Annotated in this window: 107 protein-coding genes and 4 tRNA genes (2 of these 111 cut by a window edge); 49 read left to right on the top strand and 62 right to left on the bottom strand. The window is 61.2% G+C overall.

Annotated features, from left to right (window positions below):
• On the bottom strand, window positions 1-427 hold the start of the coding sequence (locus BACI9J_RS22025) for a diacylglycerol/lipid kinase family protein (RefSeq protein WP_159736239.1). The gene continues 473 nt to the left of window position 1, outside the view; only the first 427 of its 900 coding nucleotides appear in the window; it begins with the start codon at window positions 425-427; the stop codon falls past the left edge of the window.
• Window positions 428-743: 316 nt separating this feature from the next.
• Between BACI9J_RS22025 and BACI9J_RS22020 the strand changes: the two genes are divergently transcribed.
• The 4 genes from BACI9J_RS22020 to BACI9J_RS22005 all read left to right on the top strand — a co-directional run bounded on the left by BACI9J_RS22020 (window position 744) and on the right by BACI9J_RS22005 (window position 4,484).
• Window positions 744-1,835 (top strand): acyltransferase family protein, encoded by a 1,092-nt coding sequence (locus tag BACI9J_RS22020; RefSeq protein ID WP_159736238.1) that lies wholly within the window; start codon window positions 744-746, stop codon window positions 1,833-1,835.
• Between the two features lie 92 nt (window positions 1,836-1,927).
• A complete protein-coding gene (locus tag BACI9J_RS24805; protein ID WP_442858653.1) occupies window positions 1,928-2,188 on the top strand; it encodes a histone-like nucleoid-structuring protein Lsr2 in 261 nt (86 codons plus the stop codon).
• 84 nt (window positions 2,189-2,272) lie between these two features.
• On the top strand, window positions 2,273-2,950 hold the full coding sequence (locus BACI9J_RS22010; RefSeq protein WP_159736237.1) for an ABC transporter ATP-binding protein: 678 nt from the start codon (window positions 2,273-2,275) through the stop codon (window positions 2,948-2,950).
• Window position 2,951: 1 nt separating this feature from the next.
• Window positions 2,952-4,484, top strand: a complete 1,533-nt coding sequence (locus BACI9J_RS22005; RefSeq protein WP_159736236.1) for a DUF6297 family protein — start codon at window positions 2,952-2,954, stop codon at window positions 4,482-4,484.
• Between the two features lie 23 nt (window positions 4,485-4,507).
• On the opposite strand, the gene BACI9J_RS22000 is transcribed toward BACI9J_RS22005, so the two are convergent.
• Entirely contained in the window at window positions 4,508-5,359 is an 852-nt protein-coding gene (locus BACI9J_RS22000) for a PhzF family phenazine biosynthesis protein (protein WP_159736235.1), read from the bottom strand.
• A gap of 72 nt (window positions 5,360-5,431) precedes the next feature.
• On the opposite strand from BACI9J_RS22000, the gene BACI9J_RS21995 reads away from it, so the two are divergent.
• Window positions 5,432-5,854, top strand: coding sequence for a DUF1801 domain-containing protein (locus tag BACI9J_RS21995; protein ID WP_159736234.1), 423 nt, complete (start codon window positions 5,432-5,434; stop codon window positions 5,852-5,854).
• 139 nt (window positions 5,855-5,993) lie between these two features.
• Here BACI9J_RS21995 and rplI read toward each other — a convergent pair whose 3' ends face one another.
• The 4 genes from rplI to rpsF form a co-directional block, all read right to left on the bottom strand.
• Window positions 5,994-6,446 (bottom strand): 50S ribosomal protein L9, encoded by a 453-nt coding sequence (rplI, locus tag BACI9J_RS21990; protein ID WP_024818808.1) that lies wholly within the window; start codon window positions 6,444-6,446, stop codon window positions 5,994-5,996.
• Window positions 6,447-6,464: 18 nt separating this feature from the next.
• Window positions 6,465-6,704: a 30S ribosomal protein S18 gene (rpsR, locus tag BACI9J_RS21985; RefSeq protein ID WP_003800144.1), complete on the bottom strand. Its 240-nt coding sequence runs from the start codon at window positions 6,702-6,704 to the stop codon at window positions 6,465-6,467.
• Between the two features lie 128 nt (window positions 6,705-6,832).
• Window positions 6,833-7,414: a single-stranded DNA-binding protein gene (locus tag BACI9J_RS21980; RefSeq protein WP_011776754.1), complete on the bottom strand. Its 582-nt coding sequence runs from the start codon at window positions 7,412-7,414 to the stop codon at window positions 6,833-6,835.
• Between the two features lie 50 nt (window positions 7,415-7,464).
• Complete coding sequence (gene rpsF / locus BACI9J_RS21975; protein ID WP_011776755.1) at window positions 7,465-7,770, bottom strand: 30S ribosomal protein S6; 306 nt, start codon at window positions 7,768-7,770, stop codon at window positions 7,465-7,467.
• 233 nt (window positions 7,771-8,003) lie between these two features.
• Between rpsF and BACI9J_RS21970 the strand changes: the two genes are divergently transcribed.
• Window positions 8,004-8,342: a YnfA family protein gene (locus tag BACI9J_RS21970; protein ID WP_159736233.1), complete on the top strand. Its 339-nt coding sequence runs from the start codon at window positions 8,004-8,006 to the stop codon at window positions 8,340-8,342.
• A gap of 77 nt (window positions 8,343-8,419) precedes the next feature.
• Here BACI9J_RS21970 and BACI9J_RS21965 read toward each other — a convergent pair.
• Window positions 8,420-8,502 (bottom strand) — tRNA-Leu (locus tag BACI9J_RS21965).
• Window positions 8,503-8,620: 118 nt separating this feature from the next.
• Between BACI9J_RS21965 and BACI9J_RS21960 the strand changes: the two genes are divergently transcribed.
• Both BACI9J_RS21960 and BACI9J_RS21955 read left to right on the top strand, forming a co-directional pair.
• Complete coding sequence (locus BACI9J_RS21960) at window positions 8,621-8,785, top strand: hypothetical protein (protein WP_201296644.1); 165 nt, start codon at window positions 8,621-8,623, stop codon at window positions 8,783-8,785.
• A gap of 26 nt (window positions 8,786-8,811) precedes the next feature.
• Complete coding sequence (locus BACI9J_RS21955; RefSeq protein ID WP_236558812.1) at window positions 8,812-9,471, top strand: DUF1345 domain-containing protein; 660 nt, start codon at window positions 8,812-8,814, stop codon at window positions 9,469-9,471.
• Between the two features lie 121 nt (window positions 9,472-9,592).
• On the opposite strand, the gene BACI9J_RS21950 is transcribed toward BACI9J_RS21955, so the two are convergent.
• The 3 genes from BACI9J_RS21950 to BACI9J_RS21940 form a co-directional block, all read right to left on the bottom strand.
• Complete coding sequence (locus BACI9J_RS21950) at window positions 9,593-10,999, bottom strand: amino acid permease (RefSeq protein ID WP_159736232.1); 1,407 nt, start codon at window positions 10,997-10,999, stop codon at window positions 9,593-9,595.
• A 222-nt stretch (window positions 11,000-11,221) separates the two neighbouring features.
• A complete protein-coding gene (locus BACI9J_RS21945) occupies window positions 11,222-12,529 on the bottom strand; it encodes a M18 family aminopeptidase (protein ID WP_159736231.1) in 1,308 nt (435 codons plus the stop codon).
• 40 nt (window positions 12,530-12,569) lie between these two features.
• Window positions 12,570-13,457 (bottom strand): intradiol ring-cleavage dioxygenase, encoded by an 888-nt coding sequence (locus tag BACI9J_RS21940; protein WP_159736230.1) that lies wholly within the window; start codon window positions 13,455-13,457, stop codon window positions 12,570-12,572.
• Between the two features lie 176 nt (window positions 13,458-13,633).
• On the opposite strand from BACI9J_RS21940, the gene BACI9J_RS21935 reads away from it, so the two are divergent.
• Genes BACI9J_RS21935 through BACI9J_RS21925 form a run of 3 tightly spaced genes read left to right on the top strand, consistent with a single transcriptional unit; the run spans window position 13,634 to window position 15,643 of the window.
• A complete protein-coding gene (locus tag BACI9J_RS21935; RefSeq protein ID WP_159736229.1) occupies window positions 13,634-14,083 on the top strand; it encodes a hypothetical protein in 450 nt (149 codons plus the stop codon).
• Entirely contained in the window at window positions 14,080-14,820 is a 741-nt protein-coding gene (locus BACI9J_RS21930; RefSeq protein ID WP_159736228.1) for a cyclase family protein, read from the top strand. The genes BACI9J_RS21935 and BACI9J_RS21930 overlap by 4 nt, the downstream gene beginning before the upstream one ends.
• A 52-nt stretch (window positions 14,821-14,872) precedes the next feature.
• Complete coding sequence (locus BACI9J_RS21925; RefSeq protein ID WP_159736227.1) at window positions 14,873-15,643, top strand: IclR family transcriptional regulator; 771 nt, start codon at window positions 14,873-14,875, stop codon at window positions 15,641-15,643.
• On the opposite strand, the gene BACI9J_RS21920 is transcribed toward BACI9J_RS21925, so the two are convergent.
• The 7 genes from BACI9J_RS21920 to BACI9J_RS21890 form a co-directional block, all read right to left on the bottom strand.
• Complete coding sequence (locus BACI9J_RS21920; RefSeq protein WP_159736226.1) at window positions 15,590-16,375, bottom strand: IclR family transcriptional regulator; 786 nt, start codon at window positions 16,373-16,375, stop codon at window positions 15,590-15,592. The two genes, BACI9J_RS21925 and BACI9J_RS21920, sit on opposite strands and share 54 nt — an antisense overlap.
• 135 nt (window positions 16,376-16,510) lie before the next feature.
• Window positions 16,511-17,953 (bottom strand): amino acid permease, encoded by a 1,443-nt coding sequence (locus tag BACI9J_RS21915; protein WP_159736225.1) that lies wholly within the window; start codon window positions 17,951-17,953, stop codon window positions 16,511-16,513.
• A 156-nt stretch (window positions 17,954-18,109) separates the two neighbouring features.
• Window positions 18,110-18,802 (bottom strand): response regulator, encoded by a 693-nt coding sequence (locus BACI9J_RS21910; RefSeq protein WP_159736224.1) that lies wholly within the window; start codon window positions 18,800-18,802, stop codon window positions 18,110-18,112.
• Window positions 18,799-20,088: a histidine kinase gene (locus BACI9J_RS21905; protein WP_159736223.1), complete on the bottom strand. Its 1,290-nt coding sequence runs from the start codon at window positions 20,086-20,088 to the stop codon at window positions 18,799-18,801. The genes BACI9J_RS21910 and BACI9J_RS21905 overlap by 4 nt, the downstream gene beginning before the upstream one ends.
• Window positions 20,089-20,114: 26 nt before the next feature.
• The gene (locus BACI9J_RS21900) at window positions 20,115-20,966 is read right to left on the bottom strand and encodes an ABC transporter permease subunit (protein ID WP_159736222.1); all 852 of its coding nucleotides are present in this window, start codon (window positions 20,964-20,966) and stop codon (window positions 20,115-20,117) included.
• Between the two features lie 2 nt (window positions 20,967-20,968).
• On the bottom strand, window positions 20,969-21,913 hold the full coding sequence (locus BACI9J_RS21895) for an ABC transporter ATP-binding protein (protein ID WP_159736221.1): 945 nt from the start codon (window positions 21,911-21,913) through the stop codon (window positions 20,969-20,971).
• A gap of 150 nt (window positions 21,914-22,063) precedes the next feature.
• Window positions 22,064-23,566, bottom strand: a complete 1,503-nt coding sequence (locus tag BACI9J_RS21890; protein WP_159736220.1) for a bifunctional phosphatase PAP2/diacylglycerol kinase family protein — start codon at window positions 23,564-23,566, stop codon at window positions 22,064-22,066.
• Window positions 23,567-23,622: 56 nt separating this feature from the next.
• Here BACI9J_RS21890 and BACI9J_RS21885 point away from each other — a divergent pair, with 56 nt between their 5' ends.
• Entirely contained in the window at window positions 23,623-24,327 is a 705-nt protein-coding gene (locus BACI9J_RS21885; RefSeq protein WP_159736219.1) for a phosphatase PAP2 family protein, read from the top strand.
• Here BACI9J_RS21885 and BACI9J_RS21880 read toward each other — a convergent pair.
• The 6 genes from BACI9J_RS21880 to BACI9J_RS21855 form a co-directional block, all read right to left on the bottom strand.
• Window positions 24,272-25,459, bottom strand: a complete 1,188-nt coding sequence (locus BACI9J_RS21880) for an MFS transporter (protein WP_159736218.1) — start codon at window positions 25,457-25,459, stop codon at window positions 24,272-24,274. The two genes, BACI9J_RS21885 and BACI9J_RS21880, sit on opposite strands and share 56 nt — an antisense overlap.
• Window positions 25,456-26,223 (bottom strand): DeoR/GlpR family DNA-binding transcription regulator, encoded by a 768-nt coding sequence (locus BACI9J_RS21875; protein WP_159736217.1) that lies wholly within the window; start codon window positions 26,221-26,223, stop codon window positions 25,456-25,458. The genes BACI9J_RS21880 and BACI9J_RS21875 overlap by 4 nt, the downstream gene beginning before the upstream one ends.
• Window positions 26,224-26,372: 149 nt before the next feature.
• Entirely contained in the window at window positions 26,373-28,055 is a 1,683-nt protein-coding gene (locus BACI9J_RS21870; RefSeq protein WP_159736216.1) for an ABC-F family ATP-binding cassette domain-containing protein, read from the bottom strand.
• A gap of 70 nt (window positions 28,056-28,125) precedes the next feature.
• On the bottom strand, window positions 28,126-30,129 hold the full coding sequence (locus tag BACI9J_RS21865; RefSeq protein WP_201296643.1) for a penicillin-binding transpeptidase domain-containing protein: 2,004 nt from the start codon (window positions 30,127-30,129) through the stop codon (window positions 28,126-28,128).
• 124 nt (window positions 30,130-30,253) lie between these two features.
• A complete protein-coding gene (locus tag BACI9J_RS21860) occupies window positions 30,254-30,910 on the bottom strand; it encodes a response regulator (RefSeq protein ID WP_159736214.1) in 657 nt (218 codons plus the stop codon).
• Window positions 30,907-32,187 (bottom strand): sensor histidine kinase, encoded by a 1,281-nt coding sequence (locus BACI9J_RS21855; RefSeq protein WP_159736213.1) that lies wholly within the window; start codon window positions 32,185-32,187, stop codon window positions 30,907-30,909. Before BACI9J_RS21855 ends, BACI9J_RS21860 begins: the two co-directional genes overlap by 4 nt.
• A gap of 195 nt (window positions 32,188-32,382) precedes the next feature.
• Between BACI9J_RS21855 and BACI9J_RS21850 the strand changes: the two genes are divergently transcribed.
• Window positions 32,383-33,462 (top strand): ABC transporter permease, encoded by a 1,080-nt coding sequence (locus tag BACI9J_RS21850; RefSeq protein WP_201296642.1) that lies wholly within the window; start codon window positions 32,383-32,385, stop codon window positions 33,460-33,462.
• A gap of 24 nt (window positions 33,463-33,486) precedes the next feature.
• A complete protein-coding gene (locus tag BACI9J_RS21845) occupies window positions 33,487-34,203 on the top strand; it encodes an ABC transporter ATP-binding protein (RefSeq protein ID WP_236558811.1) in 717 nt (238 codons plus the stop codon).
• A gap of 48 nt (window positions 34,204-34,251) precedes the next feature.
• Here BACI9J_RS21845 and BACI9J_RS21840 read toward each other — a convergent pair whose 3' ends face one another.
• Window positions 34,252-34,650 carry a winged helix-turn-helix transcriptional regulator gene (locus BACI9J_RS21840; protein ID WP_159736211.1) on the bottom strand — a complete coding sequence of 133 codons (399 nt, stop codon included), beginning with the start codon at window positions 34,648-34,650 and terminating at the stop codon, window positions 34,252-34,254.
• Window positions 34,651-34,750: 100 nt separating this feature from the next.
• On the opposite strand from BACI9J_RS21840, the gene BACI9J_RS21835 reads away from it, so the two are divergent.
• Complete coding sequence (locus BACI9J_RS21835; protein WP_159736210.1) at window positions 34,751-35,356, top strand: NAD(P)-dependent oxidoreductase; 606 nt, start codon at window positions 34,751-34,753, stop codon at window positions 35,354-35,356.
• A 56-nt stretch (window positions 35,357-35,412) separates the two neighbouring features.
• On the opposite strand, the gene BACI9J_RS21830 is transcribed toward BACI9J_RS21835, so the two are convergent.
• The 5 genes from BACI9J_RS21830 to BACI9J_RS21810 form a co-directional block, all read right to left on the bottom strand.
• On the bottom strand, window positions 35,413-36,858 hold the full coding sequence (locus BACI9J_RS21830; RefSeq protein WP_159736209.1) for a phytoene desaturase family protein: 1,446 nt from the start codon (window positions 36,856-36,858) through the stop codon (window positions 35,413-35,415).
• Window positions 36,851-38,368, bottom strand: coding sequence for a glycosyltransferase family 87 protein (locus BACI9J_RS21825; protein ID WP_201296641.1), 1,518 nt, complete (start codon window positions 38,366-38,368; stop codon window positions 36,851-36,853). The genes BACI9J_RS21830 and BACI9J_RS21825 overlap by 8 nt, the downstream gene beginning before the upstream one ends.
• Window positions 38,369-38,520: 152 nt before the next feature.
• Entirely contained in the window at window positions 38,521-38,661 is a 141-nt protein-coding gene (locus BACI9J_RS21820; protein ID WP_201296640.1) for a hypothetical protein, read from the bottom strand.
• A gap of 598 nt (window positions 38,662-39,259) precedes the next feature.
• Entirely contained in the window at window positions 39,260-39,841 is a 582-nt protein-coding gene (locus BACI9J_RS21815; protein WP_091464242.1) for a histidine phosphatase family protein, read from the bottom strand.
• Window positions 39,838-41,307, bottom strand: a complete 1,470-nt coding sequence (locus BACI9J_RS21810; RefSeq protein ID WP_159736208.1) for a CCA tRNA nucleotidyltransferase — start codon at window positions 41,305-41,307, stop codon at window positions 39,838-39,840. Before BACI9J_RS21810 ends, BACI9J_RS21815 begins: the two co-directional genes overlap by 4 nt.
• 196 nt (window positions 41,308-41,503) lie before the next feature.
• Between BACI9J_RS21810 and BACI9J_RS21805 the strand changes: the two genes are divergently transcribed.
• The 5 genes from BACI9J_RS21805 (at window position 41,504) to trxA (ending at window position 47,500) form a co-directional block, all read left to right on the top strand.
• On the top strand, window positions 41,504-42,007 hold the full coding sequence (locus tag BACI9J_RS21805) for an NUDIX hydrolase (protein ID WP_026005276.1): 504 nt from the start codon (window positions 41,504-41,506) through the stop codon (window positions 42,005-42,007).
• A gap of 26 nt (window positions 42,008-42,033) precedes the next feature.
• A complete protein-coding gene (murJ, locus tag BACI9J_RS21800) occupies window positions 42,034-44,061 on the top strand; it encodes a murein biosynthesis integral membrane protein MurJ (RefSeq protein WP_159736207.1) in 2,028 nt (675 codons plus the stop codon).
• Between the two features lie 139 nt (window positions 44,062-44,200).
• Window positions 44,201-45,937: an ABC transporter substrate-binding protein gene (locus BACI9J_RS21795; RefSeq protein WP_159736206.1), complete on the top strand. Its 1,737-nt coding sequence runs from the start codon at window positions 44,201-44,203 to the stop codon at window positions 45,935-45,937.
• 244 nt (window positions 45,938-46,181) lie between these two features.
• Complete coding sequence (trxB, locus tag BACI9J_RS21790) at window positions 46,182-47,138, top strand: thioredoxin-disulfide reductase (RefSeq protein ID WP_159736205.1); 957 nt, start codon at window positions 46,182-46,184, stop codon at window positions 47,136-47,138.
• A gap of 35 nt (window positions 47,139-47,173) precedes the next feature.
• Window positions 47,174-47,500, top strand: a complete 327-nt coding sequence (gene trxA / locus BACI9J_RS21785; protein WP_141282958.1) for a thioredoxin — start codon at window positions 47,174-47,176, stop codon at window positions 47,498-47,500.
• Between the two features lie 6,075 nt (window positions 47,501-53,575).
• On the opposite strand, the gene BACI9J_RS21780 is transcribed toward trxA, so the two are convergent.
• From BACI9J_RS21780 to rpmH, 8 genes are all read right to left on the bottom strand, one after another.
• Window positions 53,576-54,823 (bottom strand): ParB/RepB/Spo0J family partition protein, encoded by a 1,248-nt coding sequence (locus BACI9J_RS21780; protein WP_159736204.1) that lies wholly within the window; start codon window positions 54,821-54,823, stop codon window positions 53,576-53,578.
• Window positions 54,824-54,890: 67 nt separating this feature from the next.
• Entirely contained in the window at window positions 54,891-55,946 is a 1,056-nt protein-coding gene (locus BACI9J_RS21775; RefSeq protein ID WP_236558810.1) for a ParA family protein, read from the bottom strand.
• Between the two features lie 88 nt (window positions 55,947-56,034).
• Complete coding sequence (gene rsmG / locus BACI9J_RS21770) at window positions 56,035-56,685, bottom strand: 16S rRNA (guanine(527)-N(7))-methyltransferase RsmG (protein WP_011776793.1); 651 nt, start codon at window positions 56,683-56,685, stop codon at window positions 56,035-56,037.
• A 6-nt stretch (window positions 56,686-56,691) separates the two neighbouring features.
• The gene (locus BACI9J_RS21765; RefSeq protein ID WP_159736203.1) at window positions 56,692-57,243 is read right to left on the bottom strand and encodes a Jag family protein; all 552 of its coding nucleotides are present in this window, start codon (window positions 57,241-57,243) and stop codon (window positions 56,692-56,694) included.
• Window positions 57,243-58,226, bottom strand: coding sequence for a membrane protein insertase YidC (yidC, locus tag BACI9J_RS21760; RefSeq protein WP_159736202.1), 984 nt, complete (start codon window positions 58,224-58,226; stop codon window positions 57,243-57,245). The genes BACI9J_RS21765 and yidC overlap by 1 nt, the downstream gene beginning before the upstream one ends.
• A gap of 16 nt (window positions 58,227-58,242) precedes the next feature.
• Window positions 58,243-58,578 carry a membrane protein insertion efficiency factor YidD gene (yidD, locus tag BACI9J_RS21755; protein WP_442858665.1) on the bottom strand — a complete coding sequence of 112 codons (336 nt, stop codon included), beginning with the start codon at window positions 58,576-58,578 and terminating at the stop codon, window positions 58,243-58,245.
• 79 nt (window positions 58,579-58,657) lie between these two features.
• Window positions 58,658-59,068, bottom strand: coding sequence for a ribonuclease P protein component (gene rnpA / locus BACI9J_RS21750; protein WP_159736200.1), 411 nt, complete (start codon window positions 59,066-59,068; stop codon window positions 58,658-58,660).
• Window positions 59,069-59,109: 41 nt separating this feature from the next.
• Window positions 59,110-59,247 carry a 50S ribosomal protein L34 gene (rpmH, locus tag BACI9J_RS21745; RefSeq protein WP_011776797.1) on the bottom strand — a complete coding sequence of 46 codons (138 nt, stop codon included), beginning with the start codon at window positions 59,245-59,247 and terminating at the stop codon, window positions 59,110-59,112.
• A gap of 465 nt (window positions 59,248-59,712) precedes the next feature.
• Here rpmH and dnaA point away from each other — a divergent pair, with 465 nt between their 5' ends.
• The 12 genes from dnaA to BACI9J_RS21690 all read left to right on the top strand — a co-directional run bounded on the left by dnaA (window position 59,713) and on the right by BACI9J_RS21690 (window position 72,978).
• Entirely contained in the window at window positions 59,713-61,131 is a 1,419-nt protein-coding gene (gene dnaA, locus BACI9J_RS21740; RefSeq protein WP_024818846.1) for a chromosomal replication initiator protein DnaA, read from the top strand.
• Window positions 61,132-61,705: 574 nt separating this feature from the next.
• On the top strand, window positions 61,706-62,830 hold the full coding sequence (gene dnaN / locus BACI9J_RS21735; RefSeq protein WP_159736199.1) for a DNA polymerase III subunit beta: 1,125 nt from the start codon (window positions 61,706-61,708) through the stop codon (window positions 62,828-62,830).
• Between the two features lie 105 nt (window positions 62,831-62,935).
• The gene (gene gnd / locus BACI9J_RS21730; RefSeq protein ID WP_236558809.1) at window positions 62,936-63,820 is read left to right on the top strand and encodes a phosphogluconate dehydrogenase (NAD(+)-dependent, decarboxylating); all 885 of its coding nucleotides are present in this window, start codon (window positions 62,936-62,938) and stop codon (window positions 63,818-63,820) included.
• A gap of 23 nt (window positions 63,821-63,843) precedes the next feature.
• Complete coding sequence (gene recF / locus BACI9J_RS21725) at window positions 63,844-65,037, top strand: DNA replication/repair protein RecF (protein ID WP_159736197.1); 1,194 nt, start codon at window positions 63,844-63,846, stop codon at window positions 65,035-65,037.
• Window positions 65,024-65,578: a DUF721 domain-containing protein gene (locus tag BACI9J_RS21720; RefSeq protein ID WP_159736196.1), complete on the top strand. Its 555-nt coding sequence runs from the start codon at window positions 65,024-65,026 to the stop codon at window positions 65,576-65,578. The genes recF and BACI9J_RS21720 overlap by 14 nt, the downstream gene beginning before the upstream one ends.
• A gap of 337 nt (window positions 65,579-65,915) precedes the next feature.
• Window positions 65,916-67,994, top strand: a complete 2,079-nt coding sequence (gene gyrB / locus BACI9J_RS21715; RefSeq protein ID WP_159736195.1) for a DNA topoisomerase (ATP-hydrolyzing) subunit B — start codon at window positions 65,916-65,918, stop codon at window positions 67,992-67,994.
• Between the two features lie 63 nt (window positions 67,995-68,057).
• On the top strand, window positions 68,058-70,727 hold the full coding sequence (gene gyrA, locus BACI9J_RS21710; RefSeq protein WP_159736194.1) for a DNA gyrase subunit A: 2,670 nt from the start codon (window positions 68,058-68,060) through the stop codon (window positions 70,725-70,727).
• Entirely contained in the window at window positions 70,724-71,428 is a 705-nt protein-coding gene (locus BACI9J_RS21705) for a DUF3566 domain-containing protein (protein WP_159736193.1), read from the top strand. Before gyrA ends, BACI9J_RS21705 begins: the two co-directional genes overlap by 4 nt.
• Before the next feature lie 113 nt (window positions 71,429-71,541).
• Window positions 71,542-71,615 (top strand) — tRNA-Ile (locus BACI9J_RS21700).
• A 48-nt stretch (window positions 71,616-71,663) separates the two neighbouring features.
• Complete coding sequence (locus tag BACI9J_RS24510; RefSeq protein ID WP_209756626.1) at window positions 71,664-71,783, top strand: DLW-39 family protein; 120 nt, start codon at window positions 71,664-71,666, stop codon at window positions 71,781-71,783.
• Between the two features lie 70 nt (window positions 71,784-71,853).
• Window positions 71,854-71,929 (top strand) — tRNA-Ala (locus BACI9J_RS21695).
• 140 nt (window positions 71,930-72,069) lie between these two features.
• Complete coding sequence (locus tag BACI9J_RS21690) at window positions 72,070-72,978, top strand: DMT family transporter (protein ID WP_159736192.1); 909 nt, start codon at window positions 72,070-72,072, stop codon at window positions 72,976-72,978.
• A 19-nt stretch (window positions 72,979-72,997) separates the two neighbouring features.
• On the opposite strand, the gene BACI9J_RS21685 is transcribed toward BACI9J_RS21690, so the two are convergent.
• Both BACI9J_RS21685 and BACI9J_RS21680 read right to left on the bottom strand, forming a co-directional pair.
• Window positions 72,998-73,873 (bottom strand): glycosyltransferase, encoded by an 876-nt coding sequence (locus tag BACI9J_RS21685; protein ID WP_159736191.1) that lies wholly within the window; start codon window positions 73,871-73,873, stop codon window positions 72,998-73,000.
• A gap of 137 nt (window positions 73,874-74,010) precedes the next feature.
• Entirely contained in the window at window positions 74,011-74,991 is a 981-nt protein-coding gene (locus BACI9J_RS21680; protein ID WP_159736190.1) for a hypothetical protein, read from the bottom strand.
• A 155-nt stretch (window positions 74,992-75,146) separates the two neighbouring features.
• On the opposite strand from BACI9J_RS21680, the gene BACI9J_RS21675 reads away from it, so the two are divergent.
• Together BACI9J_RS21675 and BACI9J_RS21670 are read left to right on the top strand one after the other, a co-directional pair.
• Window positions 75,147-75,689, top strand: coding sequence for a peptidylprolyl isomerase (locus tag BACI9J_RS21675; RefSeq protein WP_011772794.1), 543 nt, complete (start codon window positions 75,147-75,149; stop codon window positions 75,687-75,689).
• 21 nt (window positions 75,690-75,710) lie between these two features.
• A complete protein-coding gene (locus tag BACI9J_RS21670) occupies window positions 75,711-76,568 on the top strand; it encodes a rhomboid family intramembrane serine protease (protein ID WP_159736189.1) in 858 nt (285 codons plus the stop codon).
• A 15-nt stretch (window positions 76,569-76,583) separates the two neighbouring features.
• On the opposite strand, the gene BACI9J_RS21665 is transcribed toward BACI9J_RS21670, so the two are convergent.
• From BACI9J_RS21665 to BACI9J_RS21635, 7 genes are all read right to left on the bottom strand, one after another.
• Window positions 76,584-77,219, bottom strand: a complete 636-nt coding sequence (locus BACI9J_RS21665; protein ID WP_159736596.1) for a GyrI-like domain-containing protein — start codon at window positions 77,217-77,219, stop codon at window positions 76,584-76,586.
• A 749-nt stretch (window positions 77,220-77,968) separates the two neighbouring features.
• Window positions 77,969-78,568, bottom strand: a complete 600-nt coding sequence (locus BACI9J_RS21660) for a DNA-3-methyladenine glycosylase I (protein ID WP_159736188.1) — start codon at window positions 78,566-78,568, stop codon at window positions 77,969-77,971.
• A 118-nt stretch (window positions 78,569-78,686) separates the two neighbouring features.
• Entirely contained in the window at window positions 78,687-79,403 is a 717-nt protein-coding gene (locus tag BACI9J_RS21655) for an alpha-ketoglutarate-dependent dioxygenase AlkB family protein (RefSeq protein WP_159736187.1), read from the bottom strand.
• Window positions 79,400-80,029, bottom strand: a complete 630-nt coding sequence (locus BACI9J_RS21650) for a methylated-DNA--[protein]-cysteine S-methyltransferase (protein WP_159736186.1) — start codon at window positions 80,027-80,029, stop codon at window positions 79,400-79,402. Before BACI9J_RS21650 ends, BACI9J_RS21655 begins: the two co-directional genes overlap by 4 nt.
• Window positions 80,029-80,556, bottom strand: a complete 528-nt coding sequence (locus BACI9J_RS21645; protein WP_159736185.1) for an RNA polymerase sigma factor — start codon at window positions 80,554-80,556, stop codon at window positions 80,029-80,031. Before BACI9J_RS21645 ends, BACI9J_RS21650 begins: the two co-directional genes overlap by 1 nt.
• On the bottom strand, window positions 80,556-81,065 hold the full coding sequence (locus BACI9J_RS21640) for a methylated-DNA--[protein]-cysteine S-methyltransferase (RefSeq protein ID WP_159736184.1): 510 nt from the start codon (window positions 81,063-81,065) through the stop codon (window positions 80,556-80,558). Before BACI9J_RS21640 ends, BACI9J_RS21645 begins: the two co-directional genes overlap by 1 nt.
• A 45-nt stretch (window positions 81,066-81,110) precedes the next feature.
• Window positions 81,111-81,365, bottom strand: coding sequence for a cell division protein CrgA (locus tag BACI9J_RS21635; protein ID WP_159736183.1), 255 nt, complete (start codon window positions 81,363-81,365; stop codon window positions 81,111-81,113).
• A 157-nt stretch (window positions 81,366-81,522) separates the two neighbouring features.
• On the opposite strand from BACI9J_RS21635, the gene BACI9J_RS21630 reads away from it, so the two are divergent.
• The 3 genes from BACI9J_RS21630 to BACI9J_RS21620 are packed head-to-tail and all read left to right on the top strand — an operon-like array spanning window position 81,523 to window position 83,162.
• Window positions 81,523-82,350: a class E sortase gene (locus BACI9J_RS21630; RefSeq protein ID WP_159736182.1), complete on the top strand. Its 828-nt coding sequence runs from the start codon at window positions 81,523-81,525 to the stop codon at window positions 82,348-82,350.
• A gap of 3 nt (window positions 82,351-82,353) precedes the next feature.
• Window positions 82,354-82,524, top strand: a complete 171-nt coding sequence (locus tag BACI9J_RS21625) for a hypothetical protein (protein WP_201296639.1) — start codon at window positions 82,354-82,356, stop codon at window positions 82,522-82,524.
• Window positions 82,521-83,162, top strand: a complete 642-nt coding sequence (locus tag BACI9J_RS21620) for an aminodeoxychorismate/anthranilate synthase component II (protein ID WP_159736181.1) — start codon at window positions 82,521-82,523, stop codon at window positions 83,160-83,162. The genes BACI9J_RS21625 and BACI9J_RS21620 overlap by 4 nt, the downstream gene beginning before the upstream one ends.
• 98 nt (window positions 83,163-83,260) lie before the next feature.
• On the opposite strand, the gene pknB is transcribed toward BACI9J_RS21620, so the two are convergent.
• Genes pknB through BACI9J_RS21585 form a run of 7 tightly spaced genes read right to left on the bottom strand, consistent with a single transcriptional unit; the run spans window position 83,261 to window position 92,857 of the window.
• Window positions 83,261-85,168 (bottom strand): Stk1 family PASTA domain-containing Ser/Thr kinase, encoded by a 1,908-nt coding sequence (gene pknB / locus BACI9J_RS21615; RefSeq protein WP_159736180.1) that lies wholly within the window; start codon window positions 85,166-85,168, stop codon window positions 83,261-83,263.
• Between the two features lie 10 nt (window positions 85,169-85,178).
• On the bottom strand, window positions 85,179-87,023 hold the full coding sequence (locus BACI9J_RS21610; protein WP_159736179.1) for a protein kinase domain-containing protein: 1,845 nt from the start codon (window positions 87,021-87,023) through the stop codon (window positions 85,179-85,181).
• A complete protein-coding gene (locus BACI9J_RS21605; RefSeq protein ID WP_159736178.1) occupies window positions 87,020-88,477 on the bottom strand; it encodes a penicillin-binding transpeptidase domain-containing protein in 1,458 nt (485 codons plus the stop codon). The genes BACI9J_RS21610 and BACI9J_RS21605 overlap by 4 nt, the downstream gene beginning before the upstream one ends.
• Window positions 88,474-89,904 (bottom strand): FtsW/RodA/SpoVE family cell cycle protein, encoded by a 1,431-nt coding sequence (locus tag BACI9J_RS21600; protein WP_159736177.1) that lies wholly within the window; start codon window positions 89,902-89,904, stop codon window positions 88,474-88,476. Before BACI9J_RS21600 ends, BACI9J_RS21605 begins: the two co-directional genes overlap by 4 nt.
• On the bottom strand, window positions 89,901-91,619 hold the full coding sequence (locus BACI9J_RS21595; RefSeq protein ID WP_159736176.1) for a PP2C family protein-serine/threonine phosphatase: 1,719 nt from the start codon (window positions 91,617-91,619) through the stop codon (window positions 89,901-89,903). Before BACI9J_RS21595 ends, BACI9J_RS21600 begins: the two co-directional genes overlap by 4 nt.
• 3 nt (window positions 91,620-91,622) lie before the next feature.
• Entirely contained in the window at window positions 91,623-92,102 is a 480-nt protein-coding gene (locus BACI9J_RS21590; protein WP_024818875.1) for an FHA domain-containing protein FhaB/FipA, read from the bottom strand.
• Between the two features lie 5 nt (window positions 92,103-92,107).
• Window positions 92,108-92,857, bottom strand: a complete 750-nt coding sequence (locus BACI9J_RS21585; RefSeq protein WP_159736595.1) for an FhaA domain-containing protein — start codon at window positions 92,855-92,857, stop codon at window positions 92,108-92,110.
• Between the two features lie 374 nt (window positions 92,858-93,231).
• On the opposite strand from BACI9J_RS21585, the gene BACI9J_RS21580 reads away from it, so the two are divergent.
• A tRNA-Leu gene (locus tag BACI9J_RS21580) sits at window positions 93,232-93,314 on the top strand.
• A 240-nt stretch (window positions 93,315-93,554) separates the two neighbouring features.
• Here BACI9J_RS21580 and BACI9J_RS21575 read toward each other — a convergent pair.
• Together BACI9J_RS21575 and BACI9J_RS21570 are read right to left on the bottom strand one after the other, a co-directional pair.
• Complete coding sequence (locus BACI9J_RS21575) at window positions 93,555-94,253, bottom strand: FadR/GntR family transcriptional regulator (RefSeq protein WP_159736175.1); 699 nt, start codon at window positions 94,251-94,253, stop codon at window positions 93,555-93,557.
• 10 nt (window positions 94,254-94,263) lie between these two features.
• A complete protein-coding gene (locus tag BACI9J_RS21570) occupies window positions 94,264-95,391 on the bottom strand; it encodes an L-talarate/galactarate dehydratase (RefSeq protein WP_159736174.1) in 1,128 nt (375 codons plus the stop codon).
• 125 nt (window positions 95,392-95,516) lie between these two features.
• Between BACI9J_RS21570 and BACI9J_RS21565 the strand changes: the two genes are divergently transcribed.
• Window positions 95,517-96,227, top strand: coding sequence for a hypothetical protein (locus BACI9J_RS21565; RefSeq protein WP_159736173.1), 711 nt, complete (start codon window positions 95,517-95,519; stop codon window positions 96,225-96,227).
• Window positions 96,228-96,238: 11 nt separating this feature from the next.
• Here the strand turns inward: BACI9J_RS21565 and BACI9J_RS21560 are convergent, their stop codons facing one another.
• The gene (locus BACI9J_RS21560) at window positions 96,239-96,967 is read right to left on the bottom strand and encodes a TetR/AcrR family transcriptional regulator (RefSeq protein ID WP_159736172.1); all 729 of its coding nucleotides are present in this window, start codon (window positions 96,965-96,967) and stop codon (window positions 96,239-96,241) included.
• Window positions 96,968-97,022: 55 nt separating this feature from the next.
• On the opposite strand from BACI9J_RS21560, the gene BACI9J_RS21555 reads away from it, so the two are divergent.
• The 3 genes from BACI9J_RS21555 to BACI9J_RS21545 all read left to right on the top strand — a co-directional run bounded on the left by BACI9J_RS21555 (window position 97,023) and on the right by BACI9J_RS21545 (window position 100,995).
• Window positions 97,023-98,450 carry a flavin monoamine oxidase family protein gene (locus tag BACI9J_RS21555; protein WP_159736171.1) on the top strand — a complete coding sequence of 476 codons (1,428 nt, stop codon included), beginning with the start codon at window positions 97,023-97,025 and terminating at the stop codon, window positions 98,448-98,450.
• 114 nt (window positions 98,451-98,564) lie between these two features.
• Entirely contained in the window at window positions 98,565-99,467 is a 903-nt protein-coding gene (locus BACI9J_RS21550; protein WP_159736170.1) for a universal stress protein, read from the top strand.
• A 22-nt stretch (window positions 99,468-99,489) separates the two neighbouring features.
• Window positions 99,490-100,995, top strand: a complete 1,506-nt coding sequence (locus BACI9J_RS21545; protein ID WP_159736169.1) for an APC family permease — start codon at window positions 99,490-99,492, stop codon at window positions 100,993-100,995.
• An 81-nt stretch (window positions 100,996-101,076) separates the two neighbouring features.
• Here BACI9J_RS21545 and BACI9J_RS21540 read toward each other — a convergent pair whose 3' ends face one another.
• Window positions 101,077-101,631 (bottom strand): hypothetical protein, encoded by a 555-nt coding sequence (locus BACI9J_RS21540; RefSeq protein WP_159736168.1) that lies wholly within the window; start codon window positions 101,629-101,631, stop codon window positions 101,077-101,079.
• Between the two features lie 103 nt (window positions 101,632-101,734).
• Between BACI9J_RS21540 and BACI9J_RS21535 the strand changes: the two genes are divergently transcribed.
• Window positions 101,735-102,118, top strand: a complete 384-nt coding sequence (locus tag BACI9J_RS21535) for a VOC family protein (protein WP_159736167.1) — start codon at window positions 101,735-101,737, stop codon at window positions 102,116-102,118.
• Between the two features lie 53 nt (window positions 102,119-102,171).
• On the opposite strand, the gene BACI9J_RS21530 is transcribed toward BACI9J_RS21535, so the two are convergent.
• Window positions 102,172-102,621, bottom strand: a complete 450-nt coding sequence (locus tag BACI9J_RS21530; RefSeq protein WP_159736166.1) for a DUF5997 family protein — start codon at window positions 102,619-102,621, stop codon at window positions 102,172-102,174.
• Window positions 102,622-102,654: 33 nt separating this feature from the next.
• On the opposite strand from BACI9J_RS21530, the gene BACI9J_RS21525 reads away from it, so the two are divergent.
• Window positions 102,655-103,380, top strand: coding sequence for a LysR family substrate-binding domain-containing protein (locus BACI9J_RS21525; protein ID WP_159736165.1), 726 nt, complete (start codon window positions 102,655-102,657; stop codon window positions 103,378-103,380).
• Here the strand turns inward: BACI9J_RS21525 and BACI9J_RS21520 are convergent, their stop codons facing one another.
• Complete coding sequence (locus tag BACI9J_RS21520) at window positions 103,381-104,079, bottom strand: GntR family transcriptional regulator (protein ID WP_159736164.1); 699 nt, start codon at window positions 104,077-104,079, stop codon at window positions 103,381-103,383.
• Between the two features lie 109 nt (window positions 104,080-104,188).
• Here BACI9J_RS21520 and BACI9J_RS21515 point away from each other — a divergent pair, with 109 nt between their 5' ends.
• The 4 genes from BACI9J_RS21515 to BACI9J_RS21500 are packed head-to-tail and all read left to right on the top strand — an operon-like array spanning window position 104,189 to window position 109,786.
• On the top strand, window positions 104,189-104,947 hold the full coding sequence (locus BACI9J_RS21515) for a LamB/YcsF family protein (RefSeq protein WP_159736163.1): 759 nt from the start codon (window positions 104,189-104,191) through the stop codon (window positions 104,945-104,947).
• 47 nt (window positions 104,948-104,994) lie between these two features.
• Window positions 104,995-106,344 carry an MFS transporter gene (locus BACI9J_RS21510; RefSeq protein WP_159736162.1) on the top strand — a complete coding sequence of 450 codons (1,350 nt, stop codon included), beginning with the start codon at window positions 104,995-104,997 and terminating at the stop codon, window positions 106,342-106,344.
• Between the two features lie 6 nt (window positions 106,345-106,350).
• A complete protein-coding gene (locus BACI9J_RS21505) occupies window positions 106,351-108,003 on the top strand; it encodes a 5-oxoprolinase/urea amidolyase family protein (protein ID WP_159736161.1) in 1,653 nt (550 codons plus the stop codon).
• Between the two features lie 7 nt (window positions 108,004-108,010).
• Complete coding sequence (locus tag BACI9J_RS21500) at window positions 108,011-109,786, top strand: acetyl/propionyl/methylcrotonyl-CoA carboxylase subunit alpha (RefSeq protein ID WP_159736160.1); 1,776 nt, start codon at window positions 108,011-108,013, stop codon at window positions 109,784-109,786.
• 19 nt (window positions 109,787-109,805) lie between these two features.
• Here BACI9J_RS21500 and BACI9J_RS21495 read toward each other — a convergent pair whose 3' ends face one another.
• The gene (locus BACI9J_RS21495) at window positions 109,806-111,053 is read right to left on the bottom strand and encodes a D-arabinono-1,4-lactone oxidase (RefSeq protein WP_159736159.1); all 1,248 of its coding nucleotides are present in this window, start codon (window positions 111,051-111,053) and stop codon (window positions 109,806-109,808) included.
• Window positions 111,054-111,180: 127 nt separating this feature from the next.
• Between BACI9J_RS21495 and BACI9J_RS21490 the strand changes: the two genes are divergently transcribed.
• On the top strand, window positions 111,181-112,185 hold the full coding sequence (locus BACI9J_RS21490; RefSeq protein WP_159736158.1) for a LacI family DNA-binding transcriptional regulator: 1,005 nt from the start codon (window positions 111,181-111,183) through the stop codon (window positions 112,183-112,185).
• Here the strand turns inward: BACI9J_RS21490 and BACI9J_RS21485 are convergent, their stop codons facing one another.
• Together BACI9J_RS21485 and BACI9J_RS21480 are read right to left on the bottom strand one after the other, a co-directional pair.
• A complete protein-coding gene (locus BACI9J_RS21485; RefSeq protein ID WP_159736157.1) occupies window positions 112,186-113,181 on the bottom strand; it encodes a bile acid:sodium symporter family protein in 996 nt (331 codons plus the stop codon).
• A 151-nt stretch (window positions 113,182-113,332) separates the two neighbouring features.
• On the bottom strand, window positions 113,333-114,078 hold the end of the coding sequence (locus BACI9J_RS21480; protein ID WP_159736156.1) for a SulP family inorganic anion transporter. Its footprint extends 751 nt past the window's final position; only the last 746 of its 1,497 coding nucleotides appear in the window; its start codon lies beyond the right edge, outside the window — the gene reads right to left on this strand; the stop codon is at window positions 113,333-113,335.

Below are 114,078 nucleotides of genomic sequence, written 5' to 3'. Positions count from 1 at the left end.
GGGGCTCATTCTCTTTTTGCCCGGTATGTATCCGGAGGAGGTCGATGTTATGGACCCGCCCTTCCGCAATGGCCTCTTCCAACGGTTTTGTCCCGATGATCCGGCTATGGTCGTTGGCATTGCCGGCGGCCCTGACCGCGCAGACAGCGTTCGGGTTCCCGGCCTGCATCACACCGTTGACCACCTCGTTGTAGCCGCCGTCGCCACTCACGGAGACCACCAGGACATCGCCGCCCTTGGAGGCAGCTTCCCGGGCCAGGTCCACGGCATGCCCGGCGTGCTCAGTGGGCTGGAGCGTGATTTCGGGCTGATACGTGAGCAGCTCCTTCAGCTTGTCGTGCAGCTGCTGTGCCAGCTCAGGTGCGTCCCCGGTGCTGTTGGGATTGAAAATGATGACAATCGACTCAAAGGTCCGTGCAGAATCCATACGTGCTCCTCCTAGGTGCGCCCGCTTAACTTCTACCCAATGCGCTGGGCGTCAATCAGGTGCCGGGTGGAGTGAGCCATGCAGGGGCGGCCAGCTCTCATTTGCTCGTCCAGCTCTCTGAGTTTGTCACGATAGCCCGCCACGGAGAAGTCGGGCACCCACCACGCATTTGAGAAGATTCCACACCACCGCATTGTGTAGACCAAATAGATGGGGTGATCAGGGCAAACCACCGCTCACGGTCAGACTACTTAGACGATTGGCATGAACCTGCCGTGATCTCTCAAGGCAGGCGGGGAAGCCTGAAAAGAGATTTGTGGAAAAGCTTGAGTCGTCCTTCTTGTCCGCCCGCTACTGGCCTCAGCTGGACGGGCTCCGAACAGTCAGCATCGCGATAGTCCTCATCTCACACATGAGCGACCCCCACATCTGGGGATTTCTCAACGGGCCCATGGGTGTGACGCTCTTCTTCGTCATCAGCGGTTTCCTGATTACATCGCTCCTCATCCGCGAGGAACGCCGACGAGGCCGCGTCTCAATCTTTCAGTTCTATATCAGGCGTGCCTTCCGCATCCTGCCGCTTTATTATGTTGCGCTGTCCACGGCCGCTGTGGGCGTCTTTGTGTTCGGCCTGGGTGAAGGCCCAAGCAATTTCGCGGAGCGGCTACCGCTCCTGGCAACGTTCAATGGCGATCTCGCCAGCGGCGGTACCTTCGTCCATAGCTGGTCGCTTGGCATCGAGGAAAAGTTCTACATAGTGTGGCCGTTCCTCATGTTCGCCATACCCCTGATAAAAACGCACCGGTTGGCGACGGCCAGCGTTTTGCTCGCCCTCGCTTCCGCGGCCGGCTACATCGAGGGGGCGCGTTACTTCGGTATTTACACCGCCATTCTCGCCGGTTGCGTCCTTGGCATCACCATGCACACTCACCGGGGATTCAGGGTGGTGTCAAGGCTCGCCCGGCCCCGGGTAGCAGCTGCGCTCATACCTGTGGCAATCACCGCCTACATCCTTGACCCGGTCCTCCCCGGCGGCTTCGAGAGCGGCCATGCGCACGTCTTGTTTTCGTTTAGCGTTGCGCTTCTTTTCCCTTCCGTGATCCTCGCTACGTCGCCCCTAACGAAAGTACTGAGTTGGAAGCCCATCGTATTTTTGGGGACCAGGACTTATGCCATATACCTTTTCCATCCTTTCTGCATTGACGTTGTCAGCATGGTTATCCCTGCTGACCAGCGGAATTTTGGGCTTGCAATTGTCAGACTGTTGCTGGCCGCAGCCTTGTCAATCGGCACTGCGGAGGTACTCTCCCGCGTCGTCGAACAGCCTCTGATTCGCATCGGAAAGCGGCTTACATCCTCCCCAAGGCGTGCGCGAGGCCGGTACCTGGCAAAGGCCGTTGAGAGCTAAAGAGCACCCGGAGCTCGTTGGAATGTTCAAGCAATCCCTGCACCGAAGAAGCAACCCGAGTTCGTTTATAAGTAGGTTGTCCCGTTTCAGGGATGTGGGACAAATGGATCGGCGGCCATGATCTGCAGGCCGCCGCGCACTACGGTTTTATGGTGGCTACGCGAAGAATTGTTACTCTGCATGATGACTTGGACGGCACTGATGCCGAGGAGACTGTCGTATTTTCCGTTGACGGAAATAATTACGAAATTGACCTCAACAGTTCCCACAACAAGGAACTCAGGGATGCTCTGCGGCCATTTATTGCCGCAGCCCGGACCGTAAAGCGGACCAGAAGAGCTCGTAACCGCTGAGCAAGGACTCAGGTTTGCGCGATGAGCCTGCTCATGTGCTCCACTGCAGCACGGTGGCGCCAATCCCGCCGGTAGGGTTGCACCATGGGGACAGTTTTGGAAGCCGAAGGGCTGTTGGTTGGCTATGCCGGGGCTCCGGTTTGCGGGGAAGTTACCACGGCGGTTGAAACCGGTGAAGTCCTGGGAATCGTCGGAATCAACGGTGCCGGGAAATCCACGGTAGCCCGGACTATTGCGGGACGTCAGGCTGCCCTGGCCGGAGACGTGAAGGTCCACGGCCTCCTCATCGATCCTGATACCGTGCCATTCCGCCGGCAGGTTTCTGCGGTCTTCGACGACGACCTCTTCTTCCCATCCCTTACTGTCCGCGAGCACTTGCTCCTGATCGCCCGCGGACACTCTTTGGATGACCCCGAAGCCCGCGTTGAGGAAGAGCTGGAATTCTTTGGGCTCCTGGGCAGGGCCCACGCCATCCCGGACGCTTTGTCTTCCGGGCAGCGCCGCAGATTGCTGCTGGCCGCCGGGCTTATCCGCCCGTCGTCGCTCCTCATCCTGGACGAACCGGAACAGCGGCTCGATCCCCGGATGCGTGCGGCCATGGGTGAGCGAATCGCCGCACACGCCCAGGACGGCGGTGCCGTAGTCCTGGTGACCCATGATCCCCAGCTGCTACTCGCCACAGCCACCACCTGTTTGGTCATTGATGAGGAAGTCCAGGAGTTCGAGCCTGAGCAGGGGGCCTCCATCATTGCCGGCTCCTGACATGCTCGCCCTTGAACACGCCCCGCAGAACCGGGAGCTGGCCACAGAGATTGTCCGGTTCACCCGTCGATCCGCCCGACGCTACAAACGCAGCCGGATCTCGTGGGGAACCCGCTTTGTTGATGCCTACAGTTGGGGGCTGGGCATTGGTGTTTCCCTGGCTATTGCGGCCTCGTTCGTCCTGGCGTTGCGCAACGAAATCGCAAACAGTGCATCCGGGCAGAACGGCATCATCCGGGCACAATGGCTCGTGCTGCCGGAGCCCGTGTTGTGGACGTCCGTGACCCTGGCGGCCCTCCTCGCAGTCAGCAACCTCGCCCGGAAGCTTGGACCAATGTCCGTGAACGGAGCAGAGAACACTTGGTGGCTCACGCTTCCCGTTGATCGGCGGCCCATGGTTCTGCCGCCCTTTGTCCGCAGGGTTGCGCTCACTGCCGCTGGCTCAGCTGTCATCTACCTGCCCTTCAGCATGGTCACCGCTGTTGACCGCACTCCCTTGGAGCACCTTCTTGCTTCGGTCATCTTCGGCATTGCAGGGGCCATCGCTGTGATCCTGGCGGCCCTGCAACAGCTTGCCTTCCTGGGTCCGCGGCTTGGCAAAGTGATTGCTGCCGCTGTCCTTATTGCGTGCTCTGTCCTTCCGATGCTGTCATCCTCCCCGTGGCCTCCGGCGCTACTGGCGATTGCCGCCGTCGGACTCCTTGCCGTGGTGGTACCGCGCGCCGGTCAGGTGCGGGGTGACGAGCTGGTCCGTGGTGGCGCTGTTGCCGGGCACGCCGGTGCCTCGCTGTTCATGATGGACTCCAACGAGGCGCTTAGGGCTCTTGGCAGCAACCGCAAAAGGGTGGACGGCGGCCGCGCGGCCAGCTTCTACGCCCGCCCTGCACGGGGGCCGCTGAGGGCGCTGATCCGCGCCGATGTGGTGGCCTTCCTCAGGCTCAACCCCCCGTTGATGCCACCGGTTCTTTGGCTCGCGGCCTGCATCGCCATACTGCTGGTGGAAGGTGGCCTGCCCGAGTTCGCCCAATTGGCGGTGATCGTGATCGCCGGATGCGCAACTGCCTCCGGAATGGGCGGTGTGGCCCGCAAGACCGCGCTGGTCCCTGAACTCGATGCCATGCTCCCGCTGCATCAGGCGCTGGTGCGAACGAGTCGGACGCTCATGCCGTGCCTGGCCATGTCCTTGTGGATGGCCTTACTCTCAGGGGCGCTGGTTTTCCTGGGTGCGGCGGATCCCCTGTTGGTGGGAGTTGGCGTCCTCGCCGGGGTGGGCATGGGCGCAGGAACTCTCCGCGCAGCCACCAGGACCCCGCCGGACTGGACTGCCCCGCCGGTTGAAACCCCGTTCGGTCCGGTACCACGGGCGCAGCTGGGATCCCTGATGCGCGGACTGGACGTGACCATACTGGCTATGGTTCCGCTGCTGGCGGCGCTGTACCTTGGCTACGTTCCGATGTTCGTGGTGGCCATGCAGGCCGTCTTCAGTGCCGGCATCTGCCTGCTGGTGGTCCTGACCCGCGCCAAAGGCAACTAACCCGTTAGAGGACCACCTAACCCTTAGAGAACCACTGTTCCTTCGATGCAGGTCGCCGAAGCTCCGCCAACCCAGATCTCGCCATCCTCCACTTTGACATGAATGCGGCCCGCCCTGCCCAGGACAGTACCCTGAGCTGCTACATACTCCCCAGGAGCCCGCCCGCTGCCGATCAGCCATTGTGCCGCGCCGGCGTTGAAGCTGCCTGTCACGGGGTCCTCCACCATGGCATCTCCCGGGATGAAGGTACGGACCTCAAAGTCGACGGCGGCACCTGGCTCGTGCGGGCCGATGATACCCACTTTGAGGTCACCCATGGCAGCGAGATCGGGCTCGATGGCCAAGACCTGCTCCGCTGATCCAAGAAGCACGCCGATCCACTGAGGGCCATTAACCAACCACGAAGCGTCGAGCAACGCATCTTCGGGGAGTCGGAGTCCGGCAGCGAGCTGCGCCCGGGTGTTGTCATCCACCGGACCGAAGCGGGTCAGCGGCGGCGCAGCGAAAGCCAGGCGCCCGGCGTCGTGCTTAACCCGCACCAAACCCGCGCCGCATTCCTGGACCAGGACGCCTTCAGTCTTGGGCACTCCCCCGGCCTGCAACCATGTATGCGCTGAGCCAAGGGTCGGGTGGCCGGCGAAAGGGAACTCTTCACTGCCCGTGAAGATCCGCACCTTGTAGTCCGCCTGGGGATGGGTGGGCGCGAGCAGGAACGTGGTCTCGGAGAGGTTGGTCCAATTGGCAAAGTGCTGCATTGTCTCGGTGCTGAGGCCTTCGGCATCAACGACGACGGCAAGCGGGTTGCCGAGGTAAGGCACCTCGGAGAAGACGTCCACTTGGTGGAACGGGCGGATACGCGGGGCTTCTGAAGTCACCGCTGAAGGCTATCACCGGGCGTAGACCGGTTCTTGCTGACGCATCCGTGCCGCGTCTGCGAAACTACCCCTATGGCAGAGAACAAGACCCAGCCCACGGATGTTTCCGTGCAAGAATTCCTGTCCGCCGTGGAGCACCCTAAACGGCGCGAGGACGGCTTCGAGTTGCTGGAAATGATGCGCCACATCACCGGACAGGAAGCCGTGATGTGGGGCCCGTCAATCGTTGGCTTCGGCAGCTATCACTACAAGTACGAGACCGGCCGCGAAGGTGACTCAGCCGCCGTCGGATTTTCACCGCGGAAGGCCAACCTGGCACTCTACGGATTGACTTACGGTCCGGACGCGGACCGCCTGCTTCCCGAACTGGGTAAACACAAGACCGGTGCCGCTTGCCTGTACGTCAACAAGCTCGATGACGTGGACCGGGTCATCCTGGCCGAGATGATCCGTACCGGCTACAAGCACGTCATGGAGTCGCTCCATACCCCCTAGTGCTCGCGCCCAGAAGGCACTTAATGACCATGTTTTCGCTCCGGACCGTCGTTAAGTGCCAACTCGGCGGGAGGCCTGGGGAAGCAAAAGGCCCCCACCACCGGAAACCGGCAGTGGGGGCCCAAAGTGCAGTCAGAGACTACTTGCTTGCAACGACCTCGAGGTCGATGACAGCAGAAACATCCTCGTGCAGGCGAACGTTGGCCGTGTACGAACCGACAGACTTGATGTGGTTCGGCAGTTCAACGTTGCGCTTGTCGATCGCGCCGAGGCCTGCGGCCTCAACAGCAGCAGCGACATCAGCAGGCTTGACGGTGCCGAAGAGACGACCGGACTCGCCGGCCTTCACCTCGAGCTTGACCTTCTTGGAGGACAGAGCCTGGGCCTGTGCCTGTGCAGCTTCAACAGAAGCGTGCGCACGAGCGGCGCGGGCAGCCTTGATGGACTCAACCTGCTTCTCGCCACCCTTGGACCAGGTCAGAGCGAAGCCGCGGGGCAGAAGGAAGTTACGTGCGTAACCGTCCTTGACCTCCACAACATCGCCAGCAGCACCGAGACCGGTTACTTCGTGGGTCAGAATGAGCTTTGCCATGTTAGTTAATCCCTTCCCTTAGCCGCGGCCAGCGCCGGAGTAAGGCAGCAGAGCAACTTCGCGGGCGTTCTTGATTGCCTGAGCGATCTTGCGCTGTTCCTGAACGGTAACGCCAGTGACGCGACGAGCGCGGATCTTTCCGCGGTCGGAGATGAACTTGCGCAGCAGTGCTACGTCCTTGTAGTCGATGACAGTGATGTCAGCGGCCTTCAAGGGGTTGGACTTTGGTTTGGGCTTACGGAGTTCAGCCTTAGCCATCGTGGAGCTCCTTTTCTATGGAGCCCGTGGATATTGATCCACGGGATGGTGGTGTTCGACGGCGGTTGTCACCATGGTGCCTTTCGGCAGTTCCGGTGAGTGTCCGGCGTCGGACGTTTATTTGGTGTTTAGAAGGGAGGTTCGGAATCCGGGCCGTTGCCCCAACCGCCAGCATTGCTGACACCGGGCGTAGCCCAAGGGTCATCCTGCTGTTGTGCGGGCTGGTTGCCGCCCCAGGTTCCACCGGAGTTGCCGCCGCCCTGGTTTCCACCAGGAGCGCCACCCCCAAAGCCACCGGAATTACCGGCGTTACCGCCACCGAAGCCACCCTGGCCACCGCCGGAGCGCTGGGTACGGTTGACTTTGGCGTTTGCGTAACGCAGGCTCGGACCGATTTCATCGACCTCAAGCTCGATTACGGTGCGCTTTTCGCCTTCTTTTGTTTCGTAAGAACGGCTCTTCAAACGGCCGGAAACAATGACGCGCATGCCCTTGGTGAGGGACTCGGCCACGTTCTCAGCTGCTTCGCGCCATACCGATGCGCGGAGGAACAGGGTTTCCCCGTCCTTCCACTCATTGGACTGGCGGTCAAAGGTCCGGGGCGTAGAAGCGATGGTGAAGTTCGCTACTGCTGAGCCAGACGGTGTGAACCGCAGCTCGGGGTCATTGGTGAGATTACCGATGACCGTAATAGTGGTTTCGCCTGCCATCTACTGCCTCCTTGTTCGTTCCTTCGGGGTAAAGACTTGGAAGGGGCTGATTACTCAGCAACGACCTTCTGGTCTTCAGGGCGGATGATCTTGGTGCGCATGATCGTCTCGTTGAGAGACAGCTGGCGATCAAGTTCCTTGGCGGTAGCCGGTGCTGCGGTGAAGTTCACCACGGCGTAGATACCTTCGGACTTCTTCTTGATGTCGTACGCCAGACGGCGACGGCCCCAGATGTCAACCTTTTCGATGGTTCCACCATCTGTGGTGATGACATTGAGGAACTTCTGAAGCGACGACTCTACGGTACGCTCTTCGACCTCGGGGTCGATGATTACCATCAATTCGTAAGGACGCATATGTGAACCCACCTCCTTTGGGCTAAGCGGTTACGGTATTTCCGTAACAGGAGGTTCATTTGCGATGCTGCGTTGGCGCTCCCCGGCCTAAAACACGGCAAGAAGGCGTAACACAGACTTCAATATCTTAGTGCATCTCCTGCACTCAAAGCTATTCGGCCTAGTCTCCGGCCGGAACCCGCCAGGTTACGTATGTGGATAACCCGGTACCTTGAGCACGGAATACTGGGGTTATGACCGTACTGAAGTCAATCGTGCTCTTCGTTTTCGCCGCCATCGCAGAGATCGGCGGAGCCTGGCTGATCTGGCAGTCCGTGCGCGAAGGTAAAGCCTGGTGGTGGGCAGGCCTCGGCATCATTGCGCTGGGCATTTACGGATTCTTCGCAGCCTTCCAACCCGAAGCCCACTTCGGCCGCGTCCTTGCGGCATACGGCGGCGTGTTCATTGCCGGTTCGCTGGCCTGGGGAATGCTCATGGATGGCTTCCGGCCGGACCGCTGGGACGTGATCGGTGCCGCGATCTGCATTGTGGGTGTTGGCGTCATTATGTTTGCGCCGCGCACGGGCAGTTGAGGAACAGGCGCCTGAGGCACGGAAGCCGGCCCGAACACGACGAAACCCCCGGAAGATCAACTTCCGGGGGTTCTTTGTGCGCGGAGGGGGACTTGAACCCCCACCCCCTTTCGAGGACTAGCACCTCAAGCTAGCGCGTCTGCCATTCCGCCACCCGCGCAAGGTGATCAGGAGAAGATGTTTCGTTTTTCTCCTTGACAGCGTCAAAGACACTAACACGAAGGATGCCGATTCGTGGATTCCTGTTGCTTTGGAAGCCACCGGCTAGGGTTGAGGCCATGGATGCCACACCCCTAAGCGCCTTGGTTCTGGCGGTCACCTTCTCCGCTATCGCGCTCTACTTCTTGTACTTCGTGATCCGCGCCGGCGTACGCGACGGCATTCTGCAGGCTGACAAGAAGCGCAGTCAGCAAGCGGAAATGTCACGCCAGCCGGACTTATAAGCTCCCCCACTGGCTAGGGTGAACACATGCACAACGTCAGGGTGAAGCGGAGCCGGCTGCGCTTTGTGGTGATGGTTCTGGCCGGCGCGTCGGCCTTCGCGGCGACCGGCGCCTCAAGCAGCTGGGTGGACGCTCCTGCGGTGGGATGGGCCGTGGCCGCCCTGGTGTACGTAGCGTGGGTGTGGTTGGTGATCGCGCGGCTTGATCCCGCCGAAACAGAGCACCACGCCACCTCCGAGGACCCGTCCAGGGGCGTTACGGACGTGCTGATACTCGTGGCAAACCTGGCCAGTCTTGCGGCTGTGGCCGCTGTAATCGTCGATTCGCACATGCAGGGAACCGGCTCCCGCCTTTCCGCTGCTGCACTCGCCCTGGCCTGCGTGGGTTTGTCCTGGATGTTGGTCCAAACGCTTTTCACTCTGCGTTATGCCCAGCTTTACTACAGTCGGGACGCCCATGCGGGCGGAGAGGTGGGCGGCATCAGTTTCAACCAGGACCGCCCTCCGCAGTACACGGATTTCGCATATCTGGCCACGAGTTTGGGTATGACCTACCAGGTATCGGACACCAACCTTGGCAATCACACCATCAGGCTGGAGGCGCTGAAGCATAGCTTGCTGTCCTACTTGTTCGGAACCGTCATCCTGGCCGTCACCATCAACCTGGTCATCGGCCTGGCCCAGTAGCAGCGCGTCGGATGCCCAAAACGAGGGTGCCCTAAAAACGAAACAGCACAGCCGCCGTCGAAGACTGACGGCGGCTGTCCTGGTTAAGCAGTAGCGGCGCTTTGGGAAAGAACGACGCCGGTCAGGAACCGATCTTGGTGCGTTCGGCTTCCCCTCCAAGCACCGGGTTTGAAGGAGTAGCGCCCTTTCGGCGGTACCGAAGCACGCCGATGCCCACCACAATGGCGGCCAAAGCCAGCGACAGGAACAGCGATTCGCGCGTGGATTCGATGACGACCATACCGATGATCAGTGCCACGATGGCGCCGATAGTGACCCACGTGAGGTAAGGGAAGAGCCACATTTTGAGCTCAAGATCCTTGGCGGCGGCCCCCATTCGCTTGCGGAGGATCAACTGCGAGGTGGCAATGACCAACCACACAAACAGCGCAATGGCACCCGAGGTGTTCACGAGGAACAGGAACACGGTGTCCGGGGCGATGTAGTTGGCCCCAACGGTGAGGAATCCCACCACGGTGGATGCAAGTACTGCCGCAGCCGGAACGCCGCGCTTGGAGATCTTCATCCAGGCCCGGGGTGCATCGCCGCGTTGCGAGAGCGAGAAGAGCATGCGGCTGGCGGTGTAGAGGCCCGAGTTCAGGCAGGAGAGCACCGAGGTGAGGACAACGATGTCCATGATGGTGCCGGCGCCCGGGATTCCGTAGAGCTCGATGACGGCGACGTAGGGGCTCTTGGCCACGGAAGCATCGTTCCAGGGGAGCAGGGTCACTACGATGGCAATGGAGCCGATGTAGAAGATCAGGATGCGCCACACGGTGGACTTCACTGCCTTCTTGACGGCGTCCACGGGGTTTTCGGATTCGCCGGCGGCGATGGTGGCGATTTCGGCGCCGAAGAAGGAGAAGACCACCACGAGGATGCCTGCAAGGACCGCGCCGGGGCCGTTGGGCATGAACCCGCCCTGGTCCAGCAGGTTGGCGACGCCGGGGGCGGAGACACCTGGCATGAAGCCGAGGATGGCAACGATGCCTGCGAGCAGGAAGATGACGATTGCCGCCACTTTGATGGAGGCGAACCAGAATTCGAACTCACCGTAGGACTTCACGGATCCCAGGTTGGTCAGCGTGAGGAGCACCATGAGAACGAGTGCCCAGATCCACTGATCCACGCCGGGAACCCAGCGATGCATAATGGCGGCACCGGCCGTGGCTTCGATGCCAAGGACGATGATCCAGAACCAGGCGTAGAGCCAGCCGATGCTGAATCCGGCCCAACGGCCGAGTGCCTTGTCTGCATAGGTGGAGAAGGATCCCGTCTCAGGATTGGCCGCAGCCATCTCACCAAGCATGCGCATGACGAGGATGACCACGAGGCCGGCAGCAAGGTAGGCCACGAGGATGCCGGGGCCCGCCTGCTGGATGGCGGCCCCGGAGCCAACGAACAGCCCGGCTCCGATGACGCCGGCAATGGCGATCATGGAGAGGTGTCGTGGCTTCAGGGACTTGGAAAGCTGTTGGTCAGCGTGCATGGTTCGGCGCCGTCCTTTAGGTTTTAGGGTTGGCCTCGATGGTGTGCCACGGGCCACATGACTAACTCACGCTAACCTGCTACAGCAGCATGCCGACTGTGCATGCGAACATTTCGAGCATTCCGAAATCAGAAGTGTGCACAAAATGTAAACCATAAAGCATCCAATGTTTCCTATTGGAAACTTTTGTTACAGCCCTGAAATGACTGCTTGACGCTTCTTCTACGCTCCCGTGCGGAAGAAGAGCTCAGCTACTGCCGCCAGGCTCTTCGCATCCTCCACTCCGCACAGCTCCCGCGCAGAGTGCATGGACAGCAGCGGGATGCCCACGTCCACGGTCCGGATCCCAAGGCGGGTTGCAGTCAGAGGCCCGATCGTGGAACCGCACGGGAGATCGTTGTTGGAAACGTATTCCTGGTACGGGACGCCGGACTCATCGCACAGCCTGGCCCAGAATGCGGCTCCCGTAGCATCTGTGGCGTAGCGCTGGTTGGCATTGATTTTGAGCAGTGGACCACCGTTCAGCACCGGCCTGTTGGCGGGATCGTGCTTTTCCGCGTAGTTCGGGTGGACAGCGTGGCCGGCATCCGCGGAAACACAGAACGACGCCGCTATGGCCTGCCGCCGCTGGCTCACCGAAGCGCCAAGCCCGTCGGAAATACGCACCAGAATGTCCTCGAGGATAGGTCCGCACGCGCCGGAGCGGGAATTTGAACCGATCTCCTCATGATCGAACGCTGCGAGGACCGCGATCGGGCCCCTTGCCGGAGCCGCCGATGCGTGCGCTATCAGAGCCTGCAGGCCCGCGTGGGTGGAGGACAAGTTGTCCAGACGGCCGGAGGCGAAGAACTCACCCTTGGCCCCGAAAACCGCAGGTGCCTGCGTGTCCGCCACAACGACGTCGTAACCGCCGATGTCCGCGGCATCAACAGTGGTGCCCTCCACGCGACCCGCGAGCAGGGCCAGAAGATCCTCACCAGCCGGATCACCCTGGCCAAAGATGGGGTTCATATGCTGTTGTTTGGACAAGTGGAGCCCGTTGTCATTGACCCCGCGGTCCAAGTGGATGGCAAGCTGCGGGAAACGAAGAAGCGGACCGGTCGCAGTCAGGTGCTCAGTGCCGTCGCGGAGCACCAGCCGGCCGGCCAACTGCAGTTCGCGGTCCAGCCAGGAGTTAAGCAGCGGACCACCGTAAACCTCCACCCCCGCCTGCAGCCACCCGAATTTCCCGGTGGTGGGTTTCGGCTTCAGTTTGAACGACGGAGAATCGGTATGCGCACCAAGAATGTTGAAACCAGTGGTGGGTCCAGCGTTTTCCGGCGTCACCCAAGCGATGAGTGCACCGTCGCGGATCACGTAGAACTTGCCTGCTCCGCCATCCCAGGGCTGCAGTTCGTCCAACGCGGTGAAGCCAACGGCATCCAAACGTCGCGCGGCCTCGTGCACGGCGTGAAAGCTGGACGGGGACGCCGACACGTACGCACCGAGGTCATTGATGTGGTCAATTGCGGCGGAGGCATTCGAAGGCATGCCCCCGAGTCTAGCCTTGCTTCTGTAGTAGCCGGGCAGGCTAAACGGTGACGTTCAGCGCGGCCGTGTATCCACCCGCCACCGAGCCGGACATAGTGGCCAGTTGGTAGATTCCTCCATCGTCCCCGAAAACGTTATCCGAGGTCAGAGTGGTCTTGGGGAAGTTCCGGGCACTGGACTCATAGCCCGGGCTGGCATAGACCTCCTCGCAGGCAGACTCAGTAAGGGCGATCTGCGAGACTGCCAGGACCTGGCCGGCGGCCGTTGTGTTGCTCATGGATTCAAACACCTCAAAGTGAATATGAGGCCAGCGCCCGTTATAGGCGCCTGGATAGACAGTGCTGAAAGTGAGTTGACCGTTCGCATCGGCCTCCTGCACACCGCGGAGATAGTTCTCGTTCTCAAGCCCCGAATCGTAGAGCGAGTACTTGCCATCCTGGTCACAATGCCAGACGTACACCGCTGCGCCGGCCAAGGGAGCGCAGCCGTTGGAATTGTCCAGAAGGGTCAAGGTGACGGTCAACGGCACGCCCTCGGCTTTGGTGGTGGATGCGCCAAAACTGGACCTGATATCCCGACGAACCACCCCGCTTGCCTCGAGGACGTTGGGACCGTTGGAACCGTCGGCCGGGTACGGTCCCAACGTCTCCTCCGGAATCTCCACCCCACATTCTGCGAAAGCGCGGGTTACGGTGCTCGTGGGAGACGGGGAAGGTGACGCTGCCGCCGCCGTGCTTGCCGTGGCGGCCACAGTAGAACCGCCAGCGCTCGACGGCGATGCGGCGCTGCCTCCCGCATTTGGCGTGCAGGCCGCCAGGGCTGCTGCGGTGCCTGCGCCGAACAGGATCCCCAAGCTGCGGCGCCGGCTCAAGAGTGTGGACAGGTCAAACTCCAGGCCGCGATCGTGGTTGGGGTGTGGCGTAGTCATGCCTCCATGAAACGCGTCCAGCCTAGGGCTTGTATATGGGGAGACTGTGACCTGACTGTGAACGCTTAGCGGCTGCTTGGCGCTTCGTGTGCAATATAAACATTTCTATATGCTTGTAATGCTCGTCACAACGTGACACGATATCTCGCAGACACACTGACGGAAGGGTCCCTGACATGAATATCGAACTTAAAGCGGTGCGCAAGCTTCGCATCCACTGGCCCATTTCCACGGAGACCATGACTCAGCTCGCAAGTGGCGACCTCCAGGCGTTGAACTCCGACCCAGGCATCGCTTCACTGCTGGATGCGCTGCAGTCCACGCCGGAACTGGGCGGCTTCGGTAATTATCACCACGTCTTCGAGTCCTCGGCAGGATATGAGGGGTTCACCGTAGCCGAAGGCGCCAACCCCACCCTCGGTACTGTGGGGCAGCGGACCATCTCGCCCACATTCGTGTTCACCACCTACTTTGACGACTCCCTGGATCAATGCACGGTTCAAGCACTGGTTCAGCGAATTGTGGATATCCACCCGTGGGAGGTTCCCGTCATCGAGGTTTCAGGACCACTCAGCGTTTCCAGCAGCGCCGCAGCAGCTCACGCCGAATCAAGGATGGCATCATGAGCTCGCCCCTATGGCCGGAGCTGGCACCGCTTCTCCTCAACAGGACATTCACGGACCTGACCCATGCGTTTCATCCCGGCCAGCCCCACTTTCCCGCGTTTCCCGATGAGACCAGGGAAACGCTCTTCGACCTTGAAAGAGGTGATGGATTCACTGCCCACAGGTACTCGATAGTGGGGCAGTGGGGCACTCACGTAGATCCGCCGTCGCATTTCGTCCGTGGCGGGAGGACTCTTGATGAGCTTCCTGTCGAAGAAATGCTTTTGCCGTTGGTGGTCCTGGACATCAGCCGCCGGGTCACTGCCGATCCGGATGCCACCCCCGGTATGGGCGACGTCCTGGAGTGGGAATCCCGCAACGGGGACATCCCCGCAGGTTCATTCGTGGCCCTGCGCACCGGATGGAGCCGCCGATGGCCTGACACTGCAGCCATGGCCAACCGCGACGACGCCGGAGTAAGCCACACTCCGGGGTGGTCGCGCGAAGTTCTGGAGTACCTGATGGAAAAGCGCGCAGTCACTGCGGTGGGGCACGAACAAACAGACACAGACCCCGGTATGGCCACCTCACGCCAGGATTTCAGCCTTGAAACCTACGTGCTCGCCCAGGACAAATGGCAAATCGAACTGATGGCCAACTTGGAGCACGTTCCCGAGGCAGGGGCTGCGCTGATTGCCACCTGGGCAAAACCCCTGGAGGGCAGCGGCTTTCCGGCCAGGGTCTTCGCCATCCACTAGGCCTGTCCCCTCTGTTGCACGCATGCCTCAAGCGGGTAGCTAGAATCAACCCATGTCAAAGACCTCAAGCATGGGCCGTGGAATGTTGGCCCTCCTTGCCGTCGGCGAACGTCATGCAGAAGGATTCGACGGCGGCACGGTAGCCGACGTCGCAAGTCGCCTGGGCAAAGACCGCAGTCAAGTATCACGAAGCTTGAAAGGTGCGCAGCAGGAAGGCTTCCTGAGGCGCACCGAGCAGCGTGAATACAGCTTGGACTGGTCCATCCTGACGGATGCCCAACTGGTGACTGAGCAGCGGCTGAAGACCGACGGCCTCACTGCCCTGGAAGGCTTGGCCTCTGAAACCAACGAAGCCTGCTTTCTGGGCGTGCTCAGTGGAAACAGTACGGTGACCATCGGCGAGCAAGTTCCCGAAAGCGCCAATCTGGTAGGTTCCTGGTTGGGCCGGCCCTACCCCGCTTACTGCAGTGACGCCGGCCAAGCACTCCTCTGGGATGCCGACGACACCGAAATACGGAAAATCTTTGACGACGTTGAGTTCGTCAGCCATGGACCCAACACTCCCGTGTCAGTGGACGATTTCCTGCGCCGGCTCAACGAAGCGCGTGCCCGTGGATATTCAGTGGTAGATGAAGAGGCCGAGCCCGGACTCTACTCGCTTGCCGCGCCCATCAGGGACTTCAAGGGAGAGGTTGCAGCTGCATTGCAGATTGTTGGGCCCAAGGCGCGGATTCAACCCCAGCGGGAAGCTTTCGCCGTCGCTCTGGGCTCATGGCGAGAGTGGCTCGAGGCCCAAGTGGGCGGCCTCAGCCAGCCGCAGTGAAGTCGCCTGAAGAACCGCAGCAATTTCCGGGGCGTCAGCCTCAAGAGTTGAACGGCTTCCCAAAACGCTGAGGGCGGCAGTGATGCTGCCGCCGGTTTCGCGGACCGGGACAGCCAGCTCCCAGACCCCATGCTCAAACTCTTCGGCGGCCAAAACGAAGCCCTGAGGGCGGTCACGTTCCATGAGTCCTGCGACCTCCGCAGCCGAATGCGCCGCTGCGGGCCCACCGACGCCGATGAAGTTGACCTCGGCGAGGAGCGACTCAAGTGCAGTGATGGAGTGATCCCACAGGAGTGCCCGCCCCGAACCTGTGCACCACACCGGCGTCACCATGCCGGGCTTGGCAAACCCACCCAGCACCGAGTTGTTGGTTGACGAGCGAAGCAGGAGAACCCGGACGCCGTCGCGCACCGAAAGCCTGGACCTCAGCCCGAAGGCCGACACCAATTCCTCCAGCTCCGCGCGTGATTGAAGGACCCATCCTGCATTGAGGGAAGCAGCCAGGCTGAAAAACCGTGGGCCGGTCCGGAAGGGACCGCGGTCAACGCGCTCGAGCAGCCCCAAATCACACAGCTCCTGAGCCAAGCGGGACACACGGCTTTGTTCCATGTCCAGCTCAGCGGCGAGCTGGGACACTCCCAGGAGTTGACGGCCCTGCTTCTCCCGGTCCGTTACCAGGCGGACCAGACGAAGGCCTTGCGACAAGGACGACGCCTCGGGTGACACATCCACGAATCCGCTCCTTCCACCAAGCGTTCACGCAATTCTCACACGGCGGCGTGAGAGCCGGGTCATTAGGGTGTTCTCGCACAACAAGCTCCGCGGCCGGACATGAAGTCCGGCCGCGGAGCTGATGAAAGGACCGGGTCAGGCAGGCCGCGCTGCCTTGGCCTTCGAACCATACCGGAAGTGGAAGAACAGGTAGCAAGCAGCCACAAAGGGAATTCCAAAGTACAAGGCGGCAATCTGGGAGGGGTCAAAGGCGATACCTATGAGGGAGACCAAGCAGAGCGCAAAGGCGAGGATGGGCACCAATGGATAGAGCGGTGCTTTGTAGGCCAGGTCCTCCACGCGCCCGCCATTGCGGACGAATGCCCTGCGATGGAAGAAGTGGGAAGCCGTGATGGACATCCATACCCCCACCACAGCGAAGCCTGCGATTGAAACAAGGGCCAAGTAGACAGTCTCCGGCGCAGCGACGCTGCTGACCAGCGATGCCAGGCCGCCAACCATGCTGACAGAAAGGGCTATCAGGGGTATTCCGCGCCGGGTGAGGCGCTTGAAGGCTTTGGGCGCGTGTCCTTCATCTGCCAGTGAGTAGAGCATGCGGGCACACGAGAAAAGGCCGCTGTTTCCGGCGGACAGAAGTGCGGTGATGATGACGAAGTTCATGATGTCCGCTGCGAACGGGATCCCCACGGAAGCAAACACCGTGACAAAGGGGCTCTCGTCCAATCCCACCTGGTCGAAGGGTACGGTTGCGGCAATCACGGCGATGGCGCCCACAAAGAAGATCAGGAGCCGGATGACGGTGCTGCGCATTGCTTTGGGGATGCTCCGGGCCGGGTCCTTGGTTTCCCCGGCGGCTACGCCAATGAGTTCGGAGCCGGAGAAGGCATAGAAGACAGCCAGAGCCGTTACAAGCACGCCGGAGAATCCGTTGGGGAAGAGACCACCCGAAGTATTGAAGTTTTCCAAGAGGAACGGGTGGTTGGTGGACTCGGACATGGGGTGGAAACCGAACAGGGCTGCCCCGCCAAAGATGATCAGGGCGATGATGGCCCCTACCTTGACTATGGAGAACCAGAACTCGGACTCTCCAAAGAACTTTGAGGAGAAGGCGTTGAACGCGAACAGCATGGCGGCGAAAACGAGGCACCACACCCACACCTCAACGTCCGGGAACCACCGCTGCATGAGCAATCCGGAAGCTGTGAACTCAGATCCGATTGCCACCGCCCAACACAGCCAATAAAGCCATGCTGTGGCGAAGCCCGTTGCCGGACCGATGGAACGGGAGGCATAAATGTGAAAAGCGCCGGACACAGGGTAGGCAATAGCCAGTTCGCCGAGGCAGGCCATCACCAGGTAAACCACGAAGGCCCCCACCAAATAGGCGATCACGGCTCCGAGGGGTCCTGCTTGGGAGATGGTGTAGCCGGAGCTCAGGAACAGCCCCGAACCGATCACTCCGCCCATCGCGATCATAATCAGGTGCCGAGGCCCCATTGAGCGGCGCAGCCCGGTTTCCACCGTGGTGGCTAAGGCGTCCGAGGGCTGTTCCAGTTTCAGGGGTGTAGAAGATTCCATGTCTTGTCTCCGTTACGTGACAGATGCGAACGGTACGCCGTGGTTGCTGGAGGAAACCAGGACGCTTGTAGTGACGAAGGTAACACAGAATCCCGCCATATGGGCGTTAAATGCATTTATGAATGTATATAACGCACATGGTGGAGTGGTTAGGGACTAGTAATCCGGGTTGCTGGGCACCACGAGGCCTGTTTCATAGGCATAAACCACAACCTGCACCCTGTCCCGCAATTGGAGCTTGCTCAGGATCCTTCGCACGTGCGTCTTCACCGTGGCCTCGGAGAGGAAGAACTTATGCGCAATCTCCGCATTGGAGAGCCCCTCTGCGATGGTGGTGAGTATTTCGGTCTCGCGCGGTGTGAGCTCATCCAAGAGCGGATCGCGGTGCGGACTGGGCGACTGGCCGGGAACGACGCCGCCGCGAACATACGTTTCCAGCAGGCGTTGAGTGACGCGCGGTGCCACCACGGCATCACCACTGGCTACCAGGCGCACAGCGTGAACCAGTTCCGAGGGTGCAACGTCCTTGAGCAGGAACGCCGAGGCGCCGGCCTGCAAGCCGCTGAAGGCATACTCATCAAGGTCAAAGGTGGTCAGGATGATGACCCGGGCCTCGGTGCCCGAATCTGAAATTCGGCGCGTCGCCTCGATCCCGTCCATGCCCGGCATGCGCACGTCCATCAGCACAACATCCGGCTGCAATGCCTCTACCTGGCGAACGGCCTCAATTCCGTCAGAAGCCTCGCCCACCACGTGGAAGTCCTCTTCGCCCTCAAGAATGAGCCGGAAGCCCATCCGTAGCAGTGGCTGATCATCCACCAGCAGCACTTTGATGGTTTCTTCGGTCATGATTCCCCCTTTTCGCCGTTCCAGCGGAGCTCAGCGTGGACCGCCCAGCCTCCCCTCTTTCCCGGACCGGCAGTAACGATTCCAGCATAGATTCCAGCGCGTTCATTCATTCCGGCAATGCCCTGTCCGGTCCCCAAGCTGCCCACGGATTCGCTGCCGCCCTCGCGGGTTCCGCGGCCGTCGTCGTAAACGTCAATGGTGACCAAATCGCCGTCGCGAGCCACCTGAACGTCAACGCGGCTAAGCGAACGCCCGTACCGCAGGACGTTTGTCAGCGACTCCTGGACGATCCTGTAGACAGTAAGTTCAAAGGCCGGGTCCGCCGGGAGGCCCGGCCCGGTGTGGGCGTAGTGCAGCGGCAATCCGGCGGTGCGGAATCCGTCCAGGAGTTTCGCCAGGTTCTGCCCGGATTCAAGCGGCGTCAGCGGCGCCGGCCTCCCGGAATCATCCCGCAGAACCCCCAGCACCCGTCGCATATCGGCCAACGCGGCCCTGCCGGTGCGGGACAGTTCGCCAAGGACGTCGCCGGCCCTGTCCGGATCCTTCTTGACCACCACGGCAGCCCCGTCCGAGAGGCTGATCATCACAGTCAGGGAATGAGCAACGACGTCGTGCATTTCGCGGGCAATCCTGTTTCGCTCAGTAACCTTGCCGAGCTGCGTTGTGCGCGCAGCCCACGCCGCGATTTCTGCTTCGTGCTCCCTGCGCTGCCGTACCGAGATGCCGATCCCCGTAGCAAGGAGATTGGACAACATAATGGACGCCGCCGTGGCGATGTTGTTGATGAGGTGGAAGTTCTCCGGGAGGTCCTGCAAGTTGTCCATCTGGCTGGGACTCGTCCACATGAACAAGTAGAGCAAGCTCAAAGGCAGACTCGCCGCTGCGAAAACCACCAGGGCGGGCCCGCGCTTCCGGAGGGATGCCACGGCATAAAGAGCAAACCAAAGACCCGCGGAAACGTTGGAGCCCCACGGATTCAGGATGGTGGCCGCAATTTCCAGAAGGGCGACCGCGAGCACAACCTGAAGCGGGAATTGCCGCCTGAAAATCAACGCGACGGCAATCAGCAGCAGGATTGCCACCACGAGCCACTTGCCGTCCATGATCGAGGTAATGATGGTGGGCAACGCCAACAAGACGTAGCAAAGGATCACCACGGCATCCATGGCTCGAGGACGCTTGTAGAAGTAGCGCCGGATCCTGCCCCTGCGCCGCTGGGTGATTTCAGCGAAGGACGCGTCGGCCGTGGTGGCTGACGCGTCCTTCACCTGTGAAACTTCAGTCATGGATTGAGCCTAGACGGCAGCCCGTCCTAGACGTCCCGCTTCTTGAGCAGAATCATGGCCAGCACAACCGGAACAACTACCCAGGCACCCAGGACAAGTCCTGCCTGCCAAGCTTCCAGCGTTTCCGGAACATGCTCGACGGCGGTCAGCGGACTAATGGTGCTGGTGGGGAGGAACTTGTTGGCTTCCTTGAAGAAATCGCCGGGGATGAGCTGAAAGGCGATGGGTGCTACGAACAGGAGTCCGACCAGGCTCATGATGCCGCCGGCGGAGTTGCGCACAATCGTTCCAAGGGCCATGCCAATGGCTGCCACTGCTGCCACATAGATGCTGTTGACCACCAGGAGCTTGACGGACTGCGAGCTGCCAAGGTCCAGCTTGAGGTCGTAGTTATCCACGATAGGGAGCGAGACCAGCCCGGCGATGTAGATGGACACCGCGGTGAGGAGGAAGGAGCTGACCATCACTACAATCAGCTTGGCCAAGAACGGCGAAAGCCTTTTGGGTACGGCGGCAAACGTGGAGCGTGCCATGCCGGTGGTGAACTCGGAGCTCATGAGCAGGACGCCCAAGGATCCGAGAATCAGCTGGGCGAACGAGATCCCGGACGTGGGTATGCTGACTGCGAGATCCCCACCCTGGGCGGCCATGGCGGCCGCGGTATCCGGATCGTTGGCAACCTGCTCTGCAAACTGCCCCGTCCCCCATGCTGAGAGGGCGGCGAAGCCCACCATGACCAACGCCGTGGAGGCCAAGAGGATCAGTGTGGACATCAGCGTACGGAACTTGATGAATTCGGAGTTGAGTACGCGGTGGAATGCCGGTCCGGGACCGACGGAATTGCGGATGGACTTGCGGTCCACAGTGGTGGTGCTCATGTCTATTTCCCTCCGGCCTGAGCGGGAACCGAGGCCCCGGTGGTGATGTGCGAGTGGTATTCGACCTCGTCCTTGGTCAGTTCCATGTATGCCTCTTCCAGGCTCGCCTGGAGCGGGGTTAATTCGTAGACCATGACCTGGTTGTCCAAGGCCGTCCGGGCGATGCCCCGGGGATCGAGCCCTGAAACCTCCAACAGTTCCCGTTCGTGGACTTCCACTGAAACACCGGTTCCGGCGAGGAGCTGCATGAGGCGTTCCGGCTGATCAGTGCGAACGCGAGTGCGTGCGTGGCCCTTGCCGGTGATGATTTCGGCTATGGGTGCGTCGGCAATGATTCGGCCGCGGCCGATCACGATCAGGTGATCTGCCGTCAGTGCCATCTCGCTCATGAGGTGGCTGGACAGAAAGACCGTACGGCCTTCGGAGGCCAGGTACTTGACGAGGTTGCGGACCCACACCACGCCTTCCGGATCGAGGCCGTTCACCGGCTCATCCAGGATGATGGTTTGAGGGTCACCCAGCAGTGCGGCGGCTATGCCGAGGCGCTGGCCCATTCCGAGTGAGAATCCCTTGACCTTCTTCTTGGCAACGTCACCGAGGCCAGTCATCTCAATGACTTCCCGGACCCGGCTCTTGGGGATGCTGTGCGTGGCCGCCATGGCAAGGAGGTGGTTGTAAGCCGTGCGGCTCGTGTGGACAGCCTTGGCGTCCAAGAGTGCACCAATCTCGCGCAGCGGCGCCTTGTGCTGGACGAAGGGCTCTCCGTTCACGGTGACAGAGCCTGATGTAGGACGGTCCAGTCCCATGATCATGCGCATGGTGGTTGACTTGCCGGCACCGTTGGGGCCCAGGAAGCCCGTCACCCGTCCAGCTTGGACAGTAAAGCTGACGCCGCCCACGGCGGTCTTCTCGCCGTAGACCTTGGTCAGGCCTTTTGCTTCGATCATGGAAGCGTTCCCTCCTCGGAGCACATGTGTGTGCAAGTGAGTTTCGAATGTAGCTACAACGCTACTCACGGAAGGGACGTAAATCGCCTGTCTCAGGGATGATTCAGGGTTCAGTCAGGGTAGTCCTCGCGGATGATTCGAGGTGTTGTGCTAGCCCTTCGGCAGCGGCGAGTAGACGGTCAGCTCCCCAGGTTTCACCGTAAACGTGGCACGACGAACCCCGGGCTTGGGCTCCCCGTCAACCGCGAGGACCAGTGGTTGGCCGATCGCCTCCACGGTGACGGTAGAGGCCTCGGTCAGGTGGGTCACTTTGGAGGCGGCAACCGTGCCTGTCACTACAGCCCAGAGGAGCCGGGCCCGGGCGAACGGCTCATCCGCGGTGATCATGCGGAGGTCGAATACACCGTCATCCAACACTGGCCGGCGAAGCGGTGCATGGTCGCTTGGATAGAACCTCCCGCGTCCCATGTAGAGAATCCACAGCTTGTGTTTCACCCCGTCAACAGTGAGTGTGGTGGGCGAGTTCACGCCGAAGGTGCGCAGGGAGGCCACCACGCTTGCAAGCGGTTTACCCATGGCCGGCTGCAGTCTCTCCCGGCGACGAACCAGGTTGGGGTAAACACCTACGCTGGCAGTGTTGAGCATGGCCAACTCGGTAGTCTCGGGCGCCTCTGGAAGGCCCCTCTGCACCACCACATGACCCAGGTCTACGGAGGCCGCATGGCCCTTGGTCACTGCGTCTATGGCGTCATCAATCGAGCTGGTGCCAAGGTCCCGGGCGAAGTGGTTGAGGGTTCCGCCCGGAAGGACAAGGAGTGGCAGTGAATGTTCGACGGCGGCAGCTGCTGCAGAGCCCACCGTTCCGTCCCCGCCCCAGACACCCAAAGCAACGACGCCCTGCTCCGTTGCCACTGCCTGAATTTCAGCCGCTACGTCTTCGCCCTCTGAAATTTCACGGATATGCGCTTTTGGGAATATACCCCGCAACAGCTCTCCGGTCTCAGGGGTATAGGACCCACCCATGACGTTGACCGCGATACCCAGCCCTTCGCCGTCGGAAATTGCCGGCGCTTGGGCTGCCGTCCGACGGGGTGACGGTTCAGGGGGCCTGGCAGGCCACCACTTGCGGGTAAGCAGCGCCGCTCCGGCACCCAGAGCAGAACCGAGCACCACGTCGGAGGGCCAGTGGGCCCCCGTGTGCACCCGCGAGTAGGCAACTCCGGCAGCGATCGGGGCAAGGGCGACACCCACGACGGGCGAGACGATTCCGGCGCCCACAGCAAAGGCCACGGCGGATGCGGAATGACCGGAAGGCATGGAGGAACTGGTGGGTTGGGGATTCACAAAGCGGAACAGCGGCAGGTGTTCCGGCAGGGGACGGGTCCGAGGAAGTGCCTTCTTGAAGATCAAGTTGGTCACCGCCGAGGCAACGCCCAGGGCGAGAACCCCGTGAAGGGCAGCCCTGCGGGGTTTACCGGGAAAGGCGGCCATGACTCCGGCGATGCCGAACCACAACTTCCCCTTGGTAGCGGCCGAGGAAAGTCTCCGGAAAAAGACGTCGTGATCACCTTGGGGCTGCCGTGACACAGCCCGGACCAGGAAATGGTCGAATCTCGCAACCCGTTTGGGGCCTTTGCCTAAGAAGCCTCGCATCCCATCACCCTAACGCCTGGCGGTGCCACACATCGGCCGGTGGCTACGATGAATGGATGATTCGCGTACTCCGTCCGCATCCACGTCCCGGCTGGCAGCTGGTCACCCCCGGAGTACTTCTGCTCATGGCCTTCGCTGTTCCGGCGGCACTGATCATGGCTGGGCAAGGCGAGCCGGCTTTCAACCGCGTGGACACCAGCTGGCAGTCCTACGTCTTCACCCTCCGCTCCCCTTTCTGGGATGGGGTGAACAATGTCCTCAACTGGGCGGGCTATGTCGGAATGCTCGTGTTCCACGCAGTGCTCGCAATTTCGCTCCTGATCTGGCAGCGCCCCAAGGCAGCAATCTTCGCCGCTGCAAGCGGGATTTCCGCGCTGGCCCTGACGCAACTGGCCAAGGCTTTGGTGGGGAGGGACCGGCCGGAAGGAGCCCGGGTCCTCAGCGACACAGGCTCATACCCCTCGGGGCATGTATCTGCCACCACTGCTTTCCTGGTGGTCCTTGCGCTGCTCATGGGTCGGTGGTGGATGAGCCTCATAGCTGCAATGGGAGTGGTAGCCATGATGCTTAGCCGCACATACCTCTCCGCCCACTGGCTCAGTGACGTCATAGGCGGCGCTTGTCTCGCCGCTGGTGTCGTCCTCCTGATCTGGTGGCGCTTCCGCAATATATGCATCAGGGAGAATGACTCTGTTGATGGAGGAACTATTTGGGCGGCAAAGGCTTCGCAACGCCGGCAAGCAGCAGAGCAAGCAAAATAGGCGCTCCAATGGCCAGCAAAGCCATGTGGATTCCGGTGTGGTCTCCAAGGTAGCCAAGGAGCGGCGGACCCGCCAGGAAGGCTATGTAGCCGATAGTGGAAACCACGGATACCCTGGCAGCTGCATGCTTGGGATCGTCCGCTGCTGCTGACATGCCCATGGGGAAGGCCAAAGCTGCGCCGATGCCCCAGAGCGCCGCACCAATGCCTGCCAGCACCACGTTGCCCGCAAAAACGAACAATCCGAGACCAGCAGCGGCTGCGGCCATGCTGGCCCGGAGGACGTTTACGCGTCCAAACTTGTCAATCGCTTTGCCGCCGAGGAACCGCATAACGGTCATAGCCAGGACAAACAGCGCAAACAACAACGCGCCGGTGGACTCCGAGGCGCCAAGCCCGTCTACTGCAGCCTTCGCGATCCAGTCGTTGCCTGCACCTTCAGTGAGTGTGGCCCCGAGGACCACCACGCCGATGAGCAGCGTCCTGCCATCCCGCCAAGCCGTCGGGCCCTTCTCAGCCGCCATACCGCCGTCGTTAATTTCTTCAACCTCATGCGGCAGGAAGTATCTGGGGACCGTGAGCGCCAGGAGGACGGCGATTGCCGCGATGACCAACAAGTGCTCCGGCAAGCCCACGCCAAGTTGGGACAGGCCGGCACCGATCAGCGCACCCAAGAAAGCGCCACCGCTGAAGGCAGCGTGGAATTGCGGCATGATGGTGCGCTTGAGCCGGTGTTCGACGTCGGCGCCTTCAATGTTCTGAGCCACGTCCCATAGCCCGATGCCAATGCCGAAGAAGAACAGGGCTACGGCCGTGCCTGGAACCGAGGCGGCCATGAGCGAGAAAGCAATGGCTGCGCCGGCGGCACCCGCTACGATGCCGGCCACCCGCACTGTATTGGCTGTACCGATCCTGCCCACCACCCACCCGGCTGATGGCAGTGCCAACAAAGACCCCACGGCCGTGCAGAGCAACAGGGTGCCCATCTGGCCCGATGTGAGGCTAAGCGCTTCCGTCACGGCCGGGATGCGGGCAGCCCAGCTGGCAAACACCAAACCGTTCATGCCGAAGATCAGGAACGTCGCAACGGCAGCCGCGTTGACGTTGGTGGTGCTTCTGGTGTTGGTGGTCATGCAATCACAACTTCCACGGAGAGTTTGTTGAGCCGGGCAAGATCTTCGGGGGATGGTTTCTGGTCTGTGACGATGACGTCCACGGCCTCCATTGCGGCCACCAAGGCCACCGCGCTGGCATTCCATTTGCTGCCTGCGGAGGCCACTATTACCCGCGCCGCCGATTCAAGGCCGACGCGTTTGACTGCGGCATCCTCAAGATCGTGGGCCAGCAGGCCGTCTTTCAGATTGAGCGCGCAGGGAGTCACGACGGCGGTGTCGAACCTCAGCGAGCGAACGTTGGCTTCTGTCATGGGGCCCCTGAAGGACTGTTCCCCCGGGATGAGTCGGCCGCCGGGGAGGATGAGCTCCGGAGCGCGGCCGTCCTTGTTGCTTGTCAGAGCCTCGACGCCGTGCAGGGACATGGGCATGACCGTGAGTGTCCTGGTGCTCAGGCCCCGGGCGATCTCCGTCGCCGTGGATCCGCTGTCCAGCCACACGTACTCGCGGTCCCTGATCAGTTGGTCTACAGCCCTGGCGATCCGAACCTTGGCCTCGTGGTGTTCCAATTCGCGCTGCCCGTAGCCGGGGTTGTCTCCACGTGCCAGCAAGCTGCGGGCACCGCCGTGGACACGCTTCAGCACTCCGTTGGCCGCAAGGATCTCCAGGTCTCGCCTGACAGTGGCGCCGGAAGCTCCCGTCGCTTGTACGAGTTCGTCCACGGTGGCTTCCTCGCGGGTGCGCAGCAGCTCACCAATGAGCCGGTGGCGGTCAGCAGTTCCCATGGTCCTACCCTAGCAAGGTCTGATCAATTAATCATCTAGAATGATCATTTGCGCACCCAACGCTCTCTCACGTCCCACGGCTTAAAGCGGAACGCTCTTGCAGAAGGTGCAAGAGCGTTCGCCGAAAACCAACGGGATGTGAGCGACGGTTAGCGGGCGCGCTCTACCCGCTTCTCGTCCCACACGGGTTCCTCCGACTCGTAGACCTTGCCGTCAGAGCCGAAGATCATGAACCGGTCGAAGGACTTGGCAAACCAGCGATCGTGCGTGACCGCCAGGACGGTGCCTTCGAAAGCATCGATGGCCCGTTCCAAAGCCTCACCCGAATGCAGGTCCAGGTTGTCCGTGGGCTCATCCAGCAGCAGCAAAGTAGCTCCGGAGAGTTGCAGGAGCAGGATCTGGAACCGTGCCTGCTGGCCGCCGGACAAAGACTCATACTTCTGCTCGGACTGGCCAGCCAAGCCGTACGAGTCCAATGCACCAGCGGCGGCCTCACGGGGAAGGCCGGAGCGGTGTTCGTCTCCCCGGTGCAGGATCTCCAGCAGGGTGCGCCCCAACAGATCAGGGCGGACATGCGTCTGGGCAAAGAATCCGGGGCGAATGCGGGCCCCAAGCTTCACTGTGCCCTCATGGGGAACTTCAGCGATCACAACATCGGACACCGGCAAGTGCTCACGTTCGGGGTCTGTTCCACCGGTGGCAAGGAGGCGCAGGAAGTGGCTCTTGCCCGAACCATTGGAACCGAGCACACCCACGCGGTCGCCGAACCAGATCTCGGTGGAGAACGGCTTCATGAGCCCGGTCAGTTCAAGCTTTTCGGCTACCACGGCACGCTTGGCCGTTCGTCCGCCCTTGAGGCGCATCTTGACGTTCTGCTCAATCGGCAAGGCCTCAGGCGGGCCTGCTTCCAGGAACTTGGCCAGGCGGGTTTGCGCAGCCTGGTACCTGTTAGCCATGTCGGAGCGGAAGGCTGCCTTGTTCTTGTACATGTTGACGAGTTCTTTGAGCTTCACGTGCTCCTCGTCCCAGCGCTTGCGGAGTTCCTCGAACCGGGCGTTGCGGTCTGCGCGTGCCTCCACGTAAGAGCCGAAACCGCCGCCGTGGATCCACGCGCCGGCCCCGTTGATGCCGGGCTCGAGCGTCACGATGCGACCCGCCGCATTGTTCAGCAGCTCGCGGTCGTGGCTGATGAACAGCACGGTCTTCTTGGACTCGTTGAGTTTCCCTTCCAGCCAGCGCTTGCCGGGAACATCCAGATAGTTATCCGGCTCGTCAAGGAGAAGGAGCTCATCGGGGCCGGCAAACAAGGCCTCGAGCACCAACCGCTTCTGCTCACCACCGGAAAGCGTGGACGCGCGGCGGAACTGGGCTTTGTCGAACGAGATGCCAAGCGCTGCCATGCAGACCTCGTCCCAGACGGTCTCGACGTCGTATCCGCCGGCGTCTCCCCAGTCCACGATCGCCTGCGCATACTTCATCTGGGTGGGCTCGTCGTCGTGCTCCATCATGGCCAGCTCGGCGTCCTCCACGGCCTTGGCAGCGGCTGCGAGGCCGGCCTGCGCAGTGGAAACCAGGAGGTCCCGGACGGTGGATTCGTCACGAACCTGGCCTACGAACTGCCGCATGATGCCCATGTTTCCGGAACGGCCCACCACTCCTTCGTCAGGGGTGAGATCGCCGGAAATGATCTTGAACAGGGTGGTCTTGCCCGTTCCGTTGGGCCCAATGAGCGCCGTCTTGGTGCCATCGGGGACCTTGAAAGTCACCCCGTTGAGCAGCTGGGTGCCGTCGGAGAGGAAGTAGTCGATGCCGGAAACGTCAATATGGGCCACGTTTCAATCCTCCCATGGCCGGGTATTGGCACTCGACTGCGCTGCTCGCCTGCAGAGCCAGCCTCCGGTGTCATCCCGCCGCGGTAAGGAAGGTCTTCAGCAGGGGTCCGCTGACCGTGGCACCCAACCCGCCTTCTTCCACGAACACAGCAACGGCCAAATCTCCGTGTGTTGCGACGATCCAGGCATGTGTCTTGGGCGGGTTGTCATTGCCGAACTCTGCGGTCCCTGTTTTGGCCCCGACAGGTGTCCCGGGGACTTCGGCCAGGAAGCCGGCGTGGCCTGAGGTCACTACGGCCCGCATCATGTCGGACAGCGCAGCGGCTTCTTCCTTGGTGATCGGCTTTGTGGATGCCGGTGACGCAGGAACGGCACTCACCGAAGCTGAAGCGGACGACGGCGGTGCGCTGCCACTTTCGGTGGGCGTAGCACCGGCGCTGGGGTTCTGGCTGGCTCCGGAGGCCTGGGCTGCATCGGCGTTCAGCACGAGCTGCGGAGAAACCGGTGCACCGTTGGCGACGGAAGCTGCCATGACCGCGGCCGAGAGCGGGGAAAAGAGCACCTTGCCCTGGCCGATCATGGAAGCAGCGTGCTCGGTACCTTCGGCAGCGCCGGGAACCGAACCGAGGAAAGCATCGGCGCCAAGTTTCGGAGCTTCAACCGCCACACCCAGGGCCTGCGCCGCCGATTCAAGCTGGTCCTGGCTTACAGCATCCCGGGCATTGATGAAGGCCGTGTTGCAGGAGTGTGCAAAAGCATCGCGCAGGGCCACCGAGCCGAGGGAGCTTTCCGGGTAGCCTTCGGCATTCTTGAACGTGCGGCCGTCCACTGCCAGCGTGGAGGGGCATTCAACCTTGGAGTCCGGTGTGGCGCCGTTGCGGAACATTGCCAGGGAATCAACAATCTTGAACGTGGAACCCGGAGCGTACTGGCCAAGCAAGGCGGTGTTGTAGCCATTGCTGCCGGGTCCGGAGGCGGCAGCAAGGACAGCGCCGGTTGAGGGTTTGAGTGCAACGATTGCCGACGCCGGTCCAACACCGGCCAACGTCTCTTCCGCCAACTGCTGGAGTTTTAGGTCAAGGGTGGTTTTGAGCGTCGTGCCAGGAGCCGGGAGGGAAGAGAAGAACACTTTGGTGCCGGGCGTCTCACCTTCAGATTTCACCTCCGGGGTGGCACGGACTTCCACGCCGTCTTTACCCCGCAGCAATGCGTCGTACTTCTGCTGCAGTCCGCCGGTACCTGTGGTGTCTCCGGCGCGCAGCGCACCGTTGGAGTTTTCAATCTGCTCAGCACTGGCCTGGCCAACGCTGCCCAGTAATGCCCGCGCAAACGTCCGCGTGGGAGCCAAAGCCATGGAGTCCAGGATGCTTGAACCGCCGGGAATGGCTTCAATTTTCGCTTCAGTGATGTCCGCCGTGTACGCGCGCAGCACAAGGCCCTCTACAAAGGCTTGCGGACCTGACGCGGCAACCTGTTTGGCGTATTCCTCCGCGTCCAGCCCGAGCAGAGCGGCCATGGCTCGTGCCGAAGCGTCGGCTTGTTCAGCGGGGACCTTCGTTTTATCAATGCCCACTCGGAAGACGGGACGGTCCTCAACAATGGGGGCATCACCGGCGCCCAGGATCTGGCCGCGCTGGGCGGGAACGGTCTTGACGGAGAGTGTCTCACCCTCAGAGAGTTCCGGGGCAAGGAGTGCAGGAGTCCATTGGACAGCCCATTTGTCGCCGGCCTTCTTCAGCGTGGCTTCGGAGCTGTACTCCCACTTGGCCGAGCCGATGTTCCAGCTGTACTTCAGGGGGAAAGTCGCGGTATCGCCGTCGAGCTTAACCTCGCCTGACTCCACAGCCGGCTTCGCATCGAGCCCCTCGAACACGGCCTTCAGTTGATCATTGGCCGCGGCAGCGTCCTTACCCTCAACGGCGATCTGGCCGACGTCGAGCGCCGCCAGCGAGGAGGCCAGCTGCTTGGCTGCCCCTTCCGCACCGGAGCGGCCGTCATCGCAGGCGGTCAATGACCCAGCCATCACCAGCGATACGAGACCAAGGACAAGACCATGTTTTTTCAGTTTCCCCATTTGCCACATTATGCCCGCTTCCCCCGACAGTTTCTTGTCCCGGCCAGCAGACGGACAGCCGCCGTCCGCCACCCTGGATGGAGTTGGCGGGCAACGACCAAAACTCCAACCCGGTCCGGGGGAGTCAGTGCCCGCGGATGATCCTGCGCTGCGTGGCAACAGCGATGGCTGCGGTCCGGTTGTCCACGCCGAGTTTCGAGTAGATGTGCACCAGGTGAGTCTTCACCGTGGCCTCGGAAATGAAGAGTTGCTTGGCGATTGCACGGTTGCTCATGCCCGTTGCCAGAAGCTCCAACAGCTGCACTTCCCGGGCGCTCAAAGCCGGCGATGGATTCCGGATGCGGCCCATAAGCCGCGCGGCAACCTCGGGTGCCAGCGCAGTTTGCCCGGCCGCTGCGGACAACACGGCCTGGCGGATTTGCTCCGGCGGGGCGTCCTTCAACATGTAGCCACTGGCGCCGGCCTCCACTGCCGCGAGAATGTCGGCGTCAGTGTCGTAAGTGGTCAGAATCAGCACCGGCGGCGGGGGAGTACCGGCCTCACCCGCCTTGATCTTCTCCGTGGCCGTCACGCCATCCATGCCGCTGCCCATCTGCAAGTCCATAAGCACCAAATCCACGGGCTCACCCAAGGTGTGCAGTTTGCTGAGTTCGCTCAGCGCAGCATCACCATCAGCGGCTTCGGCAACCACGGTTACCCCCGGGAAATCGGCGAGCATTGCCCGCAGTCCCGCCCGAACCACGGGATGATCATCCACCAACAGCACCCGGATCTCACTCATGCAGCACCCTCATCCGCGGGCAGGGGCACCCGGATTGCAACTACGGTCCCCTCACCAGTCGCCGATTCAATTTCCAGGCGACCATCCAGCGCGGCCAGCCGCTCGCGCAAACTCTGAAGCCCGACGCCGGTTCCGTCGCCCCGCGCTGAACCGGCCGCCATCGATGGTTCGAATCCCCTCCCGTCATCAAAAACGTCCAAGGTCACCTCGGCGCCCAGGAAGGAAAGGGTTACGACGGCGGTGCGGGCTTGGGCGTGCGCCCACACGTTTGCGAGGGAAGCCTGCGCGGCCCGGAGCAGGGTGGTCTGGTACGTATTCGGCAGCTCTACAGGCGTACCCGCCAGCTCGAAGCGGCAGCGCAGGGCAGACCCCCGGGCGGCTGCCTCCGTCTCCGTCTTTGCGCACAACCTGCGGAGGGTGTCCACGAGCCCGGACTCCTCAAGATCCGGCGAACGCAAGCCACGCACAAAGCTTCGAGCCTCGGCAAGATTGGCCGAAGCCGTGTCTTGAACCGTACGTAAACGCTCCTTTGCAGCGGCGGCGTCACCGTCGTCCAAGGCTTTCTCGGCGGACCTGCCCATCAGGATGATGCTTGAGAAGCCCTGTGCAAGGGTGTCGTGGATCTCCCGCGCGAGCCGTTCGCGTTCAGCCAGAGTTCCGGCGTCGTGCTGGGTTTGAGCGAGCTCGGCGCGTGTCCTGCGAAGCTCGTCAGCTACAGCGCGTTGGTTCTCGGCTTCAAGGAACAGCGCACGGTACGCCAGGCCGGTGACCACCGCGAAGACTGCCCCGAACGCCGGCCCCAGAACCATCGAAAGCTGCAAGCCGCCGTCGGACAAGCCACGGCTATGGAACCAGAGGGTTCCCACCAGAAGGATTGTGCTCACCGCAATTGCCGGCAATGCGAGCCTGCGGGGGAGCAGGTGTAGTTGCAGGAAGAACAAGGGGAAGGCTACCCACGCGAAGTCGCTGCTGACCAGCAGGAGGAGCAGCCACAAGAGCATCACCGCGCCCAGCCACCAGCGTGCATAGGGTGTGGGATTGAAACGGGTTGAGTCGCTTGCATGGCGCTTTTCCAGAAGAGTCCCACCGAGGTAGACCAGCGCCAGCAAGACCGAAAGCGCCAGGCCGGCAGCCACGGCCAAGGCTGGCGGCGCTCCGCTGGTTCCCATTCCCGTCATCAGACGGACTACGGCCACCAACAAGAGAACCGCGAAACCCACATGCAGGCTCACGCGCAGCACGCGGAGGATTGTGGCGGCGCCAGCGGGAGACTGCATGCTTCACAGCGTATCCCCGGTGATCCCTCATGGAACCCACTTTCCGCGTCTCCGGGCTTGAATCAACCATTCGGATGATCGCCGGTTCAACCACTCGATGCCAGCCGATCCATCCGGCTTCCGATGCCCGTCCGGCCTATCGCCGGAAGAGTTGGGATAGCCGGGATCAAGCCCGCACTGAATCGAAGGAATCCGATGTTTCTTGCCATCCGCGACATCCGCTTTGCCAAGGGTCGTTTCGCGCTCATGGGCAGCGTGGTCGCCCTGATCACGTTGCTGCTGGTGATGCTTTCCGGGCTGACTGCGGGCCTGGGCAACCAGTCGACGTCGGCCATTGGTGCCCTGCCCTTCCAGCAGGTCATCTTCGGGGCCTCCGCTGGAGGTGAGCCAAAGGCGTCGTACACCGAGTCAGAAGTTTCTTCTGCCCAGCTCGGGGCATGGCGGGACCAGCCGGGTGTGACGTCCGCGCAGGCGCTGGGGATCAGCCAGACCCGTTTCCAGTCTCTGGGTAACCGTGGGACCCCCACCGGGACCGCGAACGTGGCCGTCTTCGGCGGGGCTGTGGCTCCGTCCGCTGTGGAGGACGGGACCGTGATGGTGGGCGAATCACTGGCCAAGGAACTGACCCTGGATGTCGGCAGCCGGGTCCGTGCGGGCGGGACAGACCTGACGGTTTCAGCTGTTGTAGAAGACCAGTGGTACTCCCACACCGGCGTGGTGTGGACAACGCTGGAGACCTGGCGGACCATCGCTCACGCAGCACCGGGAACCGCCACGGTTATCACCGCAACCTTCGACGACGCAGCTTCCGTAAACCTCGACGCCGCCAATGCGGCGGCCGGCACGGTCAGCACCGATCCCGTGGGTTCTTTCCAGGCTCTTGCCTCGTACAAGAGCGAGAACGGTTCGCTCATGCTGATGCAGGCATTTCTTTACGGCATTTCGGCGTTGGTGATCGTCGCCTTCCTGACGGTGTGGACTGTGCAGCGCACTCGTGACATCGCTGTTCTCAAAGCCTTGGGGGCTTCCTCTGGCTACGTGTTGCGGGATGCTCTCACCCAAGCGGCCATGGTGTTGCTGGCAGGAGCCACCCTGGGCGGGCTTCTGGGCTTGGTTGGCGGACTGTTCGCGGCCCAGGCCGCACCATTTCTGATCACTCCCATGACCACGCTGCTTCCTATCGCCGGGATCATCCTTCTCGGGCTGGCGGGTGCGGTCCTGGCCGTCAGAAGCGTCACCAAGGTGGATCCTCTGCTGGCCCTCGGCGGCAACTAATACATTCTTAGAAAGGCATACATTGTGAATACCGCCCTGAACGGCCCGGCCCTGAGCCTGGTCAACGTCTCCCTCGAATACCCCGACGGCACCTCAACCCTCAAGGCGCTGGACGCCGTCAGCCTCAGCGTTCGCAGGAGCGAATTCCTCTCCCTCGTGGGCCCCTCCGGATCGGGCAAGTCCTCGCTTCTCGCCGTCGCCGCAACTCTCGTAAAGCCCACTGCCGGGCTCGTCATCCTTGCCGGGCAGGATGTCGCAGCGCTTTCGGAGGCAGAACGCACGAGCCTTCGCAGCGATAAAGTGGGCATCATCTTCCAGCAACCCAACCTGCTGCCTGCACTCACCGCCGTCGAGCAGTTGCTTATTCGCGAGCATTTGCGAGGCAAGCGAGTGAGGGAAGGGCGGGAGAAGGCAGCCGAACTATTGGACGTCGTGGGACTTTCCGAAGCGGCGCACAAGAGGCCGCACCAACTGTCCGGCGGCCAACGCCAGAGGGTGAACATCGCCAGGGCTCTCATGGGAAGCCCCACGGTTCTCCTCGTCGATGAACCAACAGCCGCGCTCGATCACGAACGCAGCGAGTCGATTGTCCGTCTGCTGCGGCAGGTCACCGACGAGTTCCGGACGGCAACCGTGATGGTCACCCATGACACGGAGTTCCTACCCCTCACTGACTCTGTAGCCACCATGAGGGACGGACGCATCAGCCGCGCCGTGGTCCCGTCCGCGCAACCCAACTGAGTGACAGCAAACGTCCCAATGGGGCCTCAATAGAGCAGGAGCTGTCCCCTAGTTGGGTGAGCCGAGGAGGGCTTCGTCCTGCGCTTCGTCGTAGGCATCGCGGGCTTCCAGGATGGTGGGCACGTGGCTCTCGGCCCAGTGCCGCAACATGGTCAGGGGCTGCAACAGGGACTCACCCAAAGCCGTCAACCCGTATTCCACCCGTGGAGGAACCTGCGCGTACACGGTTCGGGTGATCAGCCCGTCGCGCTCCAAGGCACGCAGGGTTTGCGTCAGAACTTTCGGGGTTACCACGTTCACCATCTTGCGCAGTTCAGAGAACCGAACCGGCCCGTCCCCGAGCACCTGGATAACCAATGAAGCCCACTTGTCTCCGATGCGCTGGAACACCACCCGCGACGGACAGTTGGGATCCAGGATGTTGCCGGGGAGGTCTTTGGTGTCCACGAGTATCAGTATCCTCCGGGTAACTAGGTTCCTTTGAAGCTATCAGTATCCACTAGATACTGTTGGGGCTATTGCAAGGATACCAACCTCAAGGAGAGCTATGAAAATCGCAGTCTACGGCGCAACGGGCATGGTCGGCAGCCAGATCGTCAACGAGTCCATCACCCGCGGCCACGAGGTAACGGCCATCTCCCGCAAGGGCGCAGAGGTACCCGGTGCCGCTGCACGAGCCGCTGATCAGGCTGACGCTGAGACCTTTGCGTCCATTGCCAAGGATCACGACGTCGTAGTGCTGGCTACGGGCCCCAGCCGCACCGGCGGCGACCATGCGGACTGGCTGGATGCCATGTCCACGGCGTACAGCAATGCCGAAGGCACGCGACTGATGATCGTTGGCGGCGCCGGCACCTTGGAAATCGATGGCGTCCGCCCGCTGGATTCCCCGGACTTCCCCGAGGCCTACAAGGCTGAAGCCACCACGGCAGCCCAGGCCCTGGAAACTGTCAAGCAGTCCCCGGAGTCCCTTGACTGGACCGTCCTGGCACCCGCCCCCGTCATCCAGCCCGGTGAGCGCACTGGTGAATACAGCGTGGCCAAGGATTCACCGGCCGGCAACAGCATCTCCACGCAGGACTACGCCGTAGCCATGCTGGACGAGATTGAGAGCCCGGCTCACCGCCGCGCCCGCTTCACGGCCGCCAACTAAGAGCGTCCAACCAAGGGCGCCAACCAAGGCCGCCAAACCAAGGCTCTAGCCAAAAACTAGAGACCAACGCCCAGCCCGGGTACCCGCATCTTGAATATGTCCTTGAGGGCATGTTTTGCCGCGTGGTACCCGGGCATTCCCGTCACCCCAGGCCCCGGCGGGGTAGACGAGGAACACAGGTATACGCCGTGCATGGGGGTGCGCCACGGCACGTTGGACACTACCGGCCGTTGCACCAGGCCCCGTAGGTCCAGCAGTCCTGCACTGAAGTCTCCACCAACATAGTTCTCGTTGTAAGCGGACAGTTCCGCCGCCGTCGTGGTCTTTGATGCCACCACAAGATCACGGAAGCCCGGTGCGTAACGTTCAATGCGCGCCATGACTGCTTCCGCCATGTCCACAGTGGAGTTGGCGGGCACGTGGCAATAGGACCACAGCACATGGCGGCCTTCCGGTGCCCGCGTGGAGTCCACCAGTGAAGGCTGGGACACCAGGACGTAGGGCTCCGTTGGATGCTTACCCATGTCCACGAGGTTCTCGGACTCAGCCATCGCAAGCCGTGAGCCGCCAACGTGGACTGTGCCCGCCGTCGCCAATCCGGGGTCGCGCCATGGAACAGGTCCGGACAGGATGAAGTCCACCTTGCAGGCTGCATTCCCAAAACGGAATGTTTCCAGTGCCCGGCGGTAACGGTCGGGCACTTCGGAGCCACCCAGGCGCGCCAGAGTTGGCGGGGCAACATCCAACAGAATGGCTTTCGCGGGACGGACCTGATCCAAGGAGTCCACACGCTCGCCAACGCGAATAGTGCCTCCGTGCGCCGTGAGGTCATCAGCCATTGCTTTGGCGATCGACATGGAGCCAGTAACCGGGATCACCCAACCGCCCGCATGCGCCAGCAGGCTAAGCAGCAGTCCGGCACCGGTTGAACTGAGGGACGGCTGCGATCCGAGGGCGTGTGACATCACGCCCGTCAACAGGGCGGGGGCAGCGTCCTCACGGAATCGCCGCATCCACAGCGGGGTCCCCTGATCCAGGGTGGCCAGACCGAATCTGATAGCCGCCAACGGGTCCTTTGGAACACGGAGGAGTTGATTGGACGTAAAGTCCACCACCCCATCCACCCGCTCCAACAGGGGCTGCAGCAGCCGACGGTAGGCCGGACCGTCCACGCCCAACTCCTGAACCGTCCGGTCCAGGGATTGGTAGGCCAAGGCAGCCCCTCCGCTGTCCAGGGGTGTTCCGTGCTGGACCTCCGGCACCCGCAGATCCACGCGCTGTGACAATTCAAAGGCACGGAAGAAGGGAGACGCCACAGCCATAGGGTGCACTGCAGAGCAGACATCGTAAAGGTAGCCGGGTTCAATCAGCTCGCTGGTCCGTGATCCACCGCCGATCGCATCAGCAGCTTCGTAAAGGCGCACACTCAGCCCTGCCCGGGCCATAACCACTGCGGCGGCCAGCCCGTTGGGACCGGCGCCGACGACGGCGACATCAACCATCGCTGTTTACCTCCATACGCTGGGGTGCTTTCGCTTCCGTACTCTCCACCGTAGCCCGGGGACGCCATGGCAGCACGGACCGGGAGGGGCGGAAGACGTCGAATCGCAGCCAGTCCCGCGCGCCGTCGAATGGTCCGCCATGGGGATCGTCCTCGCCATGCGCACGGATTGGGTCATGTGCGGGATCCAGGATGTCCATGACCACCCGTGCCATGAGATAGGCGGTTGCAATCATGTGCAGCCCCACCGCCAGCACGTAATACGACATATCGATGTTGTGTTGGACGGATCCGCCGCTGGTGGTCTGCCCCAGGTACATCCAGACAGCTGCCCAATGCAGCCCCTCAGCCGCTTGCCAGATGAGGAAGTCGCGCCAGCGGGGCCGGGCCAAGGCAAGCAGCGGTATGAGCCACATGACGAACTGCGGCGAGTAGACCTTGTTGGTGAGGATAAACGCGGCAACTATAAGGAACACGAGCTGCGCCAAGCGGGGTCGTGTTGGAGCGCACAAAGCCAGCGCCCCAATAAGCACGCAGGCCACAGCGAAGAGGACCAAAGCCAGCGTGTTGATGGTTGCCCCATCAAGCTGCATCCAGTGGACTCTGTCCGCCACGAGGTTGTATGCGAACCACGGCGAGCTGTACCCGGCAGTGCGGTTCTGGCTGAATTCGAAGAAGTAGCTCCAGCCGGTTGGGTTCAACACTGCGATGGGAAGATTCACCGCCAGCCATGACGCCAGGGCTGTACCAGCAGTGATAAAGAATGTGCGCAGCTTGCCGGTGCGCAGGGCCAGTACCAACACGGCACCGAGTATCAGCAACGGATACATCTTGGTGGCGGCACCCAGCCCGATGCATACGCCGGCCAGGACCAGCTTGTCCCGGGAGAAGAAGTACATTCCCAGGGCAAGCAGCCCTACAGCCCACATGTCCCAGTTGATGAATCCGGCCAGAATGATCCCGGGGGCTACGGCCACCATGGCGGCATCCCAAGGGCGGCGCCTGTTGATCCTTGCGGTGAGGAGCACGGTAACAATCCATACTGCGACGATCAGTGTTGCGTTGACGTCGAAGTAGCCCAGTATGCGTTCGTTTCCTACGCCCCGGCCCGGAACCAGCAAAGCGGTAATGCCGGCGATGATGCCCATGAGAACCGGGTACTCGAAGAGGCTGCTCTGGCTAAAGAAGGGGAAAATGCCGTCGCCCAAGCCGCGGTTCCGGAAAAGCTCAGGAAAATCCGAATAGCACGTTGCGTAGAACTGGCCGGGAGTCTCCCAGCCGCGCACACGGCAGAAGTCCTTGGCGAGCACAGCGAGCAGTGCAGCAAAAACTGTGAGCATGATCAGGACCCGTTCCACAGTGAACGGACCGGACCTCATTTGCCCGGGTGAGGAGCGCTTTCCCAGGGGACCACCCACAAGTTCCGTGAAATTGCGAAGCAGGGCGTCACTGCGGCTCGGAACCACAAAGCGGGCACGTTTTTGCAGCTTGTGAGGCTTCGTCTCCTGCATGGGTTCGAGCTTACAGTCCAGCGCGGGTTCACCAGGCTAAGCGCGGGTTAATCAGGTTAAAGGGGGAGGAGCCCACGCGTAGCCGCGTGGGCTCCTTGAGGTTCAGCATTAATGTGTGGCATCTGAACTCCTTCGGGCTCAGCCAAGGGGGATCAGCGGATGAGTCCCATCTGGTGCAGGGCAACGTAGACGTCTTCACGGCGCTGATCGAGCAGCTGGCCATTGAACAGAGTGCGGTCCTTGGGAGCATGGGTGCTCTTGACGAAGCGCATGTCTTCCGGGCGTTTTCGCATGGTTCACCTCCTTTCAGGAGAAATTCATCGGAATTTAGGCACAACAATTAGAGGCACATTAATTCAACAGAATTTGAGGCCTGAAAAGGGCATAAATAGCCGAGGCTAATAATGGGATGTGCGGACCGAATCGACAACGGATTCGTTATGCAATAGCGCGTGCTTCCGGCAGTCGACCCAACAAGAAGCTGGTTCCGAACTATGGGGAAACTGCGCACCCGCGGCATGCTGCGTGGGTCCGCGCCTACAACTGACTACTCAGCCATCCAAAGACAGGAAGGCCGTCAGGAATACCGCCGGCAACAAGCCGGTCCGGTAGTTCAGGAGTGAGTCAGAGAGCAAAAACGGCGCGCGTCATCAGCAGAGGCCGGGGTAGCAGTGACGGTCAACTTCCGTCCGCTAGTCAAAGTAATCATTTTTCCCAACCTCCTTTTCTGGTCACAGGGACCTGCTGTGGCAATGCCCGGCTGACTGAACCAGGGAATGCGCGCCTTGTTCCCGGCGAGTCGCTCTGGGAACAAGATATAAGTTACCCCATGAAGAAGGAGTTTGACCAGCGAAATTAGCTAATTCGCCAAAAGTTTTTCTAAATTCGCGTTTAGAGTCCCCAGCGCACAATTGCGGGCGTCCGCTTATCCCACCCAAGAGTGCAGACCTTCGCTGTTCCCAGAATGAAGTGCCGGCCCTCTCGGGCATCCATTTCGAGCCAGCGGGCGGTAAGGATCCTGGAGAAATGACCGTGGGCCACAATCAGGACATTGTCCATTCCTGATTCCAGGACCCGTCCAATGATCTTGTCTGCGCGGGCAGCAACTTCGTCCAGGGTTTCGCCGTTGGGAACGCCGTCGGTCCAAATGAGGTAGTCCGGGTTGTCCTTGCGGATCAGGTCCGAACTGATGCCTTCGTAGTCGCCGTAGTTCCATTCCACGGCCAGTGGCTCATGGACGGCTTCCGGGTAGCCTGCAAGTTCTGCCGTCCGCCGGGCGCGGCGCAGTGGCGAGGTGAGGACAAGGTCAAAGTCGATGCTTTCCAGGACCTTACGGGCTTCAACGGCTTGCTGCTCTCCCTCAACGGTGAGGGGAAGGTCCGTCAGGCCGGTGTACTGACCACTCTTGGACCACTCTGTCTCGCCGTGGCGAAGGATCCAGAGTTGCGGACGCGGTGAAGTCGCAGCGTTCATGAGGGCTCCTCAGTTTCGGTCAATGGCTCGACGACGGCGGACTCGGGTTGCGTTTCCCACCAAGCCAAGAGTTTCTGCTCGGCTTCCTCGCGGGAGAGTGGTCCGTGTTCCATGCGTTCCTCCAGAAGGAACTTGTACGCCCGCCCCACAACGGGACCAGGATTGAGTCCCAGGAGTGCCATGATCTGCGCACCATCCAGGTCAGGACGGACGGCCGCCAACGATTCCTGTTCCAGAAGCGCCGAAATGCGGTGCTCAAGGTCATCGTAGGCGAAGGACAGGCGGTCGGCCTTCCGTTGGTTACGCGTGGTGACGTCGGAGCGGGTGAGGCGGTGCAGTCGTTCCAGGAGTGGGCCGGCGTCGGTGACGTAGCGGCGGACTGCGGAGTCGCTCCAGCCGGCATCGCCATAGCCGTAGAAGCGCATGTGCAGTTCAACAAGCCGGGAAACGGCCTTGATGGACTCGTTGTCGAAACGCAGCGCTTTCATGCGCTTGGCTGTCAGCTTGGAACCCACAACGTCATGGTGGCGGAAGCTCACCGCGCCGCCCGGTTCAAAGCGGCGCGTAGCCGGCTTGCCGACGTCGTGCATCAACGCAGCGAACCTCAACACAAAGTCGGGGCCGGGGACGGCACCGTCAGGTCCGGTTTCCAAGGCAGCAGCCTGCTCCAGGACCTGCAGTGAGTGCTGGTACACGTCTTTGTGCCGGTGGTGCTCGTCGGCTTCGAGGCGCAGGGCGGAAACTTCAGGAAGCACGAACTCAGCGAGGCCTGTGTCCACCAAAAGGTCAATTCCCACGCGGGGGCGTGCTCCGTTGATCAGCTTCACCAACTCTTCCCGGACGCGCTCCGCGGAAATGATCTTGATGCGGTCGGCCATCTGAGACATGGCGAGCCGGACGTCGTCGTGAACCGACACGCCGAGCTGGGAAGCAAAACGGGCCGCGCGCATCATGCGCAGAGGGTCGTCGGAGAAGGATGCCTCCGGGGCACCTGGCGTGGCGAGCTCCGAGGCGTGAAGGTCCCTGACGCCACCGAAGGGATCCACGAGTTCAAGGCTGGGGAGCCGCAGCGCCATGGCGTTGATGGTGAAGTCGCGGCGCAGGAGATCGTCCGTCAGGGAGTTGCCGAACGCCACCACGGGCTTACGCGAATCGGGGTCGTAGGCTTCAGCGCGATACGTAGTGATTTCTATCTGGAAACCACTCTTCTTCATGCCGATAGTGCCGAAAGCACGGCCGATTTCCCAGAAGTTGTCCGCCCACTTCTTGATGACGCCAATGGTCTGGTCCGGCGTGGCGTCAGTGGTGAAATCGAGGTCCGGAGATGTCCTCCCCAGGAAGAGGTCGCGCACAGGCCCACCCACCAGCGACAACTCGAAGCCGGCGTCCACAAAGCGCTGCCCGAGGTCGAGAACCACCGGATCGATGGTGAAGTTAACTGAAGAGCTGTCCAATACGTGCGCCATAGTCCCTTAAGCTTGGCAGATTTTTGCTCAGCATTGGGCCACTGTTCCATGCGAAATCAGGCATGTGTCCGCAGACCATCTCCCGGAGTCCATCTTGTGGCCATGTCCCGGTCATCACTCGAGGGCAAGAGTCGTTAGAGTGGACCTCATGGCCAACCCGATCCCGAGCGCTCCTGGCAGGAGGACAAACGCACCGTTGCCGTCGGCAATCGGTGCCCACGTCGCGCCTGCCCAGCAGCACCCGGTGCAGGCCTCGCTTCCTACTGTGGAGGAAGTCTCGGCCGGCGGCGTTGTAGTTGACACGTCCGACGGCGAGCTCCGGGTTGCGATCATCGCCCGCCTTAATAGGGGTGGCCGGCTTGAGTGGTGCCTGCCGAAGGGCCATCCGGAGGGTCGGGAGAACAACGAGGAAGCCGCTGTCCGCGAGATCGCCGAGGAAACCGGGATCGAAGGCAGCATCCTTGCGCCCCTGGGCAGCATCGATTACTGGTTCACTGTGAGCGGCCACCGCGTTCACAAAACCGTGCACCATTTTCTGTTGCGGGCAACCGGTGGAGAGCTGACAATCGAGAATGATCCGGACCAGGAAGCGGTGGATGCCGCATGGGTCCCCATCCAGGAACTGGCCCGGAAATTGTCCTTTCCCAATGAACGCCGCATCGCCGATCTGGCACGGGAAGTGCTGCCCGAACATCTCTGACCCCGGTACATGGGACGATAAAGGCGATGTCTGAAGCCAAAACAACCCAGTCCGTTCAGTCCGGAGAAGCACGTTCCAGCGCCATCATGGCATCAGGGACCCTCGTTTCCCGTTTCCTTGGCTTCGCCAAAACGTGGATGCTCGGCGCCGCCCTGGGCCTGGGCTCCACCATCAATGACACGTTCATTAATGCGAACAACCTTCCCAACCTGATCTTCCTGCTGGTGGCCGGCGGTGTGTTCAACGCCGTCCTGGTCCCGCAGATCATCAAGGCCAGCAAGGCCCCGGACCGCGGCGCGGATTACATCAGCCGCCTGCTGACACTGGCAGTCCTGGTGCTGCTGGCTCTGACCACGCTGGTGACACTCGCGGCGCCCCTGGTCATCGACCTCACCACTCAGGGTTACTCGGAGCAACAGAAAGCCCTGGCAGTCACCTTCGCGTTCTGGTGCCTGCCCCAGATCTTCTTTTACGGGCTCTACGCCCTTCTCACGCAGGTGCTGAACGCCCACGGAGCGTTCGGCCCCGCCATGTGGGCCCCCATCCTGAACAATCTGGTGGCTATAGCGGGCTTGGGCATGTTCATCTGGATTCTTGGCGAGAACATCCACAATCCCCACACCCTGGATAATTGGGGGCCAACCCAGACGCTCCTGATTGCCGGTTTCTCCACATTTGGTGTGGTGGCGCAGACCGCCATCCTGCTGATTCCAGTCTTCCGCTTGCGCCTCGGCTTGCGTCCCCGGTTCGGTTGGCGCGGCGTGGGACTGGGCCAAGCAGCCAAGTTGAGCGTCTGGACGTTGGCGACTGCCGCCGTCGGGCAGTTGGCGTTCCTGTACATCATGAGGATCGCTACCATTCCCGGCGCTGAGCGCCTCCGGTTGGACAACGCAGGGGACAAGGCAGCTGCTGCCGTTCTGCCCGGCAACGCCGTCCTCGAGGTGGCGAGTCAGCTGTACCTGCTGCCGCACTCCATCATCGCGTTGTCCTTGGCCACCGTCCTCTTTAACCGCATGACACGTGCGTCCCAAGACGGCAATAAAGCCGAATTGCGCGACGCCCTCTCCCACGGCCTCCGCACCATGGCCGTAGCCACGGTTTTCGGTGCCTTGGCGCTGTTCGCCTTGGCGGGTCCTCTGGGCATGTTCTTCTCCGGCGGCGAGCCGCAAGACGGCGTCATGCTTGCCCAGACCCTCACCATCCTTGCCCTCAGCACGCCGTTCCTGAGCGCAAACTTCATGATGTCCCGCGTGTTCTACGCCAACGAGGACGCCCGTACACCCCTGTACGTTCAGTTGTGGCTCGCCGTGATCTACGTGGTGGGTGCGTTCTTCATCCAGTTCCTTCCCGTGGGCCAGATCATCTACGCAATCGCCATTCTCTACACTCTGGGCAACATCCTGTCCGTGGTCATCAGCGTGGTGTTCCTGCGCCGCTTGCTAGGTCACCTCGACGGTCCGCGAATCGCGAATTCATACATTCGCATGGGCTACGCAGGCCTGGGTTCTGCGGTTGCCGGCGCAGGTGCTCTGTGGCTTTTGGGCAGCTACCGTGCCGACGGTTTCGCCTGGAGCAGCCGGCCGGCCGCCCTTGTCACGGTGGTGGTCGTCGGGCCCGTCATGCTGCTTGCGTACCTGGTCCTCCTGCGCGTCTTCCACGTCACCGAACTGCGCGACCTCCTGCGTCCGCTCATGGGTCGTTTGGGTCGCGGCGCACCCGCACCGGTTACCGGCGCAGCAACGGAACCCACGACGCCGGCACGCGCCACGGTCTCGGACGATACCGGTTTGATTCCGCGCATCTCCGGCGAGTTCGACGCTGCCTCGTTCAGGGCCGGGCCGGCGCTTGCGCCGCAGCGTTCCACCGAACCCGCCGAACCGACCGCTGAGGACTCACCTGAGGCACCCAAGACGTACCTCCCTGAGGAAGACGCACCCAGCACTGCTCGTGGCAGCAAGTTCAAACCACAGGTCCCGCTGCCGGGCCGGCGCACCTACCAGGGCGACGCCGGACAGAATCCGTACTTCCCCACACGCGGAAACCACAGGAAGTAGGCCGGTGGCGCCAACATGGGCGGCGGGCCTCAATCCGCTAGGCTAGAAACGAATATAGGTAGTTGCAAAAGCGGTTCAACCGGCCAGCCGGGTGAACCAGAAGCAGGACCGCAGCTCCCGGACAGCCTAGGAGGAACACGTGTCCCACCCGATCGACGTCGGATCAGTACTTGGCGGCCGCTACAAGGTCACGGCCAATGTATTGACCTCGCATGACCAAGATCAGGTGCTCGACGGCGTGGACCAGGTCCTCAACCGTCCCGTGAGCATCCTTGTTGCCGGTCCCGGAAATGCCGAGCAAGTGGCGCAGAGTGCCCGCGAAGTCGCCACAGGGGAGCGGCCGGGCCACGTTCAGATCCTAGACCTTGGCATTAGCGAAAACACCACTTACCTGATCACCAACCACAGCACCGCACCGGACCTCCTGGACCTGGTAGTGGCCACCAACCCGCCGTACATCGAGCCCTTCTTCACGGAGACGCTCGGAAGTGAGATCTTCGGCCAGCCCCGGACCTATGAGCCTGAAACGTACGACGGTCTGTACGAGGATGACGAGCACGACGCCGAGTACATCCAGTATGACGAAAACGGCTACCCCGTCCCGTCGGAGTACGACGAGCCCGAAGCTGAGCCTGCCGCACCCGCACGCACGGCACCGCACGTACCGCCAATGCCCTCCTCCAGCCCGTCTGCACCCAAGAGCGGGATCGCAGGCAAGCTGGCTGCCGCCGCTGCCGGTGCCGGAGCAGCAGGCATTGCCGCCGCTGCTGCGCTTAAGAATTCCTCCAAGAACCACGACTCCGGTGCTGACGTTGCCGGTTCTGCTGGTGCCGGTGCTGACGTTGCTGACGGTAGGGGTGGAGCCTCGCCTGCTGCTGCCTCCCAGCCTCCAACACAGGCCGTCTCGTCGCAGTCTGTTAGCCGCGAGCCTGTCAGTCGTGAATCCGTTAATCGTGAATCTGTCAGTCGTGACACGGCTGCAGAACCCAAGGTTTCACTGTGGTCCGAGGAGGACTACGGCTTTAGCGACAGGGGCGTGGGCGGTGGCAGCGCAGCCGCCTCAGGCGCTGCAGCAGCCTCGGCCGGCGCAGCAGCTGGTGGCGTTGGAAGCCGTGGCAATGACTCCGGCTACGATCGGACGGCAAGCAACTTCCCGGCGTCGTCCGCTGCCGCGGGCAATTACGCCGATGATTACGCGGACGAGGAAGTTTATGAAGACGAGGCGCCGGAAAAGGAACCTCGTTCCCTTCGCTGGCTGGTAGGTGGCCTGCTCGCCGCCGTCTTGGTGGTGGGACTCGTCCTTGCCGTAACCAACCTCGGCAGTCTCCTGCCCAGCGGGGCACCAGCCGCCACGCAGAGTACGCCCGCCCCGCAAACCACGGCCGCGGAAACCGAAGAGCCGGAGCCCACGCAGGCCCCGCCCCCCGCCACACCGCCGGCCATCCAAGAGATCACCCGCCTTGGTGACTTCCCCTTCGCCGCCACCTATGACAAGGACCTTGCCAGGGCCTTTGACGGTAACGCAGCAAGCTACTGGTCGGACATGGAATTTGCTTCAGCTAACTGGGGCGGACTCTTCGAAGATATGCCTCTTGTGGTCAAGTTGAAGGAAGCCACAGAGGTCAAGTCCGTTGTCCTCAATCAGCTGGGCGGCTCCGGTGGCAGTATCAGCGTTTACACCAACGACCGTCCTGCCATGGATGGCGCAAAACTGGTGGGGACCAACAGCTTCACCTCACCTGAACTGACCATGCCGCTTGCAGCGCCGACGCAGACCCAGTACGTCATTGTGGTCATCAGTGCCCTCCCCAAGCTGGCTGCCCCGAAAACGCGATTCGGCTTCGGTCTGCGCCTCGCCGAGGTCACCGTCCAGTAGGCGCACCACTGTAGCCGCATCCAACGTAGGTAGCAGCAGAGGCCGTTTTGATTCGTCAGAACGGCCTCTGCTGCTACTTACCTTGGCGTCACCGCTTAGATTCGCCACGTGTACAGACGGTACCCTGAATGTTGGTGGCTTCTAGGGTCCCCAACTCCAACGGAATATTTGGAACGCAACAGGGGTTGAGTCAGATGGCTGCCCCGAAAGCCGCAGCATCGACTAAGGAAGAGGTTCACGCCAAGTGAGCATTGCAGAAAACAGCGCATCGCAGGTGCGTGACGTCATCATCGTAGGTTCAGGCCCCGCCGGCTACACAGCCGCTGTTTACACCGCCCGAGCCAACATGAAGCCTCTGCTCATTGCCGGTTCCGTCACTGCCGGTGGCGAACTGATGAACACCACCGACGTGGAAAACTACCCGGGTTTCCCGGAAGGCATCATGGGCCCGGACCTCATGGAGAACTTCGAAAAGCAGGCCGCCCGTTTCGGCACTGAGATTCAGTTCGAGGATGTCACCGAGTTGGATCTCGACGGCGACATCAAGACTGTGACCATCGGTACGGGGGAGACCTTCCAAGCGAAGGCGATCATTCTGTCCACAGGTTCTGCATACCGCGAGCTCGGCTTGGCCAATGAGAAGCGCCTTTCCGGCCACGGCGTTAGCTGGTGTGCAACCTGCGATGGTTTCTTCTTCAAGGATCAGGACATCGCCGTCATCGGTGGTGGCGACTCCGCCATGGAGGAAGCTTTGTTCCTCACCAAGTTCGCGAAGTCGGTTACCGTTGTCCACCGTCGCGACACCCTCAAGGCTTCAAAAATCATGGGTGACCGTGCACAGGCTCACGAGAAGATTAACTTCGTCTGGAACACGGCTGTGGAGGATGTTCTCGGTGAGAACAAGGTCACCGGCCTCAAGCTGAAGAACCTCGTTGACGGCACCGAGTCGGAGCTCGCAGTCACCGGCGTATTCGTGGCCATCGGCAACGACCCCCGTACTGATCTCATCAAGGGCAAGGTGGATCTGACACCCGAGGGAACCATCGCTGTGGAGGGCCGTAGCTCTCGGACCAACATCAAGGGTGTTTTCGCCGCGGGCGATGTCATCGACCCCACGTACCGTCAAGCCATCACGGCTTCGGGCTCTGGTTGCGTGGCCGCCCTGGACGTCGAGCACTACCTCGCAGACCTGCACTCCTAAAGCTGCATCCAAGCAACCATACGAAGGGAAAAGTTATGAGCAACGCAAAAGACGTAACTGACGCAAGCTTCAGCACAGATGTCCTGGCTTCCGAAAAGCCGGTCATCGTAGACTTCTGGGCAGAGTGGTGTGGCCCCTGCCGCAAGCTCGGTCCCATCCTGGACGAAATCTCTGTTGAGTACAGCGACAAGGTTGAAGTTGTGAAACTCAACGTCGACGACAACCCCGCTATTGCCGCCGAGTATGGCATCACCTCCATCCCGGCCGTATACCTGTTCAGCGGGGGAGAAGTTAAGAGCACTGTTATCGGCGCCAAGCCGAAGCAGTTCTTCGAGAAGGAATTCGCGGACGTCCTGTCCTAAGCTTCATGCTTAGCTAAGTCAGCCGAAAACCGGCGGTTGCTGCTCCTGATGGAGCGGGAATCGCCGGTTTTCTGCTGCTCCGGCAGAAATAAACCTGAATCAGTCGCTGATGAATCATTCTTGCGCTCAAAGGGCCTGGGAACTCCCCGAAGAGGAGTTTTCATCCGCTCCTACCTGGGGTAGGGGCGAATCCGGATCTTACTGAGCCTCAGACCTTCCGGTCGGCCTCTCCAGGACTTCGTTCAGCAACGGAGGATTTTGTTTTGGCCGTCGGCTCATTTATGCGAACCTCACTTGCATCCACACCAACCATGGCCTCAGAACGAGTCGACCAGTAGCCGCCTCGCGTGGTGCTCTTGCCCCCATTAGCTCAGGAGCGTTGGTACAAGAAGTATCTGGAGGTAGCTTCGAGTTATGCCCGGAGCCACCTCTTCCGCATAGCACCTTGTTTCACGTGAAACATCTATCCCTTTTGCCAGATGGGCCTGCCTAGATCATCCCGCCCGATGCGTCCTTGGTCTCTCGTGTTTCTGTTTCACGTGAAACAATCACCGAACGCTGACAGTACCTTTGCGATTTCGCTTCTCAGCAGACATTGCGTAAGTGGTCGTCAATAATCGAGGGAGTAGGAAGTAGGTTAAGCACGGCATGCGCCCGGGCGGAGACGCTAAAGACCTGCTCATTCGCCCGTGGGGCTGCACCGGTACGGAGGTGATCACAATCAATGGGGCCGGCAATCAGAAACAGGAGAGAACACCAGCTGAGGCCATTTCCGCTCCACGGGAGGGCCTATGACTGGCCATCTGGCCTACGTCCTTATAGATCGCATGCACTGGGACAGCCGGACCCATGTCAGTGCTGCACTCTGATGTCCGCCTTGAACCCTGAACGCGGCGCGGACTAACCCCTGCCATGGGATCATGGGCGTGCTGGGGCCCCTGAAAGGACGCGGGATAAGCATCACTCACAGGAGCGCTAAACGGCCTCGATAGGGGCTTCTTGCCCTTCTGGGAGGCTGCCTATGGCCACGATTGTGACAATTTGGCTCGTTTTCCATCAGTTCATGCATCACTAAGCCAGCAGCCACAACCAGCGTCGAGTCGGGGCCGAAACAGAGCCTGGTGAACTGGATCATTATTAATTGCATGTCCAGCCAGCTCAGCACCTAAGGGTGTGTGCCCTCCTTTGGCCAGTGGCAGTAGCAGTGGCTGCTACCAAGCTCCCAACCGGCCTAAGCCGGATCTCCTTTCCTCACGGATGTTAGTCGCAGTCTGACCCAGCGGTACGCCGCTACTCGGCGCTTCGAGCAGTCCAAATGGAACCGTGTAAGGGCAAATCTGCCACTGGGCCGCCACGGGGGACCGCTGCACCACCGTCGCCAACCGGATTGGCATCTAAGACTGGTCTGCGTTTCTTTTTGTGCCGGTAAATCCAGTGGACATCAATCTGCGACTAGGTAGCGACGTCCAATCCGCTACTGCCAACGGATTTTCATCAGGCGCCTCTCATTCTGCCGTACTGTCATGAGGCCGCCCATGTCACATCCAAACAATCATCCTGCCAGGCACGGCAAAGTGAGTCCTCGAGCAGTCTGCTTGGACTTAGTCCATGTCGACACATGTCCAATTCCTTCTGCAGTAATCGGAGTCTTCAACCGACGACGGACCCAACAGAGTTCCCATAATCGCCTGAGTCCCCGCCAATCGCCTCAAACCAAGCCCTCGGGGCATCCGGGCCACAAAATATGCATGGGATCGGGTCAACTCCTCCATAATTCCCTCCAGCACTTGAGCGTTTCACGTGAAACATGGCAACTAGCCGCTGGATCCTCTTTTTTCTGGATTTCCCACACTTGAGCTTGTCCCGGAATTGCCCTTTCGGGCATCCGGGGTTCACTCTGTCTCAGAACACCCCTCACCGTCTGCCTCCCAAGGGGACTGGGGTCTGGAAGGCAGTACGAAAGCCCACATCTGACGCTCTTATTGTTTGATGCCACAAAAGCTTCTCCCTGTCATAAGCCATCCTCCTCCATAAAGGCCTCGCCCTACACCTCAGAGCCTGCAGCGATTGCCTGCCACGGCATAAAAGCGAGGAGGCACCCAACGCCAGGCCGCAGCAGTAGCATTTCTAACCAGTTCTGCCGCCCGGGAGGGGCCTATTCGGGACTTAGGCCAGCTAGCTGCTAGAGCCAGCACGACTGGCGGACCACGATACTGTCGCCCTTGGGCACCCTCCAATGCACCAGAGGATCGGCGCGCCAGAGGGCCAACAGGCTAGAGGACCAGAGCGCCAATACGCCAATAGACCCTACTCGTAAGCGCATGCGACCCCACGCGGGTCACCCATACTGCCTCCTAGATGCCCCTGGAGACGGCCTACGGCAAGGAGCGGTGGCGTCCCTGGCACATAGGAGACTTCCACACGGCAGAACCACATCCTTCCAGCAGCGACTGTAGACGTCGTCAGGCACGAAATAGGGAGCTGTGTTGTGGCCGTACTCGTCTTTCCGAAGAAGAGCCGTGGGGAACCCCGTACGCCGTTTCACGTGAAACCAACCGTGCGCCCACACCCTCAATCCGCATCAGTGCTGACAGTGTCCCCACGAGGGCAATAGTGCTCCTACGGCTGGAGTGAACCGCTGTCCCGCCTAACGCGCCATTGCAAACGCTACTGGTCCCCGAATGGAAGACCAGAACACTAGGATTCCTGGGTCCACGAGCGCGAGCAGAGTTCTGGAGACTACACAACACTAGGGCAACAGTGCGGCAGCTGAATGTCGGCTCCGATGCAGCCATCACGTCTTGACGCCTGCTGCCCCGAGAGTGAAAGGACCTTCCATTACTGGCGAAATCCTTAAGAGGACTGCAGGACTGTTTCACGTGAAACACCGCAACCCAACTCCATGCTCCAAGGCGTCCAGAGTGTCCGGTGGAACTGCTGAAACATCGGATGAAAGTTGCCGAGTCAATGTGGAGTTCTACCAATAATCACCAAAGACTCGGGTCAAGGCTCTGGAGAATCGGGTGACGAAAGCCGTTCAGATGCAATAATTCGGCCCCTGATGTCTGTCTCCAAGAAGGGCGCAACCTGGGGCCGACGGAGGCTTCCATGGACCATGCTTGGCGTGGCCATCATAGACCTGAGCCTGGTCTCCCTTGCACTCCAAAGGTCCAGAAGTGGAGCGTTGTTATCCACCGACTTATACACATCGTTATCCACAGGTTTATCCACTCGCCGTGGGCCTCACCACATTTGCTCCTGCGGAGCCGCTCTGATTGGCGATTGCGACGGGAGGACACCGCGCCTCGACGATGAGTGGGCGCGTAGCCCAACTCCGCTGGACGCCACGGCACTTCCGGTGCAAAAACGCCTGGAATCAACGAATATGAGGCTAACGGAGACTCTGATATCGGAGGCTTGAGGGGACGATACAGTCCTGAAGCAGCTTCCCGTCTTTCACCTACATCTGGGGCCGCTAACGAAGCCAAGGCTACTTGTAAAAAGGCGGCCGTCCCGCGCCACCCGACACTGAATCCACACACTTATCCCCAAAGTTTTCCACAGCGATATCCACCGCCTTATCCACCGCTTGCTTATGCACGTCGTGGGCGCACACCGATCGGATCGTGGGCGCCCGCGCCACGTTTCACGTGAAACATGTGACTGCTAGTCAGCGGACCAAAGCGAGCTCCGTAGTCGACCACCAACTTCCCAGAGCTCGTCGGCCGCTACACCGTCGTCCCAAGCCGGGATGGAAAACTCACGACGGCATCAGGGTTTGTCCCCAACATCAGACCATTCGTGTGAGGGATCACTTGTGGACCGCACGAACTGCGGGCGGCCCTGTGGACCGTCGGCTAGTCACGAAGACCAGCGGGGCCGCTCCTGGCGGGAACCTAACACCGACCAGGCCCTGTGAGCTGTAGCCAATAGCGGGCCGATAGACACTGCTGTAAGCCATGTGCGTCGGCCTCCCAGGGGAACGCCCGGAGCTGTTGAGTGTTCCTTGCTTGAGTTCGGCGTTAGCCGGAATGGATTTCCCCCACCCGACTCGGTAAGAACGCCTTGGACGTGTCCGCGATCCGCGGCCATATCTGCGGGTAACACCCCAATAGTCTTCATTCTTCATAGCGCCCGGCAAAGGTGAAGAGGGCTGTGTCAAGAGTCGTGATTGCCTGTCAGCTGTTGGTGATGCCCCCACAGCCGAACAGAGGCTACGCTCATCAGTCGGCAGATCCGTCGATAATGTGTCACCGACAGGATCTACTGAAGGGGCTGTCTGATCATCCTTACCAATCTACGAGTCACTGGGGTCATGTGAACCGCAACTTGGTCATCGATCCGAGGGCTCAGGGGGAGGGGTATGGTCACGAGCACCATCGGCCTGCCCGTGACCGTACAAACATTCCTCGACTCAAGGATCGATGATAAGGCTGGCGTCGTCTAGGGACTTAAAGTAGGGTCCTGCCTCCCCGGCTGGGTATGGAAGAGCTGACTCCCGATCTATAAACCAGGACAGGGCATGGGGGCACAAGGCGTCGCAATTGCAGGATCCCTGCCCGCGGATCGGATGCTGCCTGGCGGACACTGCGGCACTCGGACACTCCGGGAGTCCGTAGAGAAGGACGAGAGTCGAGAATCACCCCCAGGCGCGAATAGCTGCCACCTCCGTCCAGACTACTTCAGTGGTACCGCCCTGTCCCACGGAGGGAGTCTTCTGCGCGGGCACATCCAGCGTATGGTTTCACGTGAAACAAACTACCAGTGTAGCGGCCAGTGCGCAATGGAACCGTCAGTCGCTTGCATCAACGGAACGCGTGGAGTCCACACAGGATGACGGGGTGAACAATCGCTGATTCCCAGCGTCCAACGTCATAGGCCCACCATAGACATACGTATGTTTCACGTGAAACAGGGACAGCGCGAGGCGCAGGGGGTTCCACTAGATCAGCGAGTTTGAGTCACGCGGAATCCACAGCACGTCCCGTCCTCTGCAAGGAGGTCTGGCCTCAGCCCTTAGCCCCGCTAATAGCGTCCGGAAGCCACAAGCGGTCCAGAGGGATCGGTTTCTCCTTCGTCGGGGCCTAAAAGGGGTCTCACGGCGTCTCGAATTGGAGACGAGGGACCACCGCCGATAGATCCCAAAGGAATGCCAGCGGCGAGATCTGGCCCCATGGAACCGAGGCAGCCGGCATGGACACGGCCCTTGTACATGAGCCGGGCCGATCGCGATTCCAATGCGTCAGCGCCCATAAGTACCATCTCAAGGGCCCCCTGGTCACTGAGAGAACGCATAAGGGTTCCTCGTGCAAAGAACGAAGGCAAAGTTGCCAGCAAGGAGACAGGGTGCGAACACTGAACACGAATGCCTTGCCGCAGTGTCTTGTTTCACGTGAAACAGCATTGTTCGTGGCGTTGGCAGTCGCATAGCAGTTGCCTTAGTGATCGAATTCGACCGGAAAGAGCAAGCGGAGAGGCGGGTTCACCGTTGGAGGTTGATGCCCGTTGCTATGACCTAGTATCCCTCGGAGAACCATTCATTGCCCCTCATTGATTCCGCAATACCACCCTTCACTCTTGGCCGTGTGGAGCCCTGCGTCGTTAGGCCGGTCTGATGCGCCCCGCAAATTGCCACCGGGTGGCGATTTCTGCGGTAGCTGGGACTACTCTTACCACTCCACCTTGGCGGACACGGCACGACATCACTGGCCTCGAAAAGACCCGAGAGTGCGTCCGGAGGCTCGGGTGGGGGATCTGCACCTATCCCACAACAGGGAATACAAACACACCAGTCTCCATCGTCCAAAGGGAACAGCTGTATGGATTCAATGGACCAGACCGCAGGCGCACACCCACTGGCTTGAGGGCAAACACGGCTACTCATGCGTCCTGCCGTACCGCTTCTGGCAGCCTCTCGGGCTAGAACATACCTCGTTTCACGTGAAACACTGCATCAAGGATGACAGCAGCCACGTGAAGGGACAAAAGGGTCCGAAGTAGAACCGCTAGAAAGCAAGAAGGACAGCAAAATGGGGCCCACACCGTATGTGAGCCCCATTTGATGAATAGCTGGATTTAGTCTTCGGCGCCCGGGCCGAGAACATCCATAATTCGGTTGAGATCCTCAACGCTGGCGAACTCGATACTGACACGGCCCTTGCGTGCACCAAGAGTAATCTTCACGTTGGTGTCCAAACGGTCCGACAACGAGGACGCAAGGTAGTCCAAGCGTTCGTGCCGGGCATTTGGCTTAGGGATGCTGCTCTTGGCAGGTGTAGTGGGGTCTTGGTACAGAGCAACCGATTCCTCGGTGGCCCGGACTGACATACCCTCAGCCACGATCTTCTGTGCCATTCGCTCCATGGCTGCAGCGTCCGGGAGGGCCAGCAAAGCGCGTGCATGTCCTGCTGACAGGACACCGGCGGCTACACGGCGCTGAACCAGCGGCGGAAGCTTGAGGAGACGCAAGGTGTTGGACACTTGCGGACGCGAGCGACCAATACGGTCAGCCAGCTGCTCATGTGTAGTCCCGAAGTCTTCCAGGAGCTGTTGGTAGGCCGCCGCCTCTTCCAAGGGGTTCAGCTGGCTACGGTGGAGGTTTTCGAGCAGAGCATCACGGAGAAGGTCGTCATCCGTGGTGTCACGAACAATCGCGGGGATGGTTTCCAGGCCCGCGGCCTGTACTGCACGCCAACGACGCTCGCCCATGACAAGCTCGTACGGTTCTCCACCCTTTTCGGTTGAAGTACGTACAACAATTGGCTGGAGGACGCCTATTTCGCGTACCGAGTGTACGAGCTCAGCCATGTCGTCCTCATCGAAGACTGAACGAGGCTGTTTGCGGTTCGGATGGATGTCACCCACGGGGATCTCGGCGAACCTGGCCCCAGGGACCTCCACCAGCTCCACCTCGGGAGCGGAGGGAGTGGCCGGAGCGGCGGGTGCGGCAGGCGCCGTCGACTCTGCCGCGTCGGCCGCCTTCTTGTTAGCCGCTGATCGTGAACCTGCCGCTTTGGCCGCCGGCTTTGACGGCGCAGCAGTCTTAGCAGTGGAGGGCCTAGTCGCCGCTGCTTTGGTGGATGCCTTCGCAGCACCGGCACCGTTTACTGCGGATGCAGCCGATGATGCGTCCGCAGCAGGCACTGAATCAGCAGCGCTGGAATCCTCGAGTAGCGTTTCGACGGTGGTCGCCGCTGTCTTCCTCGCCTCAGGAAAAAACAGATCCACAGGACGGGACGGTGAGGAGCCATTTCCCTGGGCCGAGGCCGAGCTAGGAATGAGAGCCCCAAGACCCCTGCCGAGGCCCCTTCGCTTTTCGCTCATTGATTCATCCCTCCGATGGAATAGCCGAGCACGGACCGGCCCAAGCTGTTGCAGTGTTTCAAGAATTCTAGCGTTCAGCTATTTCGGCTGCGGCTTCCATGTAAGAAAGCGCACCGCTCGACGAAGGATCGTACGTCATGACCGTCTGCTGATAGCTGGGAGCTTCAGAGATACGTACGGACCGTGGAACCACGGCCCCTAATACCTGATCGGGGAAGTGCTGGCGGACCTCGGATGCGACTTGTGCCGCCAAGTTGGTGCGGCCGTCGTACATGGTCAAAAGGATGGTGGAGACTACGAGGTCAGCATTCAGGTGCTTCTGGATCATCTCAATGTTCTTGAGGAGTTGGCTCAGGCCTTCCAGTGCGTAGTACTCGCACTGGATAGGAATAAGAACTTCACTGGCGGCACAGAATGCGTTGACCGTCAGCAATCCAAGGCTGGGCGGGCAGTCGATGAAGATGTAGTCCAAGCGACCTTCGCCATCGTTCGCCCGCTCCTTGGCATAAACGTCTATGGCGCGGCGGAGACGTTGTTCGCGGGCAACCAGCGAAACGAGCTCAATTTCGGCTCCGGCCAGGTGAATCGTGGCGGGTGCGCAGATGAGGTTGGGAATATCAGGGCACGGGGCCACGACGTCCTTGAGGGGAAGATCGTTGATCAGGACATCGTAAATGCTGTCTACATCCGCATGGTGCTCAATACCCAGTGCAGTGGACGCATTGCCTTGGGGATCAATGTCGATCACCAGCACGTTCAGGCCGGCCGACGCGAGGGCCGCAGCAATGTTCACCGTAGTGGTGGTTTTGCCAACGCCGCCCTTTTGGTTGGACACAGTGAAGATGCGGGTCCTATCGGGCTTGGGCAGTTCCCTGCCGATCAAGCGTTCACGCCTGCGGGTCTCGTTAGCCAGCTGGCGGGCGATGGGGCTGGAATCATCAATGGAATCCATGACGTTGCGCACTCCATCTGGGACGGTTTCACGTGAAACGGCAGCATTATCAACCGAATCAGTGCGCACGATTGCAGATTGAAGAGATGCAGAGGGCGTAGCCATGGCCCGCGCGGACCCCAAGGACATAAACGGGGGGATTCGCTGCGTGGAGGTTTCACTACTGCCCACTGGTCACACTCTCACTCTCATTCGGCGCTTTGCTGCCGTTCTCTAGCCTAACCGCTCAGCCGCCGACACGCGGGAAACCGAGCGGGACCTACGCCGTCTTTCCGGGCTTGTTGACGATGATCCTCACCACGGTGGTGGGTTCCTCCAAAAGCTCCTGTCCACAGACCACAACTGACGTTTCCACGCCACCGAGTTTGCGGATGACTTTCTTGGCCTTCTCGATCTCTTCGGCCGCACTACGACCCTTGATGGCTACTACTTCGCCATGTCCGTTCAGAAGAGGGATGGTGAGGCCAGCGAGGTTTGAAAGCGCAGAAACAGCCCGCGCGGTAACAACATCCGCATCCACCATTCCGACTGCCAACTCAGCCCGAGTCCTCATGATGGTGACGTTGTCCAAGCCAAGGTCATCCACCACTTCCTGAAGCCAGATGACACGGCGTTCCAAGGGCTCGATCAAGGTCAGCTCGAGGTCCGGGCGGGCGATTGCAAGGCAAAGGCCCGGGAGGCCCGCACCGGATCCGACGTCGGCAACATGGCTGTCCATGGCGATGGCGGATTCAATAACTGCGCAGTTCAATACGTGTCGGCTCCACAGACGCGGAATCTCACGCGGCCCTATCAGCCCGCGCTCCGTACCCGATGTAGCCAGGTGCTCAACGTAGCGCTTGGCTAGATCCAAACGCTCCCCGAAAATCTTCTCTGCCGCTTCCAGTTCAGCTGCGGTGATTTCTACCATGAGCTGCTAGTCGGCCGAAACGACGATGTGGCGGCCAGCGCCTTCGCCTTCGGACTCGGAGACGAATCCGAGGTCAGCAACGGCATCGTGGACGATCTTGCGCTCGTACGCACTCATCGGTTCGAGGGCTACTGTTCCACCGTCAGCCTTGACCTTGGCCACGGCGTCCTCGGCGATCTTCTGCAGCACGCCGGCGCGTTCCTTACGGTACCCATTGATATCCAGGACAAGGCGTGAGCGGCTCTCCGTAGCGGACAGAACCGAGAGGCGGGCCAGCTCCTGCAATGCTTCCAGGACTTCTCCGTCGCGACCTACGAGGTTGTCCAAGGCTGCAGACTCTTCATCAGCACCGATGGAGATGTAAGTGCGTCCGTTCCGGACTTCGATGTCGATATCACCATCGATATCAGCGATGTCCAGGAGTTCTTCGAGGTAATCGGCGGCAATGTCGCCTTCCTCTTCCAAGCGGCTGGCCGTCTTGGACTGGGTCTCTTCCTGTGACTCCTCTTGGTCTTCAGTCACAGCGGTCATTGCTTCTTCAGTGCTCTCGGCAGACATTACTTCTTCTTCCTGTTCTTACGTTGTGGCTGGACGCGCTGGGCCCTGATTTCGGCGGCTGCCGCAGCAGCAGCTTCGGCTTCAGCAGCGGCGTCCGCGGCAGCGTTCTTCTTTCCACCCAGCAGCGGCGGCAGGCCCTTTGCGGCACGACGCTCTTCAAGCGCCTTGGCGGCGGGGGATCCCGGCGTGGGCATACGGCGGATAACGAAGAACTGCTGGCCCATGGTCCAGAGGTTGGTGGTGGTCCAGTAGATGAGGACACCGATCGGGAAGTTGATGCCACCAATACCGAATACGAGCGGCAGGATGTAGAGCATCATCTTCTGCTGGCGCATGAACGGGCTTGCCATGGCCTCTTCGGACATGTTCTTGGCCATGATCTGCTTCTGCGTGATGAACTGCGAGGCCGTCATTGCGAGAATCATGATGATGGAAAGGGTCCAAACGGCAACTTCGGTGCCAGGGACTCCACCGTGAAGCAACGACGCCGACAGAGGAGCACCAAAGATGCTCGACTGATCGAACTCGATAACTTGTTCGTGGCTCAGCGCGCCGATGCCTTCGCCGGCGTTCTTGGCCGTGGAGATACCCGACAGCACCTGGAACAGTGCGAAGAAGAACGGCATCTGGATCAGCATCGGCAAACATGCCGAGAACGGATTGGTGCCGTGCTTCTTGTACAGCGCCATCTGCTCCTGCGCCATAGCTTGGCGGGAGAGCTGGTCGGTCTTGCCCTTGTACTTGGTCTGCAGCTTCTTCAGGTCAGGCTGCAGCAGCTGCATACCGCGCTGTGCCTTGATCTGCTTGACGAACACAGGAATCAGGGCGGCACGGATCACCAACACGAGGCCGATGATCGACAGTGTCCACGTCCAGCCGTTGGCGGCGGGCAGGCCGATGAAGCTCAGTCCGTCGTGGAAGCCAACCATGATGATTGACACCAGCCACTTGAACGGAAACATGATCGTTCCAAAGAAGTCCATACGATATCCCTATTCGTTAGGCCGCAGAGCGGCCTTCTTCATCAGCCTGAACAGCAAGGAACTGGTCCGGATTGTTCAGTACAACAATTGTGGGCGTCCGGCCATCAGGCCAATGACGATGGCCGGCGGGGACATGGTCCACTCCACCGGCATTCCAAGGATGACATTTGGCGAGCCTTTTGGCTGCGAGCCAGCTGCCCTTCACGGCGCCATGCACCGTTACTGCTTCCAGCGCATACGCGGAGCAGGAGGGAAAGAAACGGCATACCTGGCCGTACAGGGGTGAGATGACCTTTCGGTACGTCTTCAACAAAAGAATCAGTACGTTGCGGGGCAGCTCCCATAGGAACATGCCTACCGCCGCCGGAAGGCTCCGATGCGGAACCTTCCCGGAGGGGTCGCTTGAGGAAGGAACGACGGCGGCGCTTATGTCATGCACGCGGTGTCCCTTCCGTAGTGGTGCCGATGTGTTCAGTCGAAGCTTTGCGTGGATCCGAGCCACCCAATCGCTTCGTCGTCACTGCCAGTGCGGCGTTGTAGTCCGAGAGCAGCTGCTCCCAGCTGGCCGTTGCAGCTGCGGGCAGCGCCCGGACTACTACCGCCAGACCCGTTCCATGCGTATGCAAGGACAGGGCGCCTGCTTCTCTCAGTCTCCTCTTAACGAGGTTCCTGGTCACGGCGTTCCCGACGGCTTTGGAGACAATGAAACCGATTCGACTCGGCTCCCCGGCCCCAATAGAGGCCGTATATAACACTAAGTTCCGGCGTCCATTGCGGACGCCGGAACGTACAGTTGTTGAAAAGTCGGTAGACGTCCGCAGACGGTTAGGGGTGGCTAGCACCGTCGAACCCGCAAAAAGACCCTGACCGACAAGTCAGTTATTTACGCCGACAGTTCGACGCGGCCCTTGCCGCGACGGGCAGCCAGGATGGCGCGGCCGGCACGGGTGCGCATACGAAGGCGGAAGCCGTGCTTCTTGGCCCGACGGCGGTTATTCGGCTGAAAAGTCCGCTTGCTCACGTTAGTTACTCCAGTGGATCAAAGGTGCGCCCACCCGATCAAAAAAGGGGAAGAACTGGCCGACGCTAAGTTTTGTATGTGCCTGCCGCCGTTGCCTTCCGTACGGAGAACGTACGGGGTTACAACTGATCTCAAAAGCGGACACAAAGGACTTCACAACGTTAGGGCAAAAAGGCACCCACAGTCAAACCGGGAGCCTGCCGCAAGGCTATCCACAGCTGTGCCCAACTCATGTTGACAGCCTGTGGATGAAGTGGCTCACAGCCTGCTTTTGCGAACCACAACGGTGTAATTATCCACAGGCAACTTCCCAGCTATCTTCTAGCGATTTCATCCCCTAGAGTGGCTCAGTAGCCCAATGTCCACCCGCTGTGTATAACTCTGTGGATTATCGCCCAGAACAACGCCGCCGGAGAGACTTCGGCTGCCAGCAACGCCGGCAAGCAAGTATTTAGGAACTGATTGATGACAGTAGACGAAGCCAACCACGCCAACACTGTCGGAAGTTCCTGGCGCAGGGTGCTGAGCCTTATGGAGCAGGACGACCGGGTCTCACCCCGTCAGCGCGGTTTCGTCATCCTCGCCCAAGCACAGGGCCTTATCGGTTCAACCTTGCTGGTAGCGGTTCCCAATGAACTCACCCGGGAAGTCCTCCAGACGCAGGTCAAAGATGCGTTGGACGACGCCCTTCGCAACGTTTTCTCTGACGACATCCGTTGCGCGATCGACGTGGACACCGATCTGGTTCCCGTCCACGCAGAGCCGGAACCCGTCGTCGAGCTTTCTGCTGTTTCTGACTTTGCAGAACCGAAGCCGCAGCCCACACCCCCCAGCACTTCCCATGAATTCGGGCGCCTGAATCCGAAGTACATCTTCGATACCTTCGTGATCGGTTCCTCCAACCGCTTCGCGCATGCAGCCGCGGTGGCTGTGGCGGAAGCACCCGCGAAGGCCTACAACCCTTTGTTCATCTACGGTGACTCGGGCCTGGGCAAGACTCACCTGCTGCACGCGATCGGACACTACGCCCGCCGGCTTTACAGCGGCATCCGGGTCCGCTACGTGAACTCAGAGGAGTTCACCAATGACTTCATCAACTCCATTCGTGACGACGAAGGCACCAGCTTCAAGACCACGTACCGCAACGTGGATGTACTCCTGATCGATGACATTCAGTTCCTGGCCGGCAAGGATCGGACCCAGGAAGAGTTTTTCCACACGTTCAACGCCCTGCACAACGCCAACAAGCAGGTTGTCATCACCTCTGATCAGCCCCCGAAAATGCTGGCCGGCTTCGAGGACCGCATGACGTCGCGCTTCGAGTGGGGCCTCCTGACGGACATCCAGCCGCCGGAACTCGAGACCCGGATCGCGATCCTTCGCAAGAAGGGCCTCAGTGAGGGACTCTCCGCACCTGATGATGCGCTGGAGTACATCGCTTCAAAGATCTCCAGCAACATCCGGGAACTTGAAGGCGCCCTGATCCGCGTCACAGCATTCGCCAGCCTCAACCGCCAACCGGTGGACGTGGCCTTGGCTGAAATGGTTCTGAAGGACCTGATCACCGATGACGGTGCCCAGGAAATCACGGCGAAGCAGATCCTGGACCAGACGGCCGACTACTTCAAGCTCAGCATGGAGGAGCTCTGCAGCAAGTCCCGTACACGGACCCTGGTGACAGCCCGGCAGATCGCCATGTACTTGTGCCGGGAGCTGACGGACATGTCACTGCCGAAGATCGGCCAGGAGCTCGGCGGCCGCGATCACACCACGGTCATCCACGCAGACCGGAAGATCCGCGAGCTGATGGCGGAGCGCCGTGTGATTTACAACCAGGTCACCGAGCTCACCAACCGGATCAAACAACAGCAGCGCGACTCCTGAAATCCACAGTGCACCCGCCACTACATACCTTATTAACAGGTGCATGTGGATAAGCCTGTGGATAGTTAAGGGGACAAGCATGGTTAATGGGCTTAAAACCCTTAAGCCATCTGTGGATCATCGAAAACGGCTCTGGGAGTTGTCCCCATCCACACCCTGTTTAAAACCCAGTTAACGCACAATCCGTAAACAGGGCTTAACCGCGGAACTGCGGGCTGAGATCGAGTTATCCACAGTTTCCACAGCAGTTATTAACACTACGAATCCCAAAAAATTGAAATCCCTCAAATAACAATCTCGTTCTGCCGCCCATCCCCACCCTCAAATGACAGACCACTGGCCAGGCCAAGGCCGCCTGCGGCTGTCCACATACGAAGGGTCCGGCTCGATGGGGATGGGTTAATCGCGGATCTTCCGGCTAAGCTGTCAGCAGCGCTCCCATCCTTGGGTCTGTTTGTAGTTCGCCAAGCGCGGACCATGCAGGTTCCGGTGCCGGACTGCGAAGATTTAGCGGCTTCCACACAGGAATCCGCAGCTACTACATGGCAGCAGCAATGAAAGGCGGCACCCCTCCGTGAAGTTCAGAGTCGACCGCGACGTCCTGGCAGAAGCCGTTACGTGGACCGCGCGGTCGTTGTCTCCGCGGCCGCCTGTTCCAGTGCTTTCCGGACTCCTCCTCAAAGCCGAGGCAGGAACCGTTAGCCTCTCGAGCTTCGACTACGAGACCTCGGCCCGATTGGAAATACCCGCAGATATTGCCGTGGAAGGTACCATCCTGGTGTCCGGGCGTCTGCTGGCTGACATTTGCCGCAGCCTTCCCTCAGCTCCCGTGGAAGTTGAGACCGATGGCAGCAAAGTGACACTCACTTGCCGTCGAAGCAGCTTTCACCTGGCCACCATGCCCGAGTCCGAGTACCCGGCATTGCCCGCATTGCCTGCCATCAGTGGAACCTTGCCCGGTGACTCCTTCGCCCAAGCCGTATCCCAGGTAATCATCGCGGCCAGCAAGGATGACACCTTGCCGATCCTTACGGGCGTCCGCATGGAGATCGAGGATGACCTCATCACGCTCCTCGCTACCGACCGCTACCGCCTGGCTATGCGCGAGGTCCCGTGGAAGCCCGTCACTCCTGGTATTTCCACCAGCGCTTTGGTCAAGTCCAAGACCCTGAACGAAGTCGCCAAGACTCTTGGTGGCAGTGGAGACATCAATCTCGCCCTTGCCGATGACGACAGCCGGCTTATTGGTTTCGAAAGCGGCGGGCGAACCACCACGTCGCTGCTGGTTGACGGAGATTACCCCAAAATCCGCTCGCTCTTCCCGGATTCCACTCCGATCCACGCCACAGTTCAGACGCAAGAACTCGTGGAAGCCGTTCGCCGTGTCTCGCTCGTCGCTGAACGGAACACTCCCGTTCGTCTCGCCTTCACCCAGGGCCTGCTGAATCTCGACGCCGGTACGGGTGAAGACGCCCAGGCTTCCGAAGAGTTGGAAGCACAGCTTTCCGGTGAGGACATCACAGTCGCCTTCAACCCGCACTACCTCGTTGAGGGGTTGAGCGTAATCGAAACCAAATACGTTCGCTTCTCCTTCACCACCGCTCCGAAGCCCGCCATGATCACCGCTCAGGCCGAAGCGGATGGCGAAGACCAGGACGACTACCGCTACCTCGTGATGCCGGTCCGCCTTCCCAACTAGCGGGCAACTGGGTTGTTCTGAGGCTTTGGAACAACCACGGATGCGAGCCAGTTGGGCCCGGACCTTTACCGATACCCGCCACCTTCGCAGAAAAGAGTTCACACCGTGCACATCGGACTGATCGGCCTCGGAAAAATGGGTTTCAACATGCGCGAACGCATGCGGAACGGCGGCATTGAGGTCACGGGCTTTGACCGCAACCCTGATGTCACCGACGTAGCGTCCGTGGACGAACTCATCGCGGCGCTGCCCACTCCACGGCTGGTGTGGGTGATGGTTCCATCCGGTGCCATCACTGATGCGGTGGTGACTGAACTTGGCGAAAAACTCAGCCCGGGTGACCTGGTAATCGACGGCGGTAACTCCCGTTTTACGGAAGACCAGAAACACGCTGCAGCACTTGCCGAGAAGAGCATCCGCTTCGCGGATTGCGGTGTATCCGGCGGGGTGTGGGGCCTCCAAAACGGTTACGGCCTCATGGCTGGCGGTAGCGAGGAAGACATTGAACTCGCCATGCCCGTCTTCGACGCTCTCCGTCCTGAAGGTGAACGGGCAGACAGCTTCGTCCATGTAGGCGGAGTAGGCGCCGGCCATTACGCCAAGATGGTTCACAACGGCATTGAGTACGGCCTGATGCAGGCATACGCCGAAGGGTACGAACTGCTCGCCGCGAAGGACATCGTGACGGACCTTCCGGGAACTTTCCGTGCATGGCAGAAGGGCACGGTGGTCCGGTCCTGGCTTTTGGATCTCATGGTCAAGGCATTGGACGAAGATCCGGGCTTGGCGTCGATCGACGACTATGTTGAAGATTCCGGCGAAGGCCGTTGGACCGTGGAAGAAGCAATCGCCAACGCGGTGCCCGCTCCTGCAATCACTGCTGCGCTCTTTGCCCGCTTTGCTTCCCGTGAGGACAATTCTCCGGCCATGAAGATGGTTTCGGCGTTGCGCCATCAATTCGGCGGACACGCCACCCGTCCGGCCAACTAGGCCGCAGGAGTCCTGCAAACGGCGTGTATCTCGAACATCTTTCGCTGACGGATTTCCGAAGCTACGCACAGGTGGACCTGAAGCTCGGTCCCGGTGTGACGGTCTTGGTGGGTTCCAACGGAATCGGCAAGACCAACCTCATGGAGGCAATCGGGTATTTGGCCACCCTGAGTTCCCACCGGGTCAGCACCGACGCTCCACTGCTTCGATTCGGCACGGATCGCGCGATGATCCGGGCCAGGCTGGTCCGTGGAGAGCAGTCAACGGTCATCGAGCTTGAGATCAATTCCGGACGGGCAAACCGGGGACGTATCAACCGCAGCAACCCGGTCCGGGCCAGGGACATCCTGGGCATCTGCCAAACCGTCCTGTTCGCACCCGAAGACCTGGCATTGGTCAAGGGCGATCCTTCGAACCGCCGCCGTTTCCTGGACGAACTGCTGGTGAGCCTCGTTCCGCGTCATGCTGCCACCCGCAGCGACTATGACCGCGTTCTGAAGCAACGCAACGCCTTGCTCAAGTCTGCCCGCGCCGGCAAATTCACCGCCGGACATGAGGCAACCCTTGATGTCTGGGATCAGCACATGGCCCGTGCCGGCGCAGAACTGCTCCATGCCCGCCTTGAACTTGTGGAACGGCTACGTCCCCACCTGAACAGCGCTTACGCGCAGCTCACCGACGGTTCCAAGGACGCCGGCGCCGTGTACCGTTCAACCATTCAAGGCGTACTTGACGACGACGGCGGGCCGGCCGACCATGGAACGGAACCTTCGGCGTCGGTGGATGACCTCCGGCTGCTGTCCATTGAAGAACTCACCGAGCGCTATATCCAGGCCTTCGCGGCGTCGAGGAAGAAAGAGCTTGAACGAGGCATCTCGCTGGTGGGTCCGCATCGCGATGAACTGGAACTCGTGCTGGGGCAGGCGCCGGCAAAGGGCTACGCATCCCATGGTGAAACCTGGTCCATGTGCCTCTCGCTGCGATTGGCTTCCTACTACGTGATGCTGGATGACGCCCGGACCGGTGGCACCGCTCCGATCCTCATCCTGGACGATGTTTTCGCTGAACTGGACGTCCAACGGCGGCGTAAACTGGCTGCAATAGTCGCCGGTGCGGAGCAAGTGCTGGTGACCGCCGCCGTCGATGCCGATATCCCCGAGGAGCTGGCCGGACGGCGCGTAACCGTTGTTCCGGGAGGCATCGATGGCGAAGGATAGCCGCGAGGGACTTCAACCCGGCCGCGAACCGGACGAAATTGACGCTGCGCAAGCTGCGCTGAACCGCATGCGTGAGGCTGCGGCTGCCCGGGGGGAAGTGCGGCAGCGCGCGCCGAGACCCGGCTCTGCCCCAAAGCGCAAGGGGCTTCGGGACACCAGGGGCTTCACTCAATTCCACGGTAGCGGCAGGGATCCTTTGGGTTTGGGAAAAGTGGTGGGCCGCTTGGTGGCCGAGCGCGGCTGGACATCACCGGTGGCCGTTGGTTCTGTCATGGCCGAATGGGAGACGCTGGTGGGTCCGGACATTTCAGCTCACTGCACGCCGGAGAGCTTCACAGACACCACGCTTCATGTTCGTTGTGACTCCACGGCCTGGGCCACACAGCTGCGGTTGCTGAGCACGAGTCTTTTGGAAATGTTCCGGAACGAGTTGGGCGAAGGTGTGGTTACCAGCATTCAGGTGCTGGGACCTTCGGCTCCAAGTTGGCGAAAAGGCGGACGCAGCGTCAACGGTCGGGGACCGCGGGACACGTACGGCTAAACGGCGTGCAGGACGTTTCAACGCCCCCGAGTCGTATAGGCCCCCGTCGGGACCACCGTAGGGCCATTGAAGATAGGGCCAGTGGTCTCCCATGGCCATATTCAGCTGTCGGCTGCCCCTGCATTTGCAAGGATTTGCGGCTTTCCACGATAGAATTGGTGTAGATCACTGAGCGCCGGTGAAACGTCATCGGGTCTTGAATCCACTCCTGTGGCAGCGAGGACCCCGGTTGTCGGAGTAGTCGGCGCAATCAGTCACGTGCCCGTTGGCGGCCGCGGTTCGCCGTGGGTAACTCCGGGAACGGCCGACATCGAGTACAGAGGAGTCGAAAGCGCCTGTGGCTAACGACAATGCAGAGACCTTGGCAGTAGAGCCCGAAGAGGAGACTGTTCCCAAGCCTGACACGCCCGCGGAGGCGCCCAGGGAGTACGGTGCCAGCGACATTACCGTGCTGGAGGGCCTCGAAGCCGTACGCAAACGCCCCGGCATGTACATCGGCTCAACCGGTCCCCGCGGCCTGCACCACTTGGTTTATGAAGTGGTGGATAACTCTGTTGATGAGGCTTTGGCTGGTTACTGCAGCCACATTGAGGTGACTCTGCGTGCTGACGGCGGGGTCCGCGTGGTGGATGACGGCCGCGGTATCCCCGTGGATATCCACCCCACCGAGGGCAAGCCGACGGTTGAAGTGGTCATGACCATCCTGCACGCCGGCGGCAAGTTCGGCGGCGGCGGATACGCAGTATCCGGTGGCCTTCATGGTGTGGGTATTTCCGTTGTGAACGCCTTGTCGCGCCGGGTGGACACGGAAGTCCGCCGCCAGGGCCACGTCTGGCGCATGACCTTCGCCGACGGCGGCAAGCCGCAGGGCGAACTCGTCAAGGGCGAGGCCACCGATGTCACTGGAACGTCCCAGACGTTCTACCCGGACGGCACCATCTTCGAGTCCACCGAGTTCGATTTCGAAACCCTGCGTGCACGTTTCCAGCAGATGGCCTTCCTCAACAAGGGCCTGCGCATCACCCTGACGGATGAGCGCCCGGTGAACCGAGGCGGCGATGACGATCTTGATCTCGATGCCGTGGAAACCGAAGGCGAGGTGGCTGCTGAGCACCGCACCGTGGTGTACCAGTACCCGGACGGCCTGCTGGACTACGTTAAGCACCTGAACTCGAACAAGAAGGTTGAAATCGTCCACGAGGACGTCATCGCTTTCGAAACCGAAGACACCGAGCGGCACATCGCCGTCGAAGTCGCCATGCAGTGGACCACCGCTTACTCGGAAAGTGTCCATACCTACGCGAACACCATCAACACCCACGAGGGCGGAACGCACGAAGAGGGCTTCCGTGCCGCGATGACTTCTCTGATCAACCGCTATGCGCGCGAGAAGAGCATCATCAAGGAAAAGGAAGACAACCTCACCGGTGATGACATCCGTGAAGGCTTGACCGCTGTTATTTCGGTGAAGCTCGCCGAGCCGCAGTTTGAAGGCCAGACCAAGACCAAGCTTGGGAACTCCGAGGTCAAGGGCTTTGTCCAGCGCGTTGTTACGGATCAGTTGGGTGACTGGCTGGAACGGAACCCCGGCCCGGCCCGCGACGTCATCCGCAAGGCCATTTCGGCTGCCCAAGCCCGCATGGCCGCACGTAAGGCCCGCGATAACGCGCGCCGAAAGAGTCCGCTGGAGTCGTTCGGCATGCCGGGTAAGTTGTCTGACTGCTCCTCCAAGGATCCTTCGCGCTGCGAGGTCTATCTTGTGGAGGGTGACTCAGCCGGTGGCTCGGCCAAGCGTGGCCGCAATCCGGAGACCCAGGCCATCCTTCCGCTGCGAGGCAAGATCCTGAACGTTGAGCGCGCCCGCCTGGACAAGGCACTGGGTAACGCCGAAGTCCAGTCCATGATCACCGCTTTCGGCACAGGCATCGGCGAGGACTTCGATATCAGCAAGCTTCGCTATCACAAGATCGTCCTGATGGCAGATGCTGACGTCGATGGCCAGCACATCACCACGCTGTTGATGACGCTGTTGTTCCGTTACATGCGCCCGTTGATTGAGAACGGCTACGTGTACCTGGCCCAGCCCCCGCTGTACAGGATCAAGTGGTCCAACGCTGCCCACGATTACGTTTACAGCGACCGCGAACGCGATGAAACCATCCGTAAGGGTGCTTCCATGAACAAGCGTCTGCCCAAGGACAATGGCATCCAGCGTTACAAGGGTCTGGGCGAGATGGACTACACCGAGTTGTGGGACACCACCATGGACCCGGATCGTCGCACGCTGTTGCAGGTCACCATGGATGACGCACTGGCTGCTGACCAGACCTTCTCCGTCCTCATGGGCGAGGATGTTGAATCACGCCGTAACTTCATTCAGCAGAACGCCAAGGACGTCAGGTTCCTCGATATCTAGGGGCCCTTCAGGGCAACTGAATATTCCAGAACCGACATATACCTGAAACGGAAACCTTAGATTATGAGTGACGAAACTCCCGAAGTCCCGGCGGAACCCACTGCCGATGACGTCATCCTTGAGGGCGATGTGCTGACCGATCGCGTGGAGCAGGTGGACCTGCAGACTGAAATGCAGCGGTCCTACCTGGACTACGCCATGGCGGTCATTGTCGGCCGTGCCCTGCCGGACGTCCGCGACGGACTCAAGCCGGTGCACCGCCGTGTTCTGTACGCAATGTTCGACGGCGGCTACCGCCCCGACCGCTCTTTCAACAAGTGCGCACGCGTTGTTGGCGACGTCATGGGCACTTACCACCCGCACGGCGACATGGCGATCTACGACGCCCTGGTCCGCCTGATCCAGGACTGGACCATGCGCTACCCGCTGGCGTTGGGCCAGGGTAACTTCGGTTCACCCGGAAATGACGGCGCTGCTGCACCGCGTTACACCGAAACCAAGATGGCTCAGCTGGCCATGGAAATGGTCCGGGACATCGACGAGGAAACCGTCGACTTCCAGGACAACTACGACGGCAAGAACCAGGAACCCACCATCCTGCCGGCCCGTTTCCCCAACCTGCTGGTCAACGGCTCCTCGGGCATTGCCGTCGGTATGGCTACCAACATTCCGCCGCACAACCTTCGCGAAGTTGCCGAAGGCGTGCAGTGGGCGCTGGAAAACCCAACTGCTACGCGGGAAGAGCTTCTTGAGGCCCTGTTGCTGCGTATCAAGGGACCTGACTTCCCCACGGGTGCCACCATCCTGGGTCACAAGGGAATCGAAGACGCCTACCGGACCGGCCGTGGCTCCATCACCATGCGTGCCGTGGTCAATGTGGAGGAACTCCAGGGCCGTACGTGCCTGGTAGTAACCGAGCTGCCGTACCAGGCCAACCCTGACAACCTGGCCATCAAGATTGCCGAGCTGGTCAAGGACGGCAAGATCTCGGGCATTGCGGACCTCCGCGATGAAACGTCCGGCCGTACGGGCCAGCGCCTGGTGATCGTGCTCAAGCGCGACGCCGTGGCCAAGGTGGTCTTGAACAACCTGTACAAGCACACTCAGCTGCAGGACAACTTCTCGGCGAACATGCTGGCAATCGTCGACGGCGTTCCGCGCACCCTGAGCCTTGACGCCTTTATCCGACACTGGGTTGCGCACCAGATGGACGTCATTGCGCGCAGGACCCGCTACCGTCTCCGCAAAGCAGAGGAAGAAGCGCATATTCTGCGTGCACTCCTCAAGGCCTTGGACATGCTGGATGAGGTTATTGCCCTCATTCGCGCATCCAACACAACGGAAGCGGCCCGTGAAGGACTCATGGAGCTCCTGGAGATCGACGAACTCCAGGCCCGCGCCATTTTGGACATGCAGCTGCGCCGTTTGGCTGCCTTGGAACGCCAGAAGATCCAGGACCGCCACTCAGAGCTTGAGGCGATGATCCAGGAGTACAACGCGATCCTGGCTTCGGAAGAACGCCAGCGCCAGATCATCAGTGAAGAACTCGCCGAGATCGTTGCCAAGCACGGCGACGACCGCCGGACGCATATCCTGATGGGCTTTGATGGCGATATGTCCATGGAAGACCTGATCCCCGAAGAGGAAATGGTTGTCACGATTACCCGCGGCGGCTATGTGAAGCGCACCCGGAGTGATAACTATCGTTCGCAGCAGCGCGGCGGCAAAGGAATCAAGGGCGCACAGCTACGCGGCGACGATGTGGTGGAGCACTTCTTCGTAACCACCACCCACCACTGGTTGCTGTTCTTCACCAACCTCGGCCGCGTGTACCGTGCAAAGGCTTACGAACTGGCGGAAGCCGGACGCGATGCCAAGGGTCAGCACGTTGCCAACCTTTTGGCATTCCAGCCGGACGAGCACATTGCCCAGGTCCTGGACCTGCGGGATTACCAGCAGGCCCCGTACTTGGTGCTTGCCACGAAGAACGGTCTGGTCAAGAAGACCCGGTTGGAGGATTACGACACCAACCGAACGGCCGGCGTCATTGCCATCAACCTGCGCGATGAGGATGAGCTGGTTTCGGCGCAATTGGTCAGCGAAACTGATGACCTTCTCCTGGTATCCCGGAAGGGCCAGTCCATCCGCTTCACGGCCACCGATGACGCTTTGCGTCCCATGGGCCGTGCCACATCCGGTGTGACGGGTATGAAGTTCCGTGAAGACGACGAACTTCTGGCGGCAGACGTGGTCCAGGACGGCTCGTTCGTGTTCATTGTGACCGAGGGCGGATACGCCAAGCGGACCGCCGTTGACGAATACCGGTTGCAAGGCCGTGGTGGCCTTGGCATCAAGGTAGCCAAGCTTGCTGAAGACCGTGGTGACCTCGTTGGTGCCTTGATTGTGCAGGAAGAAGACGAAGTCCTGGTGGTCATGGAGGGCGGCAAGGTTGTCCGCTCGGCCGTCACCGGCGTCCCCGCCAAGGGACGCGACACCATGGGTGTCATCTTCGCGAAGCCGGACAAGAATGACCGCATCATCGAGGTTGCACGCAACAGCGAACGCGGCTTGGAAAGCGAAGAGTCAGAGGACGGACTCGAGGATGACGTAACGTTGGCTGCAAACGACGGCGCCTCCGAGGCGACCGTGACGGCCGATACGGAAAACGACGCAGACCCGGAAATCGAAACGGGCGCGGAGCTGAACGAAGACAACACCGGAGGTAACGAGTGAGTAATTCCGACTCATATCCCAAGCCGAGCACAGGTGTCCCCGGCGGACTCCGGCAGCCCTCAGGCAACGCGCAGTCGGGAACGCCTGCACGTCCCCAGCAGCGCCCTGGAACCGCGCCCGCAGGATCAGGGGCAACGGGGGCACGGCCCGCCAGCGGCACCAACCCCGCTCAGCGACCTGCCGGTGCGCCCGGACAACGGCCTGCCCAGGCCGGTCAGCGACCCGCTGGCGCGCCCGGACAACGGCCGGCCCAGCCCGGCCAGCGTCCCGCCGGTGCAGCCGCCCAGCGTCCCGCCCAGGGCGGACCCGGCCTTGTGAAGCCGGCTCCGAAGGCCAAGGTTCGCCGCGCACGCCTCCTTGTCAGCAAGGTGGACCCGTGGTCGGTCCTGAAGATGGCCTTTCTGTTGTCCGTTGCTTTGGGCATCGTGACAGTGGTTGCAGCCATTGTCCTGTGGACTGTGCTTGATCTCACAGGCATCTTTGACCAGGTGGACAGCCTTCTTGGCACCTTGGCCGGTTCCGAAGGCAGTGGATTCGAACTTAAGAAGATTGCTTCGCTTGGCCAGGTAGCATCCTTCGCCACCATCATTGCCGTAGTGAACGTGGTCCTCCTGACTGCACTGTCCATGCTTTCAGCCGTGCTGTATAACATTTCCGCAACGTTGGTTGGTGGCGTTGGCGTCACCCTGACTGACGACTAGTAAAAAATCCCGGAAATAGGCCGAAGTTGGCGGAATATCTCCGGGTAAATGCCTCGATTTGAGATCGGGCCGGGATGTGCTGTACAGTCATATCTCGGCCCGATGAGGCATCGGGGCGTATAGCTCAGGCGGTTAGAGCGCTTCGCTGATAACGAAGAGGTCCCAGGTTCAAGTCCTGGTACGCCCACGGAACCACAAAGAGGTTCAGGTAAAACTGAACCGGAATGAGGTGCTTGTGAAGAAGTTGCTGGTAGTTGTAGCAGCTGCAGTCGCAGGCGTCCTGGTCTATAAAAAGACGCAGGAATCCGAAGCCCGGAAGGATGTCTGGAGCAAGTCGACCGACACGGTGGACTAGCCGAGGAGCCCGGTGGGGATTGGTAAATACCGGTCCTGACATGGGGTATGATTGATGGGTTGCTTCTTATGGGGGCATGGCGCAATTGGTAGCGCACCTGCTTTGCAAGCAGGGGGTTCGGGGTTCGAGTCCCCGTGCCTCCACCATAAGAAAAGTCCCGGTCAGAAATGACCGGGACTTTTGCATTTAAGGGTTATTCGAAACCGGCGCCAATTCCGTCATCCGGGTTTTTGAACGACTCTGCTGTTGGTCAGCCAGGCAACCTTCACCACACTAGGGTGGATCCGTGACCCTTCTCATTGCTGCACTCGGCGTTCTGGGTGTGGCCTCCTCCGGACCGCTCATTGCAGGTACGCTCGGCGCTACTTCGGTGACTGCGTTGGCCATCGCCTTCTGGCGCAATGCGATCGGCGCGGTGGTTATGGCGGGCCCCGTCCTCATTCGGGAACCGAAAGTGTTCGGGCGGATCTCACGGCGTGAGTTTGGCTGGTCGGCTGTGGCCGCAGTGGCATTGGCCTTCCACTTTGCCTGCTTCATCACCGCCCTTCAGCTGACGTCGGTGGCTGCGGCTACTGCCTTGGTATGCCTGCAGTCCGGGTGGATTGCCGTCTTCCAGTTGTTCCGGGGTACAAGGCACCGTTGGCCCGTCCTTGTGGGGCTGGGCATAGCCTTCGGCGGCGTTGTGGCGATCACCGGGTTCGACATGGGTTCATCCCCGGAAGCTCTTCTGGGTGACCTTCTGGCCCTCGCGGGCGGCGCCTTGGCTGGCCTGTACACCTTGGCCGGAGGCAAAGCGAGGCAGTCGATGGGCACAGGAACGTACACCACGCTGTGCTACGGCATGTGCGCGGCTATTGTGGCCGTGCTGGCTCTGTTCACTGCCCAGCCGCTCTCAGGGTTCGACGCCGGTGGTTGGCTTGGCATTGTTGCCATCACCGTGTGTGCGCAGTTGGTAGGGCACACAGCGTTCAACCATCTGCTGGCCACGATGAGCCCATTGCTGGTGTCCATGATCATCCTGCTGGAGATTCCAGGTGCGGCCATCCTGGCAGCAATCTTCCTGAACGAAACCCTGCCCACCGGAACCTATGCAGGTTTGGCACTGATCCTTGTAGGACTGGCCGTAGTTGTGACCGGCCAACGTCGCGGCCGCCCCGAAACTGACCGACGCGAAGCCGAACTGGGCACAGACTAAAGTGCCGGCGTCGGGCGGTTTAAACACCGCCGCGGCGGGCGCCTTGTGCGGAGTTGGCCGTGTGGATGGCACGGAGCAATTTTGCCGGGAAGTAGACCGAGAAGAACACCACCATAGGTGCCTTCAAAGCCATCTTCTTGACGTTATGGGCCTTGTACGTCCGATCGAAGCGCTGGACGTAGTAGCGGTAGTCCCTGGGCGAGTCCTCAAGGCGCCGTGCAGACATCCCGGAAACCATTTGGGGTAGATACTGCACTTTGAGGTCGTGCTCGAACAGGTGCAGGGAGAGATCGATGTCCTCGTGCATCTCATCTTTGGGGTCCAGGCACGCTTCATCACGGATGGTTTCCCACGCCGAGCGGCGAAGGGCCATGTTGGAGCCGAAGAGGAAGTGATACTGGTGCTTGGCCAGGCGAAGCATGAGCTGGCGCATTTTATCGTCCGCTTTAAGGCCGAACCGGCGCATGGGCATGTCGTAGTAAACCACCGGACCCGTGGCTGCCGCGACCGAGGGGTCCATGAAGGCCTTTTGGACCTGTTCCACCCAATCAGGTTCAAGTACGGAGTCAGCGTCGATGCGGCCCACCACGTCCCCTGTTGCGTTGTTCAGCCCGTGGTTACGCGTGGGGATCAGACCCTGTGCAGCTTCCTGCTGCATAAGGATGATGGGGCTCTCCGGATATTCCTGCTGCATCTGGCGCACGATTCTTGACGTGCGGTCCGTGGACAGATTATCCACGACAATGATTTCTTCGGCGGGAACGGACTGATAGATGGCCGCGATGAGGCACTGGCGAATGACGCTTTCCTCGTTATACGCCGGGATGACGATGGATACGCCGGGAGGTTCCGGAGCATCCTGGAGGGCACCCGCAAAGGGTCTATCGGCTGACATCACCTCAAATCTAACACTCAGGGCCCAGGGTCCGAGGGAGGCTTTGGTTACAAGCCGGCAAACACTGAAGGGATCCCGGCAGTCGCCGGGATCCCTTCAATTTTCTGGCTCTTTAGGCCTCGGTTCGAGGCCGTAAGTCAGGCTTGGTTCTGTGCACCTTTGGCATCGGAGTCCGTGCCATCGGTGTCCTTGTGCAGGCTGGCCGCAATGTTCTTGACGGCCGTCTTGGCATCCGTGGCAACCTTCTCCGTGGACTCCTCAACATTCTTGAAGGCGTCCTTGGTTGCCTGCTCAGCCTCAGCTGCGGCTTCTTCCGGGGTGATGTCCGTGGCCTTGGGCTCGGAAACTGCAGCTGCCGGAGCTGGCACTGAAGCCTCCGCCGGAGCTGCGGTGGAAGCAGCCGGAACAGGAGCGGGCGTCGGTGTGACCGGGGAAGGCGTCTTCCACGGATCCTCAACCGGCTTGGAGGCCTTCCAAGCGGCAACACCTGCAGCGGCGGCGGCAGCAATCACCGTGACGATCAACCATCCGCGCTTCTTGGGCTTCGGTTGTTCCTTCACAAGCGCTGTGGAAACCGCCTTGCTGGCCTGATCTGTCACTGCCTTGATCTGCTTGCCAGTTGCCTGGGCCTGCTCCTGGACGCTGTGCACAACGCCGGAATCAACCAGCCTCTGCGCCACGGCATCCACCTGAGCCGGAGCATTCTCGAGGACGTGGTGAACGGCTACCGAAGCCTGTCCCAACTGCTCGGAAAGCCTGGGGAGGTACTCATCCACCACTTTGTCCCGGGCAATGCCAAGCGCCGGTGTGGCCCTGTTGAGGGTCTCCTGGATGCGGGGCGTGGCGTCTTCAACTACGTCATGGATCTTCGGCGCGAGGTGCGCCAACCCATCCTGAATCCGCGGCGTAACAACTGCAACGCCGTCGGCGAGGTTGTGCGCAGCGGACTTCAGCCCCTCTTGAATCTTGGGGGAAGCGGTATCAATGCCGTGCTGGATACGCGGAACAGCCCAATTGACGGCTGCTTCCACGCGCGGTGCAGCCCAGTCGCGGGCGTTATCCACACCTGCCGTTACTGATTGTTCGAGTTCGCGGGCAATACGGTCTGATTTCTTCACAACTACCTCCCGATACACATGCTCGTTTGTTGCTAGCCTACGTCGCTTGAGGAACACCGGCTATTCATCTGTCCGAGTTCGTCCAGGATTTCACCGAGCGCGGAACCGGCTTTACAGCCCAACGGGGCGTTGACCCTGCATGGAAGAATGGGGCCATGACCATCGCAACCGCAAAAGCAACGATCCACACGAGCCTCGGCGACATCAAGGTTGACCTCTTCGGCAACCACGCCCCCAAGACGGTGGCCAACTTCGTTGGCCTGGCCACGGGCGAAAAGTCCTGGAACCACCCGGAAACCGGCGAAGACAAGACCGGCACCCCCCTTTACAACGGCACCATCTTCCACCGGATCATCAAGGATTTCATGATTCAGGCCGGCGATCCCCTGGGACGCGGCGTAGGTGGCCCCGGCTACCAGTTCGACGACGAAATCCACCCGGAACTGACCTTCAACGCTCCCTACAAGCTTGCCATGGCCAACGCCGGCATCCAGATGGGCAAGGGCACCAACGGGTCACAGTTCTTCATCACCACCGTGAACACCGATTGGCTGTTCGGCAAGCACAGCATCTTCGGCGAAGTGACGGATGAAGAATCCCGCAAGGTAGTGGACGCGATCGAGTCCGTCCGCACCGGCATGGGAGACCGCCCCGTCGAGGACGTTGTCATCAACAGCATCGACATCGAACAGCTCTAGCCAAACGCTGAACCTGAGCTCATGAGTTACGGAATTCCGTCGGCCGAGCCGTCCGCCGATATTCCGGTGTGCCCAAGGCACCCGGACAGGCCCTCCTATGTGCGGTGCCAGCGCTGCGGGCGCCCTGCGTGCCCCGAGTGCCAGCGGGCGGCCGCCGTCGGATTCCAATGCATCGACTGCGTCAACGAACAAAAACGTACGACGCCGACATACCGCTCCCCGTACGGTGGAGCCCTGGCCGTGGGCCGGCCTTTGATGACGTACTTGATCATTGGCTTGTGCGCACTGGTTTATGTTCTGCAGTGGATCGTGCCCGGTGACGCGGTCTTTGAGAACTTCGCCTTCGCCAACATTTTTGCCGTCAGTGAGCCGTGGCGCATGGTCACGGCGGCGTTCCTCCACTCGCAGGGCTTCCTGCTCCATATAGTCCTGAACATGTACACACTGTGGATTTTCGGCCAGGCCCTTGAGCCTTTGCTGGGGCGCATCCGATTCCTGGCTGTGTACTTGATTTCCGCCATTGGCGGATCCGTGGGCTTCCTTGCCCTAACGCCCACCACAGTGCCTGCAGTGGGCGTGGTGGGTGCTTCCGGGGCGATCTTCGGTCTCTTTGGCGCCATGCTCGTTGTGCAGCGCCACAGGGGTGGAGAGACCAAGCAATTGTGGATTTTGATCGCCATTAACGGAGTGATCGGTTTCCTTGTCCCCAGCATTGCCTGGCAAGCACACCTCGGCGGCCTGATCACTGGTGGCTTGGCTGCCGCCGCGATTGCATATGCTCCACGAGGCAAGAACCAGGCATTGCTGCAAGCCGGTGGTTTGGTTCTGGTAGCCGGCCTGTTGGCCGTGGTCACCTGGTTCCGCGTCACTGCCGGCTGAATTCCCCGAGTTCAGCTAGCGGTCCTCCCCGAAGCTACTAACACTCCTGACCGGCTGGCGCAGGATTGTTTTCAGCTTCTCCGCTGCGGTGCGCCGGGGATCACTGAGGTAGATCTCGTGGTGCCTGCCTGTCATTTTCAGTTCCTGCTCCGGAATGAATTTGTTGTGCATCTCCTCAAGTACCGGCCCTTCATCGTCATACGGACCTACGTGCAGTGTTTGCACGCACAACCCCTCATCAAGCGGCTCCAGCCGCAGTTCCTCCAGTACCGGCGCGTCGCCCTTCTTGGCGGTAGTCTCCCGCGCCGTTTCCAGATGGTCCCTGGTGACCCACTGGGGGACCATATTCAGCACCGTCCAGTTCCAGCGGGATTTGTCCCTCGCAGTGGTGAATGACTCCATGTCATCCGACCACCACAGGGCCTCGAGCGGCATTACCGTATAGTCCTGGCCGAGCTCCCGCTTACTGAGGAATTTCAAGGCGTAGGCCACCGGGTACAAGGTTGCCAGCGCTTCCCGGTAGGACCGGGCCGTGTTGGGGTCCCCATGACCATCGATCATCAGGTACTGCATGGTAGGAACCGTCATCACCGAAAATTGGCCGTGCTTGGCGGTATAACTGGGTATCAACCGTTTGAAGTCGCTCTTCATTGCACCACCGTACTCATGGTGCTTATCCACAGGCGTTATCCACAGTGTGCGTAACTTACACAGGTGTAGTTCTCGCCCTTAACCGTCCGAGGGCTCGTCAGAACAGAAGATATCCCCGGAAAGGCATGAGTTTCTCCACAGCTGTGGATAACTTTGTCCCCTACCGACGCGTAAATGTGGACAAAACCACCTTCTCACCAGGACCTGTGGACAATCCTGTTAATCAAGCGGTGGAGTTCCGCGTATCAACAGACTTATCAACAGTGTTAATAACTTACATAGCTGTAGTTCACGGCATGGAAGGGGTCCAAATACTCTCTAAACCGGGGATCTTGAAGGCGAAACCCACAACCTTTTCCCCAGCTGTGGATAACTTGTGGGTAGGGGGCTGTTGTTAAGTGGGTAACTTCGCCACTGCTCCTGAAGGAGCGTGGAAACGCGGAAGCAGCAAAAGCCGGCCCGGACGGACCAAAAGATGGCTTGGACGAATCCGGCAATCCTGAAAGTCTGAACACTCGGTGAAGCTTGGTGGACTATCCACAGCGCAGTACACAGTGGGTATAAGTGGTTCCGCTCGAGCCAGGAGTCCAAATCGGCGGGCTGACAACGATATGGACCGGCGTTACATGGATGTCCACAGAAGTTATCCACGCCTGTGGATAAAGTTACGCACTTCTGTGGACAGGATCTGTGGACTAAGCGACCCCTAGCTCACCGCAGGACGGCTTAGGAGCTCACAGCAGGACAGCTTAGGCCCAAACTCCGGAGGTTCCCCTCCGGTGGCTGTCCATCAAGTGGGTGTCAATGATGCCTACAGCTTCCATGAGCGCGTACATGGTGGTGGGTCCTACGAAAGCGAACCCCTTCTTCCTCAGCGCCTTGGATAAGGCGATCGACTCCGGGGAGCTCGTAGGTATATCCGCCATGGTGGTGGGCTTGGGAGTAGTAAGGGGCTGGAAGGACCACACGAAGTCCACCAGCCCGCCCTCTTCACGCAAGGCAATGGTCGCCTTGGCATTAGTGATGGCGGCTTTGATCTTCAATCGGTTGCGGACAATACCGGAGTCGAGCATGAGCCGCTCTTGGTCTGCCTCGGTGAAGGCGGCGACACTCTCCGGATGGAAGTCCAGGAATGCGCGCCTGAAGGCATCCCTTTTCCGAAGGATGGTAGCCCAGGATAGACCAGCCTGGAACGCCTCGAGGCTGATGCGCTCATACATGCCCTGCTCATCGCGGACCGGCATTCCCCACTCGTGATCGTAGTAAGCCTGCATGAGGGGGTCTGAGGACGCCCACAGCGGACGCGCCAGGCCGTCCTCACCGACGATGGTGCCACTTTCCGGGGTCATGCATGCTCCTCTGGGCCCGGCTGTTCAAGAACCAGACAGTAATTCAGCTTCTTGGAATATTCTGCCCGGCGCCCCGGACATTATTGGGTATGTATGCCGGCATCACGATAGGCCGACGTCACGATAGTCCTGTGACTCGCATGGTGATGTTGATCCGGCCCCGTGAGAGGCCACAGCCATCCGCTGCCGTTTCCGGGAAGACTTTGGGGATGCCATGATAAGCGAACCTGGACGCGCCTCCAAAGACGAAGAGGTCTCCGGAATGGAGCTTCACATCCGTGTATGGCTTGGTCCGGGTGTGCGTGTTGCCGAATCGAAAAAGGCACGTGTCGCCAATGCTGAGTGAGACCACAGGTGCGTTGGAGCGCTCGTCCTTGTCCTGGTGCATCCCCATGGCGGCGCCGTCATCGTAATAGTTCACCAATGCAGCGTCGGGGGTGTAGGTGGTGGCCAACGCACTCAGGGTCTGGTCGCTTTCAACGCCGGAGGCATAGGCGGCGTCCACTGCTTTCCGCCCCAGGCGCACCATCCAGTCCGGGAAATCGAGGACGGGACGGCCGTTGACGTCAGTGGCTTCGCGCGTGTACCGGTAAGGCTGCCAGTGCCAGCCAAGGCAAACCGTCCGCACCGACATTTGGTGGCCGCCCGGAAGAGTTGCCGCACGGAGGGGAACCGGCCCTTGTGTCCATTCACCAAAGCGCGCCACAATCCATCGCTGCTGCTCAAGGGTGAGCCAGCCGGGAATGTGGACGGCGCCGGGCGCAACCAGGCGGGGACCGGCGTCGTTCGTTTCCGTCCGTACCAGCTCCAAGGGAAACAGGGCGTCTTCGCTCACGCCGCCGCCTCAAGGCGGAGCAGGGCGCGTTTGGCCTCGGTTCCGCCAAGGTAGCCGCCAAAATTGCCGTCCGACTTTACTACGCGGTGGCACGGAACAATGAGCGGCAAAGGGTTGGTGGCACAAGCTGTCCCCACAGCACGGACCGCGTTTGGACTGCCGGCTGCCTGGGCAACTTGGGCGTAGCTGGCTGTGTTGCCGTAAGGGATCCGAGGCAGGTGGCGCAGGACGTTGAGACGGAAACCGCGGGACAACCGGAAGTCCAGTGTTAGATCGAATTCGGTTCGGGTGCCTTTAAAGTACTCGTCGAGTTCGCGAGCGGCGTCATCAAGACGCGCAGGGGCCTGAAGAATGCGGGGGCTCACCGTGTTTGCGAGGAACTGCAGAACGGCGTCGTGGTCTTCCAGCTCAAAGGCAACGCGGACTATGCCACGATCCGTAGCAGCCAAAAGGAGTTTTCCCAACGGAGAATCCACAATCCTGTATGCGACGTCCAAGGTATGGGTGAGCTGTGCATCGCGTGCCAAACGCGCATGGAGGCTGGCAATGGCCGGTTCCAGTCCGGCGTCCAAGGGCTGCAGGAGCGAAATAACCTCGGCGTGATCGGGGCTGAGTTCAAGGGTCATCAGATATCGCCTTTAGAGGATGTATGAGCCAGTGACTGGTGGATGGTGAGAACGGACCGCAGAGATTTCACGCCGTCGGCACTGGCGCGACGGGCAGCCTCGGCGGTTCCGCCTAATAACCCGGCAACATCCTTATAGGAAAGACCGGCAAGGTAGTGATAGGCCACGGCTTGGCGCTGCTTCGGGGGGAGCCGTGTGAGGGCTTCCAGCAGTTCCCAATGACCTTCACCAGGAATGCCGAGGCTGGAAGCTTGTTCCGGCGGATGGTCAACCGGCAAGGCGCGACGGGTTCCGGCCCGTAGATGGTCCACGCACTTCCGATGGGCGATGGTGACCAGCCAGGCTTCAACGTTGGCCTCAGGAGGAAGGGCAGGATAAGCCTGCAGGGCCGCCAGGAACGTATCCGACCACGCATCATCAGCATCATGCACGCCGAGGATCGCACGGCACACCCGAAGCACCGTGGTGCCCTGTTCGCGGACCACGGCTTCGAACGGCTTTTTGTTGAGCATCTGCCCTGGCTTCATCAGAAAAGCTTGCCTTCCCGCACTTCTGCCGGCTCTTCCAATTCCAGGAGGAAGCGCTTATTTCGAAGCCCACCCGCGTACCCCGTGAGTTGGCCGGAGCGACCCACCACGCGATGGCAGGGAATGACGATGCTGATGGGATTGCGTCCAACAGCCGATCCCACAGCCTGGGCCAGGTGGGGATCCCCCAACTCCGCAGCCAACTGTCCATAGCTGACAGTTTCACCGAAAGGTATATGTTGCAGCCGGTCCCAGACCTTCTGTTGAAACGGGTTACCGAGTGCCTCGAAGGGGACATCGAAAGCCGTCCGATGACCGCCCAAATACTCGGTAAGTTCGGTCCGGGTCCGCGCAAACACGGGGTCATCGATCCCGGTCAGTTCTCCGAAGTAGTCGGCGGGAGGCATATGCCAGTGACCTTCGTAGAAGATACCCGTCAAAAATTCCCCGCGGGCAGTCAGCGTTAACTGCCCCAACGGGGAATCCATGGTGGTGTGCCGGATGCTCATATCCTGTAGACGTTCACGGGCACGCAAATGTGAGGTGCGAAATTCCTAGGAGCGCCAGCGCGTGGTCATAAGAAAGCCCACGATTGCAATTCCGAAGCCTGCCACGATGTTCCACGAGGCCCACTCGCGAACAGGGAACTGACCCTCAGTGATGTAGAAGGTGATGATCCAGATCAGGCCGAGGATCATCAAGCCGAACATGACAGCCTTGTACCAAACCGGGTTCGGCTTGTACTGCTGTGCTGCGGAAGTCTGCGGGGCCTGACGGGCAGGCCGCTTGCGGGGCTTGGACTCGGGCACGGATCCTCCTGGCTGTACGGTTAATACCCGTTGGCGCCAGCCTTGATATCCTGCAGGAAGGAAATTTCCAGCGGTTAACGGCCACACGGCGTTCCGGGTTGGTTCTAGCTGTCAAGTCTAGCCGCAACCGGGAGCCCGCCTGTCCCGCCCGCGCCCTATGCAAGGAGACCCTGTGGCGCATCAGCAGCAGACGGCGGCAACCGCCGTGCCGTCCGCACGCCAAGGGCAGGAAATGCGCCCGCGCAAGCGAGTCCGGGCCTCTGACGTCATCCGAAAAATCAGCCAGATCCTGGGCGAGCTGCTCATTACGGCAGGCATAGTGCTGCTCCTCTTTGTGGGCTGGGAGCTGTGGTGGACCAACGTTGAAGCTGATGCCAAGCAGACTGAAGCGGTTAAAAGCTTCGCTCAGGAATTCACCGGACCAGTAACTCCTGCGGCACCTGCTGCCCCCGTGGACTACGGACCCCCGGTAGTTACGCAGGCTCCCGCCTATGCAGGAATGATCGGGATCATGTATATCCCCCGCTTTGGCCCGGATTACACACGCCCCATCATTGAAGGCACCGGCTCGGATGTTCTGGACACGCTGGGTTTGGGGCACTACGGAAGTACCAGCATGCCTGGGGCACCCGGTAACTTCGCGGTAGCCGGGCACCGTCAAACCCACGGTGCAGTTCTGGACAACATCCACACCCTGGTTCCCGGGGACAAGATCTACATCCAGACGGCAGACGGCTACTACACCTACGTTTTCCGCAACAACCAGATCGTTCTCCCGGACCGAACGGACGTCCTGATGCCCGTTCCCACCGAGGCGGGAGTCCAGCCCACGGAAAGTATCCTCACCATGACGAGTTGCAATCCGCGATTTGGTGCTCAGGAACGCATCATTGCTTACTCAATGTTGGATAGTTGGCAACCCGCCTCAGCCGGACCGCCGTCGGAAATCGCCGCGCAAGTAGCCCGGGCACACGGAAAGGGTTAACGAATGTACGCATGGATCTTCCGTAATCTGCCGGGCCCCCTATGGGTGCGGATCCTGACTTCCCTGGTACTGGTGGGCATCGCCTTGGTGCTGATGGTCCAGTTCCTCTTCCCTTGGTTTTCCCAGTTCACCACTTTGACCGACTCAACGATTGGTTTAGTGCAGCAGCCATGAGCACAACAAAAATTCTTGTAGTGGATAACTACGACAGCTTTGTCTACACACTGGTGGGGTACCTCCAGGAACTCGGTGCCCAAACAACAGTTGTACGCAATGACGACGTGACGCTAGCCGAGGCCATTGAACTCGCAGCAAGCCGCGACGGCGTCCTGGTCTCCCCCGGTCCGGGTACGCCCGCCGAAGCGGGCGTCTGCATTGAGCTCATTAAGTGGTGCGGTGAGGCCGCAAAGCCCATGTTTGGCGTGTGCCTGGGACATCAGGCCCTGGCCGAGGCATATGGCGGAGTGGTGACTCACGCGCCGGAACTCATGCACGGCAAGACCTCGCCCGTCCAGCACGAAGGCAAGAGCGTCTTTGCCGGTCTCCCGTCGCCCGTCACGGCAACGCGGTACCACTCCCTTGCAGCCGTCCGGAACTCCATACCGGACGTTCTGGAAATCACCGCCGAGACCACCAACGGAGTGGTGATGGGCCTGCAGCACAAGACCGCGCCCCTCTGCGGCGTCCAGTTCCACCCGGAATCGGTGCTCACTGAAGGCGGATATCAGATGCTGGGCAACTGGTTGGAGTCCCTCGGCATGACCGGTGCGGCTGAACGAGCCTCGAGACTGAGCCCGCTGATCAAGCAGTAGCTGAGGTGCGGCTGGCGCCGCTGACACCCTCCGCGGGCTCGCTCGTTCCTCGCTTAGACGCCCGCTTCCGGGTGCCCGCCGCGACAGCCAAAGCCGCCTTACTTCTTGGTTGGCGTGGGCTTTGGGGTCGCCGGCTGGGTTTCCGTGGGAGTTGGCGTCGGGGTGGGTGCGGGTGGTGGAACCGGGGCCTTGGCCACCGTGACAGTTACCACCTTGCCCTGTGCCACCTCGGTGTTGAAGGCGTCGCTCTGAGCCGTGACGATCCCCGGTGCCACTTGGGAGTTCTCCTGCTCCACTAGTGCCATTGTCAGGCCGATGGCCTTGAGCGCAGCTTCGGCTTCAGTCGCCGGCAGCGCGATCAACTGCGGCATGAGGACTTTGCCCGTGGAAACCTGCAGCTCCACCTTGCTTTCCACGGCGATCGCGCCGCCCGGTGCGGGAGCCGTGCCGATCACTACGTTGGCCGGGACGGTGGGACTGTGAGTCAGGACGGTGGTGATTTCGCCGGTGATGCCGAGCCTGCGCAAGGCTTCCCGCGCATCCGGCTCCGTACGCCCCACGATGTCCGCAGGGATGGTCACCGAGCTGGGGCCGCTGGAGATCTTCAAGACCACTTCAGCATCCTGTTCCAGCAGGGCGCCCGTAATCGGCGACGTGCCGATAGACATGTCCTTGGCCACGGTGTCGCTGGGTTCACGAACTGATTTGGGCTTCAGCTTGGCTGAATACAGTTCCTGAAGCGCCTGGCTTTCGGACATGTTGGTCACTGACGGCACCGCGATTTTCGCGGGGGGTGGCGGTTGCATGTTCATGAGGCTGTACAGCCAGAAGCCGCCGCCTGCCAGGACCAGGAGCGTAAAGATCACCAAGGTGGCAACCCAGGCACGACGCCGGGACTTCTGGCCCGCCGGAAGCTCACGTTCCGGTGGGAGGCCCAAGGGAAGAGGTTCTTCCTGGGGTTGTTCCACAGTTTCGTCTCTGAATTGCTCGGCATCGAGGAAGCCCACGGCCGTAGTGCTTAAGAGTTCTGTTGCCGGGTCTTCCGGTTCCACGAGGTCATTGGGGTCGGTGGGAGCTTCGCTGGCTGCCACTGCGGGTACGGGGATCCCGTTGCTGGCCGCACGCAGGGCACGGCGGAAGGCTGCTGCATCCTGGAATCGGTCTGTCCGGCTCTTCTGCAGCGCCTTCACCAACACGGAATCCAGTGCTTCGGAGACCTCCGGGTTGTGGGCACTGGCCAGGTCCGGAGTTTCCCGGACGTGCTGGTAGGCCACTGATACGGGGCTGTCGCCAATGAACGGGGGCCGGCTGGTCAGCAACTCGAACAGCAGGCAGCCCGCGGAGTAGAGGTCACTACGCGCATCCACCGTTTCGCCTCGTGCCTGCTCGGGCGAGAGATATTGGGCGGTGCCCACCACGGCCTGTGTTTGGGTCATTGTGGCGGCGGAGTCGGCCATGGCGCGCGCAATGCCGAAGTCCATGACTTTTACATCCCCGGTGTCAGCACAAACCATCACATTGGCCGGCTTGATATCGCGGTGGACGATGCCTGCGCGGTGGCTGTACTCAAGTGCTCCCAGGACACCCAGGGTAAAGCCGACAGAGTCCTCAACGCCAAGCTCATTGGCCTTGATCATGTCCCGCAGGGTTCGTCCGGCGACGTACTCCATGACGATGTACGGGACACGCACGTCTTCGCCCGGGCCACCCGGAACTGAGTATTCTCCAGTATCGAAGATGGCCACGATGGAAGGGTGATTCAACGCTGCGACGGCCTGCGCCTCACGTTTGAAACGGGCCTGGAACTGAGGATCGCGTGCCAGGTCTGCGCGCAGCACCTTCACGGCGATGGTCCGTCCCAGCAGGGTGTCCGTTCCCCTGTAAACGTCCGCCATGCCGCCACGACCTATCAACTCGCCAAGTTCATAGCGGGAATTGAGGATGCGCTGAGAGGACACGGGGGTGCTCTCCTCTCGGTGCGCAGGACCTGGACGTGGCGTTGACATGGCGGCTTACTTAGTTTCTCGGGCTGCCGGAGCCGCTGGGCGTGGAAATCGGCGTTTCAGGCTCGGTGGGCACCAGCGCCTTGGACAGGTAGTAAGTGACCGTAGAGCCCGCTGCAACCTGGGTACCGGCTGCAGGCGAGGACCGGACGAAGGTTTCCGGCTGCTGGCCGATTGCGCCGTTGACGGGTTCTCCTGCAACCCACTGCAGTCCCGCTCCCTCAATGGCTTGCCGAACCCGGGCTTCGTCTACTCCAGGTGCAATGGCGGGTACAGCCACCAATTCCGGGCCCTTGGAGTAGGTCACGGTGATGGTTTGCCCCGGGTCCACGGGACCTGTGGGATTGAGACTGATTACGATGCCCACGGGAGCTGTGTCGTCAAAGACTTCCTGACCGTTTACTCCGAGGCCCAACGCGCGAAGCTGCCCGCTGACCGTCTCGAAAGGTTGGCCCTGGTACTGCTCCGGGATGACGTTGACCTTCTGGGGCACCGACTGCGTAGGCTGCGGCGCTTCAGATGTCTCCGTGGGCTTCGGCGTAGGGGTAGCCGAGGTGGACGTGGGGCTGGCGCTCCGGCTGGGGCTCGTTGTGGTGGACTCACTAGGCGCGGGGCTCGGCGAGAAGAATCCCGACTGGGAGATCAAGAATCCAACCAACGCGAACAGGACCAGCAGGATCAGGGCAACCAAGGGCCACGTCCATGGGCTGCGCTTCTTGCGCTCCGGCTCGGCGTCGTCGAAGTTGTCTTCTTCGGTGTAGACGACTCCTTCGTCGTCGCTCAGCTGCCGCTCGGCCTCCAACGCGTTGGCACGCGTCAGGGGGTTATCAGACGATGCGGCAGCGGCTCCAAGAGCAGCTCCTGCAGCGCCCGCGCCCAGCACCGGAAGTGCGGAGGTGGCCGTCGTCGACTGCTCTCTACCGTAAGGCGAGGTGACGACGCCGGTGGGTGCCGTTGCGGTGTCCACCGGGGCCGTGATGGGTCCGGTAGTGGACTCGAACAACAACATGCCGGGTACAGCGGCATGCGCTGTAGCGATGTCACCGTTGCGGATAGCCTCCGCGGCTTCGGCCAGTTTGATGGCGTTGGCCGGGCGATTCTTGGGATCCTTGGCCAGCATGGACATCAGCAAAGCGCGCACGGGGGTGGGCAGCGTCTCCGGAAGGGGCGGCGGCGCATCATTGACCTGCGCGAGGGCGATGGCAATCTGCGATTCGCCGGAGAACGGACGGTGGCCGGTGAGGCATTCGTAGCCGATGACGCCCAGGGAATAGATGTCCGAAGAGCCCGTTGCTGTCTGGCCGGTTGCCTGCTCAGGGGCCAAATACTGGGCGGTGCCCATGACCTGGCCGGTCTGCGTAAGCGGAACCTGATCTGCCAGGCGGGCAATGCCGAAATCAGTGACTTTGACGCGGTTGTCCGGCGTAATCAGCAGGTTTCCCGGCTTGATGTCGCGGTGGACAAGACCCTGGGCGTGAGCAACTGCCAAGGCGCGTGCCGTCTGGGAAATGATGGAAAGCGTCATGTCCGGGGACAACACCTGCTCGCGCTCCAGGATGCCGCTCAGCGGGTGTCCAGGCACGAGCTCCATGACCAAGTAAGCCGAACCGGCTTCCTCGCCGTAATCGAAGACGTTGGCGATGCCCACGTGGTTGAGGAGGGCGGTGTGACGCGCCTCGGCACGGAAGCGCTGGAGGAAACCGGGGTCACCCGTGTATTCCTCCTTAAGCACCTTGATGGCAACGATCCGGCCAAGGATTTGGTCCTTGGCCTTCCAGACCTCGCCCATGCCGCCAATCGCAATGCGACTGGTCAGCTGGAACCTGCCGCCGAGTGTGATTCCCGAAGTAGGCCTCACTTATTCAACACCGCCTCAAAAATCTTCTTTGCGTTCGGACTGGTTAGCTGGGCCCCGGTTAGCACGTCCACACTCTCCATGACAATGGTGACGGCTACTTGCGGGTCGTTTGCCGGGGCGAACCCGGTAAACCATGAATTGTTCAAACCTGAATCGCCGAGTTCCGCGGTGCCTGTCTTGCCGGCCACCTTGACGCCGGGAACGGCTGCACCCTTGGCAATGCCATTGTCTACAGCACTGGTCATCCACTCAGTGATCTGACTGGCAATGGGCTGCGTGGTGCTGGTGCGGAGCGCCTCAGGCTTGGGCTCGTTGATGACGCGCAGATCAGGCGCGCGAATGGCCTCAACCAAGTTGGGCTTCATCTGCACCCCGCCGTTGGCGATGGCCGCGGTCATCATGTTGATCTGGAGCGGCGTGGCCTTGACGTCGCGCTGACCCACCGATGACTGGGCCAACTGCGCCTGGTCCAGGTCTTCCGGGAAGACGCTGACGGCCTGTTGGAGCTTGAGCTGATCGCCGAAGTCCTGACCGAAGCCGAACTTTTGTGCCTGTTCGCGGATGGCATCCTGCCCGAGGTCAAGGGCAATGCTGGCAAACGGAGTGTTGCAGGACTGCTCAAGGGCAAAGGCAAAGGACGCTGTTTCCCGGACGTTGCAGTTGCCGCCGGCATAGTTGGGCAGGCTGGCACTGCTGCCTGGCAAGGGAAGGCTGCTGGGGTTCGGCAGCTCGCTGTCCTTGTTGTATTTTCCGGAATTCAACGCAGCCGCCGTATCAATGAGCTTGAACACCGAACCGGGCGAGAGCAGATTGCCCGTAGGACCGCTGACATTCTGGTTCAGGTTGATACCGGGAATCTGGTTCAGCTGCGCGTAATTGGCTTCCGCAGTGGTGCGATCGTGGGTGGCAATCAGGTTGGGATCGTACGTGGGCTTGGACGCCATTGCCAGAATGGCACCGGTCTTGGGGTTGGTGACAACTATGGAACCGCGCTGGCCTTCAGGAATCAGATCCATGGCCAACTGCTGGATGGCAGGATCCAAGGTCAACTCCACGGAGGCTCCCTTGGGCTCTTTGCCAAGGAACATCTGACTCATGCGATCCAGGAACAGCTGATCGGAGTTGCCCGCCAGGGTTTCGCCCATGGACTGCTCCAGGCCGGTGGAACCGAAGAACTTGGAGAAATATCCGGTGATGCCGGCATACAGCTCGGGCTGGTTGTACTTGCGCTGGAAGGCGCAGGACTCAGTCCCCGGCACCGACTCAGCCACCGGCTTGCCGCCCACGATGATGGAGCCACGCTCGTTGCAGAAGGACGCCAAGACGGCGCGCTGGTTCCAAGGATTGGCATTGAGGTCATCAGCACCAATCACCTGAACGTAGCTGATGGCACCGAAGATCAACGCGAACATGGCGACGGCAGCCATCCAACTACTGCGAATAGCCTGGTTCATTGTTGCTTCACCGCCTCAGTTGGTGCGCTGGGTGTCTGTCCGGTAACCGGTTTACGTGTGCCCGGGGCACTGCTGCTGGCCGGAGGTTTGTTGACCATGGGAGTGGTGTCCACCGGGCCGCGGGCCGTGTTGGAAATCATGAGCAGCAGGCCAACGATGATCCAGTTGGCCAGAAGTGAAGAACCACCGGCTGCAAGGAACGGCGTGGTCAGGCCGGTCAACGGGATGAGCCTGGTAACTCCACCGATTACCACGAAGCATTGCAGGGCAATGGCAAAGGACAAGCCGCAGGCAAGGAGCTTCCCGAAAGCATCCCGGGTGCCCAAAGCTGCGCGGAAGCCGCGGGTGAACAGCAGCAGGTAAAGCATCACTACGGCGAAGAGACCAATCAGGCCGAGCTCCTCACCAATGAGGGCCACAATCATGTCGCTGTTGGCGAAGGGCACCAGATCCGGCCGGCCCTGGCCAAGGCCAGTACCTACGAGGCCACCGTCGGCCATGCCGAACAGGCCCTCCACAATCTGCCCGCTACCTCCGGGAGACCTGCCGAAGACCTCCGGGGTAAAGGCATTGATCCAGCTATCTATGCGGAATGCCACGTGGGAGAAAATCTGGGAGGCGATGAAGCCGCCGCCCAGGATCAGCAGCAGGCCAATGACCACCCAGGAGATCCGGCTGGTGGCCACGTAAATCATCACAATGAACAAGCCGAAGAAGAGGATGGAGGATCCGAGGTCACGCTGGAAGACCAGCACGCCGATGCTCACCAGCCACGCGGTGATCATGGGGCCAAGGTCCTTGAACCGTGGGAACTGCATGGGGCCGATCTTCCGGCCAGCCAACAGAATGAGATCCCGGTTGGAGGATAGATAACCTGCGAAGAAGATGGCGAGGGTGATCTTTGCGATTTCACCAGGCTGGAACGTCATGGGTCCCACCCGGATCCACACGCGCGCACCAAGGATTTCACCTGCGGAGATGCCCGGAATGAGTGGGAGCAGCAGCAGGAAAGCACTGACCGCCAAGGATATGTAGGTGAAGCGGCGAAGGATGCGGTGATCCTTAAGGAACCAGATCACTGCAATGGAGACAGCCATGGCAATGAGGGTCCAACGGAGCTGGTTGTTGCCGGTGTCGTCCCCGGGGCCGTCCATGCGGTGAATCAACGCAAGGCCGAGTCCGTTGAGCGCAACCACAATCGGAAGTATTACCGGGTCTGCATACTTTGCGCGGAGCCTCAAGACCACGTGGAATGCGAAAGCAGCAACTGCCAGGAGGCTGGACTGGAACCAGAAATCACTATCCAGCCCGACTTCTGAATTGATGCTCACCAACGCGCTGGCGCCAATGCCTACGGCAAGGGCCAGGACGATGAGTACCAGCTCAACGTTCCGGCGGGGTTTGGGGGCTGTTTCAGTCTGCATCATTTGGCCCCCTCACAGGGAGTCGGGATGGGCGAAGGAGTAGGGCTGGCAACGGCAGCGGTGCTGGGGATAGGCACAGTGGCGGTAGGCGCAGGTGTAGCGGATGCCGCTCCCGATGGCTTGGCTGTGGCAGTTGCCGTGGGGCTGGGGCTGGGGCAGTTCGCCGAGGCGCTGCCGGTGTTCCGCAGGTTCTCAACAATGCCTTGTGCGCCGTCGAGATCGCCCGCCGGTACGGTCTGGCGCACGCTTTGTTGGCCGTATTCCGGCAATGAATCCACCCTGATGTCGGTTACTGCTTCCAGCCGGGAAAGCTGAATGGGGCCAAGTCTCTGGGAGATCCCGTTGAAAATGGCAACCCGCTGGTCAAATTCGCCCACGTAATAGCGCGTCTGGGTCCACGCGTAGCCAAGCCACAGGCCCACCACCACGCCAAGGACCACCACGGCTGCCACGGCTGGCATCAACCAGCGCACCCGGCGCCGCGGCGGCTCTTCCACCTCAACACGGTCCTGCTCAGCTTTGTGCGTCAAGACAGTGGCTGCCCTGCGCGCCACAGTGCGACCGGCGACAGTAGGAATGGAGCCCGTCTCAGCTGCGGTCGCGGCAGCACCAACAAGTTCATGAGGGCGGCTGGCCAATTCCTCGCGCAGTACTTCCGCTGACAAGTGCTCACCAAGGTGAGGATCGGTAGTGGCGGGGGGTTCTGTGGACTCGCCTGAAGATGCACGTTCAGGATCGTCTTCTTTGCGATCCGGATCACCGGCGCTGAAGGACGAACCATTGTCCGCCTGTCGGGCGGCCTTGGCTTGCGCCTCGGTTTTGTCTTCTGCTGCCTTATCCGCGGCCAGGTCATCGGCGGACTTGGTTGCCGTGACCGTCTCGGGCTCGTCAACCGCGGCAGGTGCCGCTGCCGGAACGACGTCGACGGCGGCCGTGTTGACGTCGTCGTCGGTCTCCTCCGCAATCTCCAACATCACCACGGTGACGTTGTCCGGAGCGCCGGCTTCCAGAGTCAGGTCGACGAGGATCTCAGCGCATTCACGCAAGTCCTTGGTCTCACGGACCATGCGCTCCACGACGTGGCCGGCTACGTAATTGAGTCCGTCGGAGCAGAGCAGCCAACGCTCGCCAGGTTCAACATCCAGGACGTCCAGATCCAGCTCAGGGCTGGCATCGACGTCGCCCAGGACACGCATCAAGACGTTTTTGTGGGGATGAGTTTCGGCTTCCTCCGGGCGGAGGCGGCCCTCGTCAATGAGCCGCTGAACGAACGTGTGGTCAATGCTGACCTGTTCAAACTTCTTGTTGCGCAACCGGTAGGCGCGGGAGTCGCCAATATGGGCGAAATGGAGCTTACGGCCCTCCAGAAGCAGGGCCGTAACGGTGGTGCCCATGCCCGAAAGTTTGGGATTCTGGTGCACGAGTTCGGAAAGAAGGGAATTGGCGGTCTGGATTTCATCCGCCAGGACGGTCTCTGCGCCCTCCGGATAGTCGTCATGATCAAGGTGGATCATGTCCAGAACCGTTGAAGCGGAAGCGACATCGCCGCCGGCGTGACCGCCCATACCGTCAGCGACCACAGCAAGATGACGGCCCACATAAGCGGAGTCGTCATTCTTGGAGCGGATCCGTCCGACGTCGGAACGAGCGGCGTAGCGCATGATGAGCGGGCGCTCCGCAGGCTTTTCCTTGCCTTTGGGGGTCTCGGGGGAGGCCATGGACTACGGCCTCAATTCAATGACCGTCTTGCCGATTCTCACGGGGACGCCAAGCTCAACCGGCAAGGCGCGGGTGAGCTGTTGATCGGCCAGGTAGGTGCCGTTGGTGGAGCCAAGATCTTCGATGAACCAGCGGCTGCCCTGCGGGAACAGACGTGCGTGCCGGCCGGAAGCGTAGTCGTCTTCCAGGACAAGCGTGGCTTCCTGCGCGCGGCCGAGCAGGATGGGGCTGGCGGCGAGGGGGACCGTGGTGCCCTTGAGGGGGCCCTCAGTGACTACCAACGTGCGTGCATGTTGGATTGCCGGCGGTGGTGAGGCTGCGAGTTCCGGATGCTTACGGACTTCGCGCGCCGTGGGAACGCCAGTGACGGCTTTGCGGCCAATCTGGAAGTCGCGGCGCATGGTGGTGACGATGCTGAAAATCAGGACCCACAGCAAAAGGAGGAACCCGAAGCGAAGCGCTGTAATGGTCAGTTCGCTGATGTCGTTCACGCGTGACCACCCGGGGTTTGGGGGAGGAGGCGGAAAATGATCTTGGTACGTCCCATCGTGATGGTTGAGCCGTCTGTGAGCTCCACGCTGCCGTTCACTTTATGTCCGTTAACATAACTGCCGTTGGTGGAGCCAAGATCGACGGCCCACGTGCTGCCGTTCTCAGTGCGGACCTCAAGGTGCTTCCGTGAGACGCCGGTGTCATCCACCAGGATGTCGGCTTCGGAGGAGCGGCCCAACACTACGGACCGGGCGTTGAGGGAATACCGCTGGCCACCGATGTCCAGCACAGGCTGGAGGCGGGTGGGTTGCCGTGCCGGCGCGGCCGGAACGTTGGATCGAGGAGCCTGTGGAGCAGGAGTGCCGTCATCCGAGGATTTCTCCGTCCGGGAAGCGATCTCGAAATGTCCGGCACGTTCTTCGTCATTGCGACGGAAGGAAATGCGCACAGCGCCTTGGAGCGTGTAACCCTGGCTGCGGACATGCTGAATAACGACATCGCACAATTCCTCCGCCAGCGGGGTTCCCCATTCCTGGGCCCGGGCAAAATCCTCGTCACTGAGCAGAACATCGAAAACATTAGGAGCCAGCGTCCGCCCGGCAGCGATGGTGATGGACTTGTTGTCCAACTCGCGCCTTAGCTTGCTTGCAATCTCCACCGGCTCAACACGTGCCCGCGACCCCGTGGAGAAGACGTTACGGACGGCCTTTTCAATGCCGCGCTCGACCTTGTCCAGCAAACCCATGTCCTTCTCCTTTCCTTGCCGCGGCACCCATTGTGCCTGGTCCGATAGTCCGTCCATTGCTCCGTCCGCGCACACAGCGAAGTACGCGCCTGACGGCCCTTCCACTTCCCGATACTACTGGGACTGACTGGGAATGGCCTTAATCCACAACGCCTTGCGACCCGGAAAAGTTCGATTCAGGCCCATGCTGGCGGGGGAGGCGGGGGCTGAAGTTTTCGTTCCGTTCAGCTGATGTTGGAGTTCCCCTGGCCTGTCCGGGGGCTCCTCCCACCCCCCGATTGGTGTTTTCCTCCGGATGTCCGTTATGCTTGATCTCGCTGCTTTTGAAGGAAACGAAGCTGGGAGACCAGCCTAAGTCCGGAAAAAGAAGTTGCGCGCGAGTGGCGGAACGGCAGACGCGCTGGCTTCAGGTGCCAGTATCCGAAAGGGTGTGGGGGTTCAAATCCCCCCTCGCGCACGCAATTGAAAGAGCCCCGGTCTTAGGATCGGGGCTCTTTTGTTTTGTCCGGATCCGGCTTCACGTCCATTCCCGGGCTTGTTCGCGCTGCGGCGCGTTGTGCGGCGGGGGATTCGGACGAGTGCGGGTGGGCGGGAAGGTTCGACGGCGGTCACTCACGTTGCGGGCGCACCGCAGCACCAAACCAACCCCGCCCCAAGCCCACCGAGCCCCAAGCGAACCGGAGCCCCAGTGCAACAGTCAGCTGCGTGCGGAACCTGAGAACCGGCGTCGGGAATTGCTCAGGTGCAGGCGCATGGCGGCTGCTGCAGCAACGGGGTCGCCCTCGGAAATTGCCGCGTATATAGAGGAGTGCTCATGGACCACTTGCTCGAAGCGGCCGCGGGAATCCTGCTCATCACCGGGAACGAGGCGAGGGCGGGGCATGGTGATCATGGTTTGGCCGAGTGCGGAGATGCAGTCTGTATAAAAGGGGTTGCCTGTGGCGGCCGCAACTGCGCGGTGGAACTCGAAGTCGGCTTTCATGGAATGTGCAGGATGGCCGGAACTCGCCGTGAACTGCTCCAGGGCGCCGTGCACCGCCTTGAGCTGCCGCTCCGTGTGGTTCTTCGCTGCCAATGCAGCCGCTTCTGTTTCGATGCCGATCCGGAAGTCCAGCATCTGCAGCCGCTCTTCCATGCTGCCGACGGCCCGGGTTCCGGGGGCAGGAGTGGGTCCCTCGGCGGGCGGGGTCAGTGCGAAACTGCCCCGCCCACGCTCGGTTTCCACCAGTCCCTCAGCCTGGAGACGGGTGAGGGCGGAGCGGACCACGGTCCGGCTCACCCCGAACTCGCCGATCAGGGTGTTTTCGCTGGGAAGCTTCTCACCTGGCTGGATGACGCCGTCGACGATTCGGTTGCGAAGGTCGGCGGCGAGATCCGCGGTCAGGTTTCGGCTCATGGGTTCAAGGTTACGCGCCGAATTCCACGGATTCGGTGGTCCAAGCACGGGCCTGATCGCTCAAGGTGACGCCAAGTCCTGGGCGGTCCGGAACGATCATGCGGCCGTTCTTGGTTTCCAGGCGCTCCTCGAAGAGCGGATCCAGCCAGTCGAAGTGTTCCACCCAAGGTTCGCGCGGGTAGGCGGCGGCCAGGTGCAGGTGAATTTCCATGGCGAAGTGCGGCGCCAGGCCAAGGCCTCGTTCGTCCGCCAATGCCGCGAGGCGCAAAAATTGGGTGATGCCGCCGACGCGAGGAGCGTCGGGTTGGATGATGTCGCAGCCGTTGGCGTTGATGAGGCCTCTGTGTTCCGCGACAGATGCCAGCATTTCACCCGTGGCGATGGGCGTGTCCAAGACCTGGGCCAAGTGAGCATGGCCCTCGAAGTCGTAGGCGTCCAACGGCTCTTCGATCCAGATCAGATTGAATTCCTCGAGCTGGCGGCCCATGCGCAGCGCTGTGGCACGGTCCCACTGCTGGTTGGCGTCCACCATGAGCGGGACGTCCCAGCCGATGTGCTCGCGTACTCCGGCCACCCGGCGCAGGTCTTCCTTTGAGTCCGGCAGCCCCACCTTGATCTTGATCCCGCCGATTCCTTCGTCAATGGACTGCGTGGCGCGTTCCTTGACCTCGTCCAACGTGGCGTTGAGGAAGCCGCCGGAGGTGTTGTACGTCTGGACCGAGTCGCGGTAGGAGCCCAGCAGCTTGGCCAAAGGGAGTCCGGCGCGCTTGGCTTTGAGATCGTAAAGTGCGATGTCGATGGCCGCCAGAGCCTGCGTAGCCACCCCCGAACGGCCCACCGAGGCGCCGGCCCAGAGGAGCTTGATGTAGATCTTCCCTATGTCATTGGGGTCCTCGCCAATGATGCCTTCAGCCACTTCTTTTGCGTGGGCGTACTGTGCGGGGCCCCCGGCGCGCTTGGAGTAGCTGAATCCGATGCCGCTGTGACCCTGTTCAGTGGTGATCTCGGCAAAAAGGAACACCACCTCGGTCATGGGCTTCTGCCTGCCGGTGAAAACTTTGGCATCGCTGATGGGTACGGTGAGGGGCAGTTGCGCCGTGGACAGCTTGACGTGACGGATGAGATCTACTGTGCTCATGGTTCTCCTTGTTGGTACGGCGTCCTTGCCTGCACTTAGGATACAAGTTACTTACTTGTAGTACAAGAGTCGCAAACTCCGGGAGCATTCGGCACCAACCGCCCCCGTCCTCGTAGACTTCCTGTGTGTCAGTACGAGAAACAGGCCAAAAACCGGCCGGAGATCGCAAGAATGTGCAGGTCGAAGACCCTATGGCCGGGCAAGGAGTTCCGGGCAGGGTTAGGCAGGGCCGGATGGCGGCCGCCGGTGCTTTGGTATTGTCCCTCGTCCTGGCCGGCTGCTCGGGGGGCGCCTCCGGCCCCGGGGATCAATCGGATGGCGGGGAATTCGATACGCTGACCGCCGCCGGGGCCGAGCGCATCACGTCACAGGGATCCGCACGCTTGGACATGACAGCAGGAAAACTCGAGAAGGATTCCGTTGGCCTTCCTGCCGAGGCTGCGAGAGGTCCGCTCATCTTTGCCCGGGAGGGCCGCGAGATCCAGATCAGCATTGCCGGTCCTCAAGGCACTGTGACCGGAAGCTCCGACACCCTCAAGTTCGCAACCGACCCCGCGCGTTCGGACTTCAAAGAGGTCACCTTCTATCATCGCCACGAAAAGTGGGAAGACCTGGAAAGGGACGTTCGGGACGCGGTTCCTCGCTACGGGTTGGATGCCGCCGACGCGGAATACTGGCTCCAAAACGTCCAGAAGAGCACCAGCCCGATGGGACTGAGCCACTACGCCCTGGGGCCCGGAACCTCTGTGGGTCTGGCCGTGACCTATGACATTGACTACAACGGGCCCATTGATCCATCCGTCATCAGCGTTCGCGTCAGCCCAGTGGAACGCTGAAAACCCGCCCGCTAGTCTGAAGCAGTTCTTCGCAGTGCCCCGAACCCCGTAATCAGCGCCTCAAGCCCCAGGCTGAACGCGACGTCGGTGGGGCGCTCATGCCGTTCAAGAGCCAGCCGGTCAACAGCAGCCGTGAAGTTGGGGACCTGCTCGGTGAGGCTGCCGGCGTCGAAGATGTCCTCAGGCGCGGTGACGTCGTAGGCGGCACCGAAAACGAACGCCTCAAGAGCCACGATGGCGGAGATGATCTTCTCCTCCGGGAATCCGGCGTCGCGGAAGCCGGCAGTCACGGCCTCGTACATCGCAAGGGTTTTCGGTGCATTGGCCACGGGAAGCACGGCAATCACGGGGATCAGCGGCGTATGCTCCGAGAATACGTCGCGGTAGGACCATGCCCAGCGACGCACAGCTGCGTCCCATGGTTCCACGCCGAAGGCAGAGACATCCACCATTGCCGCGAGGTGGTCTTCCACCAGCAGCAAGACGTCATCCTTGGAGGCAACGTGGTTGTACAGCGCAGACGGCGCCACGCCGAGGGAGCGCGCCAGGGCCGCCATGGTGAGTCCGTTGTAACCCTTGTTGCTGATCAACTCCAGCGCCGCCGTCGTGATGCCGTCCTGGTCCAGGACCGCAGCCGTCGGTCGACCGGCGCGGCGGCGTGTTGAGCCGGCCGGGAGGGCGGGAGGGGCGGGCGTTGGTGCGGGCATCGGAGGCCTTTCTGCTGCCTGTGTCTCAAGCATTATTCCATCGGGCCTTCACACTGGACGCCTCCAGCGCTACTATGGAGATAAATGAATGCCATTCATTTATTGGTCAGCCACCACGGACGGCCACGGAGAGGACATCATGCAGAATCTTGATCGCGACGTTGTGATCGTCGGTGCCGGACCGTCAGGGCTGACGGCCGCACGGGAATTGAAGAAGGCCGGACTCAGCGTTGCTGTGCTCGAAGCACGCGACCGCGTGGGCGGACGCACCTGGACGGACACGATCGACGGCGCAATGCTGGAAATCGGCGGCCAGTGGGTTTCCCCGGACCAGACAGCCCTCATGGAGCTGCTGGACGAGCTCGGACTGAAAATGTACTCACGCTACCGCGAAGGTGAGTCCGTCTACATCGGCGCCGACGGTAAGCGCACCCAGTACACCGGTGACACGTTCCCGGTAAATGAAACTACCAAGGCCGAGATGGACAAGCTCGTTGCCATCCTGGACGAACTTGCTGCCGAGATCGGCCCCACCGAGCCGTGGGCCCACCCCAAAGCGCGTGAGCTGGACACCATCTCCTTCCACCACTGGCTCCGCCAGAACTCCAATGATGAAGAAGCCTGCAACAACATCGGCCTCTTCATTGCCGGCGGCATGCTCACCAAACCCGCCCACGCCTTTTCCGCGCTGCAGGCAGTCCTCATGGCTGCTTCAGCCGGCTCCTTCAGCCACCTCACGGATGAGGACTTCATCCTGGACAAGCGGGTCATCGGGGGTATGCAGCAGGTCTCACTGCTGCAGGCAGCAGAGCTGGGCGACGACGTCGTACTTAACAGCCCGGTTCGCACCATCAAGTGGGACCACAACAACGTGACCGTGATGTCCGAGCGGGCAACCGTCAATGCGCGCTTTGTAATCATGGCCGTGCCGCCGAACCTGTACTCACGCGTCTCTTTCGAACCCCCGTTGCCGCGCCGCCAGCACCAGATGCACCAGCACCAGTCTCTGGGCCTGGTCATCAAGGTCCACGCCGTGTACGACACCCCGTTCTGGCGTGAAGAAGGACTTTCCGGCACGGGCTTCAGCGCCGGCGCGCTGGTCCAGGAGGTCTACGACAACACCAACCACGGCGATACCCGCGGAACCTTGGTGGGCTTTGTGTCCGACGAAAAGGCCGACGCCGTGTTCGAGCTCAGCGCCGAAGACCGCAAGAAAGCGATCCTCGAGTCCATCGCCGGTTTCCTTGGCGACAAGGCACTGACCCCCGAGGTCTACTACGAGTCCGATTGGGGCTCCGAGGAATGGACCCGCGGCGCCTACGCATCCAGCTATGACCTCGGCGGCCTGCACCGCTACGGCAAGGACCAACACGCGAACGTCGGGCCCATCTACTGGTCCTCGTCCGACCTCGCAGCTGAGGGCTACCAGCACGTGGATGGTGCCGTCCGCATGGGCCAGGCAACCGCCGCCCGGATCGTCGAAGCCAACAAACTGGCTGCTGTACCCGTCGCCTGAGGCGATCAGTAAAAAACCGGCAGGCTGGGGAGCGTCACGCCCGGCCTGCCGGCTCCACTGTTAAGCAGCACACGTTTTAGCCACCACCCGGTTCACCAAAGGAAAGGGACCACCATGCGCTACGTAGTGGGTTACACCGCCAACGCGAGGGGGCACGACGCCGTTCACCTTGCTGTTGCGCTTGCCCGGAACCACGATGCCACCCTGGACCTGGTCCTGGTGATCCCGGAAGATTCCCCCTTCAACGCCGTCTACCCTCCTGAGGCTGGCTACAACGACATCCTCAATGAGCAGGCTCAGCGGTGGTTGGACGAAGGCCTCGCCCTGGTTCCGGCCGACGTGACAGCCCGCGCCCACATTCGCCGTGGTGACTCAGAAGCGCAGACGCTTATAGACGCGGCCGTGGAGATGGACGCGGCAGTCTTGGTCATCGGCGCAAGCAACGGTGGCCTGTTCAAGCGCTTTACTATCGGCTCCGTGGCGAGTTCGCTGCTCCACTCATCGCCGGTACCTGTCGCCTTGGCGCCGCATGGTTACCAGCGCACAGATCCGATCACGCGCTTGAGCTGCGGCTTCGGGACGCGGCCGGGCGCCGATGAACTCCTCGACGTCGCTGTTGAGTCCGCGCGCGATCGCGGCCTCCCCCTGCGGTTGGTCTCCCTGTTGGCGCTCGACGGCGGTAACTCGCCCGGGCTCGCCGACGCCGCCTGGATGCATGCCGCCGACCGCCTTGCCGCCGTCGGCAGTGCCGCTGCAGGTAGTCCAGCGGCCGGGACTGCGGCCGAAGCGGTTGGTGCCGGTGTGCCGGAACCGGAGATCGTCGTCGGGCAGGGCCGCACCATCGAAGAGGCCGTTGACCGACTCGACTGGGAAGACGGCGAAATACTGCTGATCGGCTCCAGCCGCCTGGCCCAGCACAGGGCCACCTTCCTGGGCTGCACCGCCAACCGGATCCTGCGTGCCCTGCCCGTTCCCATGATCGTGGTCCCCCGCGACTTCACGCGCCACAGCGCCTAGCCATCGCCTGAAAGGCAAAACCATGTCAACTGCACCAAAGACGGTCCAGTCGAAAGAATCACCAACCCTGAGTGAAAAGGGCCTTAAAGCGGGCTCGGTGGGCCTGATCGGCGCCGTCGTGATCGGTGTTTCCTGCATTGCACCCGCCTATACCCTGACCGCGGCCCTCGGCCCTACCGTGTCTGAAGTGGGTGTGCATCTGCCCGCGATCTTCCTGGTGGGCTTCATCCCCATGCTGCTGGTGGCCCTCGGCTACCGCGAACTGAACAATGCCATGCCCGACGCCGGAACCTCCTTCACGTGGGCAACGCGTGCCTTTGGTCCATGGATCGGCTGGATGGGAGGGTGGGGGCTGATCGCGGCAACTATCATTGTGCTGTCCAATCTGGCCGCCGTGGCCGTGGACTTCTTCTATCTAATGCTGGCGCAGATTTTCAGTAACCCGGAATTGGGGGAGCTCAGCAAGGTCCTGCCCCTGAATATCGCTACCACGCTGGTGTTCATTGCCTTGGCTTGCTGGATTTCATACCGGGGCATGGAGACCACCAAGGGCGTGCAGTACGTGCTGGTGGCCTTCCAGTTGCTGGTTCTGGGTTGGTTTGCCGTATCAGCGTTCGCTCACGTAGCCAACGGAACGGCGTTCGACGCCACCGCCATCTCGCCGGACTGGTTCAATCCGTTCGCTGTTGATTCCTTCTCCTCGTTCGCTGCAGGTGTGTCCCTCTCGATCTTCATCTACTGGGGCTGGGACGTCACCCTCACCATGAACGAGGAGACCAAGAACCCGGAGAAGACCCCGGGCCGTGCAGCAACCATCACTGTGCTGGTCATCGTCATCATTTACATGACCGTTGCCTTGGCCACCTTGTCCTTCGCGGGTGTAGGTGAGACCGGACTGGGTGCCGGCAACCCGGAGAACCAGTCCAGTATTTTCGCCGTGCTGGCCGGTCCGGTGATGGGCCCGTTTGCCATCCTCATGTCCCTGGCCATCCTGAGCAGCTCCGCAGCGTCCTTGCAGTCCACGTTTGTTTCACCGGCCCGCACCCTGCTGGCCATGGGCCACTACCGTGCCATCTCGCCCAAGTTCGGCAAGATCAGCCCCACGTACAAGTCGCCCAGTTTTGCCACCATTGCCGCCGCGATCGCTGCCGCTGCGTTCTATGTGATCACCCGGACGGTGTCCGAGAACGCACTGTGGGACACCATCACCGCCTTGGGCATGATGATCTGCTTCTACTACGGCATTACAGCCCTGGCTTGCGTTTGGTTCTTCCGGGCCGAGGCCTTCCGGGGTGCGCGGGCGTTCTTCTTCAAGTTCCTGGCGCCGTTGGTGGGCGGTGTGATCCTGCTGGTCATGTTCGTCAAGACCGCTATGGACTCACTGGATCCGGAGTACGGCTCGGGCTCATCGGTGGGCGGCATCGGCTTGGTGTTCGTGCTGGGAATGGGCGTAATCCTGCTGGGCGTGGTGGTCATGCTGGTGATGTACCGGCTGCGTCCGGAGTTCTTCGAGGGCAAGGTTCTCTAGTTCTCTTGCTCCCCTTCTGCCTCCGCCTCCGCCGAGATGGCACTTAATGCCAATGTTGCTCGCTGGGATTGGGGTTAAGTGTCATCTGGGCGCGGGGGCGGGGACTCCCGCTGCCCGTTCGGCTGTTGCCAGGGCTTCGGCCAGACGCTCGACGGCGGCGCGGTAGTCGGTCCCGGCTGTGATCTTGCAGTATTCGGCCTCCCGCATGGCGCGGGTCAGTGCCGCTGTTTCGACGGTCCGTACGTCCGTCATGGCCGGAAAGTCGATGGTCCGCGCAGGATCGAGCTCGTATTGCTGCCACTGCTCCAGGATGCTTTGGTGGCGGGCGGCGTCGTCCGGGAAACCAGCACGACGGCGGGGCTCAGCTGCGTGGATCCGCTCCACTTTGCGGATGCTCAGCAGCGTCCCTGCAGCGGTGGCCAGTCCGACGAAAATCATGATGAGACCGGCCGGCGGCCCTTGCACCGCGGGGACGAGGATGGCGGGCGCTATGACCACCAGCCCTCCGAACACGTCCCAGAAGATGCCATCCGGCTCCGGGCCGCGGCCGTAGGTCAGTTTCCTGTGCAGGACATACGTGGTTGCTGCGGTTGCTAGAACCAGGGCAACACCCCACAGGAGCATCATGGCGGGCATCGGACCACCTCCAAGCGAATTCGCTGCTTTGAATTCAGTATGCGCCAGTGCCTGCATGGGCGCGAGGGGTTATGTTGTGGGACCGGGGCGTAGCCTAGGCACCATGAGACTGAAAATGTGCAGCATCCACGTCAAGGACCCCGCTGCAGCCCATGTTTTCTACACGGAGACGCTGGGTTTCGAGACCTTGATGGCCATGCCCGAGTACAACTTGTTCATCATCAAGGATCCCGGCGCGGAGAACAGCAGTTCCCCAGGGCTTCTGCTGGAACCCAGCGACAACCCCATCGCGTCCAACTACATGAACGCCCTGCATGAGTCCGGCCTGGCAGCCATCACCTTCGGCGTGCCCGACGTTCAGGCTGAGTATGAGCGGTTGACCGCCGCAGGTGTGACGTTCCAAGGCGAACCGTCCGAGGATCCCTCCGGCGTCAGTGCGGTTTTCGACGACGGCTGCGGGAACTTCATCCAGCTCCACCAGGACTGAGCTTAAACAGTTGTGGCCGGGACCCGTTGGTCCCGGCCACAACCTGCTAAGTCTTACGCGTGATCGCGCTTGGAGGTCTTGGGAGCATCGCGCTTTGCAGCGGCGTTGTCCCGGGCTTCCTTAGTGGCGGCCTTCTTGGCAGCTTCATCCTTGACGCGCTGCGCCTCAGAGCGGACAGCTGCGTGCGTGGCGCGCTCGGTAACCAGCCACTGCGGCGGAGCCTGCAGCAGCTCGGTGATTTCCGCCGTCGTGAGTGCATCCTCTACGCCGCCGCGGGCGAGGCCGCTGATGGAGATGTTGAGCTTCTGCGCAACAACCGGGCGCGGGTGGGGGCCATTGCGGCGCAGCTCGGTGAGCCACTCCGGCGGGTTGGCCTGAAGTTCTGCGTATTCTTCGCGGGAGATGGACGAATCCTGGAACTCCTGGGGTGTCGCGGGCAGGTAGATGCCGAGTTTCTTGGCAACTGTTGCCGGCTTCATGGACTGGGAGTTCGAGGACGTCATGCTTCAAGGGTATCTGGCCGGTACTGTGAGTGTGTGCCAGACGCTGAAGAATCCGCCGAAACAACCGAATCCCTAGCAGGTCTCCGCTTCGCCTACGTTGCGGGTGTGACGCCTGGGAAGTGGATCCGGCGCTGGGAAGAGCGGATGCCCAACTACCCGCTGCACTCGTTCATGTCCGACGACGCCGCCCAGGTCTCGGTGTTGCGGGACGGTTCCGCTGACCTGAGCTTTGTTCGGTTGCCCGTGGACCGCGAAGGCTTGAACGTCATCCCCTTGTACGAAGAGCAGCCCGTGGTGGTCGCTCCGAAAGGGCATGAGATCTCCGTGTTTGAGGAAGTGGCCCTGGATGATCTATCCGAGGAGAACTTCCTTGATATTGACGAAATGGGCGGGCCGGACATGGCCCTCCAAGTGGTTGCCTCCGGTGCCGGCCTCGCCATCCTGCCCATGTCCGTGGCCCGTCACCTGAACGTCAAGGACACGGTAATGCGGCGCCTTACCGGCGCTCCCGGAACGCAGATCGGCTTGGCCTGGCTTGTTGGCACCGATAGTCCCGTAATCGAAGAGTTCATTGGGATCGTTCGCGGGCGGACGGCTCAGAGTTCACGCCAACCTTCAGCCCAGCAGGAGAAGCCCAAGAAGGCACCCAAACCGGATCGCCGCGGTGGGGGTCCCAAGAAGCCCGCGGTTGCGCAGCGTTACGCCCCCAATCCGGACAAGGGCCGTGGCAAGGGGTCACGCAAAAAGGGTAAGCGCTGACTACTCGCCGTGGATGGCTGTCTGCTGCTGCTCTGACCGGTTGAGGTAGGCAAGGAGAAGGTCCCCGGCAGACTCGAGATCGCCCCCTTCCAACGCTGAGCAGATCTGCTCATTTTCCTTCAGCCAATCGCTGTAGAAGTGGGCGTTCATGGTGGCTTTGTGGAAGTACAGCCGCATCTCCGCCAAGATCTGCGCCATGATCGTGTTCAAGCGGTTGCTTTCCGCCAAGGCCACAATTGCCCCGTGGAAATGCTGGTTCGCGCTGCCCAGCCCTTCATTGTCTTCAGCGGCCGCTGCCCGCTTGCCTTCCTCGACGGCGGCCCTGACGGCGGCAATGCGCTCAGGCGAGCCACCGGCACGGATAGAGCTGACTTCGATTGCGCGGCGGACTGTGTAGACGTCATGAATGTCGCCTGCTTCGAGGGTGGCTACAAAGACACCCTTATTGGGCTGGCGGAGGAGTAGCCGTTCACCGGCCAGCTCGGCAAAGGCTTCGCGCACGGTGTTCCGTGAGACGCCCAAATCCTCGGCAATGGTGGCTTCGGTCAGCTTGGCACCCGGCACCAGGAAGCCCTCGGCCAGTTGATACCGAAGTTCTTCGGCCACTCTCTCGGCAACGGACGGAACCCTCATTCGCACCCGGGCCCGCGCACTATCAACGCCGGCATGCTCGCTTTTTTCCTGATCTACACCGGCCATGACACCAAAATTACACGATTGCCGAAAATTAGGATCGCTGGATTGTTGAACAATCCGGCAGATTAGTGCATTCTGGATGTAACGCTCATCACGAGGCAGGGATCACATCATGGCAACCATCGACCTGAACAGCGACGTCGGAGAATCCTTCGGCCGCTGGACACTCGGTGACGACGAGGCCATCTTTAGGTCCGTGTCCAGTGCCAACGTTGCGTGTGGATTCCACGCTGGTGATCCCAGCGTCATCCGCAGCACCAGCCAAAAGGCGGTCAAGGCCGGCGTCGTTATTGGCGCCCATGTTGGCTACCGCGATCTTGCTGGTTTCGGCCGCCGCTTTATGGACATCGATCCTGTTGAACTGGCCGATGACGTGGTCTATCAGATCGGCGCACTGCAAGCACTGGCCGCCACTGCCGGCGCCAGTGTCCGGTACGTCAAACCCCACGGTGGCCTCTACAACGCGATCGTCAAGCACACGGCCCAGGCGCGTGCGGTCGTTAATGCCGTGAAATCGGTTGACCCCAACCTTCCGATCCTTGGCCTCCCCGGTTCCGAGGTCCTGCGCCTCGCTGAGGAAGCCGGCCTTCGCGGCGTCCCTGAGGCTTTCGCCGACCGCGCTTACAACCCTGACGGAACGCTTGTTTCGAGGTCGCAGCCGGGTGCCGTTCTCCACCGCCCCACCGAGGTGGCCGAACGCGTCCTGCGGATGGCCACCGAGCAATCCGTCCGGGCCGTTGACGGCTCCGTTCTGAAAATCCGCGCGGAGAGCATCTGCGTGCATGGTGACTCACCCGGAGCCGTGGCAATGGCTACCGCAGTGAAGTCCGCTCTGGACGACGCCGGCGTAAGTATCGGCTCGTTCCTTTAGCTCCATCAAGGCTCCGCACCACATCCCTCATCCCCCCGGAGGACATCATGACCAGCACCAACAACACAGCCAAGGCAGTGACAAGGAAGCCACCGCCCGGTGCCATCAAAGCGTACGTGGCCAGCCTCACCGGAACATCGCTTGAGTACTATGACTTTGCTATCTACTCCGTGGCCTCAGCCTTGGTGTTTCCCAAGATCTTCTTCCCGGGCAACGACGAATTCGTGGCGCTCATTCTGTCCTTCTCAACATTCGCCGTAGGCTACTTTGCCCGTCCGATCGGCGGCGTCATCTTCGGCCGGCTCGGAGATAAGATCGGCCGCAAGTACGTCCTGGTCTTCACGTTGCTGCTTATAGGCCTGGCCACCGTGCTCATCGGTGCGTTGCCAGACTATTCGGTACTTGGCATCGCGGCGCCGATCATCCTCGTGTTGTTGCGCTTGGCGCAAGGCATTGGTGTTGGCGGGGAGTGGGGTGGCGCGGTGCTGCTGTCCAGCGAATTCGGTGACCCCAGCAAGCGCGGCTTCTGGTCCTCAGCGGCCCAGATCGGTCCGCCCGCCGGTAACCTCATGGCCAATGGCGTCCTCGCCATTTTGGCTGCTTCCCTGAGCGAACAGGCCTTCCTCTCCTGGGGTTGGCGCGTGGCATTCCTTGCTTCCGCCCTGTTGGTGGTGTTTGGCTTGCTCATCCGCCTGAAGTTGGAAGAAACGCCGGTTTTCAAGGCCATTCAAGCCAAGGGAGACCGTCCCAAGGCTCCTATCAAGGAAGTCTTCACAACTCAGCCGAAGGCATTGATTGCCGCCTCGCTTTCCCGAATCTGCCCTGACATCCTTTACTCGCTGTTCACCGTGTTCGTGGCTGTGTACGCCACCAAGGAACTGGGCATGACCACGGGCAACGTGCTGTCAGCCATCCTGATCGGCTCTGCCTTCCAGCTCTTCCTGATCCCGTTGGCCGGCGCCTTGACGGACCGCTTCAACCGCCGCTGGGTTTATGGAATCGCGGCCGCTGCAACAGCTGCCTATATGCCGGTCTTCTTCCTCATGATTCAAGGAAAGTCCGTGGCCATGCTGATCGTGGGCACCGTGATTGGTCTGGCCCTTCACGCCTTCATGTACGGTCCGCAGGCAGCCTTCATCACTGAGCAATTCCCGGCAAGGCTCCGCTACGCCGGCAGTTCGCTGGCCTACACCTTGGCCGGTGTGATCGGCGGCGGATTTGCCCCGGTGATCTTCACCCTCCTCTATGGCGGCGGATCCGGTGGCTGGTACCTCATTGCCGGCTACATCCTTCTGGCAGCCATCGTCACCATCGTTGGCATGCTCCTCGGCCGCGATCCGGAGCCTGAAGAAGATGTCCGGCTCATGCAGGGAACGCACGCTCAGCCGGCGGCGTAGCAAACAATGGAAACCGTGATGCACACCGCCACAGCCAAAAGGGTTCGCTCCGTCAGGCCCGTCGGCACCCGTGCCGTCCTGGCTGAACTGGATGGGCTGCAGGATGTCCTCGCCCTGCAGGACATGCTCAACAAGGCCCCGCTTCCCGGGCAAGTGGATGTTCTGGCCGCCGCCGAAACGGTGATGGTGGTCGGCGAATCCGCAGCCGCAACCCGCGCCATAGGCGCGCGGCTGCTGGAGCTGGAGTTGATGGCACCGCAGGTCTCTGACTCCGGGCTGGTGGTCATCGATACCGTGTACGACGGCGACGACCTCACCGATGTTGCAGAGCTCACCGGCCTGAGTGTTGAGGGCGTCATTGCCGCGCACACGGGCCAGATCTGGACGGTGGCCTTCGCGGGCTTTGCGCCCGGATTCGGCTACATGGTGGGCGAAAACGAGGCCCTCACCGTTCCGCGGCGCTCTTCCCCGCGCACGGCTGTTCCCGCTGGATCCGTGGCTCTGGGTGGCCAGTATTCCGCCGTTTACCCCCGCCGGTCTCCGGGCGGTTGGCAACTCATTGGCCGCACAGGTGCAAGGATGTGGGACTTGGACAGGGCCCAGCCAGCCCTTGTCCGGCCCGGCGATCGGGTTCAGTACCGGGCCGTCCGTGAGGTGGTTACCGCCAGTGACTCCCCGGCGCGTGAGCCCGAACCGGAGCGCCACGCTGAATCAGGCCTTCGCATTCTCAACCCGGGTACGCAGAGCCTGATCCAGGACCTCGGCCGTCGAGGCTATGGTCCGCTGGGTGTCTCCGCCGCTGGCGCCTTGGACCGCGCGTCCCTGCGCAGGGCCAACAGGCTGGTGGGGAACGCTCCAACAGCGGCAGCCATCGAATCGGTCAACGGTGGCCTCACCGTGCAAGCCGTTGGTGACCAAGTAGTTGCTGTCACCGGTGCGCCCGTCACGCTGACCATCGAGTCGCCGTCGTGGTTTGAGTCCGACGACGGCGACGTCCAGCCGGGTGCGACGCGGAACGTCCCCATGGCCTCGCCATTTGCGTTGCTCGACGGCGAAGTCCTCACCTTGGGTGCTCCGGAGTCAGGTTTCCGGAATTATGTGGCTATCCGTGGCGGAGTGGACGTGCCTGAAGTGCTGGGTAGCCGCTCGGCGGACACCATGAGTGGGATCGGACCCGCGCCGCTGGTGGTCAGGCAGGTCCTCGCAGCGGGGGACAACACTGCGTCTACCGCGGTTGGTGCGCCCGAATTGCAGCCCGAGTTTCCAGGATCGGGCGTCACCGTGCTTGACGTTGTCCCGGGACCGCGTGCTGACTGGTTCGATCAGGAAGCGCTCGATTCCCTCTGCAGCCAGGAATGGCTGGTCACCCCGCAGTCCAACCGTGTGGGCATGCGCCTGGATGGCACTCCGCTGAAGCGCACGCGGGAGGGCGAACTTCCCAGCGAGGGCACCATGGCCGGAGCCCTCCAGATTCCGCCTGCCGGATTGCCGGTCCTTTTCCTGGCCGACCACCCCATCACCGGCGGTTATCCGGTGATTGGTGTGGTTCGCGACGAACACCTTGATCTCGCCGCGCAAGTGCCCATCGGCGGAAAGATCCGCTTCCGGCTGGTTCCGGATTCCCCAGACTTCACCACAACGAAGACCCCAGAGAAGTGAGTATTTGATGCGCAAGGTCCTGATCGCGAACCGTGGCGAAATCGCAGTCCGCGTCGCCCGAGCCTGTGACGACGCCGGCATCCTGTCCGTGGCTGTCTACGCAGACATCGATGCCGATGCCATGCACGTCGGCGCTGCCGACGAAGCCTTCAACCTGGAAGGAAATTCGCCGGCTGACACGTACTTGAACATTGGAAAGCTGCTCGCCGTTGCGGAGAAGTCCGGCGCGGACGCCGTCCACCCCGGGTACGGTTTCCTGTCCGAGAACGCCGACTTTGCACAAGCAGTGCTCGACGCCGGCCTTGAGTGGATCGGACCGTCACCGGAGTCGATTCGTCAGTTGGGCAACAAGATCACAGCCCGCGAAATCGCTGTCAGGGCCGGAGCTCCGTTGGTTGCCGGCAGCGACGGACCCGTCTCCTCTGCGGCGGAAGCGCGTTCCTTTGCCGAGGAACATGGACTTCCGCTTGCCATCAAAGCTGCTTTCGGTGGTGGTGGCCGCGGACTGAAGGTGGTCCGCGAACTCGCCGAAGTTGAGGAAGCGTTTGATTCCGCGGTCCGCGAAGCTGTTGCTGCCTTTGGGCGTGGTGAGTGCTTCGTGGAGCAGTACCTTGACCGCCCGCGGCACGTGGAAGCTCAGATCATTGCGGACAAACTGGGCAATGTTGTTGTAGTGGGCACCCGCGATTGCTCGCTCCAGCGCCGCCATCAGAAGCTGGTGGAAGAGGCTCCCGCTCCGTTCCTCACCGATACGCAGCGTGAGCAGATCTACGAGGGCTCCAAGGCCATTGTTCGTGAGGCCGGCTACTACGGTGCCGGAACGGTGGAGTTCCTGGTCTCGGCCGATGGAGCCGTGGCCTTTCTGGAGGTCAATACGCGCCTCCAGGTTGAGCACCCCATCACGGAGGAAACTGCCGGTATTGACCTTGTGCAGGAGCAGTTCCGCATTGCGGCCGGGTTGCCGCTGAGCATCACGGAAGATCCGGTGGCCCGCGGACATTCCTTTGAGTTCCGTATCAATGCAGAGGACGTGGGCCGAGGATTCCTGCCGTCCCCAGGGACAGTGGAACTCTTTGAAGCCCCCACTGGTCCCGGTATCCGCTTGGACACGGGGGTCCGTTCCGGCTCATTCGTGGCGCCGCAATTCGACTCCCTGTTGGCCAAGTTGATCGTCACTGGAGCGGACCGGCAGCAAGCGCTTCGGCGTGCCCGGCGGGCCCTGGCCGAAATCAACATCACGGGCCTGGCCACCGTCCTGCCGTTCCACCGGGCGGTCCTGGAGTCCGAAGACTTTACGTCCGTTGCAGGGATGCGGGTTCACACCCGTTGGATAGAGACCGACTTCGCAGACCAGATCCCCGTGGATCCCGACTACAACGTGGTTGCACCGGAAGGGGAACGGCGGACCATCACCGTTGATGTGGACGGCAAACGCCTGGCTGTTGGACTTCCCGCAGACCTTTTGGATGGCTGGGCTCGTTCCGGGCAAGGCATTCCTGCTTACACTGCGCCGGCCAACGGGACCAGTGATACGGCGGGTTCTGCCGCGGGTAGCGGCGACTTTCCAGCCGAGACAGCCCTCGTATCGAGCATGGTCGGGACGGTAGTGAAGTGGCTGGTGGAACCCGGCACTGACGTAGCCGCCGGCGATCCTCTGGTGGTCCTGGAAGCCATGAAGATGGAAACCCAGGTGCCCGCGCACCGCTCAGGTACGCTCTCCGAGGTACTCTCGGCACCCGGTGGCGTGGTTACGGCCGGCGCAGTGCTGGCGCACATCTCCTAGCTGGCAACGTGGGGAGGGGCTAAGACTTAACGGCTACGCCCAGGATGCTGTCCAGCAGTTCGTTGCGGAACTTCCCGGAAGGATCGTTGGCCTGAACCAAAGCCCGGAAGTCCTCAAAGCGTGGGTAGAGTGCGGCGAAGTCGTACTGGCCCGGCGTGAAGAGCTTGCCCCAGTGCGGGCGTGCACCGAACGGACGCAGGGCCTCCTCGAGCTCGGGCAGCACTGCTTCCACCTCGGGCTGCATCGGCTTCCAGGTGAAGTGGAGCGCCACGCTTTGCTGCTGGTAGAACGGGCTGAGCCAGAAGTCGTCAGCTGCCACTGTGCGGATTTCAGAGACGAACAGGAGCGGCGCAAGTTTGTGGGCGAGATCCCGCACAGCCTGAAGTGCGGCCGGAGCCTGGTCCAGTGGCAGGAGGAATTCGCTTTGCAGTTCCTCGCCGTTGCTGGGAGTGAATTCGTGGCGGAAGTGCGGCAAACGGTCCAGCCATTTGCCTGCAACGTCCAGTTGCTCGGTGCAGTTCTCCGCGGACATGTCCGGCAGGGGGTGGAGGGCTGCCGTCGCAGGGGTCGCGCCGAAGAGGTCCGGCAACGGAGCTTCGTTGTCCAGCGCTTTGAGCCAGACCTGGGGGATGGTGTCGCCGGTGTAATCGGTGAAGAAGCTGACGCTGTAAGCGCTCGATGCGATGGCCCGGAAGTTAGCCAACGCGCCTTCCCATACCAGATTGGTGAGGACGCGCTGCCTGACCTCGTAACTCGGGCGGACCGCCAATTCCAGCCCTGTAACAATGCCAAGTGCGCCCATACCCACCACGCTGGCGAGGAATTCGTCGTCGTCCGTTGTGAGTGTCACCAGCTCGCCGGAGGCGCGCACCAAGTCAACACTGACGACGGCGGCCGCCAGGGAGGGGTTGTTGACTCCACTGCCGTGCGTGCCGGTTTGGATAGCGCCCGCCACGGAGATGTGCGGGAGGGAAGCGAGGTTGTGGATGGCGTAGCCCTGTTCTTCAAGCGCCCGTCCCAGAGCCCCGTAGCTGATGCCACCACTAACCTTGACGGTGCTTTTCGCGGGGTCCACCACAACCTCCTGGGGGAGGGCGTCGAGCAGGATGTGGGTTCCGTCGGTATCGGCAACGGTGTTGAAGGAGTGCCGTGAACCGAGGGCCTTGATCCGGGTGGCCTGGGCTACGAGCTCGCGCAGCTGATCCACGGTGGTGGGCCGTTGGACGTCCGCAGACGAGTACTCAAGGTTTCCTGCCCAGTTCTTCATCGAAAATCTCCCGCTTGTATTTGTAGACTCCCGCAATTGTTAACGTTCTCAACTAATTGCGTCAAGAGGTGTCCAGCGCGGCAGCGGATAGAGTTCAAATAATTCGCTGTCTACCAGGAGTCGCAACGTGAGCAAGGGATCCAAGCCCACCATCCGGGACGTGGCCAAGGCGGCGGACGTCTCGCTGACCACGGTCTCCTATGTGCTCTCCGGGCGTCATGGTGGCACCACCCGGATCAGCCAGCCCACGCAGGACCGCGTCCTGGCCGCCGTCAACGAGCTTGGGTATGTGGCCAATCAGGCGGCGCGAGGGATGCGTCGGGGCAAGACGGATGTAGTGGCTGTGGCCATCGGAGACCTTGAGTGGCCGTGGGATCGTGCTCTCGCCACCGCAGCCGCACAAATTCTCCCCGAGCACGGCTACCAACCGGTGATCCTCCTGGGCGATGACTGGCGGAAGTTCACGATGTCCGGCGGCGCCGACGGCGTGATCATCGGCTACTTCCCGGAAGCAATATCCGAGGACCAGACAGTCACCGAGTTGGCCCGCCGCGGTGTTGCCCAAGTGGTCATCTCCGGAACCATGAAGCCGGCAGGATTCGATGTCCTTGCTCCTGAGACTGACTCCGGTCTCACAGAGTGCATGGAGTTCCTCACGGCGTCGCACCGCAGAATCGCCTGCATCCGCAGAGCCGATCCCACCGGACGGCCCAAGAGCCGTTTTGCCGCTTATGCAGCCGGGCTGGAGAAGGCGGGCATTCCCGTGGACCAGACCTTGGTGAGGACGTCACATCACCGCCCGGCCATTGGGTACCAATCGGCCCTGGAACTCCTCCGGTTGACGGACCGGCCCACGGCCATCTTCTGCACTGATGACATGGAGGCGCTGCAGGCGATTCGCGCCGCCTATCGCCTTGGCCTTCGCGTGCCTGAGGATGTTCAGATTGTGGGCGTTGGGAATTCAACCGAGGGCCGGGACTATGATCCCGCTTTGACTACCGTTGGTCCGGACCCGATCTTCGAGCAAGTTGTCCGCATGTTGCTGGATCGACTCGCTGGAACCACGCCTGCGGAGGGCGTCCGGGTGGCCTCGCCGTGGAGGTTGCACCGCCGGGCCACTACTGAGGGCTAGTTAGTCCTTCAACGGCCGCCGTGCCAGCCAAGCTGCCACGATCGCACCGGAGATGTTGTGCCACAGCGAGAACACGGCCGACGGCAGTGCCGCCAGGGGACTGAAGTGCGCGGTCGCCAAGGTCGCTGCAAGGCCTGAGTTCTGCATGCCCACCTCGAACGCCAACGCGCGGCGTGCCTTGTCATCCAGGCGGCCGAGCTTCCCGGCCAGGTAGCCGAGGCCCAGACCGAAGCCGTTGTGGAGGACAACTGCCAGGAACACGATGCCCCCGGCGGCCACGATCTTGCTTGCACTGCCCGCCACCACAATGGCGACAATCAGGGAAATCACGACGGCGGAAGCCCACGGAAGTGCCGGAAGCACCTTCGCGACGAGCTTCGAGAGGAAGAGCCTCGCCAGCAGCCCGGCGATGACGGGCAGCAGCACGGTCTTCACGATGTCCATCACCATGGCACCGGCGTCGATGTGCAGGAACGAGCCTGCCAGGAAGAGCGTCAACGCCGGCGTGACCAGCGGGGCGATCAGCGTGGAGACGGACGCGACAGCAACGGAAAGGGCCACATCACCCTTAGCCAGGAAGGCCATCACGTTGGAGGCGGTTCCCGACGGTGCGCAGCCCACCAGGATCAGGCCCACGGCCAGTTCCGGTGGCAGCTGAAGCAGTACCGCAATGAGCCACCCTGCGCCGGGCATGATCACGTAGTGCGCAACGATTCCCAACGCCACAGCCCAAGGACGCCGGGCAACCGAGGCGAAGTCCGGCGGGGTGAGGGTGAGGCCCATGCAGAACATGATGACGCCCAGCAGGTACGGAACTGCGACGCCCATGGGCTTGAAGAGATCTGGAATCAGGAAGCCGAGAACGCCGGCAACCACCACCAGTAGCGGGAACACCGTGACGGCAATACGCGCAATCTTCGCTTCAGCGGCCAGTGCGGGATTTACCGGCGCAGCAGTTTCTTCGTTCTTCGAGGGGGAATTGGTTGCCTCAAGCATTCATCCATGCTCACACCCGGCAGCCAAGCCGGGCTACTTCGTTACATCCACGCAGAAGAATATGTCAGACAACCCCCGTCCCGTACCCAACTAAGGGACAGCAAACGTCGCAATGAGGCCTCATTAGAACATGTGCTGTCCCCTAGTTGGGTCAGGGGTTGAGCTTTCCGGCAAGCCGCTCGCGCATTCGTATGCTGGCTTCATTGAGCCCGATGAACTCCACTTCACGCCCGTGATTCCGGTACTTCTCCGTCACCGAGTCCAGCACCGCAACCGTGGAGGCGTCCCAGATGTGCGAGCCGTGCAGATCGATGATCACCCGATCTATGCCCTCTGAGGAATCTTTCGCATAGTCGAATTGCGTGTACAGATCATTGGAGGACGCGAAGAACAGTTCGCCGTCCACGGTATAGGTCGCCACAACCTCGCCATTGACTTCAAGCTCCGTCCGCTCAACCGTTGCGAAGTGGGCCACGCGCCGGGCAAAGAGCACCATGGCGGTCAGGACGCCGACGCCGACACCCACCGCGAGATTGTGCGTGGCCACTACAGCGGCAACGGTGATGAGCATGACGGCGGTTTCAGACTTCGGCAGCCGCTTGAGGGTGGAGGGCCTGATTGAGTGCCAGTCGAAGGTGATCAGCGAAACGAAGATCATCACCGCCACCAACGCGGCCATGGGGATCATGCCCACAACATCGCCCAGGACAACCACAAGAACCAACAGGAATACGCCGGCCAGGAACGTTGAGAGCCGGCTTCGAGCCCCTGAGCCCTTGACGTTGATCATGGTTTGACCAATTACCGCGCAACCACCCAGGCCACCGAGGAAGCCGGTAACAATGTTTGCTGCACCTTGGCCCCAAGAGACCCGGGTCTTGTTGGAGCGGGTGTCCG

It is taken from the genome of Arthrobacter sp. 9V (assembly GCF_902506065.1).
Lineage (GTDB): Bacteria > Actinomycetota > Actinomycetes > Actinomycetales > Micrococcaceae > Arthrobacter.
Note: the sequence above shows the minus strand (reverse complement) of the source record. Positions and strands in the feature narration are given on the sequence as shown.

Coding starts and splice junctions, on each gene's coding strand:
- BACI9J_RS24805 (WP_442858653.1), top strand. CDS start 1,928: ATGTGGGACAAATGGATCGGCGGCCATGATCTGCAGGCCGCCGCGCAC.
- BACI9J_RS22010 (WP_159736237.1), top strand. CDS start 2,273: ATGGGGACAGTTTTGGAAGCCGAAGGGCTGTTGGTTGGCTATGCCGGG.
- BACI9J_RS22005 (WP_159736236.1), top strand. CDS start 2,952: ATGCTCGCCCTTGAACACGCCCCGCAGAACCGGGAGCTGGCCACAGAG.
- BACI9J_RS21995 (WP_159736234.1), top strand. CDS start 5,432: ATGGCAGAGAACAAGACCCAGCCCACGGATGTTTCCGTGCAAGAATTC.
- rplI (WP_024818808.1), bottom strand. CDS start 6,446: ATGGCAAAGCTCATTCTGACCCACGAAGTAACCGGTCTCGGTGCTGCT.
- rpsR (WP_003800144.1), bottom strand. CDS start 6,704: ATGGCTAAGGCTGAACTCCGTAAGCCCAAACCAAAGTCCAACCCCTTG.
- BACI9J_RS21980 (WP_011776754.1), bottom strand. CDS start 7,414: ATGGCAGGCGAAACCACTATTACGGTCATCGGTAATCTCACCAATGAC.
- rpsF (WP_011776755.1), bottom strand. CDS start 7,770: ATGCGTCCTTACGAATTGATGGTAATCATCGACCCCGAGGTCGAAGAG.
- BACI9J_RS21970 (WP_159736233.1), top strand. CDS start 8,004: ATGACCGTACTGAAGTCAATCGTGCTCTTCGTTTTCGCCGCCATCGCA.
- BACI9J_RS21960 (WP_201296644.1), top strand. CDS start 8,621: ATGGATGCCACACCCCTAAGCGCCTTGGTTCTGGCGGTCACCTTCTCC.
- BACI9J_RS21955 (WP_236558812.1), top strand. CDS start 8,812: ATGCACAACGTCAGGGTGAAGCGGAGCCGGCTGCGCTTTGTGGTGATG.
- BACI9J_RS21950 (WP_159736232.1), bottom strand. CDS start 10,999: ATGCACGCTGACCAACAGCTTTCCAAGTCCCTGAAGCCACGACACCTC.
- BACI9J_RS21945 (WP_159736231.1), bottom strand. CDS start 12,529: ATGCCTTCGAATGCCTCCGCCGCAATTGACCACATCAATGACCTCGGT.
- BACI9J_RS21940 (WP_159736230.1), bottom strand. CDS start 13,457: ATGACTACGCCACACCCCAACCACGATCGCGGCCTGGAGTTTGACCTG.
- BACI9J_RS21935 (WP_159736229.1), top strand. CDS start 13,634: ATGAATATCGAACTTAAAGCGGTGCGCAAGCTTCGCATCCACTGGCCC.
- BACI9J_RS21930 (WP_159736228.1), top strand. CDS start 14,080: ATGAGCTCGCCCCTATGGCCGGAGCTGGCACCGCTTCTCCTCAACAGG.
- BACI9J_RS21925 (WP_159736227.1), top strand. CDS start 14,873: ATGTCAAAGACCTCAAGCATGGGCCGTGGAATGTTGGCCCTCCTTGCC.
- BACI9J_RS21915 (WP_159736225.1), bottom strand. CDS start 17,953: ATGGAATCTTCTACACCCCTGAAACTGGAACAGCCCTCGGACGCCTTA.
- BACI9J_RS21910 (WP_159736224.1), bottom strand. CDS start 18,802: ATGACCGAAGAAACCATCAAAGTGCTGCTGGTGGATGATCAGCCACTG.
- BACI9J_RS21905 (WP_159736223.1), bottom strand. CDS start 20,088: ATGACTGAAGTTTCACAGGTGAAGGACGCGTCAGCCACCACGGCCGAC.
- BACI9J_RS21900 (WP_159736222.1), bottom strand. CDS start 20,966: ATGAGCACCACCACTGTGGACCGCAAGTCCATCCGCAATTCCGTCGGT.
- BACI9J_RS21895 (WP_159736221.1), bottom strand. CDS start 21,913: ATGATCGAAGCAAAAGGCCTGACCAAGGTCTACGGCGAGAAGACCGCC.
- BACI9J_RS21890 (WP_159736220.1), bottom strand. CDS start 23,566: ATGCGAGGCTTCTTAGGCAAAGGCCCCAAACGGGTTGCGAGATTCGAC.
- BACI9J_RS21885 (WP_159736219.1), top strand. CDS start 23,623: ATGATTCGCGTACTCCGTCCGCATCCACGTCCCGGCTGGCAGCTGGTC.
- BACI9J_RS21880 (WP_159736218.1), bottom strand. CDS start 25,459: ATGACCACCAACACCAGAAGCACCACCAACGTCAACGCGGCTGCCGTT.
- BACI9J_RS21875 (WP_159736217.1), bottom strand. CDS start 26,223: ATGGGAACTGCTGACCGCCACCGGCTCATTGGTGAGCTGCTGCGCACC.
- BACI9J_RS21865 (WP_201296643.1), bottom strand. CDS start 30,129: ATGGGGAAACTGAAAAAACATGGTCTTGTCCTTGGTCTCGTATCGCTG.
- BACI9J_RS21860 (WP_159736214.1), bottom strand. CDS start 30,910: ATGAGTGAGATCCGGGTGCTGTTGGTGGATGATCATCCCGTGGTTCGG.
- BACI9J_RS21855 (WP_159736213.1), bottom strand. CDS start 32,187: ATGCAGTCTCCCGCTGGCGCCGCCACAATCCTCCGCGTGCTGCGCGTG.
- BACI9J_RS21850 (WP_201296642.1), top strand. CDS start 32,383: ATGTTTCTTGCCATCCGCGACATCCGCTTTGCCAAGGGTCGTTTCGCG.
- BACI9J_RS21835 (WP_159736210.1), top strand. CDS start 34,751: ATGAAAATCGCAGTCTACGGCGCAACGGGCATGGTCGGCAGCCAGATC.
- BACI9J_RS21830 (WP_159736209.1), bottom strand. CDS start 36,858: ATGGTTGATGTCGCCGTCGTCGGCGCCGGTCCCAACGGGCTGGCCGCC.
- BACI9J_RS21825 (WP_201296641.1), bottom strand. CDS start 38,368: ATGCAGGAGACGAAGCCTCACAAGCTGCAAAAACGTGCCCGCTTTGTG.
- BACI9J_RS21820 (WP_201296640.1), bottom strand. CDS start 38,661: ATGCGAAAACGCCCGGAAGACATGCGCTTCGTCAAGAGCACCCATGCT.
- BACI9J_RS21815 (WP_091464242.1), bottom strand. CDS start 39,841: ATGAACGCTGCGACTTCACCGCGTCCGCAACTCTGGATCCTTCGCCAC.
- BACI9J_RS21810 (WP_159736208.1), bottom strand. CDS start 41,307: ATGGCGCACGTATTGGACAGCTCTTCAGTTAACTTCACCATCGATCCG.
- murJ (WP_159736207.1), top strand. CDS start 42,034: ATGTCTGAAGCCAAAACAACCCAGTCCGTTCAGTCCGGAGAAGCACGT.
- trxA (WP_141282958.1), top strand. CDS start 47,174: ATGAGCAACGCAAAAGACGTAACTGACGCAAGCTTCAGCACAGATGTC.
- BACI9J_RS21780 (WP_159736204.1), bottom strand. CDS start 54,823: ATGAGCGAAAAGCGAAGGGGCCTCGGCAGGGGTCTTGGGGCTCTCATT.
- rsmG (WP_011776793.1), bottom strand. CDS start 56,685: ATGGTAGAAATCACCGCAGCTGAACTGGAAGCGGCAGAGAAGATTTTC.
- BACI9J_RS21765 (WP_159736203.1), bottom strand. CDS start 57,243: ATGTCTGCCGAGAGCACTGAAGAAGCAATGACCGCTGTGACTGAAGAC.
- yidC (WP_159736202.1), bottom strand. CDS start 58,226: ATGGACTTCTTTGGAACGATCATGTTTCCGTTCAAGTGGCTGGTGTCA.
- yidD (WP_442858665.1), bottom strand. CDS start 58,578: ATGTTCCTATGGGAGCTGCCCCGCAACGTACTGATTCTTTTGTTGAAG.
- dnaA (WP_024818846.1), top strand. CDS start 59,713: ATGACAGTAGACGAAGCCAACCACGCCAACACTGTCGGAAGTTCCTGG.
- BACI9J_RS21720 (WP_159736196.1), top strand. CDS start 65,024: ATGGCGAAGGATAGCCGCGAGGGACTTCAACCCGGCCGCGAACCGGAC.
- gyrA (WP_159736194.1), top strand. CDS start 68,058: ATGAGTGACGAAACTCCCGAAGTCCCGGCGGAACCCACTGCCGATGAC.
- BACI9J_RS21685 (WP_159736191.1), bottom strand. CDS start 73,873: ATGTCAGCCGATAGACCCTTTGCGGGTGCCCTCCAGGATGCTCCGGAA.
- BACI9J_RS21675 (WP_011772794.1), top strand. CDS start 75,147: ATGACCATCGCAACCGCAAAAGCAACGATCCACACGAGCCTCGGCGAC.
- BACI9J_RS21670 (WP_159736189.1), top strand. CDS start 75,711: ATGAGTTACGGAATTCCGTCGGCCGAGCCGTCCGCCGATATTCCGGTG.
- BACI9J_RS21665 (WP_159736596.1), bottom strand. CDS start 77,219: ATGAAGAGCGACTTCAAACGGTTGATACCCAGTTATACCGCCAAGCAC.
- BACI9J_RS21660 (WP_159736188.1), bottom strand. CDS start 78,568: ATGACCCCGGAAAGTGGCACCATCGTCGGTGAGGACGGCCTGGCGCGT.
- BACI9J_RS21650 (WP_159736186.1), bottom strand. CDS start 80,029: ATGACCCTTGAACTCAGCCCCGATCACGCCGAGGTTATTTCGCTCCTG.
- BACI9J_RS21645 (WP_159736185.1), bottom strand. CDS start 80,556: ATGAAGCCAGGGCAGATGCTCAACAAAAAGCCGTTCGAAGCCGTGGTC.
- BACI9J_RS21640 (WP_159736184.1), bottom strand. CDS start 81,065: ATGAGCATCCGGCACACCACCATGGATTCCCCGTTGGGGCAGTTAACG.
- BACI9J_RS21630 (WP_159736182.1), top strand. CDS start 81,523: ATGCAAGGAGACCCTGTGGCGCATCAGCAGCAGACGGCGGCAACCGCC.
- BACI9J_RS21625 (WP_201296639.1), top strand. CDS start 82,354: ATGTACGCATGGATCTTCCGTAATCTGCCGGGCCCCCTATGGGTGCGG.
- BACI9J_RS21620 (WP_159736181.1), top strand. CDS start 82,521: ATGAGCACAACAAAAATTCTTGTAGTGGATAACTACGACAGCTTTGTC.
- pknB (WP_159736180.1), bottom strand. CDS start 85,168: ATGTCAACGCCACGTCCAGGTCCTGCGCACCGAGAGGAGAGCACCCCC.
- BACI9J_RS21605 (WP_159736178.1), bottom strand. CDS start 88,477: ATGAACCAGGCTATTCGCAGTAGTTGGATGGCTGCCGTCGCCATGTTC.
- BACI9J_RS21600 (WP_159736177.1), bottom strand. CDS start 89,904: ATGATGCAGACTGAAACAGCCCCCAAACCCCGCCGGAACGTTGAGCTG.
- BACI9J_RS21595 (WP_159736176.1), bottom strand. CDS start 91,619: ATGGCCTCCCCCGAGACCCCCAAAGGCAAGGAAAAGCCTGCGGAGCGC.
- BACI9J_RS21585 (WP_159736595.1), bottom strand. CDS start 92,857: ATGGGTTTGCTGGACAAGGTCGAGCGCGGCATTGAAAAGGCCGTCCGT.
- BACI9J_RS21575 (WP_159736175.1), bottom strand. CDS start 94,253: ATGAGCCGAAACCTGACCGCGGATCTCGCCGCCGACCTTCGCAACCGA.
- BACI9J_RS21570 (WP_159736174.1), bottom strand. CDS start 95,391: ATGAGCACAGTAGATCTCATCCGTCACGTCAAGCTGTCCACGGCGCAA.
- BACI9J_RS21560 (WP_159736172.1), bottom strand. CDS start 96,967: ATGCTTGAGACACAGGCAGCAGAAAGGCCTCCGATGCCCGCACCAACG.
- BACI9J_RS21555 (WP_159736171.1), top strand. CDS start 97,023: ATGCCATTCATTTATTGGTCAGCCACCACGGACGGCCACGGAGAGGAC.
- BACI9J_RS21550 (WP_159736170.1), top strand. CDS start 98,565: ATGCGCTACGTAGTGGGTTACACCGCCAACGCGAGGGGGCACGACGCC.
- BACI9J_RS21545 (WP_159736169.1), top strand. CDS start 99,490: ATGTCAACTGCACCAAAGACGGTCCAGTCGAAAGAATCACCAACCCTG.
- BACI9J_RS21540 (WP_159736168.1), bottom strand. CDS start 101,631: ATGCCCGCCATGATGCTCCTGTGGGGTGTTGCCCTGGTTCTAGCAACC.
- BACI9J_RS21535 (WP_159736167.1), top strand. CDS start 101,735: ATGAGACTGAAAATGTGCAGCATCCACGTCAAGGACCCCGCTGCAGCC.
- BACI9J_RS21530 (WP_159736166.1), bottom strand. CDS start 102,621: ATGACGTCCTCGAACTCCCAGTCCATGAAGCCGGCAACAGTTGCCAAG.
- BACI9J_RS21520 (WP_159736164.1), bottom strand. CDS start 104,079: ATGGCCGGTGTAGATCAGGAAAAAAGCGAGCATGCCGGCGTTGATAGT.
- BACI9J_RS21515 (WP_159736163.1), top strand. CDS start 104,189: ATGGCAACCATCGACCTGAACAGCGACGTCGGAGAATCCTTCGGCCGC.
- BACI9J_RS21510 (WP_159736162.1), top strand. CDS start 104,995: ATGACCAGCACCAACAACACAGCCAAGGCAGTGACAAGGAAGCCACCG.
- BACI9J_RS21505 (WP_159736161.1), top strand. CDS start 106,351: ATGGAAACCGTGATGCACACCGCCACAGCCAAAAGGGTTCGCTCCGTC.
- BACI9J_RS21500 (WP_159736160.1), top strand. CDS start 108,011: ATGCGCAAGGTCCTGATCGCGAACCGTGGCGAAATCGCAGTCCGCGTC.
- BACI9J_RS21495 (WP_159736159.1), bottom strand. CDS start 111,053: ATGAAGAACTGGGCAGGAAACCTTGAGTACTCGTCTGCGGACGTCCAA.
- BACI9J_RS21485 (WP_159736157.1), bottom strand. CDS start 113,181: ATGCTTGAGGCAACCAATTCCCCCTCGAAGAACGAAGAAACTGCTGCG.